Here is a 100,157-nt window from a genome sequence, read left to right as displayed (position 1 = left end):
GCGGGCCGGGCCTCGGCCCGGGCGAGCACCGGCCGGGCCGAGGCGCTGCGCTCGGCCAGCCGCACCGCCAGCCCCGCCACCGTCCGCGCCTCGAAGACGTCCCGTACGGAGCAGGAGGCGCCCCCGGACCGCACGAGGGCCACCAGCCGGGTGGCCAGCAGGGAGTGGCCGCCGAGTGCGAAGAAGTCGTCCTCCGCGCCGATCGCGTCCAGCCCCAGGGCCTCGGCGAAGGCGGCGGCGAGCCGCTCCTCGGCCGCACCGCGGGGAGCGCGTGAGGGCGCCCCGCCGGTGACCGCGGGCGCGGGCAGGGCCGCCCGGTCCAGCTTGCCGTTGACCGTGACCGGGAGCGCGTCCATCATCACCACGGCGGCCGGGACCATGTACTCGGGCAGCCGCCCGGCCAGCTCGCGGCGTACGGCGTCCGGATCGGCCCCGCCCGTCGCATAGGCCACCAGCCGGGGCACGCCGGGCACGTCCTCGCGGACCAGCACCGCGGCCGCCCCGATGTCCGGGAGCGCCGTCAGGGCGGCCTCGACCTCACCCGGCTCGATCCGGAACCCGCGGATCTTCACCTGGTCGTCGATCCGGCCGAGGAACTCCAGCAGCCCGTCCCGGCGCCAGCGCGCCAGGTCGCCCGTGCGGTACATCCGCCCGCCGGGGGCTCCGTGCGGGTCGGCGACGAATCGTTCCGCCGTCAGCGCCGGGCGCCCCAGGTACCCGCGGGCGTTCTGGACGCCGGCGAGGTACAGCTCGCCGGCGACCCCGGGCGGCACGGGACGCAACCGGTCGTCGAGCACATACGCCCGGCTGTTGTCGAGGGGACGGCCCACGACGGGCGACGGGCAGTCCGACACCCGTGCCGTCAGGGCGTCCACCGTGAACTCGGTCGGCCCGTAGTAGTTGACGGTCTCCATGTCCGCGATCCCGCGCAGCCGCGTCCACAGCGCCGGGGGCACCGCCTCGCCGCCGAGCAGGAACAGCGGCGGCCGCCGGTCCCCGTCCAGCAGGCCGGCGCCGACCAGCCGGGCCCCGTAGGACGGGGTCACGTCGAGGGCGTCGATGCGGTGGTCGTGCACATAGGCCACCACCGCGTCCGCGTCCCGGCGCCCGAACTCGTCCAGGACGTGGAGTTCGTGGCCGGCGACCAGCCACAGCAACTGCTCCCAGGAGGAGTCGAAGGAGAAGGAGGCGGTGTGCAGGGCCCGCACCCGGCGTCCCAGCCGGGCGGCCAGCGGACCGTACAGCTCCCGGTGGTGGTCGTGGTAGAGGTTGGCCAGCCCGGCGTGGTGCAGGGCCACCCCCTTCGGCACGCCCGTCGAGCCCGAGGTGTAGATGACGTAGGAGAGGTGGTCCGGCCCCGGGACCGGGAGGGCCGGACCACCCGTCGAAACCCCGGCGAGGCGTTCGGCGGTGGCCGGATCGTCCAGCACCAGCCGGGCCGCGCCGGGAAGCACGGGTACCGCGGAGTCGACGCCCGCGGTGGTGACCACGCACACCGGAGCCGCGTCGCGGAGCATGAACTCCAGCCGCTCCGCCGGGTGGTCCAGGTCGAGGGGGAGGAACGCGGCACCGGCCCGCAGCACCGCGAAGGCGGCGACCACGCTGTCGGCGGACCGGGGCAGTGCCAGGGCCACGACCGTGTCGAGCCCGGCCCCCTGCTCGACGAGCAGCCGCGCGAGGCGGGCCGCCCGCTCGTCCAGTTCGGCGAAGGTCAGACGGGTGCCGCCCGCCACCACGGCCACGGCGTCGGGCGTGCGGGCCACCTGCTCCGCCAGGACGTCCCGGACGGTGCCCGACGGGTGGCGGCGCGCGGTGCCGTTCCGGCGGGCGAGGTCCTCGTGCTCGGCGGGGTCGAGCAGGTCCGGCGCGCTCACGGCCGCATCCGGATCGGCCGTGAACCGCTCCAGCAGGCGCAGCAGCCGGTCCGCCAGGACCGCGGCGCTCTCCCGGTCGAACAGGTCGGCGGCGTAGAAGACCTCCAGATCCAGCTCCTCGCCGTGGGCCGTGTCGGAGAAGGTGATGTCGAGGTCGAACTTGGCGACCCCGGGGTCGATCCGGTCGACCTCCACCTCACGGCCGAACAGCGTGCGCAGGTCCTGGGTGACCGTGCTGTGCGCCACCATGGTCTGGAAGAGGGGGTGGCGGGAGAGGGAGCGTTCGGGGGCGATGGTCTCGACGAGGGTGTCGAAGGGGATGTCGGTGTGGTCGAGGGCGGTGAGGTCGGTGGTGCGGACGCGGTGGAGGAGTTCGGTGAAGGTGGGGTCGCCGGAGAGGTCGGTGCGCAGGACGGTGGTGTTGACGAAGAAGCCGACGAGGTGGTCGAGGGCGGTGTCGCCGCGGCCTGCGACGGGGGTGCCGAGGGGGATGTCGTCTCCGGCGCCGAGGCGGTGGAGCAGGGCGGCCACCGCAGCGTGCACCACCATGAACACGCTGCAGCCGTTCTCCCGGGCCAGCCGGCGCACGGCCGAGGCCAGCTCGGAGGGGACCTCGCGGTGCACCATCCCGCCCGCGTTGCCGGGCACCGCGGGGCGGGGCCGGTCGGTGGGGAGGGGGAGTTCTTCGGGGAGGTGGGCGAGGGTCTCGCGCCAGTGGGCGGCCTGCCGTGCGGCGAGGGAGCCGGGGTCGGCCGGGTCGCCGAGGAGTGTGTGCTGCCAGAGGGCGAAGTCGGCGTACTGGAGCGGCAGGGCGGTGAAGTCGGGCTCCCGCCCCTGCCGCCGTGCCGCGTAGGCCCGTTCCAGATCGCGCAGGAAGGGCCCCATGGACCACTCGTCGCTCGCGATGTGGTGCAGCAGCACCACCAGGGCGTGGGCGCCGCTCGCGGGGTCCCGCAGCAGCGTCGTCCGGATCGGGGGCTCGGCCGACAGGTCGAACAGGTGGCCGAGCGCTGCTTCGGCCTCCGCGTCGAAGCGCTCCTGCGGCGCCTCCACGACGCGCAGGCGCACCTCGGCCTCCTCGGGTGACAGCACCTGCTGGTACGGCTCCCCACCGGCCTCCCGGAAGACGGTGCGCAGCGCCTCGTGGCGGCCCACCACGTCACCCAGCGCGGCGTCGAGGGCGGCGGCGTCCACCTCCTGCCCGAAGCGGGCGACGAAGGGGATGTTGTAGGTGGCGCTCGGCCCCTCCAGCCGGTGGAGGAACCACAGGCGCCGCTGGGCGTACGACAGCGGCGGGCGCTCGGGCCGCGGCGCGTCCGCCGCGAGGGGCGGCCGGCGCACGGCCGCCCCGTTCACGGCGAGTCGGGCGGCCAGTCCGGCCGGAGTGCGCGCCTCGAACACGTCGCGGATGCCGCACTCCGTGCCGAGCGCGGTACGGACACGTGCCACCACCCGTGCGGCGAGCAGCGAGTGGCCGCCGAGGGTGAAGAAGTCGTCGTCCGGGCCGGTCCCCGGCAGGTCGAGCACCTCCGCGAAGATCCCGGTCAGGATCTCCTCCCGGGCGCCGCGCGGCGCACGGCCCGTCGCCCCGGTCCGCGCGGCGAGGTCGGGTGCGGGCAGCGCCCGGCGGTCGATCTTGCCGTTGGAGGTCAGCGGGAAGGTGTCCAGCACCACGACGGCCGAGGGCACCATGTACTCCGGCAGCCGTTCCCCGACCGCCGCCCGCAGCGCCGCGGGCTCGGGCGCGGGGCCCTCGCCGGAGGGCGTCACATAGCCCACCAGGTGCCGGGAGCCCGGCCGGTCCTCGCGGACCGCCACCACGGCCCGGCCGACCCCGGCCGGTGCGCCGAGCGCGCTCTCGATCTCGCCGAGTTCGATACGGAAGCCACGGACCTTGACCTGGTCGTCGGCACGGCCCAGGAAGTCGATCCGCCCGTCCGCCCGGCGACGCACCAGGTCCCCGGTGCGGTACATCCGGCCGCCCGGGGCGCCGTAGGGGTCGGCCACGAAGCGCTCGGCGGTCAGTGCGTGGCGGCCCAGGTAGCCGCGGGCCAGCTGCGCCCCGGCGAGGTACAGCTCTCCGGGGCGGCCGACGCCGACGGGGCGCAGGGCGCCGTCCAGGACATGGGCGCGGGTGTTCCAGAAGGGGGTGCCGATGTCGGGGGTTCCGGTGTGCTCGGGTTCGAGGTCCACCGAGGTGGCCCAGACGGTGGCCTCCGTCGGGCCGTAGACGTTGGTGACCCGCCCGGCCGCCCGGGCCAGTCGCCCGGCCAGGTCGGCGGGGAGCGCCTCGCCGCCGACCAGCGCGTGGGTCCCGCCCAGGCTCTCCGGGCGGCCCTCCTCCAGCAGGGCGTGCCAGAGCGTCGGGGTGGCCTGCACGACCGTGGGCCGGTGGGCGTCCAGCAGGTCCGCGAGGCGCTCCGGGTCGCGCACCGTGTCGCGGTCCGCCAGCACGACCGTCGCGCCGCAGATCAGCGGGGTGTAGAGCTCCAGGGCCGCGATGTCGAAGGACACGGTGGTGACGGCGACCAGGGTGTCGTCCTGCCCCAGGGCGAGTTCGTGCGCCTGCATCCGCAGGAAGTTGGCCAGCGCCGCGTGGGGGATCACCACACCCTTGGGACGCCCGGTGGAACCGGAGGTGTGGATGACATACGCCGGGTGGTCGCCGAGGAGGGGGGCGCGCCGCTCGGCCTCGGCCGGGGCGGCGGGGGAGTGGCCGGCCAGTTCGGCCAGGGTGTCGGGGGCGTCCAGGACCACCGTCTCGGTGCCGCGCACGTCGGGGGCGTCCGGTGCCGCGCCCAGGGTGGTGAGCACGCACACGGGGCGTGCGTCGTCCACCATGAACTCCAGCCGGTCCGCCGGGTAGTCGAGGTCCAGCGGCAGGTAGGCGCCGCCGGCCTTCAGCACGGCGAGCAGGGCGACGACGAGGTCCGCCGAGCGGGGCAGCGCCAGGCCGACGAAGTCCTCCGGGCCGACGCCGCGGGCGATCAGCAGCCGGGCCAGGCGGTTGGCGCGCTCGTCCAGTTCGCCGTAGCCGAGGCGGTCGGAGCCGGACACCAGGGCCAGGGCCTCGGGCCGTTCGCGGACCTGCGTCTCGAAGGCGTCCACCAGCGTCCCCGGCGGCACCTCGCGGGAGGTGGCGTCGGCCGCCTCCACAAGGGCCTGCCGCTCCGACGCGTCCAGCAGGTCCGGCCGGCCCACCGCGGTCCCCGGCCCGGCCGCCGCGGCCTCGGTGAGGAAGCGGGTGAACTCGGCGCACCGGGCGGCCAGTTCCTCCTGGCCGTAGGCGGCGGGATTGGCGTCCAGCTCCAGCCGGATGCGGCCCTCGGCGGCATCGTGGTGGAGGGCCAGCGTGAGGTCTTCGACGGGTCCGGCCGCCACGTTGTGCACGGTGCCGGACGCGCCCGCGAAGTCCAGGGCGTTGTCGAAGGCCTTGACGTTGACCATCGGGCCGAGCACGCCCTGGCGGCTGCCCACCAGACCGAGGTCCCGGCGGATGTCCTCCGCGCGGTAGCGCTGGTGGCGCCGCAGCTCGCGGATGCGTCCGGCGACGTCGGCGGTCAGCTCGGCGAAGGAGCACTCCGGCCGTACGGCGATCCGCAGCGGCAGCACGTTGACGACCATGGCCGGGACGGTCAGCGCGGCGGAGCCCAGCCGTCCCATGGCGGGCAGCGACAGCAGCACGTCCCGGGACCCGGTGGAGCGGTGCAGGAAGGCGGCGAAGGCCGCCGTCGCGACGTCGGCCCAACTGCCGCGCGCGGCGCGGGCGATGGCCAGCAGACCCGCGGTCGCCTCTGGTGAGAGGACGGCGCTCCGGCGCAGGAAGCCGGGGGAGGCGGGGAGCGAGGCCCCCGACAGCGGCTCCGGCGGCGTGTGGTCCGCCATGCGGTCCAGCCAGTAGTCGCGGTCCCGCACATACGCGGCGCTGCCGGCGTAGTCGCGCTCCTCGGCGGCGACGGCGTCCGGCGGGCCGAACGGCGAGGGGCCGGGGTCCTCGCCCCGGACCAGCGCCGTGTACACCTGGGCGGTGCGCCGGGAGACGAGGGAGAACCCGTAGGCGTCCAGCACGATGTGGTGGGCGCGCTGGTACCACAGGGTGCGCCCGGGGCCCACGGTGTGCAGGGCGGAGGCGAACAGGGCGTCGGTCCGCGGATCGACGGGGCGGTCCATGTCCGCGCGCATCCACGCGAGCGCCGCCGCCCGGGGGTCCTCGGCGCCGGTGTGGTCCAGGCACGCGGTCGCCGCGGGGCGCGCCGCCTCGTCGCCGAGCACCTGGAAGGGCTCTCCCGTCCCGTCCTCGTCGAACCGGGCGGTGAGCAGCTCCGCTTCGCGGGCGGTGCGCGGGCGCCGGGACGGGGTGGGAGGCGCGGGGGTGCGGGTGCGGGCTCAGCCGCCCGCGACCGGTGCCCCCCGTTCGTCCGGGGAGCGGGCCGCGACCGGCTCCCCGGGGTCCGTACCGGCCGGATCGGGCCGCTCGCCGGGGGCGGGGAGGGTGGCGCGGCGCAGCGCGGGGACGCACAGGGCCACCAGCACCGCCGCCGCCGCGCACACGGCGCCGCCGAGGAGCACGGCTCCACCGGGCCCGTACCACCGGGCCACGGCGGCGGCCTCGGCGTCGCCGGCCACGCCTCCGGTGGTTCCCTGGGCCGTGAGGACGCCGACGATGCGCCCGCGCAGCCGGTCCGGGGTGTTGTGCTGCACCAGGGCGTACTCGAGGATCTCGTACACCGTGCCGGCCGCTCCGCAGACCGCCAGGGCCAGGGCGGCGACCCACACCTGGCCGCTCAGTGCGAAGCCGATGGTGGCGAGGCCGCCGGTGAGCCCGGCGGCCAGCAGGGTCCGGCCGGGGCGGCGGGTCCGGGACAGCCATCCGCTCGTCGCGGAGACCAGCACGGCGCCGATCGCCGGGGCGGTGTACAGCAGGCCCAGGACGACCTTGCTGCCTCCGAAGCGGGTGTCGACCAGCTCGGGGAAGACCACCGTCGGCAGGCTGAACACGGCGTTCACGCCGCCGAGGAGGAGCAGGCTCCCGATGACCCGGTTGCGGACCGCGTAGCGGAAGGCGACGAGCGGCGACCCGCTGTCCTTCGTGCCGTCCCCGTCCCCGTCCCCGTCCCCGTCGTCGGCGACCGGCGGCAGCGGCCGGACGCGCGTGATGAGCAGGGTGGTCACCGCGGTGGACACGGCGGCGAACGCGAAGACGGGACCGGGGCCCCCGGTCGTGGCGAGCAGGACGCCGCCGAGGAACGGTGCGGCGATCGAGCCGATCTCGCCGGTCAGCGAGATCAGGGCGCCGGCCGCCGGCAGCTGGTCCGGGCGTACCAGGGTGGGTGCGACGGCCATGAGGGCCGTGACGCTCACTCCGGTGGCCAGTCCGTCCCAGGCGACGCAGAGGTAGATCACCCAGAGGGAGGGGTCCGGGAGGTAGGCGTTGACGGCGAGCCCGGCGAAGGCCAGGGCGGCCGCGCCGCGGGCGCAGATGATCAGTGTGCGGCGGTCGGTGCGGTCGGCCATCCAGCCGCCCCAGAGCGAACCCGTGAGCACCGTGATGCTCATGATGATGCTGGTGGTCGCCACACCGAAGGACGACCCGGTCAGGGTGTAGACCTGGTCGTAGAGGCCGACGGTCGCCATGCCCAGGCCGAAGAGCGACACCACCCGCGCGATGAAGATCGCCCTGAAGTCCCGGCTGCTGCGCAGGGGTTCGATGTCGATCAGATGGTCGCGCAGCGCCACCTCAGGCTCCGGCGGGAGCGAGGAGGGCGGCCCACTCGGCGAGGGTCGGGCGCTCGGCGAGGTCGACGAAGGCGACCTCCGCGCCGTCCGCCCGCCACCGCTCGACCAGCGTCATCAGCCGGACGGAGTCGAGCCCCTGCTCCAGCAGGTTCTCGTCCATCCGTATCTCGTCCGCCTCGACGTACAGGACGTCGGCGACGTCCCGCGCCAGGCGTTCCCGTGTGAAGGTCTGTCCGGCCGTGTCGGCCATGGCCCCTGTCCTCTTCCCGTAGGTGCGGTCACTGACGAAGATCGTGGTTAGGTAAGGCTTACCTAACTATCTATGGTTGGTCCAAGTCAAGCCGGACCACTCGCGGGTGTTCGGCCACCGGCGAAGCCAACTGCCAGGAAGCGAGCAGCACATGACCAGCGCGACGACCGTCACCGGCCCCCGACCCCCGCACGCCGTCGGCGTGCGCACCGCCGGAGCAGGGGACGCGGCGGCCCTGCACGGCCTGTCGCAGGAGTTCGTCCGCGAAGGCTCGCTGCGCGCCCGGCCCCTGGAGAGCTACGCCGGGCACGCGGGGGAGTTCCTGGTCGCCGAGTCCGCCGCACACGGTGTCGAGGGCTGCGTCGGACTGCGCTGCCACGCAGCCTCCCCGGCGGGAGGACCTGTCCGGCCGGCGGTGGTCTACAACTTCTGCGTGGCGCGGGCGGGACAGGGCCGGGGCACCGGCTCGGCGCTGCTCGCCGCCGTCGTCGACGAGGCCCGGGCGCGCGGTGTCACGGCGCTGTTCACGGCCACCACCGGCAGCGGGCGGCTCTTCCTGCGGCACGGCTTCGTCCTCGGCGGGGTGCAGGACGCGCCCGCCGCATGGCTCGCCGCCCTCGACCCGCGTCGGGGCTCACGCGTCCTCAGCCTGGCGCTGCGGGGGCCGCGCTGACCGGTCGGCGGCGCCCGCCCGCCGCCCGCCCGAGGCGGTGCGGGCGCGCGGGCGGGCACCGGGCGGGAGTCCCGCCCGGTGCCCGTCGAACCGTCCGCCCGGGTGCGGGAGCGCCCGCACCCGGCGGCGGATCAGGACCGTGCGATCAGGCTCGCCGGCCGCATGTCGGTCCAGTGCTCCTCCACGTAGGCGAGGCACGCCTGCCGCGAGTCCTCGCCGTGGACCGTGGTCCAGCCGGCCGGGACCTCGGCGAAGGCGGGCCACAGGGAGTGCTGGTTCTCCGCGTTCACCAGGACGAGGTAGCGGGCGTCGTCGTCCTCGAAGGGGTTGGTCGCTGCCATGGTGCTTCTCCTTGGGAAAGAGGGGGATGGGACGGGGTGGTAGGACGTCGGGGCCGGGTCGGTGGTGCCGGTGGTGCTCGTGGTGCTGGTGGTCAGGGCGCCGGAGCCCCGAGCGCGGACAGCGGCCGGTCCGGCTGGGCGCAGAGCCGCCCCAGCAGCTCGGCGTAGCGGGCGGCGAGTCCCGCCAGCTCCTCGTGCCCGTAGGCGCCGCCGTTCGCGTCGAGGTCGATCCTCAGCCCGCCGCCCGGGTCCCGGACCGCGGACAGGGACAGGTCCTCCACCGGGCCGGAGGCCAGCGGGACGACCCGCGCCGAGACGTCCCCGAAGTCCGGCGAGATGTCGAACGGGCGCAGGTTGAGCAGGACCCCCGACGGTGGTGCGCCGCTCGCGCCCGGCGGTCTGCGGTACAGCTGATGGGCACGGGCGGCGCGGAACTCCGCCGCCACCCGGGCCAGCACCGCGCGGAAGGAGTCGCCGGGCCCGACGGGCGCCCGCAGCGGCAGGACGTTCACCGCCGCTCCCGGCACCCGCAGCGCGCCCGGCGCGGTCCGCGCGGTGGCGTACATGCGCATCACGGGCTCGTGCCCGTCGTCCTCCAGGTAAAGCTGCGCGGCCAGGGCGGCGGTGACGGCCTCCGCCCAGGTCACCCGCGCACCGCGCACGGCGGCCTCCAGCGAGGCCGCCCCGGCGCCGGCCACCCGCACCGTGCGGCGCCGTATCCGGTGCGCGTCCGGTGCGGGCCGGGGACGGGGGAGGGCGGCTCGGGGCGGCTCGGCGGCATGCCGTGCCCAGTACGCCCGGTCGGCCGCCTCCGCGGCCGAGCCCGCGTAGGCGCGCTCGGCCTCCACCAGAAGGCGCATCGGGGCGAAGGGGCAGGCGGGCGGGGGGTCTCCGCGCCGCGCCGCCCGGTACAGGGCGGCGATCCGGTGGGTCAGCAGGCACACCCCGTAGCCGTCCACCGCGATCCGGTGGAAGTACTGCACCAGCAGATGGCGCCGTTCCCCGACGCGCACCAGCACCATGCCCGTGAGCGGTGCCGCCGGGGCGTCCGCCTCCGCGACCGGCGCGTCCAGCCGCGGTGGGCAGGCCAGCTGGTCGCGGACCAGGGCGATCGCCGAGTCCACCGGGTCCGCCGCGCCGGAGGTGTCCAGCCGGTGCAGCCGCCACGCCCCGGGGGCGAAGGGAGCGTGTTCCGCCAGGACGCGCCCCTCGCCCCCGCGGAAGCGCAGATGCAGTCCCGGGGCCTCGGTGAGGGTGCGGCGGACGGCCTCCTGGAGCAGGCCGGCGTCCAGCGGGCCGCGCAGGTCGAGGTACTGGCCGACGTTGTAGGTGGTGTTCTCGGGGTCGGCGCGCTGAGCGGCCAGCACCTCGCGCTGTGCCGCCGTGAGTTCCGGCGCGTTCTCCGCTCGCTGGGGCGTCCCAGGCACGATGGCCCTCCGGGTTTCGCTGCTGGACGGGGTGGGGTGGGGGTCGCGGGCGGGAGCCCGGGTCAGGGCGCCGGCACCGGGACGCCCCCGGCCGGGTGGGCGGCGGGCGCGAGGTCCCGCGCCGCCCGGTCCGTCAGCAGCGCGTCCCGGATGTGCCCGGCACGGACGGCGAGCGTGGACAGCAGCGTGGAGGTGATGCCGTGGCTGTGCTCGGTGGCCGCACCCTGGACGTAGATCCCCGCGCCCACCCGCTCGGTGGTGGCCACCCGGTGGTCCCGGCCGATCCGCAGGCGGTCGCGGCCGTCGGTCAGGCACTCCGCCGCCAGCGGGCCGAGCAGCTCCCGGGGGTCGGTGCCCCGGTACCCGGTGGCGAGCACCACGGCGTCGCAGTCCAGCGTGTGGTGCTCGCCCGTGGTGAGGGAGCGCACCCGGGCGCGCACTCCGTCGGGGAGCTCCTCCACGGCGGTGAGGGAGGTGGTGTTCCAGATGCGCAGCCGCTCGGTGCCCGCCACCTTCTCCTGGTAGACCGTGCGGTAGAGCTGCTCGATCAACTCGGTGTCGACGACGGAGTAGTTGGTGTTGGCGTGGTAGTCCAGCAGGCTCTGCTTGACCTCGTCGGGGGCGTCGTAGAAGTCGTCCACGGCCCGCGGGTCGAAGATCCGGTTGGCGAAGGGGCTGTCGTCGGCGGGGCTGTAGCCGTAGCGGGTGAACACCGCGCAGACCTCGGAGTCGGGGAACTCGCGGTGGAGGTACTCCGCGGTCTCGGCCGCCGACTGTCCCGCCCCGACCACCACGAAACGCCGGTGGACGCGCTCGCCGAGCCGGGGCGCGCGGAAGAGCAGGTCGCGGTTGTGCCAGACGCGGTCCCCCGTGCTGACGCCCTCGGGCACCCGGGGGCGCAGACCGGTCCCGATGACCACGTTCCTCGTGCGCAGCCGGGTCGTCTCCTGCGGTGCCCCGCCGACGGGGCGGGTGAGGACCTCCAGCACCCCGGCGGCGCCGTCCCCGGCCACCGGCACGACCGCCTGCGCCTCCCAGCCGTAGCGCACCCGGTCCTGCACCATGGCCGCGCACCAGCGGAGGTAGTCGTGGAACTCCATCCGGGTGGGGAAGAACGACTTCTGGTTGACGAAGTCCGCGAGCCTGTCGTGCTCGTGCAGATAGCGCAGGAACGTGAACCGGCTGCCCGGGTCGCGCATCGTGGCCAGGTCCTTCAGGAAGGACACCTGCATCGTCGCCCCGCTGAGCAGCATGCCCCGGTGCCAGCCGAACTCGCGCTGGCGCTCGGTGAACACCGCCCGCAGCCCCGAGCCGGGGGGCTGCCGGGCGTTGTGCTCCTCGACGGCGATGGCCAAGGCGAGATTGGCGGGACCGAACCCTATGCCGACCAGGTCCTCGACGGCCGGGTACCGCTTAGGTCCCGTGGTGGCGTGCCCTGCAGACATCCTCATCCTTTGCTCGTTGCTGACCGGTGCCGGAGCAGCTCCGGCCGGTGCCGGCGTGGTCGGGCACCGGGCCCGTGGCCGCACGGGACGCTTTTGTTAGGTAAGGCTTACCTAAGAATCCGTGGGGAGGGGGTGGGTGTCAAGTCGGCCCCACCGGGCGGACCGCCCCCTCCTCGTACCGCTGACGTGACGTCAGCAGGTTTGGTCCGGGGAGAGGATGGACGGCAGAGCGGCCAGCAGCGCCGCCACCTCCTCCTCGCGGACGTTCAGCGCGGGCGCGAGCCGCAGAGTGGCCGGCCCCACCGCGTTCACCAGGAACCCGGCGTCCTGCGCCGCCGCGCGCACCCGGTCCGCGACCGGCCGCCGCAGGACGACGCCGACCAGCAGCCCGGCTCCCCGTACCTGCTCGACCAGCGGGTGGCCGAGCCCGGCCACACCGTCGCGCAGCAGCGCACCGACCCGGCGCACCCGTTCCAGCAGCCCCTCGGACTCGATGGTGTCCAGGACGGCGAGCCCCGCCGCGCAGGCGACCGGGTTGCCCCCGAAGGTCGAGCCGTGCGCACCCGGGGTCAGCAGTTCCGCCGCCTCGCCGAAGGCCAGCACGGCCCCGATCGGAAGGCCGCCCCCCAGTCCTTTGGCGAGGGCCACCACATCGGGCTCCACGCCCGGCTCGGCCTGGTGCGCGAACCAGTGGCCCACCCGGCCGACCCCGGTCTGGACCTCGTCCAGCACCAGCAGCGCCCCGGCGTCCCGGGTGATCTCCCGGGCCGCCCGCAGGTAGCCCGGGGGCGCGGGGACCACACCGCCCTCGCCCTGCACCGGCTCCAGGACGACGGCGGCCGTCCGTTCGTCCACCGCGGCCCGCAGGGCCCCGGCGTCCCCGAAGGGGACGTGCGCCACCTCGCCCGGCAGCGGGAGGAACGGCCCGCGTTTCGCGGGCTGCCCGGTGAGGGCCAGCGCGCCCATCGTCCGGCCGTGGAACCCGCCCTCGGCGGCCACCATCCGAGCCCGCCCGGTCAGCCGGGCGATCTTGAAGCAGGCCTCCAGGGCCTCCGTGCCGGAGTTGGCCAGGAACACCCGCCCCGGCCTCCCGTCCAGCCGCAGCAGACGCTCGGCCAGATCGACCGGCGGCTGGGCCATGTAGAGGTTGGAGACGTGCGCCAGGCGGCCCGCCTGGCCGGACACGGCCTCCACCACGGCGGGGTGCGCGTGTCCCAGCGCGTTCACCGCGATGCCCCCGGTGAAGTCGAGGTAGGAGTGACCCTCGGTGTCCCACACCGTGCTCCCCTCGCCCCGCACCAGGGCCAGCGGCGGGGTCCCGTAGGTGTCCATGAGCACGGCGCCCCAGCGCCGCGCGGTGCCCCGTGCGGTCGCGGCGGGCGAGCCGCCGCCCGGGTCCGCCGCGGGGCGGGCCGGCTCCACCGGGCGCGGTGCGGCGGTGGCGGGGGGCTCCGGAGAGGTGCGCGCGGTCATCGGGCGGACCTGCCTTCCTGGGGAGGGGGTGCGAGGGGAGCGGTGGCGCCGACGCCCACGGGCGGTGGTGCGGCCCCCGGGTCGGGGACCACGGTGGTGCCGGTGGCCTCGTCGGTGAAGACCTCCAGCAGCAGGGCGTGCGGGACCCGCCCGTCGATGACATGGGCCCGGCGCACACCACCCCTGACGGCCCGCAGACAGCCCTCCATCTTCGGCGCCATGCCGGTGGTCAGGGAGGGGAGCAGGGACTCCAGCTCGGAGGCGGTCAGCCGCTCCACCACCTCGGTGGAGGCGGGCCAGTCGGCGTAGAGCCCGGCGACGTCGGTCAGCATCACCAGCTTCTCCGCGCCCAGCGCGGCCGCCAGCGCGGCCGCCGCGAGATCCGCGTTGACGTTGTAGACCTGCCCGTCCTCCCCGCGCGCCACGGGCGACACCACGGGGATGCGGCCGGCGTCCGAAAGCGCCCGCACCGCCGCCGTGTCCACCCGGACCACGTCGCCCACGAGCCCGATGTCCACCGGCCGGCCGTCCACCCTCGCGGGTCTGCGCACGGCGGTGAGGGTGTGGGCGTCCTCGCCGGTGAGTCCCACCGCGAACGGCCCGTGGGCGTTGACCAGGCCCACGATCTCCCGCTGCACCTGCCCGGCCAGCACCATCCGGACCACGTCCATGACCTCGGGCGTGGTGACGCGCATCCCGGCGGCGAAGCGGACCTCCAGCTCCAGCCGCGCCAGCATGGCGCTGATCTGGGGGCCGCCGCCGTGCACCACCACCGGGCGCAGCCCGGCGTAGTGGAGCGAGACCACGTCCCGGGCGAAGGCGCGCTTGAGTTCCTCGTCGACCATGGCGTTCCCGCCGAACTTCACCACCACGGCCTTGCCGTGGTAGCGCTCCAGCCACGGCAGCGCCTCGATCACCGTCCGGGCGCGCACCGGACGGGCGGCGGACCGCCGCGCGGGGGCGGGGGGAGCGGGCTTGTCCGGGTCCCGGGGCGCCGGGACGGTCCGTGCGGCCGTCACGAGCTGTACGCGCTGTTCTCGTGGACGTACGCGGCGGTGAGATCGTTGGTCCACACCACGGCGGAGGCGTCGCCCGCGCGGAGGTCCACCGTGACCGTCAACCGGCGTCCCGTCAGATCGGCCTTCTCGCGGGGCTCCCCGGCCGCCCCGTCCCGGCAGACCCACACCCCGCACACCGCCACGTCGACGCGGTCCGGGTCGAAGTCCGCCTCGGTGGTCCCGAGTGCCGACAGCACCCGGCCCCAGTTGGGGTCCTCGCCGTGCAGGGCGCACTTGAGCAGGTTGCTGCGCGCCACGGCCCGGGCGGCGAGCACGGCGTTCTCCTCGCTCGCGGCGCCGACCACCTCCACGGCGATCTCCTTCGACGCGCCCTCCGCGTCCGCCACCAGCTGCCGTGCCAGGTCCTGGCACACCCGGTGCACCGCGGCCGCGAACGCACCGGGCTCCGGGACCCGTCCGGAGGCGCCGGAGGCCAGCAGCAGGACCGTGTCGTTGGTGGACATGCAGCCGTCGGAGTCGACCCGGTCGAAGGTCAGGCGGACGGCCTCGCGCAGGGCCGCGTCCAGTTCCCCGGGGGAGACCTCGGCGTCGGTGGTGAGCACCGCGAGCATGGTCGCCAGCCCGGGTGCCAGCATGCCCGCCCCCTTGGCCATGCCGCCGACCCGCCAGCCGGGCCCTTCGGCCACGGCCGTCTTGGGCACGGTGTCGGTCGTCATCACCGCGCGGGCCGCGGCCTCGCCGCCGTCCCGGGAGAGCACCGCTGCGGCGGCGTCCACACCGGTCAGCACCGCTTCCCGCGGCAGCCGGACCCCGATGAGGCCGGTGGAGCAGACCGCGACCTCGGAGGCCGGGCAGCCGAGGGCGGAGGCGGCCCGGCCGGCGGTGTCGCGGGTGTCCTCGGCGCCGCCCGGGCCGGTGCAGGCGTTGGCGCCGCCCGAGTTGAGGACCACGGCGCGGACCCGGCCCCGTGCGAGCACCTCCCGGGACCAGCGCACGGGTGCGGCCTGGACGCGGTTGGTGGTGAACACGCCGGCCGCCGCCCGGATCGGGCCCTCGTTGACCACCAGGGCCAGATCGGGTCCGCCCGAGTCCTTGATCCCCGCGGCCACACCGGCGGCGGTGAAGCCCCTGGGGGCGGTGACGCTCACGGTGCCACTCCGTTCGCGGGCAGGCCCTGGGCCTCCGGGAGGCCCAGGGCGAGGTTCAGGCACTGCAGCGCGCCGCCGGCGGTGCCCTTGGTGAGGTTGTCGACGGCGGCCACGGCGATCAGGCGCCGGGTCGCACCGTCCACGGCGACCTGCACCAGGGCGGTGTTCGAGCCCAGGACGGCCGCCGTGGACGGCCAGACACCCTCCGGCAGCAGGCGGACGAACTCCTCGCCGGCCAGCGCCTCGGCGTAGCTCTCGCGCACCGCCGCGGGTGCCACGCCCTCGCGCAGGCGGGCCGAGCAGGTCGCCAGGATGCCCCGCGGCATCGGCGCCAGCGTCGGGGTGAAGGAGACGGCGACCGGCTCGCCCGCCAGAGCGGAGAGGTTCTGCACCAGTTCCGGGGTGTGCCGGTGGGTGCCCCCGACGCCGTAGGGGGACATGGAGCCCATCACCTCGGAGCCCGACAGGCGGGCGTCGGCCGAACGCCCGGCGCCCGAGGTGCCGCCGGCGGCCACGACGACGGCCTCCGGTTCGACGAGGGCGCCGGCGTAGGCGGGGAACAGCGCGAGGGTCACGGCCGTCGGGTAGCAGCCGGGCACCGCGATCCGCCGGGCGCCGCGCAACGCCTCCCGGGTGCCGGGGAGTTCGGGCAGACCGTACGGCCAGCTCCCGGCGTGCGGGGTGCCGTAGTAGCGCTCCCAGGCGTCCGCGTCCCGCAGCCGGAAGTCCGCTCCGCAGTCGACGACGACGGTGCCCGGGTCCAGTGCGGCGGCGAGTTCGGCGGAGCGCCCGTGGGGGAGGGCCATGACGACGGCGTCGTGTCCGGCCAGGGCCTTCGGCGAGGTCGGGACGGTCCTCCGCTCGGCGAGGGCGGGAAGGTGGCGCTGGGTCTCGCCGAGCGGGCGGCCGGCCCGGCTGTGCGCGGTGAGCGCGCCGACGGTGAGCAGGGGGTGCCCCGACAGCAGTCTGAGCACCTCCCCGCCCGCGTAGCCGGTGGCGCCGGCCACGGCGACGGTGAAGGTCATGGGAGCAGTCGTCCCTTCATCTGGTCGGATCCTCTCGTGGTGGGGGCGGCCGCACGCGGGCAGGCCGGACGCGGGCAGGCCGGACGCGGGCAGGCTGCACGCGGGCAGGGTGGACGCCGCCCCGACGGTGCGGCGTCCGGGTCCGGTTCGTGCGGGTGCCGGTGGCGCGTGGATCCCTGGAGGGCCGCTCCCGGCGGACTCCTTGCCGGTTCCGCGGGGGCGGTGGGGCCATGGGGCGTGCGTTCGGGCGGGCGGCTCTCCCGAAGATGTGACTTAGCTTAGGCTAGCCTAAGTTCCAGGGGGTGTCGCTCCCCCCTCCCCGGACCTCCACGGGGGCGCGGCGGGTGAACGCCTGTGATTCCAGGGCTCGTCGGCGCCCCGCGCGGCCGCCCTCCGGGATCCCGGGCATCGGCGCGCGGGTGTGCGGGTGTGCGCCGGAGCGGGCGCCCCCGGCCGAAGGGTGCGCCGCACCGGGCGCTGCGCCACCCCCGAAGGGGGTCACCGCGCGGCGCCGCCCGACTCCCGGGCGTACGCCCCCGGGGTGCAGCCGAAGTGGCGCCGGAACGCCAGGATGTAGCCGTTGGTGCTGGCGAAGCCCACCCGTGCCGCCACCGCCCCGATCGGGCGCCCCTCGGACAGCAGGTCCAGCGAGTGGTTCAGGCGCAGCCGGGTCCGCCACTCGGAGAAGGCGAGCCCGGTGTCCATGCGGAAGGCGCGCCGCAGGCTCGTCGCACTGGTGAACATCCGCTCCGCCCACTGCACCGCCGTATAGGGGTGGTCCGGTCGCTTTCGGAGTTCCTCCGCGACCGTGCGGGCCGGTTCGCTCGTCGGCCGGGGCAGTGCCAGGCAGCGCTCCCGGGTGGCGGTCAGCGCGGCGAACAGGGCGTCGCCGCCGTCCCCCGGCTCGGGTGCGCGCATCCGGGCGAGCAGCATCCGGCGCAGGCGCTCGTCGACGTCGACCGCCGTCGCGCCGCGATAGGGCAGGGGGTGGGCCGCCGGCTCGAAGTCCTCGCTCAGCACCAGGGAGTCGGGGTCGAACCGGGCCGAGTGCGGCAGTCCGGCCGGTACCCACAGGGCCACCGAGGGGCTCAGGCGGTGGTCCCGGCCCTCGGCCGTCACCGTGATGTGCCCGAGCGGTACATAGAGGAACTGGTGGAAGGCGTGGCGGTGGACGGGGTGGCCGTGGGCAGAGGGCTCCTCCCCGGGTGCGGGCGCCCCGGTCGCCGCGGGCTGAGGGGCCGGGGCGGGGGCGTTCCGGTGCGCCGGCGGGCGCTCCCCGCCCGGCGCGCGGCGCGGCTGGGTGGTCGTGTGCTGCATGACTTCCCCCCGGAAGGTGGCGCCGGTGCCGTGTCCCGGCCGCTGAAGTGGATCCCCTGGACTCCGGCTTGGATGCCCCCAGGTGAGGTAAGGGTAACCTAACTTCCTGTACGACCCGTGAGGAGCCCTGCACACCATGACACCCACGTCCACGCCGGTGAGCCCACCCGCGGCACCGGCCAGGACCCCGATCCCGCGCGGTGCCGTCCTGCTGGCACTGGCCCTCGCCGCCACGGCGGCGACGCTGGTCGCCGGCATCGGCCTCGGCACCCGGGACATCTCGGCAACCGAGATCGTCCGCATCCTGCTGCACCCGGGAGGGGAGGCCTACAACTCCCACGTCCTGTGGACCGAGCGCATCCCCCGGACCTTCCTGGGGCTCCTCGTCGGCGCCGCGCTCGGCGCGTCCGGCCTGGTGATGCAGGCCCTCACGCTCAACCCGCTGTCCGATCCGGGCATCCTCGGGGTCCAGCAGGGCGCGGCCCTGTTCGTGGTGCTCGGCATCCTGCATCTCGGAGTGGCCACGCCCCAGGGCTACTTCTGGATGGCCCTCATCGGCTCCGCCGTCAGCGCCGCCCTCGTCCACCTCATCGGGACCCGTACCAACGCGGGCAGTTCCACCGTCGGCCTGGTGCTGGCCGGAGTCGCCCTCGCGGCCGTGATGTCCTCGCTGGTCACCCTGATGGTCGTGCGCGACAAGGAGGTCTACGCCCATCTGCGCTCCTGGTCGGTCGGGCAGCTCACGGGGCGCGCCTCCCTGCTGGACGAGGTCCTGCCCTTCCTCGTCGCCGGTCTGCTGCTGGCGCTGCCGCTCGGGCGGAGCCTCAACATCCTGGCCCTCGGCGAGGAGACGGCCCGCGGTCTCGGCGTCCACGTGGAGCGCGCACGCCTGACCGCCGCCGCGGTCGCCGTGCTGCTCTGCGCCGCCGCGACCGCCGGGATCGGCCCGGTCGCCTTCGTGGGCCTGGTGGGGGCGCACTGCGCGCGGATGCTCGTCGGACCCGACCACCGCTGGTCGCTGCCGCTGTCCATGGCCGTCGGCGCGGTGCTGCTCACCGGTGCCGACACCCTCGGGCGGCTGGTCCTCGACCGCGGGGAGGTCCAGGTCGGCGTCATGACCGCGCTGTTCGGCACGCCCTTCTTCGTGTGGCTCGCCCGCCGCCGCGACCTGGTGAGGATGTGATGACGACCCTGACCGGCGCGGGTACCCCGCGCACCACCACGACCGCCGCCGTCCCGTCCGGGGCCGCCGAGCGCACGCTGGGGCGCCTGCGCGCCGCGCGCCGCGCCCGGGCCGTGCGCACGGCCACCGTCACCGGCGTCCTGGCCGCCCTGCTGCTCGCCCTCACGGCGGCGTCCGTCCTCCTCGGCGGTGTCGGCGAGGTCGCACCCCGCGAGGTGCTGCCCGCGATGTTCGGGCAGGGCGCCGGACTGGCCGACTACCTGATCTTCCAGCTCCGCATGCCGCGTGCCCTCACCGCGGTGCTCGCCGGAGCGCTCTTCGGCCTCGCCGGAGCCCTGTACCAGCGCCTGGTGCGCAACCCGCTGGCCACCCCCGACATCGTGGGCGTGTCCGCGGGCGCCGGCGCGGGCGCCGTCACGGTGATGGTCCTCGCGCCGTCCTTCCTCGCCGCGGCACCGCTCGCCGCCGTGCTCGGCTCCTTCGTCCTGGTGGGTGCCGTCCACGCCCTCAGCTGGCACCGCGGCATCGACACCTACCGGCTGGTACTCGTGGGCATCGGCCTGGGGGCGGTGTGCGCGGCCTACACCAACTACCTGCTCGCCATGGCCGACCAGAGCAGCATCGCCGTCGCCATGCGCTGGCTCGTCGGCACCGTCAACGGTGCCGACTGGGACGGGGTGGGCACCCTGGCCGTGGGGCTGGCCTGCTGCCTGGTCCTGACCGCCGTGCTGCACCGCGCGCTGATGACCATGGCCCTCGGCGACCCGACCGCCACCGGTCTCGGGACGAAGGTCGGCCGGACGCGGGTCCTCGCGCTGCTGCTCGGTGCCGCCGCGGCCGCCCTGGCCACCAGCGTGGTCGGCCCCATCGCCTTCGTCTCCCTGGTCAGCGGCCCCATCGCGGTCCGCCTCGTGGGCGGCGACCGGTCCGTGGCGCTCTCCCCGCTGGTGGGAGCCGTGCTCGTCATCGGCGCCGACGTGCTCGCCCAGAACGCCCCCCTGATCAGCCCGGTGCCCACCGGGGTCCTCACCGCGCTGCTCGGAGCGCCCTACTTCGTCTGGCTGATCCTTCGGCGCAGGCAGGGAGCCGAATCGTGAACCCACAGGCCCTCACCACCCCCTCGCCGCTGGAGGCCCGGGCCATCAGCGCCCGCTACGGCGACACCACCGTCATCGAGGAGCTGTCGCTGACCGTCCCGGCGGGCGGGATCACCGCACTCGTCGGCCCGAACGCCTGCGGCAAGTCCACGCTGCTGAAGTCCGTCGCCCGGCTGCTGCCCGTCGCCGCCGGCTCGGTGCTGCTGGAAGGAGCCGACATCCACCGGATGCCGACCCGCCAGGTGGCCCGCAGGCTCGGCATCCTGCCGCAGTCGCCGCTCGCCCCGGAGAGCATCACCGCCGGGGACCTCGTCAGGCGGGGGCGCCACCCCCACGGCTCCTTCGGGCAGCGCACGACCGGGGCCGACGAGCGGCTGGTGGCCGAGGCGCTGGTGGCCACCGACACCGCCGAACTCGTCGACCGGCCGGTCGACCAGCTCTCCGGAGGCCAGCGCCAGCGCGTGTGGATCGCCCTCGCCCTCGCCCAGGACACCCCGACGCTGCTGCTCGACGAACCGACCACCTATCTGGACATCGCCCACCAGATCGAGGTGATGGACCTGCTCGCCGACCTCAACGAGCGGGCAGGCAAGACCATCGTGCTCGTCTCGCACGACCTGAACCAGGCCGCCCTGTACGCCTCGACGATCGTCGCCATGCGCGACGGCCGCATCGTGCGCCACGGGCCGCCGCACGAGGTGCTCGACGAACGGACCGTGGCCGAGGTCTTCGGCCTGGACTGCGTCGTCGTCCCCCACCCCCGCACGGACCGGCCCCAGATCTTCCCCCTGGGCCGCCGCCACACCACGCAGGAGAACTGACACCATGAACCACCTCGCACGACCGGCCGGACGCCGCGGAGCCGCGCGCGTCCTCCTCGCGGCGGCCACCTGCCTCGCGCTCGCCACCGGCTGCTCCGGCGGGTCCGGGGACACCGCCTCGCAGACGTCGGAGAAGAAGCCGGCCGCCGCCGGGGCGGAGGCCTTCCCCGTGACCCTGGCCAACGCCTGGGGGAAGACGACGGTCGAGAAGAAGCCCGTCAAGGTCGCGACCGTCTCCGACGGCGACACCAGCATCGCCCTCGCCCTCGGTCTGGTTCCGGTCCTCACCCCCGACGCCGAGGACGGGGGGCCCGTCCCCGAGTACAAGCAGCGCGCCATCGACAAGCTCGGCGCGGGCGAGCTGAAGACCTACGACGACACCGACGGCACCGACTACGAGGCCCTCGCCGCCGCGCAGCCGGACGTCATCCTCGGCATGAACACCTGGTCGATGGACACCGACTACGCCAAGCTGGAGCCCATCGCGCCCGTCGTCACCTACACGGACAAGGCCCACGCCGACACCCTCACCTGGCAGGAGCGCCTGACCACGGCCGCCAAGGCCCTCGGCATGACCGAGGAGGCGGAGAAGGTCGTCGCCGCCAACGACAAGGCCGTCGCCGACGCCGCCGCGGAACACTCCGAGTTCAAGGGCAGGACGTACACCTACGCGGTCGTCCACCCCGAGCAGATCACCTTCATGTCCCACGCGGACCAGGACCCCGGCGTGTTCGAGGACCTCGGTCTGAGCAAGACGGACAAGGCCGGGGACTACGACGCGGAGAAGAACGCCGTCAGCCTGGAGAACCTGGACCAGCTGGAGGCCGACGTCCTGCTGATGACGTACCCCTTCGGTGACAACGGCCTGCTCTCCGCCTCGGACCTGGAGAGCAACAAGGTCTTCCAGTCCCTGGACGTCGTCAGGAACAAGCACTACGCCGTCGTGCCCTCGGAGAACACCCTCGCCTCCGCCGTCGCCTACCCGGACGCGCTGAGCGCGCCCTGGATCGTCGAGCAGCTGACGCCGCTGCTGGCGAAGGCCGTCGCCGGCGAGTAGACCGCCGCACCGCTGCGGCCGGACGCGCACCCCGCGTCCGGCCGGACCGGCGTCCGCCGGGCCGCCTCCCCGCCCGGCCCCGGGAACCCACGTCGTACGAAGGAGCATCACCATGCCCACCCGCAGCCCCCGTCCGGTCGCCACCTTCCCCATCGTCATCAGGGAGCTGACGGTGCTGCGTGCGCGGAACATCACCCCGGGGATGCGCCGCCTCACCCTCGGCGGCGACCAGCTCCGGGCCTTCCACAAGGACGGACTGGACCTACCGGCCCTGCGCACGGACGGCTTCGACGACCACGTCAAGTTCTTCTTCCCCGACGACGGCGGCCGCCTGGTCCTGCCCCGGCAGAACGTCAGCAGCCTCGACTGGCCGGCCGAGGGGCGGCCCGTGGCGAAGGACTACACACCCGTCCGCCACGACCCCGAGTCCGGCGAGATCGACTTCGACTTCGTGCGCCACGAGGGCGGTGTCGCCTCCACCTGGGCCGAGCGGGTCCGGCCCGGGGACAGCGCCTGGATCGCCGGGCCCAAGATGTCCCACGGCCACCCCGAGGGCGCCGACTGGATCCTGGTCGCCGGCGACGAGACCGCCCTGCCCGCCATCGGACGGTGGCTGGCCGAGATGCCGGAGGAAACCCGGGCCAAGGTCTTCATCGAGATCGGCGACGAGAGCCACCGCCAGCCGCTGCCCACCCGGGCGGACGCCGACATCGTGTGGCTGTCCCGCGACGGCGCCCCCGCCGGCACCGGCGACCTGCTGGAGCAGGCGGTGCGCTCGGCCGAGTGGCTGCCCGGCACGGTCTTCGCCTGGGTCGCCGGCGAGGCCGTCGCCCTCAAGGGCATCCGCCGCCACCTCGTCACGGAACGGCAGGTGCCCCGGGAGTTCACCCACATCACCGGCTACTGGAGGCGCACCGGGCCGCTGCCCGCCGGTGCGCCGAGCGGGGAGGACGCGGAGGGCGAGGAGGCCGGGGACGCGCACGAGCGCCTGCACGGGCTGATGGACCCGGCGCCCGGCCACGCCATCCGCGCCGCCGTCACCCTCGGCCTCCTCGACCTCGTCGACGGCGGCGTCCGCGAGCTGGACGCGCTTGGGGAGCGCACCGGGGCCGACCGGTCCACCCTGGCCGCCCTCCTCACCTACCTGGTCTCCCTCGACGTGCTCGGTACGGACGACGACGGCCGCTACCGCCTCGCCCCGATCGGCGAGGAAATCGTCGAGGACGACCACTCCGCCGACGAGTACCACCTGGGCGGCGCCCAGGCCGCCCTCGACGCCTCGCTCGGCGGGCTGCTGCACACCCTGCGCACCGGAACGGCCGGCTACCGCACCCCGGGCGGCGAGCGGCTGACGGAGGCGATGGCCGCGGACGCCCGCCTCGCCGGAACGGCCCGTGCCGCGGTCGAGGACGAGGCCCGGTGGATCGCCCCCGGCGTCCTCGGCGCCCACGACTGGTCCGCGGTCGGCTCCGTCACCGCGACCGGGCACGGCTGCGCCACCGTCGTCAACGCCCTCGTCAAGGAGCACCCCGGGCTGCGGGCCACGATCGCCGCCATGCCCTCCGCGCTGCGGGTGCTGCGGGAGGAGGTCCTGGACACCGACGTGCTGCCCCGTGTGGACCTGCTGCCGAGCGCCGGGGGCGGTGCACCCGCGGACGACTCCGACGTGCGGCTGATGTGCCGTCAGCTCGAATGGCTGCCCGACGAGGACGCCGTCCACCTGCTGAAGGAGACCGCGGACGCCCTCGGGCCCGGCCGCACACTGCTGCTGGTGGAGCAGGTGACCGCCGCCGACCCGGACGACGTGGACGCCGTCCTGCACCACCTCCGCCTCAAGTGCGCCTTCGGCTCGGGCGTCCGGGACCAGGAGCAGGTGGCGGAGCTGGTCTCGCGGGCGGGACTCCGGGTGGCGGCGCGCACGGACATCGGCTGGGACCACCGCCTGTGGGCCCTGGCCGCACCGGCCGCCTGACCACGCCGTCCGGGCGGGGCACGCACCCGTGCCCCGCCCGGAGGCGGTGCCCGGGGGGCGCTTCCGCCGGGGCGGCGGACGGTCTCAGTCGCGCCCGACGGAGCGCCAGATCCGGTCGGGCAGCACGCGCGCGGCCTCCTCCAGATCGATGTCGCCCATGGTGAGCCACCGGCGGACGACGCCGACGACCGGCCCGAGGACCAGGGACTCGATCAGCGGCGCCGAGAGGCCGGCGAGGAGTTCGCCGGACTCCTGGTGGGCGTGGATCCACGCGGCGATCGGCTCCAGCCGGGCCTCCTGGGAGTCGCGGATCGCCCCCGCGCGGGCCATCCCCTCGCGGTCCGCCGCCACGGAGTGCAGCAGCCGGGCCTCCTCCGGACTGCTTCGGGCGTGGTCCAGATAGGCCAGGACCACGGCCCCGATACCGGAGCGGGCGTCGGTCGCCTGGAGGAGGGCGGTCCCCAGGCGGGTCAGCAGCCGCTCCAGCGAGCGCAGCGCGAGGGCGTTCACCACGCCGTCGAGGCTGCCGAAGTGGTGGTAGACGCTGCCGGTGCTGACGCCGCTGGCGGTGGTGAGGGCGCTGACCGTGAGCCCGGCCTCCCCGGACGCCGCGTACAGGCGCATCGCCGCGTCCAGCACCTGCCCGACCGTGGCCTCGCCCCGCTGCTGCTTCGGGCTCATCCGGTGGGCGTCCTCGAACTCATGGCGGCAGTACTCCTCTTCACCTGTCGCCGCCCAGCCTAAGGCCAGTCCGCGCCCCGCCGTCCCCGGCAGCCGCGGGCGGTCCTGCGCGAACGCCGCCCCGCCCGGCGGGGCCGCTCACGGCAGGAGCTGGCGCACCAGGCCGTCCGCGGCCCAGTCCTCCCAGCGCCGTGCGGACCATTCCAGCTCCCCGACCATCAGGCCCCAGCTCTCCGGCCCGAGCAGGGCGGTGGCGACATCGGCGGCGGACCGTGCGTCGTGGCCCTCCCGCAGCCCGGAGGGCGCCTTGTCCACCAGCGCGCGGGCGAACCGCTCCTGGACGGCGTGCCGCTGGCGCAGGTTGGCGCGCCAGAGCCCGGCGAGCTCCGGGTCGGCGGCGGCCGCGCCGCGGACCACTTCCAGGACGGGCGCCGCGCGCTGCAGGATGCGCCGCGCGCCGCCCGCCTGGAGGGCGAGCTGGGCGGCCGGGTCGGGTTCGGCGAGGACCGCGCGCGCCCAGGGGCGGTCGAGGGTGGCGAGGGGGTCCCCGTCGCCCGCGACGGCGGTGTCGAGGACCTCCTTCAGCAGGGCGCGCTTGGTGCCGAAGGTGAAGTAGACCGTCTGCACACCGACCCCCGCGGTGCGGGCGATGTCCTCGACCGTGGTCCGCGCCCATCCCCGTTCGGTGAACAGGCCGGTCGCCGCCTCGACCATGCGCCCGCGGGTCAGCCGCGCCTTCTCGGCCCGTGTGGGGGGTGGGGTCACCGTGCTCGCCGCCTTCGCCTTCGTCCGTACGGAAGTTTGACTGTAGTGAGACTACAGTGTTATTCACTGGAGTATGACTACAGCGAATGGGGCGGGTGCGGGCAGACTGCTCGTCGTCGGCGGCCACGGTGCGGTCGGGCGGGTGGTGGTCGGCACCCTGTCCGGCTGGTACCCGGGGCGCGTCCTGGCCGGGGGCCGGTCGGCACCCCCCGGCGGGGTGCGCGTCGACGTGGCGGACCCGGAGGGCTTCGGGCGGGTACTGGACGAACTGGGCGACATCGCCGCCGTGGTGCTCTGCGTCGAGCCGCCGGACGCCCGGACGGCGGCGCTCTGCCTGGCACGCGGCATCCACCTGGTCGACGTCGGCGCCAGCCACCGGCTCCTCGACGGCGTCGAGCGGGCCGCCGGGGAGGCCGAGCGCACCGGGGCCGCGGCGGTCCTGAGCGTCGGGGTCGCGCCCGGGCTGAGCAACCTGCTGGCCCTGCGGGCCCACCACGACGTCGGGGGAGCGGAGCGCATCGACCTGACCGTCCTGCTGGGCACCGGCGAGCGCCACGGACGCGACGCCGTGCGCTGGACCGTCGCCGGTCTGAGCGTGCCCTCCGCCGCCCGCTCCCGGCGGACCGCCCTGCCCGGCCACGGCCCGCGGACCGCGCACCCCTTCCCCTTCTCCGACCAGTTCACCCTGCCCCGGACGCTCGGCGTGCCGGAGGTCACCACCCGCCTCTGCCTCGACTCCCGCCCGCTCACCGCCCTGCTCGCCGCCCTGCGCCATTCGCGCCTCGCCCGGCGCACCGACCTGCTCACCCGCGTGCTCGGCCGCGTCCACCTCGGAGGAGAGCGGTTCGCCGTGTGCGCGGAGGCCGTCCGCGGCCCCCACCGGGCGGCCCGGGCCCTCACCGGCAGCGGCCAGAGCCGCACGACGGGCCTGGTCGCCGCCCACACCGCGCGGGAGGTCCTGGCCGGGCGCGTACCGCCCGGCGTGCACCACATCGAGCAGCTCCCCGCCCTGGCCGACCTCCCCGAACGGCTGGCCGGCCAGGGCATCGCCCTCTGGGGCTCCGCCCCCGGGACGCACCCGTGAGCGGCCCCTGGGAGGGCGGCGGCTACCCCGCCGCCGGGGACGCCTGGGCGCACGCCGCCGACCATGTGACCGCACTCGCCCTGCGGGAGGCGCACCCCCCGGCCCGCACCCCGGCCGCCTCGGCGCTCGACGTCGCGACCGGCTCCGGCCCCGCCGCACTCGCCCTGGCCCGCGCGGGCGTCCCGCGGGTCGTCGGGATCGACACCCACCCCGGGCTGCTGGGCGTGGCGGCGGAGCGGGCCCGCGCCGCCGGTCTCGCCGAGCGGACCTCCTTCCTCGCGGCGGACGCCCTGTCACTGCCCTTCGCCGCGGGCGCCTTCGACCTCGTCGTCTCGACCTTCGGCGCCATGTTCGCCCCGCAGCCGCGCCGCACCGCCGCCGAACTGGTCCGGGTCTGCCGCCCCGGCGGCGTGCTCGCCGTCGCGTCCTGGACCCCCGACGGCGTGATGGGCCGCATCGCACCGACGGTCCTGTCGCCCCTCGGCGCCGCACCCGGGGAGCCGGTGCCCACCCGCTGGGGCGAGGCCGCGTACGTGGCGGAACTGTTCGCCCCGCTCCCGGTGGAGGTGCGCACGAGGCTGCTGCACGTCCGGGTCGCCTACGCCTCGCTCGGGCACGCCGTCCGCGTCTTCGAGGAGAAGCCCGGGCCGCTGCGGGCCTACCGGCGCGCCCTGCAGGCCGCCGGCCGCTGGGACGAGGCGCGCGGAGCCCTCGCGGAGCTGTTCCGGCGCCACGACCGGTCCACCGACGGCCGGCTCGTGCTGGACGCCCCCTACCTGCTCGCGCTCGGGCGGGTGGCGGGACCGTGACCCTCCCCTCCGCCGGGTGTCCTAGCCGCGGGCCGCGGGGAGGGCGTCCTCGCGCCGCGGGGCCGGCGGGGCCGGCGGGGCGTCCGGCGGGGGCACCGCCAGGTTGACGGTGCCCGACCAGCGCTCGTGGGGTGCGCGGCCGTCCCGCCGGACGAGCTGCGCCACGGGAGGGGACCCCCACATCACCAGGGCCGCGAGCGCGGCCGCGTACGGCAGCGCCGGGCCCGCGGAGCCGGGCAGCTCCACGGTGCCCGTGCGGTGGGCCACCGCGAGCCAGGCCAGGGCGAGCGGGGAGCAGAGCAGCACGGTGCGCACCGTCAGGCGCAGCGGCCCCGGAGCCCGGCCGTCCGGGCGGGCGAGCCGCAGCAGCACCGCGCGCTTGCCCGGAGTCGCCCGGAAGAGCAGCGGCACCAGCCAGAACCACACCAGGCCGAGGACCGCCCCCGCCGGAAGGGCGTAGCGGCGTCCGGTGGTCCAGTCGGTGGCCAGGGCCGTCCCGCCCGTCAGCAGCGTCCAGGCGACGAGCCATCCGGCCAGGTCGGTGAGGAAGGCCAGCGCCCGGCGGGTCAGCGTCACCCGGCCGCCGTAGCGGGTGCGCTCGCCGTCGGGGTCGTTGGCGGGCAGCACCCGGCGCAGCGGGCCGGCGAGCAGCCAGCCGCACACCGCACCGGCCGTGTTGAGCACCAGGTCGTCGACGTTGAACTGGCGGTACGGGCAGGCGTAGACGAACCACAGGCCCGTGTACTGGGTGGCCTCGAAGAACAGGGAGGTGGCGAAGGCCACCACGGCCGAGGACACCGGCCCCCGGCGCAGGTAGTAGCGCAGATAGACGCCCAGCGGCAGCAGCAGCACCGCGTTGAGGCCCGCGGTCCACGCCGAATGCGTCCCCGCCAGGGTGCGCGGGGACCAGTCGCCGCCGGTCGCATGGGAGATCCTGGCCTGGAAGGCGAAGGGCTCCAGCTGCGGGCTCTCCGCGTAGCGCACGAGGGTGCAGTGCGCGTCGGTGTCGGCGGGCAGCGGCATCACCGTCTGGAGCAGCGCGGCGAGCAGGTAGAACACGAAGCTGTAGAGGACCAGGACGGGCCACCCGCCGGCCCTGCCGCGGTGGCGGTACCCGTGGACCGCGACGGGCACCATGATGACGGCGACCAGCAGCGGGAACCAGGTCACCGCGGCCTCGACGGGCAGCAGATAGGTCCGGAACACGTCAGTCCTCTTCCGCGGCTCCGTGCGAGCCGGCCGGGGGCAGGAGGCGAGGCGGCACGGACACGCCCGCGACACGGACGGCCCGGCCGTGCACCGCACCCGCATGCCTGCCCGGGAACCGGTGCCGCGACGCCTGCCGCGGCGACCAGGATAGGTGCTCCGGCGCATGCCCCCGACCGGTGTCCGCCGCCCCGTCCCGGAGCGGCTGCGGCGGATGCCGGCCGACGTGCCCCGAACGGCCCTGTCGGCGAACCGCCCCCGTCGCGCAGGGTGGTGGCGTGCGCCCCGGCGCCCCGGCACCGCCGCGGCACCGGGTCCCGTCCACCGCCGCCCCACCCGGAAAGGACCCACGATGTCCCCCGACCCGCAGCCGGCTCCCACGGGGCTCACGGACGAGGAGCTCACCGCCCTGGACGCCCACTGGCGCGCCGCGAACTACCTCTCCGTCGGCCAGATCTACCTGATGGCGAACCCCCTGCTGACCGAGCCCCTGCGCCCGGAGCACATCAAGCCGCGGCTGCTGGGCCACTGGGGCACCTCTCCGGGCCTCAACCTGGTCCACACCCACCTCAACCGGGTGATCGCGCGCCGCGCGCTCGACGCCCTGTGCGTCTGGGGCCCCGGCCACGGCGGCCCGGCCGTCCTGGCCAACTCCTGGCTGGAGGGCTCGTACACCGAGACCTATCCGGACGTCACCCGCGACGCGGCCGGGATGGCCCGGCTCTTCCGGCAGTTCTCCTTCCCGGGCGGGGTGCCGAGCCATGTCGCCCCCGAGACCCCCGGCTCCATCCACGAGGGCGGCGAACTGGGCTACTCCCTCGCACACGCCTACGGCGCCGCCTTCGACCACCCCGAACTGCTGGTCGCCTGCGTCGTCGGCGACGGAGAGGCGGAGACCGGGCCGCTGGCGACCTCCTGGCACTCCACCGCCTTCCTCGACCCCGTCCACGACGGTGCGGTCCTGCCGATCCTCCACCTCAACGGGTACAAGATCGCCAACCCGACGGTGCTGGCCAGGATGGACCGGGCGGAACTCGACGCCTTCTTCCACGGCCACGGCCACGAACCGCTCCACGTCGAGGGCGACGACCCGCAGGCCGTCCACCGCGCGATGGCCGCGGCGATGGACACCGCGCTCGACCGCATCGCCGCCGTCCAGCGGGCCGCCCGCCGGGAGGGGGCCGCCGAACGGCCCCGCTGGCCGGTGATCGTGCTGCGCACCCCGAAGGGCTGGACCGGTCCCGCCGAGGTCGACGGGGTCCCCGTCGCCGGTACCTGGCGTGCCCACCAGGTGCCGCTGTCCGGGGTCCGCGACAACCCCGAGCACCTGCGGCAGCTGGAGCAGTGGATGCGCTCCTACCGGCCCGAGGAGCTGTTCGACGAACGGGGCGCCCCCCGGCCGGTCGTCCTCGGCGCCGTACCCGCCGGGAACCGGCGGCTCGGGGCCACGCCCTACGCCAACGGCGGGCTGCTGCTGAGGGAGCTGCCGCTGCCCCCGCTGGAGCGGTACGCGGTGGCCGTGGACAAGCCCGGCACCACCCTCCACGAACCCACCCGCGTCCTCGGGGACCTGCTCCGCGACGTCATGGCCGCCACCGCCGACCGGCGGGACTTCCGCCTCGTCGGCCCCGACGAGACGGCCTCCAACCGCCTCCAGGCCGTCTACGCCGCCAGCGGCAAGGCATGGCAGGAGCGCACGCTGCCGGTGGACGAGCACCTCGACCGGCACGGCCGGGTGATGGAGATCCTCTCCGAGCACACCTGCCAGGGGTGGCTGGAGGGCTATCTGCTCACCGGCCGGCACGGGCTCTTCTCCTGCTACGAGGCCTTCGTCCACATCGTCGACTCGATGGTCAACCAGCACCTCAAATGGCTCAGGGTGAGCCGCCGGCTGCCGTGGCGCGCCCCCGTCGCCTCGCTGAACTACCTGCTCACCTCGCACGTCTGGCGCCAGGACCACAACGGCTTCTCCCACCAGGACCCCGGCTTCGTCGACCACGTCCTCAACAAGAGCCCCGAGGCCGTGCGGGTCTACCTGCCGCCGGACGCCAACACACTGCTGGCCGTGGCCGACCACGCCCTGCGCAGCCGGGACTACGTCAACGTGATCGTGGCCGGGAAGCAGCCCTGCTTCGACTGGCTGTCCCTGGAGGAGGCGCGCGTGCACTGCGCCCGCGGCGCGGGCATCTGGGACTGGGCCGGCACCGAGGTCGCCGGCCGCGAACCGGACGTCGTCCTCGCCTGCGCGGGGGACGTGCCGACCCAGGAGGTGCTCGCCGCCTCCCGGCTGCTCCGCCGCCATCTGCCGGACCTGTCGGTGCGGGTGGTCAACGTCGTGGACATCGCCCGGCTGATGCCCGCCGCCGAGCACCCGCACGGCATGAGCGACTTCGACTACGACGGCCTGTTCACCACCGACAAGCCCGTCGTCTTCGCCTACCACGGCTACCCCTGGCTGATCCACCGCCTGGCCTACCGGCGCACCGGCCATCCGCACCTGCACGTGCGCGGCTACAAGGAGATCGGCACCACCACCACGCCCTTCGACATGGTGGTCGGCAACGACATGGACCGCTACCGGCTGGTCATGGACGTCATCGACCGCGTGCCCGGCCTGGCCGTGCGCGCCGCGGCGGTCCGCCAGCACATGGAGGACGTCCGGCTGCGCCACCACACCCACATCCGCGCACACGGCGTCGACCTCCCGGAGGTGGCCGACTGGAGCTTCGGGGACTGACCGGCCGCGGGCCGGGCCCGCCCGGCCCGCGGCCGTGCCGCGCCGGGCGGGCGGACCCGCCCGGCGCCCCGGCTACTCCCCGTCCCGGCGGCCGGGCAGCGGCAGCTCCCCGCCCGAGGGAAGCGCCGCGTTCAGCCGCGGCAGCAACTGCGCCGCGACCAGGGTGGACAGCGCGGAGGTGTCCCCGCCCGCGCCGGGGCCGTCGGTCCGCACCACCACCGGCTGCGGGGCGTTCACGGCCAGCGAGGCACCGACCTCCAGGCGGCGGCGCGCCAGCTCGTACTGGAGCACCGCCCGGTTGTCGCGGTAGGCCTTGGCCAGCGCCCGCTGCGCCCGGGCCTCGTTCTCGGCGGAGATCAGCCCGCTGCGCCCGCGCGTCTCGATCTCGAAGCGCACCCGCTGCGCGTTCGTCTCCTGCTCCTCCAGGAGCTGCGCCACAGCCTCCCGGGCGCGGTTGAGGGCGGCCTTCACCTCGACGATCCGCGCGTCGCGCACCTTCTTGGCCCGCTCGATGTCCATGCCGAGGCTGTCGATACGGCGCTTGCGGGTCAGGCCCCACTCCTGCTCGTAGGCGGTGCGCTCCTTCGCCACCCGCTCCCGCGTGGCCAGGTGCTGCTGGTACTGGGCCGGCAGCTGCACGTCCGGGATGTTGCAGCCGGTGATCCGCACGCCGTACCGGGACAGCTGGCGGTTCAGCAGCTCCTGCATGTCGGCGACGTCCGAGCCGCGCAGGTCGTAGGCGCGCTCGGTGCGCATCCTGCGGGCGCGCTGGCGGATCGCGTCCTGGACGGCGCTGGAGAGCACCAGGTCGAAGTTGCCCGCGCCGATCGTGCGGACGAACAGCACCGCGTCCGTGATCCTGAACTTCAGGAAGAACTCGATGGAGCGCAGCGGCACGTTCTCCTGCGTGGGGCAGGCCATCACCGGTGCCGAGTACGGGATCTCGGTGGCCGTGTCCACCACGAAGTCGACCCGCGACCACGGGTGCCACAGGTAGTGCCGGCCCGCCTGGAGGGTGTCGGTGACCGCGCCGTAGCGGGTCAGGACGCCGTTGGTGCCCTGCTCGATCTCCACGATCGACGAACGCCACCACCACAGCCCGCCGACCACCAGCAGCAGGACGCCCGAGGTGTAGGCGACCGCGGCGAGCGCGCCGTAGGCGAGGTCCGCCGCACCGTCCGCGTCCGCCCCGCGCAGCGTCAGCATCACCCCGGACAGCAGGGCGAAGACGCCCGCCCACAGCGGCAGCATCCACCACAGCCTGCGGCGGTGGCGCGGGATGATGACCGGGACCAGGGTGCCGGCCTCACCACCGCGCAGCAGCTGGGCGATCTCGCTCCACGGAGCGACCGCCTCGGAGATGACCGACCTTCGATTCACGCCTGCGCCGCTCACTGCGCGTCCCTCCCGGTCCCGATGCCGTTCCCGAGCCGTCCCGCGTCCGCGGGCGGCTCGCCTTCCGAGGACGCGTCAGGGCCCCGCCCGGGGCCCGCGTCCGCTCCGTCCACCGCCCGGCCGTCGACCGCCCGGCCGTCGACCGCCCGGCCGTCCACGGCCGCCGGGACCACCGGGCGGTCGGCCTCCAGCAGGGCGGCGATCTCCGACTCCCGCCCGGCGATCCGCCCGGCCACCTCGGCCAGCCGGGCGCGCATCGCGGACATGTCCCCCTCGGTGAACAGCTCCGCTCCGTGCTCGCCGATCAGCTCGCGCGCCAGCGCGAGGAAGTCGACGCCCCCGGCCTCGCCCGCCTCGCCGGGACCGCCGATGCGCACCAGCCGCGGCAGATGGCCCGCCACCTGCTCCAGGGTCTCCAGCACCTGCTGCTGGTAGCGGTACTCCAGGATCTCCGGGGCCTCCGCCGCGGTCACCGCCCGGATGTCCAGCGCCTGCGCCTCCAGCAGCGCGGCGTTCGCCTTCGCCTCGGACTCCGCCTGCACGTACCGCTGCCGGGCCAGTGCCTCGGCCCGGTTGGTCTCCCGCTCCACCGCCGTGTCCATCTGCGCCTGGTACTGCGCGATGTCCGCGTGGATCGCCGAGAGCGTCTCCTGGCGGGTGGCCAGCTCCTTGGTCAGGTCGCCCTCGTCCTGCTCCTTGCGCAGCTGGAGCGCGTACTCGTGGGTGTACGCCTCCTTGGCCACGCGCACCATCTCCGGGGCGGCCAGGTCCATGCGGTAGCCGCGGTCGGAGGGCTCGGCGTGGGTGATGTTGGCGTTGGTCAGCTCGACGGCCGGACGGAACTGCTGGTTGAGCTGGTCGAGCAGCCGCCCGGTGTCCTCGCCGACCATGTCGTAGATCCCGGCCGCCTCCTGCTCGTAGATCAGGCTGCGGATCGTCTCGCTGACCGCGTTGGACAGCTTCTCCTCGAAGCCCCGGACCGCGCCGAGCGTGTAGACGAACTCCGTGGGGTCGCTGATGCGGAACTGGATGAACAGGTCGATCGACGCCTTCACCCCGCCCTTGGTCGGGGCCTCCCGCACCGGGGCGTTGAACGGGTACTCGCGGGTGGTGTTGACGATGTACGACACCCGCTTCCAGGGGCTCAGCAGGATCACCCGGCCCGGACCCACCACCTTCTCCAGCTTGCCGAAGCGGGTGATCAGCGCCTGGCTGCCGTCCGGGACCATCACCATCCCCTGGCGCGCCCAGACGAAGGCCACCGCGAGGAGCGAGACCACCCAGTAGTGGACGCCGAACAGCGGATGGGTCAGCACCCCGCCGCCCACCGCCGCCACGACGCCGCTGCCCACGGCCCCGAGGACCAGCAGCAGCACCACCGGGAGCATGCTGAGGAAGGAGCGGCCGCGCGGCATCACCATCGGGCAGATGAGATGGACCGGCTCCCCGCCCTCCCGCTGCTGCTCGCTGCGGTTGAGCGCCTCACCCGCCTCGTCCAGCGGGACGGTCCGCTGCACCATGACCGTCGCCATGGAGCCGCCCTGCTCCCGGGCGGCCGGGAAGTCCGTCGGGTCCATGCCCTCGTCCTGCGGCGCTCCGGCCGCCGGCCCGGTGCCCTGAGGCGCCTGCTGCTGCCCGCCGCCGACGCCGGCCCTGCGGCGCAGTTCCCGCTCGGCGACCTCGCGCGGTGCGGCACCCCCCGCGATGGCCCGTGCGGCCTCCCGCAGGTTCTGTGTTCGTGCCACTGTTCCCCCTTTGCTGTGCTCGGGACTGCTCCCGCTCTGCCGTGCCCGGGACGTGCGCCCGCACCGCGGATCCCGCGGTGCGCCGACTCCCGCTGCCGCCCCATCCCACACCATGGCACCGCTCCGGCGCGATGCGGGGGGCGGCACGGCGCGTGCCGGCGCCCGCATCGCGCCGTCCGGGTGCCCGGCCGCCGACCCTCCGTGAGGGCGGGCGGGCCGCCGTCCGCACGGGCGCGGCGCGGGCAGGGGCGTAGCGGCGGGGAACCGGCGTATGGTCGGAAGCATGTCCGGACGGATCGCGGGCGACGGGTGTGGTGCACGGCGGAGGAGCCCCCGTGGCGCCCCGCTCCGCCCGGTCCCCGCCCCCCGCCCGCTCCGCCGGCCTGCCCCCCGGCCCCCCGGCCCCCCGCGCACGGCGCCCCCGGCGCGGGCGTCGGCCCCGGGCCGCGCCCGGGCCCGTCGCCCGGAGGCGAGTGGTGTCCGCCCGCGGTGAGGAGCCCCGCGACGCGGACCGGGTGGACGCGGCGCTGGTCGACGCCGTCCACCGCACCGGCGCCTGCGCCGGGGGCGTGTACCTGCGCGAGGACGGCGCGCCCGCGCTGCGCCTGGTGGCCGTCTCCGGCGTACCCGTGGAGTCGACCGGGCCGTGGCGGCGGGTGCCCCTGTCCGCCCCGCTCGCCGTCGGCGAGGCCGTCCGCGAGGACCGCGTGGTCTGGGTGGGCCCCGAGGACGACACCGCCCGCGCCTCCCCGGGCGGCACCCCCCACCTGCCCGACCACCTCGCCCTCGCCGCCGCCCCGCTGCACGCCGCCGACCGGGACTGGGGCGCGCTGCTGCTGATGTGGCCCGAGCAGCACCCGGAGACCGCCACCCGGCGCGAGCGGGGCGCCGTCGCGGCCGCGGCCCGGCGCGTCGCCCGGGCCCTGGACGACTGCCCATCGGCGCCCGTCCTGCCGGACCCCCCGCGCCCGGTCGCCTCCACCCCCGCCCCGAGCCCCCAGGGCGCCCAGCAGGCCGCGGTCGACTACGTCGAGCGCCTGCCCGAAGGCGCCCTCGCCCTGGACCTGGAGGGGAGGATCACCCTGGTGAGCGGCGAGGCGGCCGAACTCCTCGGCCTCGACGCCCGGCGCCTGCTCGGCACCCGCCCCTGGCAGTCGCTGCCCTGGCTGGAGACCGCGGTGGTCGAGGACCACTACCGCACGGCGGTCGTCAGCCGCGCCCCGGTGAGCTTCACCGTCCTGCGGCCGCCCCGGGAGCGGCTGCGCTTCGAACTCCACCCGGACACCTCCGGCATCAGCGTCCGCATCACCCGCGCCCCGGCCTCCGGCACCGGCCGGCGGGCGACCGACCGCGCGGCCGGGACGTCCGGCGCCCTCCTGCCCGGCGCCGCGCCCACCGGACGCCTGTACCAGCTGGTCCACCTGGCGGCCGCCCTGACGGAGACGGTCGCCGTCCGCGACGTCGTCGACCTCCTCGCCGACCAGGTGCTCCCGGCCTTCGGCGCCGACGGCCTGGTGCTGTCCGCCACCGACGCGGGCCGCCTGAGGATCACCGGGTACCACGGCTACCCCCGGGAGACCATCGAACGCCTCGACGGCCTGCCCCTGGACACCGTGCTCACCCCCGCCGGGCAGGTGCTCGCCGACGGACGGCCCTCCTTCTTCGCGAGCCCCGGCGAGATGGCCCGCCGCTACCCCGACGCACCGCGTATCAGCGGCAAGCAGGCCTGGGCCTTCCTCCCCCTGATCGTCTCCGGCCGCCCCGTCGGCTGCTGCATCCTCTCCTACGACCGGCCCCGGACCTTCAGCGCCGAGGAACGGGCCGTGCTGACCTCGCTCGCCGGACTCGTCGCCCAGGCCCTGGACCGGGCCCGCCTCTACGACACCACCCGGGCCCTCGCGCGCGGCCTGCAGGAGGCCCTCCTGCCGCGCACCCTGCCCGCCCTGCCCGGCCTGGAGGTGGCCGCCCGCTACCTGCCCGCCAGTCACGGCATGGACGTCGGCGGAGACTTCTACGACGTCATCCGGCTCGACCCGACCACCGCCGCGGCCGTCATCGGCGACGTGCAGGGCCACAACGTCGCCGCCGCCGCGCTCATGGGCCAGGTCCGCACCGCCATCCACGCCACCGCCGGCGCCCCGCCCGACCAGGTCCTGATGCGCACCAACCGCGTCCTCGCGGACCTGGAGACCGACCTCCTGGTCTCCTGCCTGTACCTGCACATCGACCTCGCGGCCCGCGAGGCCCTCCTGGCCAGCGCCGGCCACCCGCCGCCGCTGCTCCACGCCCCCGGCCTGCGCTGCGGGGCCCTCGCCCTCGACCCCGGGCCGCTGCTCGGCGTCGACCCCTCGCTGGCCTTCCCCGTCGACACCGTGCCCCTCGCACCGGGGACGACCCTGGCCCTGTACACCGACGGACTGGTCGAGACCCCCGGCACCGATCCGGAGGAGGCCGCCGGGGAACTCGCCCGCCACCTCGCCCGGCACGCCGCCCGGGAGCTCGACCCCCTCATCGACAGCCTCCTGGCCCACGCCCGCCCCACGGGCCACCACACGGACGACATCGCGCTGCTGCTGCTGCGCACGCCGCCGACCGGGTGAGGCACCCGCCCGGGCACCCCGCCGGCCCGGGCCAAGAACGCTCGAATGACCCGGTGCGCGCCCCGGGGCGGTGTCGGGTTGACACGTGATGATGGGCCCATGGACGTCAACGAGGTTCTGCTGCCCGGAGTGGGGCTGCGCTACGAGTTCGTCAACGAGGAGGGCGAGCGCGTCGGCGTCGTGGTCCGGCGCACCGGGGGCGTCGAACTGATCGTCTACGAGGGCCCCGACCCCGACGACGAGGCGCGCACGGTGCTGCGGCTGACCGCGGAGGAGGCCGACGCGCTCGCCGAGATGCTCGGGGCCCCGCGGATCGCCGAGCGCTTCGCCGACCTCTCCAAGGAGGTGCCGGGCCTGCGGGCCGCGCAGGTCGAGGTGGAGACCGAGGGCCCCTACGCGGGCCGGCGCCTGGGCGAGACCCGCGCCCGCACCCGCACCGGCGCCTCCGTCGTCGCGATCGTCCGGGGCGAGGAGGTGACCCCCTCCCCGGGGCCCGGCCGGGTACTTCTTCCGGGGGACGTGCTGGTCGTCATCGGCACCCACGACGGCATCGCCGCGGTGGAACGGCTCATCCGGGGCGGCTGACCGGTGGAACTCTCGGCGGCCCTGCTGCTCGAACTGGGCGTCATCCTCACCGCGCTGAGCCTCCTGGGGGCGCTGGCACGGCGCTTCGCGCTGTCCCCGATCCCGCTCTACCTGCTCGCCGGTCTCGCGCTCGGCGAGGGCGGCATCGCACCGGTGCCCGCCTCGGGGACCTTCGTGGAGGCCGGGGCGGGCATCGGCGTGGTCCTGCTGCTGCTGACGCTCGGACTGGAGTTCACCGTCGCCGAGTTCACCGTCAGCCTGCGCCGCCACCTGCCCTCCGCCTGGGTCGACCTCGTGCTCAACGCCACCCCCGGGGCCGTCATGGGATGGCTGCTCGGACTGGACGCCGGAGGGGTGCTGGCCCTCGCGGGGGTCACCTACATCTCCTCCTCGGGCATCATCGCGCGGCTCCTGGTCGACCTGCGCCGGCTCGGCAACCGGGAGACCCCCGCGGTGCTGTCCGTCCTGGTGCTGGAGGACTTCGCGATGGCCGCGTACCTCCCGCTGCTCGCCGTGCTGGCCGCCGGGGGCACCTGGCGGCAGGCCCTGCTGGGGCTGCTGGTGGCGCTCGCGGCGGTGCTGGTCGCCTTCACCGTGTCCTACTGGTGGGGGCACCACCTGGGGCGCCTGCTGCTGCACCGCGAGCCGGACCCCGAGCAACTGGTGCTGCGGGTGCTGGGGGTGACCCTGATCGTCGCCGCCCTGGCCGAGAGCGTCCACGTCTCGGCCGCCGTCGGCGCCTTCCTCGTCGGGCTCTCGCTCACCGGGGAGGCGGCCGACCGGGCGCGGGCCGTCCTCGGGCCGCTGCGGGACCTGTTCGCCGCGGTGTTCTTCCTGGCCGTCGGACTGACCGTCAGCCCCGGCGCGCTGATCCCGGTGCTGCCCGCCGCCCTGCTGCTCGCCCTGGTCACCGCCGGCACCAAACTGGCCTCCGGGTGGTACGCGGCGCGGCGCGAGGGAGCGGGCCGCCGGGGCCGGCTGCGCGCGGGCACCGCGCTCATCGCCCGCGGCGAGTTCTCCATCGTGATCATCGGCCTCGCCGGGGTCCGCCACGACAGGCTCGGCGCACTGGTGGCCGCCTACGTCCTGCTGCTCGCCGTCGCGGGGCCGCTGCTCACCCGGTTCACCGCCACCCGGGCCCCGGGCCCCGGACCCGAGGCGGCCCCCTCCTGAGCACCGGGAGCGGACGAGCGCGCCGGCACCGCCCCGGAGCCGGGTGCGGCGGCCGGAGCACCGCCGGGGCGCCGGCCGCCGCACGCCCGCACCCCCTCGGGACCTTCGGCCCCCTGTCCGGCCCCTGACAGCCCTGATCCCGGCCCCGGCACCCGGGGGAGGCTTCGAGGACGAGGGGGACCGCGGACAACGGCGCTCCCCGCAAGCGGGCCGCCGTCCGCCGCGCGGGCCCCGCACCGGCCCCGGCGGCACGGGTGCCGGCCGGCCCGGCGGCACCGCGGCCGGAAGGACCCGCGGAGCGGCCGGTGCCGCTCCGCCCGCCCGGCGGCACCCGCCACCGGTACGCCAGCCGAAGGGGAGCACACCATGACCGGCACCTCCGACCCCCGCGACATCGTCGTGGGCGTCGACCCCGTCAGGAACTGGCGCCTGGCCGTCGCCTGGGGCGCCGACGAGGCGCGCCACCGGGGCCGCAGGCTGCGCCTGGTGGTCGCCGTCCCCCCGCGGCAGTCGACGCGCCGCGCGGCCGAGGCCCTGCGCCACACGGCGCGCACCCGGGCCGCCGACGACGCCCTGCGCCAGGCGGTGGAGCTGGCACGGGCACGGCAGCCGGAGGTCGACACCGCCCCCCTGGTCGCGGACGGCCCCGCGGCCGCCGTGCTGGTCGAGCAGTCCAGGGGCGCGGAGATGGTGGTCCTCGGCTCCCGGCACCTCGGGGGCATCGAGGAGTTCCTCAGCGCCGGTTCCCTGGCCGTCCCGGTGACCGCCCAGGCACACTGCCCGGTCGCCGTCGTGGGGGAGGCCGAGCACACCACCCAGGACTCCCCGTACCTGGTGGTGGGCGTCGACGGCAGCGCCACCTCCCGTGCCGCCGTGGAGTTCGCCTTCGAGGAGGCGGACCTGCGGGGCTGCCTGGTGCGGGCCGTGGCCGCGTGGCAGCCGCCCGCCTTCTCCCTGGAACCGGGCGACACCCTCTTCCCGGCCGAGCGGCGGCTGCTCGCCGAGGCCACCAGCGGGCTGTCCGACCGGTACCCCGACGTCCCCGTCCACCACGACGTGCAGATCGGCTCCCCCGTCGAGGTGCTGGCACGGGCCGGGGAACACGCCCTCGCCGTCGTCGTCGGCCGCCGGGGCAGGGGCGGGTACTCCGGGATGCGCGTCGGCTCCGTCGTGCGCGGCCTGCTGCACCGCGCCACCAGCCCGGTGATCACCGTCCCCGGGGGGTGAGCCCGCTGCGGAAGGGGGCCGGCAGGACCCCCGAGGGGGCCTGTCGGCCCCTTGAGCCCGTGCCGCGGGCGGGCGCACCGTGAGGACGGGGCGCGGCCCGCGGCGCAGCGGCACCCGCGTCCCGCGCCGGAAGGAGCACGCCATGGCCAGGACCGGGACAGACCGCGACGCACCCCCGCCCCGCGCCGGTCTGTGGGCACGCGTGGGGGACCGGCTGGTCGTCTCGGGCGCCACCGTCGGGGACGGGGGGCGCGACGGGGAGATCGTCGCGCTCCACCACCGGGACGGCACCCCGCCCTACGACGTCCGCTGGTCCGACACCGGCCGGATCACCCTGGTGTTCCCCGGCCCGGACGCCCGGGTCCAGCACTTCCCCCACCCGCCGCCCCGCGGCGCGAGCCCCTCGTAGCCCGCCGGGCCCGCCTCGCGGGACCCCGCCCGCTGCGCCGATCGGGCGGATGGCCGGCGACGGGAGGGAGCACGGCCCCACCTGCGGGAACAGCGCACCACGATGAACGGCGACCGGTACCAGGACGAGCGGACACCGCGGCCCGCCCCCACCGCGGTGGTGATCGGCGTGGGCAACGAGTTCCGCCGGGACGACGGAGTGGGGTGGGCGGTGCTGCGCCGCATGGAGGAGCGCGCGACCCGGCGCCCGCTGCCCCCGGGCACGCTGCTCGCCCTGTCCGACGGCGAGCCGAGCGGGCTGATCGGCCACTGGGAGGGCACCGGGCTGACGGTGGTGGTGGACGCCGTGCACACCGACCCCGCCGTCCCCGGGCGGGTGCACCGGCTGGACGCCGCCGAGGTGGAGCTGTGCGGCCCCGGCCCCGTCACCTCCCACGGCCTCGGCTTCGGCCAGGCCGCCGAACTCGCCGCCGTGCTCGGCAGACTCCCCTCCCGGCTGCGTGTCTACGCGGTCGAGACCGCCGACACCTCCCTCGGCCCCGGCCTCACCGCCGCCGTGGAGGCCGCCGTCGCCCCGCTGGCGGAGCGGATCGAGGAGGAGATCCGCCGCTTCCACCAGGAGGCGCCGGGCGGACCGGTGCCCCACCCGACGTGAGACCTGTCCCGCCCGACCCGCCCCGCCCGCCCGCACCCGCCCCGGCGGGCCCCCAGGACTCGCCCCCCGCGCCGCCCCGCCGCACCCTTGAGAGGTAGCAGGAGCGGTACGGCGGCCCGGAGGTGGGATGCGATGACCGACAGCCCCGGCACCGAGCGCGCGGTGCTCGACCGCGAGGGCCTCGGCGCCCTGGTGCGGGAGCTGCGCGCCCGGGGGCACACCGTCGTCGGGCCCACCGTGCGGGACGGGGCCGTCGTCCTCGACGAGCTCGACAGCGCCGACCGGCTGCCCTTCGGCTGGGGCGTCGAGCACGAGGCCGGCCGGTACCGCCTGCGGCCCCGGGAGGACGGGGCGGCGTTCGCGCACAGCGCGGGCCCGCAGTCGTGGAAGGCGTACCTGCACCCGCAGCGCCTGCGCGAGTGGACCGCCGACCGCGAGGCCGACGGCCAGATCACCGTGCGCGCCGAGGAACCCGCGCGCGTCTCCTACGCCTTCCTCGGGGTGCAGCCCTGCGACCTGCGCGCCATCGCCGTCCAGGACCGCGTGCTCGGCGGCGGGGCCTATACGGACGAGGGCTACCGCAGCCGCCGCGCGGGCGCCTTCCTCGTCGTGGCCGAGTGCACCGAGCCCGGCGCCACCTGCTTCTGCGTGTCCATGGGCACCGGACCGGGGGCGCCCGGGGACGCCGCCTACGACCTGGCGCTCACCGAGGTCGTCGACGACGGCGGCCACCGCTTCCTCGTACGGGCCGGGAGCCCCGCGGGAGCCGAGGTGCTGGCCGCCCTCCCGCGGCGCCCGGCCGACGAGGCGACGGCCGAGGCCGCCCGGGAGGCCGTCGCCGGTGCCGCCACCCGGATGGGGCGGACCATGCCCGAGACCGACCTGCACGCGCTGATGGCCGGCACCCTGGAGGCCGACCGCTGGGACGACGTCGCCTCCCGCTGCCTGACCTGCGGCAACTGCACCATGGTCTGCCCCACCTGCTTCTGCACCTCCACCGAGGACGTCGGCGACCTCACCGGCGACCACGCGGAGCGCTGGCGGCGCTGGGAGTCCTGTTTCGACCTCGACTTCTCCCATCTGCCGGGCGGCCCCGTCCGCTCCTCCGGCCGCAGCCGCTACCGCCAGTGGCTCACCCACAAACTCGGCACCTGGCACGACCAGTTCGGCAGCTCCGGCTGCGTCGGCTGCGGGCGCTGCATCGTCTGGTGCCCCGTCGGCATCGACATCACCGAGGAGGCCGCCGCCCTGGACCGCGAGTGGTCGGCACGCACCCTTCCCCCGACCGCCCCCGCGGAGCCCGCCGACGCCCGGGGCCGCCCGGACGGACGGACGGCCGGCCCGTGACCGGCGGGACCGCACCCCGCGGCGGCTTCCTCGCCCGGCTGCCCGAGGACGGGGCCGCGGCGCTCCTCGCACTCGGCGAGGACGTCGCCCTCACCGCCGGGACCCGGCTGTTCGAGGAGGGCCGCCCCGCCGACCGCTTCTGGGTCCTGCACCAGGGCACCGTCACCCTCTCCACCCGCGTCCCCGGACGGCCCGAGGCGGTGGTGGAGACGGTCGGGGCCGGTGAACTGGTCGGCTGGTCCTGGCTGGTCCCGCCGCACCTGTGGCGGCTCGCCGCGACGGCGGCCACCGCCGTGCGGGCCGCCGAGTTCCCGGCCGCCGAGGTCAGGGACCTGTGCACCCGGGAACCGGAGCTGGGCCGGGTGCTCACCCTGCGCGTCGCCGAGGTCGTCGGCAGGCGCCTGGAGGCCACCCGGGCCCGGCTGCTCGACCTGTACGCCCCGCCGCCCGGGGCGGCGCACCCCGGACGCCTGCCGTGAGCGTCCTCGGCGCCACCGGCGCCTCGGGCCCCGGCGCCACCGTGCCGGTCCCCTACCGCGTGGTGCGCAGGACCCGGCAGACCCCGGACACCGCCACGCTCGTCGTGGAACCGGTTGACCGGGCCCTGCCGCGCTTCGCACCCGGGCAGTTCGCGATGGCCTACGCCTTCGGGCGGGGCGAGATCCCCCTGTCCGCCAGCGGCATCGGCGAGGACGGCCGGACCCTGGAGCACACCGTCCGCGCGGTCGGCGCCGTCTCCGCCGCCCTCCACGACAGCGCGCCGGGCACCCAGATCGCCCTGCGCGGCCCCTTCGGCACCGCCTGGGACCTCGCCCGCGCACGGGACCGCGACGTCCTCGTCATCGCCGGCGGCATCGGCCTCGCCCCACTGCGCCCGCTGGTGCAGGCCCTGCTCCGGGACCGGTCCCCGGGCCGCCCCGGCGGCCGGCTCGGCGTCCTGGTCGGAGCGCGCAGCCCCGGCGAACTGCCCTTCGCGGACGATGTCGAGGCCTGGTCGGCCCGCCCCGGGACGCATGTGGCGGTCACCGTGGACCGGCCCGGCCCGCGGTGGACGGGCGAGGTCGGCGTGGTGACCGCGCTGCTGGAGCGCGCCCCGTTCACCCCGGCCCGCACGGCGGCCTTCGTGTGCGGCCCGGAGGCGATGATGCGGGCCGCGGCCCGCGACCTCGCCCACCGCGGGGTCGCCGAGGACCGCGTCCAGGTGTCGCTGGAACGCACCATGCACTGCGGCACCGGCCACTGCGGCCACTGCCAGCTCGGCCCGCTGCTGGTGTGCCGCGACGGGCCCGTGGCCGACTACGACCGTGCGGGACCCCTGCTGACGTACCGGGAGCTGTGACTGCCGATGTACCGGGAGCTGTGACGCCATGACCGACGAGGAACCCCGCCCGCGCCCCCGGCTCGGCGTGTTCAAGTTCGCCTCCTGCGACGGGTGCCAGCTGACCCTCCTCGACTGCGAGGACGAACTCCTGCCACTCGCCGACGAGGTGGAGATCAGCCACTTCCTGGAGGCCTCCGGCGCCGTCGCACCGGGCCCCTACGACCTCTCCCTCGTCGAGGGCTCGATCACCACCCCGGAGGACGCCCGGCGCATCCGCCAGGTGCGCGCCGACTCCCGCCACCTGGTCACCATCGGCGCCTGTGCCACCGCCGGCGGCGTCCAGGCCCTGCGGAACTTCGCCGACGTGGAGGAGTTCACCCGCACCGTCTACGCCACCCCCGAGTACATCTCCACCCTCGCCACCTCCACCCCCGTCTCCGCCCATGTCCCGGTCGACTTCGAGCTCCGCGGCTGCCCCATCGACCGGGGCCAGCTGCTGGAGGTCGTCACCGCCTACCTCGGCGGCCGCCGGCCCGACATCCCCGACCACAGCGTCTGCTTCGCGTGCAAGCGCCGCGGCACGGTGTGCGTGACCGTCGCCCACGGGACCCCCTGCCTCGGCCCCGTGACCCATGCCGGCTGCGGCGCGATCTGCCCCGCCTTCGGACGCGGCTGCTACGGCTGCTTCGGCCCCGCCCGGTCCACCAACCTGCCCGCCTACATCCCCGTGCTGCGCCGCGACGGCATGGACGACCGGGACGTGACGCGCTTCCTGCGCACGTACAACGCCGCCGCCTTCGAGGAGCCCTCCGTGCGGGAGTCCCGGCCGTGACCCACCGCGAGACCCGGGTCCTGCGCGTCGGCGCCCTCAGCCGTGTCGAGGGCGAGGGCGCCCTGCACGTCCGCATCCGCGAGGGCGAGGTCACCGAGGCCCGCCTGGAGATCTACGAACCGCCGCGCTTCTTCGAGGCGTTCCTGCGCGGACGGGGCCACACCGAGCCGCCGGACATCACCTCCCGGGTGTGCGGCATCTGCCCGGTCGCCTACCAGATGAGCGCCTGCCGTGCGATCGAGGACGCCTGCGGGGTCGAGGTCGACGGTCCGCTCGCCGACCTGCGGCGGCTGCTGTACTGCGGGGAGTGGATCGAGAGCCAGACCCTGCACGTCCACCTGCTGCACGCCCCCGACTTCCTCGGCCGGGACAGCGCCGTCGACCTCGCCCGCACCCACCGGCCGCAGGTCGAGCGGGGGCTGAGGCTGAAGCAGGCCGGCAACCTCCTCATGGAGGTCCTGGGGGGCCGTGCCATCCACCCGGTGAACGTCCGGGTCGGCGGCTTCCACCGGGTGCCCGCCCGCGCGGAGCTGCGGCCCCTGCGCGAGCGCCTGCTGCGCGCCCGCGACGACGCCCGGGAGACCGTGCGCTGGGTGGCGGGCTTCGACTTCCCGGACGCGGCGGTCGACGCCGACCTCCTCGCCCTCGCCGAACCCGGTGCCTACGCGATCGACTCGGGGACCCCGACCGTCCTCGCGGCCGGTGCCGCCGCACCCTCGGGCTCCTTCGCCGTCCGCGACTTCGGCCGGCACGTCGTGGAGCAGCAGGTGCCGCACTCCACCGCCCTGCAGTCCCGGCTGGACGGCCGCCGCCACCTCACCGGCTCCCTCGCCCGCTACGCCATCAGCGGCCACCTGATGTCCCCCCTCGCCCGCGAGGCGGCGCGGGAGGCGGACATGGCGGCACCGGGGGACGGCGGGGAGGTCTGCCGCAACCCGTTCCGCAGCATCGTGGTCCGCGCCCTGGAGGTGCTGTACGCCGCCGACGAGGCCGTCCGCCTGATCGACGCCTACCAGCCGCCCGACCGTCCGTCGGCCGAGGTGCCCGCCCGGGCGGGCACCGGCCACGGGGCCACCGAGGCCCCCCGCGGGCTGCTGTACCACCGCTACACCCTCGACGGCGACGGCACGGTCACCGACGCCGTGCTGGTGCCCCCGACGGCGCAGAACCAGGGAGCCATCGAGGACGACCTCCGGCGCCTGGTGCACGGCGAGCTCCGGCGCGGCGGCCCGGACCTCGACACCGAGGCGCTCACCCGGGTGTGCGAGCGCGCCATCCGCAACCACGACCCCTGCATCTCCTGCTCCGCCCACTTCCTGCGCCTGGACGTCGAGCAGGCGTAGCCGGGGGCCGTCCGGGCCGGGCCCGCGCCGCGCGCCGGGCCCCGCGCTTGGCGGTGCGGTGCGCCAGGGTCAACACTGAACGTGCGACCCGCGCCGCGGCGCGGGACGCGGTCGGCCGCCGGCACCGGGCAGCATGCCGCGGGCCGGGCGGCCGCGGGCGGCCGGACCCCCACGGCAGGGGCCCCGGGAGCCGGTCGCCGGGCGACCGCGCCCGGCCGGGCGCGGCAGGGACCGCGCGGCGGTCCGGGAACCGAGGTGATGACGGTGCGTAGTCGATTCGAACCGGACCGGCAGCTGACCGCGCGCATGGTGCTCACCATGTTCCTCCTCGGGCTCCTCTACGTGGGGTTCGTCGCGGCGCTCATCGTCCTGCTCAAGTCCGTGGTCCTGATCGTGGTGATCGCCGGGGGGCTGCTGGTGGCGCAGTTCTGGTTCTCCGACCGGATCGCCCTGTACGCCATGCGGGGCCGGCTGGTCGGCCCGGAGGAGGAGCCGGTGCTGCACGGCATCGTCGACCGGCTGTGCGCCTCCGCCGACATGCCCAAGCCCCGGGTGGCCGTCTCGCGGATGGACCTGCCCAACGCCTTCGCCACCGGCCGCAACGCCGACCACGCGGTGGTCTGCGTCACCACCGGACTCCAGCGGCGGCTGGAGACGGAGGAACTGGAGGGCGTGCTGGCCCACGAGCTGTCCCATGTCGCCCACCGGGACGTGGCGGTGATCACCATCGCCTCGTTCCTGGGTGTGATCGCCGGACTCACCGTGCGCTTCGCCTTCTACTCGCAGCTCTTCGGCGGAGGCAGGCGGGACCAGAACACCGCGGTCGCCTTCGCGGCCGTGATGGGCGTCTCGGCGGCCGTCTACGCGCTCAGCTTCCTGCTCATCCGGGCCCTGTCCCGCTACCGGGAGCTGGCCGCCGACCGGGCGGCCGCGCTGCTCACGGGCAAGCCCTCCGCCCTGGCCGCCGCGCTGACCAAGGTGGACGGGGAGATCGCCCGCATCCCGACCCGGGACCTGCGCACCGCCCAGGCGTTCAACGCCTTCTTCTTCACGCCCGCGCTGCGGCCCGGGTCCACCGCCGCCCGGCTGTTCTCGACCCACCCGCCCCTGGAGCGGCGCCTGGAGGCGCTGGCGCAGATCTCCGCGCAGCTGGGCGACGAGACACCCTGAGAGGAGAGGCCCGTGGGCTTCTGGAGCACCCTGCTCGGCCGGTCCGAACCGGTCCGGCCCGACCTGGACCGGCTCTTCGCCCTGCCGTCCGCGGCCGTGACGCTGCGCGCGGCCGCCGGCTTCGCGCCCACGGGCGCCGGCTCGGTGTGCTTCTCCGCCACCGAGGGCGGCGCCTTCGACCGGGTCCGCCGCGAGGTGCAGCAGCTGCTGGACGCCGACTCCGAGCGGCAGGGGGAGCGGGTCGAGTTCAGCCGCGACGCCTACGGGTACGCCTGGCTGCTGTCCCGGCGCCGGGGCGAGGACGGCCTGCCGGCTCTGGTGAGCGACCTGCACGCGGTGAACTCGACCCTGCAGGACAGCGGCTTCGGCCCGCAGCTGCTGTGCTCCCTGGTGGCCTTCCGGGACCCCGAGGACCGGCGGCTGGCCCTCGTCTACCTCTACAAGCGCGGCACCTTCTACCCCTTCGCCCCGCTGGAGGGGCAGAAGCGCGACAACCCGCTCGAACTCCAGGTCAGGGCGGTGCTCAAGGACGACCTGCGCATCGAGGCCGACCTCGGCCGCTGGTTCCCGGTGTGGGGGGCGCCCGGACTGTGACGCCGCGCTCCCGGCCCCTCGCGGCACGTCCACCGGGGGCGGATCCGGCGGCGGCCGGGGGGCGAGGACCCACACGTCCTTCTCCCCGGGTCCCGGCCCTCACGACACGCCGGATGCCGTCTGCCTCTTTCCGCGGCGGCCGGACCTCACGGCGCCATAGGCCGTCAACGCCGCAGCTCCGGGAGGCGGCAGCGGAGACAGAAGCGCCGTCCCCCACGACGTGAGACGCGTGTCCACCGCCTCGGGGGTTCCCCACGGTGTCCTGGCGGCGGGCACCACCTCCCCTTGCCTGCCGTCATGACGCACCGTCACGGTGTCCCCGTCCAGGTCGCCCACCAGTTGACCGGAGCACTCGACGTGGCTCCCGCCGCCCCCCTGGGACCCCGTCCTCACGGGCCGGTGCGGCGGTGCCCGCCCGTTCGCAGGCCGCGGTTCTCACGGCTCCGCCCCGAGGGGCACCAGGGGCCGGGGGCGGCCGTGCGGGCCGGATGCCGGGGGCCGAGGAAGGCGGCGTGGCCGGCTCCCCCGGGCGCGGGATGGGTGACCTGCCTCCAGCCCTCGCGCTGGTAGAAGGCGAGGGCTGCGCATGCGGCGACCGAGGTCATCAGCCAGCAGCGGCCGTCGGCCCGTCCGGCCGTCACCGCTCCGAGGAGCCATCCGCCCAGGCCGGTGCCGCGCGCGTGCCCGGCGACGGCCAGCTCGTCCACTTCCCGGGCGCCGCACAGCCAGTCGCCCGTCCGCTCCGCACCGAGGGCGGCGGAGACCTGCGGGTGGCGGCGGGAGGCGGGGAACGGGTCCGGGGTGGTCCAGGCGGCCGCCCAGCCCAGGACGGTGTCCCCGTCGAGCGCGAGCGCGGCGGTGAAGCCCGGCCGGTGCACGTCGTCCGCCAGCCGCTCCAGGTAGGCGTCGGCGCGCTCAGGCGCTTCGCGCCAGGGCGGACCGCCGAACGCGTCCGCGTAGACGGCACGCACGCCGTCCGCGTGCGCGAGCAGCCGGTCGCCGGGGACCGCCCGGACGGCGGGGGTCATCAGGCGGCTCTCGCGGCCGGGGCGGGGAGCGGGTTCAGGGAGGCGTACTCCAGCGGTGCGGACGGGTCGATGGAGACGTCCAGCGGGGCGGGCTCGGCGCCGGAGCGGACGAGGAGGTCGCCGACGGCAGCGATCATGGCGCCGTTGTCGGTGCACAGCGTCGTCGGCGGCACGCGCAGCCCGACGCCGGCGGCGGCGCACCGCTGCTCGGTGAGGGCCCGGACCCGGGAGTTCGCGGCCACGCCGCCGACCACGACCAGCGTCCTGACGCCGTACGCCTCGCAGGCCGCGAGCGCCTTGCGGCTCAGTACGTCGGCCACGGCCTCCTGGAGCGCGGCGGCGCCGTCCGCCACGGGTACCTCGACGCCCCGGAGGCGGTGCTTCTCGACCCAGCGGGCCGCGGCGGTCTTGAGCCCGGAGAAGGAGAAGGCGTACGGGGCGTCACCGCCCCGGGTCAGCGGACGCGGGAAGTCCACGGCGCGCGAATCGCCGTCCCGGGCGGCCCGGTCGATCGCCGGCCCGCCCGGATAGGGGAGGCCGAGGATGCGGGCGACCTTGTCGAAGCACTCGCCGGCCGCGTCGTCGAGGGTGTCCCCCAGGTGCAGGATCGGCTCGCGGACCAGGTCCCGTACGAGGAGGAGGGAGGTGTGGCCGCCGGAGACGATCAGCACCACGCAGGGGCTGGGCAGGGGACCGTGCTCCAGGGTGTCGGCGGCGACGTGCCCGGCCAGGTGGTGCACCCCGTACAGCGGTACCCCGGCCGCGTAGGCGAGGCTCTTGGCCCCGGCCAGCCCGACCTGGAGTGCCCCGGAGAGGCCGGGGCCCGTGGTGACGGCGACGGCGTCGATCCGACCCGGCCGCAGCCCCGCCCGCCCGAGCGCCTCACGTACGACCGGGTTGAACGACTGCAGGTGCGCCCGGGCGGCGATCTCGGGCACGACTCCGCCGAACCGGGCGTGCTCGTCCATGCTCGACGCCACCACGTGCGCGAGGAGTTCCCCGTCCCGCACGATCCCCGCGCCGGTCTCGTCGCACGACGACTCGATTCCCAGGACGACCGGTCCACCCACTGCCCACTCCTTTTGCACGCTGTCAGCACCTGCAATATATGTGCAACAAGGGTCCGGGTGCGTCGCCCTCCGGCGGTACGCCGGGACCCGGTCGGCGGGCCCGGCGAGGGGGCCGGGCGGCGCGGGCGCCCGGACGGCCGGGGCTCGGCGCCGCGGGAGCCCGGGTGCGCGGCCCGGCGCGCCCCGCGCCCGTCGGGTGCATCCCGGGGCTCCGGGTGTGGCACGGCTCACCGGCGGCGGGCGAATCCGGCCCGGTAAATCGAACACGAGTATGATTCGGTCATGGCTGAGAACACCTTCCCCGAGGATCTGCGCGCCGCCCAGCTCCGCCTGCACCAGGCGACCGCCGAGCTGGCCGGGCTGGTGCGGTCCCTGCCCTGGTCGGTGGAGCCCCACGAGGGGTGGCCCGGAGCCGAGCACCCGCACACCGGGCGGACCGCGGGCGGGCGGCCGTCCAGCCCGGGCTGGAGCGAGCGGGAGAAGGCCGCCGTGGACCGCCTCCGCGCGGAGTGTCTGGCCCTCTCCGAGGCCGTCGCCACGCACCCGTACTGGGCGGAGGTCGCCCGTGAGGACGTCGTCGCGGCCCGGACGGAGCTGAAGGCCGCCACCCGTCCCGCGGCGGTGCCCGCCCCGGACGTCACCCCCGCCGCCTGACCGAAAGGGGCCCTCCCGTGTCCGACCTGCCGCCCGACCTGCCCCGTCTGCGCACCCTGGAGACCTGGCTGGTGCTGGCCCTGGAGCGCGTGCGGGCGCGGATCGCGGACGCGGAGCGGCGCGAGGCCGAGCGCCGCGCGGGCGAGGCCGGGCGGCCGCCGGCGCCGGACTGGGTCGTCGAACGGGGCATCGGCCAGGGCCGCAGACCGCTGTACGTGCACACCGGCGACTGCCATCTCGCCGGCGGGCGCCGGTACCCCGTCTCCCGGGAGGCCGCCGCCCGCGCCGTCGCGGAGGGGGTCGAAGCGTGCTCCCACTGCCGGGCCGACGCCGAACTCGGCATCCTGGAGTAGGCCGGGCTGCCGTACCCCCTGGGGGTATTGATACCCCCAGGGGGTATCATCGTCCCAGGCCGCACCCGGCGGCCCTCGGACACGGGAGGTCCCTCATGAACGCCGGTCTCAAGGTCGCCGCCTTCGCGGTCCTGCTCACCGCGGTGTTCGGCGCGGCGTGGGGCGCGGGCGCCGCGTTCGACCCGGTGGTGGCCGGAGTGGAACCCGCGCACCACGCCGACCACCCGGAGGGCCGCCCGGAGACCGGGAGCGGCGGGGGAGCGGGCGCGGGCCACCAGGACCACTGAGCGCCCGCCCGTCAGAGGCGCTCAGGTCTGCTGCAGCGGGGCGTACTCCTCCTCCGCCAGCCCGAAGGTCCAGGCGACGCCCTCACGCGCCGTGCGGGTGGCGGGCGGCACCCGCAGCCAGTACGTCCGGGACGTGCCGTCGGGCTCCGGAGTGGAGTTGACCACCTCGACCATCGCCACGTCCTCGTCGTCGGCGAGCGCGATCCGCCACAGCACCCCCGTCGCGTCCCGGTGCACGGGTTCGGCGCCCGAGTCCGCCAGATAGCGCTCGTAGCCGTAGGACTCCAGCATCACGCGGCGCAGCTCGGCGTTGTCCTCGGCGCGTATGCGCCCGGGGGTGAGGTCCCCGAGCCCCGCGAGGAAGTCCGCCCGCACCGCCATGCCCCGCCAGGCGTGCAGGGCGAAGCCGTCGGGGAAGGCCAGGGCGGGGCCGTCGCCCCGGTCCAGCCGGCCCGCCTCGTCCCGGTGCAACTCCACCGGCCGTTCGCAGACCACCGCGGCGTCCTCGTACGGCCACCACCAGCCCGCGCTCCGGGCCACCGCGGCGAGGCCGTCCAGCGCGGTTCCCCGCCCGGCGAGAGCCGCGAGCCAGGCCGCGTCGTGCTGGCCGAGGACCGCGTCCAGCAGCAGCAGCCGCACCTCGGGCCCGCCGCCCGCCTCCTCGGCGACCCCCGCCCGGATCCGGTCGGCCAGGGCCCGGACCGGCTCCCACAGCCTCGCCCCCGTGGACGCCCAGAGCGCTGCGTACCCCGCGGCCCCCAGCTCCCGGTGGACGCGGGCCCGTTCGGCCTCCCAGGGGCGGGTGCGGACCTCCTCGCGCACACTGCGGCCGAAGCCGCCGCCCGCCCGCAGCAGGGCCACGGCGGCGCGGGGCGAGCCGGCCCAGAGCACCCGGCGCGGTCCGGGCAGCCCCGCCGAGCGGTAGGCGAGGCGGACGCCCGCCTCGGCGGCCTCCCGGTCGGCCGGGCCGGTGGCCGCGGCCACCGCGCGCCAGCGGGCGGCGTCCTCGGCGGGCCCGGCGGCACCCGGCCCGGGGACGGGCCGCGCGCCCCCGGGCCGGGCGTCGGCGGGGAGGGGGGCGGCAGTGGCGGAGATGTCGGTCATGGTGTCCTCGTCCTGTGGTCGGTCGCGGAGCCGTCGGGGCGGTGCGGAGGCGGTCGCGGGGACCGGGCGGTGGCGGTGCGGAGCGCCCTGAACCGCGGGGGCGGTGGGCCGTCAGTCGGCCACGATGCGCACGGCGCCCGGGACGTACTCCCGCTGGCGCACCACCCGGAACCAGCCCCGGGGGAGCGGGATCGCCGCGTGCTCCTCGTGCACCACGCGTCCGCCCTGCGGGAGATGGAGCAGCATCGGCCCGAACTCCCCTCCCTGGCGCACCAGCCGCCCCGGGCCGGGGACCGCATGGGCGTGACCGGTGACCTCGCCCAGCGCCAGCACCAGGCGCCCGCGCCCGTCCCGCGCCTCGCCCTCGCCCTCCCGGGCGCGCTCCGGCACCGCCTCCTCGGCCACGGGCATGATCAGGACGTCCCCCTGCCGGTACACGGCTCTCCCTCCCGGCGGCCCCCTGCGGACCGCCCGTTCATGTGGCCACGCTAGGGCGGGGGTCCGACAACGCCCGCCGCGGACGGAGAACGGAGCGGAGAGCGGCGGACGGCGCCCGCGCCCGCAGGGCCGAGGGCGCGTCACGGCGGGCGCGCCGCGCCCGCCGTGACGGGCGCCGGGGAACGGGCGGGCGGGATGTCGGCGGCCCTTGGTAGAACTGACCTGCCATGACCGACCGCCAGACGCAGGAGCCGTCCAGATGACCATCGGTGACCACATGAAGGAGTGGGGCGGCCTTCCGGTCGCCGACTTCGCCGGCCCCGGCGCGCAGCCGGCCGCCCCGCTCCCCGAGGCGGGCGCCGTCGCCTGGCGGATCTCCGCCGACGTGTACGACGGCGAGGAGAGCTGGCCGGAGTCGTTCGCCAGGTTCCTCCGGTCGGTCGACGCCTCCCGGGTGCGGGCCCTGGTGGTCGGCGGGTGGTGGACCGAGGACTGCGACACCGCCAACACCGAGCTCGTGGAGCTCCTGGCGGCCGCCGCGGACCGGCTCCCCGCGCTGCGCGCCCTGTTCGTCGGCGACGTCACCTACGAGGAGTGCGAGATCTCCTGGATCCACCAGTCCGACATGGGGCCGCTGCTGCGCGCCTACCCCCGGCTGGAGGAGTTCGGCGTCCGCGGCGGCGAGGGGCTGGCCTTCCCGCCCCTGGCGCACTCCGCCCTGCGCAGGCTGCGCATCGAGACCGGCGGCCTGTCGAAGGAGGTCGTCCGCGGCGTCGCCGCCAGCGAACTCCCGGTCCTGGAGGACCTCGACCTCTGGCTCGGCACCTCCTGGTACGGCGCCGACGCCGAGGTGGCCGACCTGGAGCCCTTCCTGAGCGGTGCGCGCCTGCCGTCGCTGCGCCGCCTCGCCCTGCGCAACAGCGAGATCCAGAGCGAGATAGCCGCCGCGCTCGCCGGGGCCCCCGTGGTCGCGCGCCTGAGCGAACTCGACCTGTCCATGGGCACCTTCGGGGACGAGGGCGCGGCGGCGCTGCTCGAAGGCCAGCCGCTCACCCATCTGGCCCGGCTCGACCTCCACCACCACTTCCTCAGCCCCGAGGTCGCGGGCAGGCTGCGGTCGGCGCTGGAGCCGTACGGGGTGGAGGTCGACCTCTCGGACGGCATAGAGGAGCGCGGCGGACGCGAGGAGCGCTACACCGCGGTGGCGGAATGACGCCCGCCACGGCCGCGCACCCGGCCGCCGCGGTCGTGGGACACCCCGAGGGACGGCGCACGGCGCTCCTGCAGACCGCCCTGCGCAAGGCCGGACGCGCCCCCGCGCGCGTCGTCCCCTGGACCGACGTGCTCTCCGGCACGGCCCGCTTCCGGCCCGGGGAGCTGGTGCGCCTCGACTCGCCCGGCCAGGACCCGCTGGCCGACCGGCTGCTGCGCGGAACGGCGGACCCCACCCGGGTGGAGGGCGGCGCCCGCTGGTACCGGGGGTTCCTGGACGCCGTGCAGCATGTCGCGGACGGGGTGCGCGCGGCCGGGGGCACCCTGCTCGCCGATCCGGGGGAGCTGGCCGTCCTGTTCGACAAGCGGCTCTGCCATGCCGGGCTCGCCGCGGCGGGGGTGCCGGTCCCGCCCTCGCCCACCTCCGGCCCCGGCGCACCACCGGTGCGCGGCTGGCCGGACCTGCGCGCACTCCTCGCCCGCCCCGGGCTGCGCCGCGTGTTCGCCAAACCGGCCCACGGCTCCTCCGCCTCGGGGGTGCTGGCCGTCGAGAGCGGCACGGGAGGCCGGGTGCGGGCCACCACCTCCGTGGAGCTCACCCCGTCGGGGGCGCTCCACAACTCCCTGCGGGTGCGCCGCTACGAGGACGAGCGGACCGTCGGCGCCCTGGTCGACGCCCTCGCCCCCGACGGACTGCACATCGAGCGCTGGCTGCCCAAGGCCTCGCAGCACGGGCGCGCCGCGGACCTGAGGGTCGTGGCCACCGCCGGCCGTGCCACCCACGCCGTGGTCCGCACCTCCGCGGGGCCGCTGACCAACCTCCACCTCGGCGGCTCCCGGGGCGACCTCGCCGCGGTGCGGGAGGCCCTCGCCGCCGCGCCCGGGGCGGGCTGGCCCGGCCTGCTGGCGGTCGCCGAAGGCGCCGCGGCCGTCTTCCCGGGCACCCCGTGCGTCGGTGTCGACGTGCTTCCGGCCGTCCACTGGCGCCGCTTCGCCGTCGCCGAGGTGAACGCCTTCGGCGACCTGCTGCCCGGGCTCACGGGCTTCGAGGGCGGCCCCGCCGAGGGCCTCGACACCTACGCCGCGCAAGTGGCCTCCCCGCCCTGGAACCCCGGTGCCCCTCGTGCACCGCACCGCGGCCGCGCGTCCGCGGCCCTCGCGGGCGCCCGCCCCTGACCGAACGACAGGAACCACCCATGCACCCCTTCCCGCCGGGCTCCGCCCTGCGCGACGCCCCCGGAACCGGCACCGCACCCGGGCAGGCGCCCGGGCCCGACACACCCGACATGAACGAGGTCGTCGGCCGGGACGACCTGCTGCTCGTCACGCTGGACACCCTCCGCCACGACGTCGCCGCCGAGGCGGCGGCCCGGGGGCGCACCCCCCGGCTCGCCGGCCGGCTGCCGGGCGGCCGCTGGGAGCGCCGCCATGCGCCGGGCAGCTTCACCTACGCCTCCCACCAGGCGATCTTCGCGGGCTTCCTGCCCACCCCCGCGGCACCGGGGCCGCACCCGCGGCTCTTCGCCGCGCGCTTCGCCGGCAGCGAGTCCACCGCCGGGCGCACCTGGGTGTTCGACACCCCCGACCTGGTCTCCGGGCTGGCCGGCGCCGGGTACCGCACCGTCTGCATCGGAGGCGTCGGCTTCTTCAACCGGCGCGGCGCGCTCGGGTCGGTGCTGCCGGACCTCTTCCAGGAGGCCCACTGGGAGCCGTCGTTCGGGGTCGCCTCCCCGAACTCCTTCGAGGAGCAGGTGGCCTGCGCGGAGCGGGTGGTGGCCGGGCTGCCCGCGGAGCAGCGGCTGTTCCTCTTCGTGAACGTCTCCGCGATGCACCAGCCGAACTGGTTCCACGCCGAGGGCGCCCGCCGGGAGGACGGCGACACGCGGGAGACGCACGCCGCGGCGCTGGCGTACGTGGACCGGCACATCGGGCGCCTCTTCGACGCGATGCGGAGCCGCCGGCGCTGCTTCGCAGTGGTCTGCTCGGACCACGGCACGGCCTACGGCGACGGGGGGTACACCGGGCACCGCCTCGCCCACGAGGCGGTGTGGACGGTGCCCTACGCCCACTTCTTCCTGGAACCCGACGGCCCTCTCCCGTCCGCCGCCGCAGGAGGCCCGCGATGACCACCACACCCTCCACCGCGTCCTCCGCAGCCGTGCCCTCCCCGGCGGGGCCCGGTCGCGCCGGGCCCGCCGCCGCGCCGCCGCCCGCCTCCGGGGTCCGCCCGTACGAGAGCTACGTGTACGCCTACCCGCACAAGACCGCCTACCGCGCCCTCCCGGACCGGCCCGAACTCGCACGGGTGTGGGCGGGCCGGGCCAAGGACGCCCTCTCGCTGTACCTGCACATCCCCTTCTGCGAGGTCCGCTGCGGCTTCTGCAACCTGTTCACCCGCATCGGCGCCCCGGACGGCCTCACGGGCGCGTATCTCGACGCGCTGGAACGGCAGGCGCGCACGGTCCGCGAGGCGCTCGGCGCCGACGGCGGTCCCGTCCGCTTCGCCGCCGCCGCGTTCGGAGGAGGCACCCCGACGTTCCTGACCGCCGCGGAACTCTCCCGGCTGTGCGACATCGCGGAGCACACCGCGGGAGCCGACCTGCGGGCGGTGCCGCTGTCGGTGGAGGCGTCCCCGTCCACCGCGACCGCGGACCGGCTCGCCGTCCTCGCCGAGCGGGGCACCACCCGCCTGAGCCTCGGTGTGCAGAGCTTCGTGGACAGCGAGGTCCGCTCGGCCGCCCGCCCCCAGCGGCGCGCGGACGTCGAGGCCGCTCTCGGCCGCATCCGCGCCGCCGCCCTCCCGGTCCTCAACATCGACCTCATCTACGGCATCGACGGCCAGACCGGGGCCACCTGGAGCCGGTCGCTCGCGGCGGCACTGGCCTGGCGGCCCGAGGAGCTGTACCTCTACCCGCTCTATGTGCGGCCGCTGACGGGCCTCGGGCGTCGCGGCGAGGCGTCCGGCCCGCTCGCGGAGGCCGCCTGGGACGCACAGCGCCTGCGCCTGTACCGCCAGGGCCGCGACACACTCCTGTCCGCCGGGTACGAGCAGGTCTCGATGCGGATGTTCCGCAGGCCCGGCGCACCCACCGCCGTGCCCGCGGACCACTCCTGCCAGACGGACGGCATGGTCGGCCTGGGCTGCGGGGCCCGGTCCTACACCCCCGCACTGCACTACTCCTTCGACTACGCCGTCGACATGCGGCAGATCCGGGCCATCGTGGACGACTACGTGGCCCGGCCGGGCCGGGACTTCGCCCGCGCCGAGTACGGCCGCCGGATGGACGACGGCGAGGCCCGCCGCCGCCACCTGCTGCAGTCGCTGCTCCAGGCCGAGGGCATGGCCGTGGCCGACTACCGGGCACGGTTCGGCACCGGGCCCTTCGAGGACTTCCCCGTCGAGCTGCGGCGGTTCGCGGAGGCGGGCTGGCTGGCCGAGGGCGGTGCCGGGGAGGCGCGGCTGCGCCTCACCCCCGAGGGGCTGGCCCACTCCGACGCGGTCGGACCGGCGCTCTTCTCATCCGCCGTCCGGTCCGCGATGGCCGGCTACGCGCGCAAGTGAAGGGGACCGGCATGGACCTGACCCTGCTGTACCGGGGGCCGCTGGCCTCCTGCGACTACGACTGCCCCTACTGCCCCTTCGCCAAGCGCCGCGACAGCCGGGCCGCCTTGGAGCAGGACCGCAGAGCCCTGGAGCGCTTCTCCGGCTGGGCCGCCGAGGCCGCCGGCGACCGGCTCTCGCTGCTGTTCACCCCGTGGGGAGAGGGCCTGGTGCGCTCCTGGTACCGGCGGGCGCTCGTGGACCTCTCCCGCCTGCCGCACGTGCGGAGGGTGGCGATCCAGACCAACCTCTCCTGCCGGACGGGCTGGATCGCCGACGCGGACCGGGACAGCCTGGCCCTGTGGTGCACCTACCACCCGGGCCAGACGCCCTACGACCGGTTCCTCGGCCGGTGCCGGGAGCTGGCGCAGTCCGGGGTGCGCCACAGCGTCGGCGTCGTCGGCCTCCCCGAGCACCTCGGGCACGCCCGCCGGCTGCGCGAGGCGCTGCCCGAGCACGTCTACCTGTGGGTCAACGCCGCGGAGGGGCACACGTACACCGACGCCGAGGCGGCCGACTGGGAGGCGCTCGACCCGCTCTTCGCGTTCAGCCGCCACCCGCACCGCAGCGCCGGACTGCCCTGCCGGACCGGCGAGTCGGTGGTCTCCGTGGACGGCGAGGGCACCGTCCGGCGCTGCCACTTCGTCCCCGCCGCCCTCGGCAACCTCTACGACGGCAGCTACCGCGAGGCACTGCGTCCGCGCGCCTGCCCGCTGGCCGTCTGCGACTGCCACATCGGCTATGTGCACCTGGAGTCGCTGCCGCTGTACGACGTCTTCGCGGGGGGCGTGCTGGAGCGGATCCCGGCCCGGGAAGCCCTGGCCGGGGCGAGGCCGGCGCGCCCGGCCGCGCGGCCGCCGGGGCCCCGGGCGGCACGCCTCCGCTGAGGCGGCAGGCCCGCCCCGGCCCGGTCCGCCCGGGGCCGCCGGGGCCGGGCGGGCGCCGCTGCGGTGCTGGGCGGGCCGTCGGCGGACCGGGGGCGGAGCGGAGGATTCCGCCCGTACCCCCGGCGTCGAGCAGTCATTAGGTTAGGCTAACCTGACTTTCGTGAAGGACGGCGCAGAGAACACCGCTGCCGCGGCACCCCGCGGCCACCACCTGTCGGCCGCGGACGTGACCGTGGCCTACGACGGGACCGATGTCGTGCACGACGCGGCCCTGTCGCTGCTCCCCGGCGAGGTCACCGTGCTGGTGGGACCCAACGGGAGCGGCAAGTCCACCCTGCTGCGCACGCTCGCCCGGCTCCAGCGCCCGAGGACCGCGCGGCTCCTCATCGACGGCGACACCGACGGGCTCGCCCTGACCCCCCGTGAGTTCTCCCGCCATGTGGCCCTCCTGGCCCAGAAGCGCTCCACGCCCAGCGGCCTGACCGTGCGGGACCTCGTGGAGTTCGGCCGCTACCCCCACCGCGGCCGGTGGGGCGGGAGCGACCCGGGCGGCCCCGCCGCCGTGGACCGGGCGCTCGCCATGACCGGCGTCACCGACCTGGCCGGGCGGGGCGCCGAGCAGCTCTCCGGCGGCCAGCTCCAGCGCGTCTGGCTGGCGGGCTGCCTCGCCCAGGAGACCGGCGTGCTCCTCCTCGACGAACCCACCACCTATCTGGACCTGCGCTACCAGGTCGAACTCCTCGACCTGCTGCGCGACCTGGCGGACGACCACGGCATCGCCGTCGGCGCCGTCCTGCACGACCTCGACCAGGCCGCCGCGGTGGCCGACCGGATCGTGCTGCTGCACGACGGGCGCACCGTCGCCGACGGCACACCCGAGGCCGTCCTCACCCCCGAGCGGCTGACCGGCGCCTACGGCATCCGCATCGAGGTCGACACCGACCCCCTGACGGGCCGGCTGCGCACCCGCGCGATCGGCCGCCACCACACCCGAAGCGAAAGGCTCAGCACCACCTCATGAGACGACTCCTCCTGGCCGCCACCGCCACCGCCGCCGCCCTCGCCCTCAGCGCCTGCGGCACCACCGAGCCGGCCGCCGACGACGCGGCCGCCCCGAAGGGCGCCGAACCCCTCGTCCTCACCGACGCCACCGGCACGAAGGTGGAACTCGACGGCCCCGCCGAGAAGGTCGTCGGCACCGAGTGGAACGTCGTGGAGAGCCTGGTGTCCCTCGGCGTCGACCCCGTGGGCGTCGCCGACGTCAAGGGCTACAAGACCTGGGACACCGCCGTCCCGCTCACCAACGACCCCGAGGACATCGGTACCCGCGGCGAGCCGAGCATGGACGCCATCGCCGGGCTCGCGCCGGACCTCGTCATCGCCACCAGCGACCTGCCCGCCGCGGCCGTGCAGCAGCTGCGCAAGATCGCACCCGTGCTGGAGGTGCGGGCCGCCGACGCCTCCGACCCGATCGGGCGGATGACGCAGAACCTCGACCTCATCGCCCAGGCCACCGGTACCACCGACCGGGCCGAGGAGCTGAAGGAGGAGTTCGAGGCGAAGACCGAGGCGGGACGCAAGGCCCTCGCCGACGCCGGGCTCGCCGACGCCCGCCTCGCCTTCGCCGACGGCTACGTCGTCTCCAACCAGGTCTCCATCCGCCCCTACACCGGCGGTTCGCTGATCGGCGGCGTCAACGAGGAGCTGGGCCTGAAGAACGCCTGGACCGTCGAGGGCGACGAGAACTACGGCCTCGGCACCACCGACGTCGAGGGGCTGACCTCCCTGGGCGAGGACGTGCACTTCGCCTACATCGGCAGCGCGGGGGACGCCAACAGCACGCCCTTCACCGGGGTGCTGAAGGACGACCCGGTGTGGACCTCGCTGCCCTTCGTCAAGGACGGGAACGTCCACCGGCTGCCCGACGGCATCTGGATGTTCGGCGGCCCCGGGTCCATGGGAGCCTACGTCGACGCCCTCGTCGCGGCCCTGACGAAGTAACCACGTGGCCGTCACCGCCCCGCCCTCCGCCCCCCGTCCACCGGCGGTCGCGTCCCGTACGGGCGCGGCCGCGGTGACGGCCGCGCTCCTGCTGCTGCTCGCCGCCCTCGCCGCCGCCGACATCACCCAGGGCACCGCCGCCGTCGGCGCCCCGGAGGTCCTCAAGGCGCTCACCGGGCGCGCCGAGCCCTCCGACGCCTCCGTCGTCGTCGCCTCGCGCCTGCCCCGGATGGCCGCGGGGCTGCTCGTCGGCGCCGTGCTCGGCATCGCCGGGGCCGCCCTGCAGGCCGTCAGCCGCAACGTCCTCGCCTCACCCGACACCCTGGCCGTGAACGCCGGGTCCTATCTCGCCCTCGGCCTCGCCGCCGTGACCGGCGTCTCCCTGCCGCTGCTCGCCTCCTCGGGCATCGCCTTCGCCGGGGGCGTCACGGCCGCGGCCGTCGTCCTCGGCCTGTCCGGGCTCGGCGCCGGGACCGTCCGGCTCGTGCTCGCCGGCAGCGCCCTGACCCTCGGTCTGACCGCCGTCACCGAGGGGCTCCTGCTGCTGTTCCCGGAGCAGACCGAGGGGCTCTACCAGTGGAACCAGGGCAGCATCGCGCAGAACGGCTTCGGCGGAGTGCTCTCGGTCCTCCCGCTCGCCGTGATCGGCCTCGCCGGCCTGCTCCTGCTGTCCCGGCGCATCGACACCCTCGCCCTCGGGGACGAGGCCGCCCGCGGCCTCGGGGTGCCGGTGCGCGCCACCCGCGTCGCCTCCGTGGCCCTCGCCGCACTGCTCTCCGCGGCGGCCGTGACCCTCGCCGGCCCCATCGGCTTCGTCGGTCTGTGCGCCCCCGCCCTGGTACGGCCCCTGGCCCGCCGGATCCGCCCCTTCGCCCGGGCGCGGGCGGGGCTCCCCCTCGCCGGCCTCGCCGGCGCGGTGCTGGTCCTCGGCTCCGACGTCGCCCTGCGCGCCGCCGTGCCCCCGGACGTCGCCGTCGCCGTGCCCACGGGGGTGGCCACCTCGCTCGCCGGTGCCGTCTTCCTCGTCGTGCTGGCCACCCGGGTGCGGGACGCCGGGCGGACCGCCGCGGAGGACCGGCTGCGCATCCGGAGCAGGACCGCGTTCCTGGCCGCCACGGCCGTCCTCGTGGCCCTGCTGGCCGCCGTCGCCGTCGCCGCGGTCCTGCTGGGCGACAGCAAGCTGCTGCTGGGGGACGTGGCCAACTGGGCCCAGGGACGGGCGGGCCGCGCGGTCGGCTTCGTCCTCGACACCCGGGTGCCTCGGGTGGTGGCCGCCCTCCTGGCCGGTGCCGCCCTCGCCCTCGCGGGCACGCTCGTCCAGGCCGTCACACGCAACCCGCTCGCCGAACCCGGCGTCCTGGGCGTCTCGGGCGGTGCCGCGCTCGGAGCCGTACTCCTCGTCACCACCGTGCCGCTGGCCGGGTCGTGGAGCATCGCCGGGGCCGCGTTCGCGGGTGCCGCCGCCAGCTCGCTGCTGGTCTTCGGTCTCGCGGCGCGGGGAGGTTTCCGGCAGAACCGCCTCGTCCTCGTCGGCTTCGGCGCCGCCACCGGCAGCGCCGCACTGATCGGGCTGCTGATCGTGCTCACCGACCCGTTCAACGCCACGAAGGCGCTGACCTGGCTTTCCGGCTCCACCTACGGGCGCAGCCTGCCGGACGCGGTGCCGCTCGCGGTGGTCCTGGCCGTCGGCCTGGCCCTCGCCGCCGTGCGGCGCACCGAACTCGACCTGGTCTCCCTCGACGAGGACACCCCGAGGCTCCTCGGGCTCGGCCTCTCACGGGCCCGCCTGGGCTTCCTGGTCCTCGCCGTGCTGCTCAGCGCGACCGCCGTCGCGGCGGCCGGCACCATCGGCTTCGTCGGCCTCGTCGCGCCCCATGCCGCGCGGGCCCTGGTCGGCCGCCGCCACGCCCGGGTCCTGCCGGTCGCCGTGCTCCTCGGCGCCGTGCTCGTCTGCACGGCCGACCTGGTGGGCCGCACCGTCATCGCCCCGGCGCAGCTGGGGGCGGGCCTGATGACCGCGGTCATCGGCACGCCGTACTTCCTCCATCTGCTGGTGCGCAGCCGCCGCTGAGGGCGCGGGGGCCCGCCGCCGGAAGGGGTCCGCCCGCCGCGCGGCGGGCCCGGCAGGCGGGGGAGCGGCCGCCGGGGAGGGGGCTCAGGCGGTGCGCGCGGACTCCCGCTCCAGGCGCGCGCGCAGGTCCCCGGCGAACTCCTCGGCCCGGGACAGCTGCACCCGGAGCCGGTCGACCTGCTCGGCGGCCGCCCGCTCGTAGCCGCGTACCCGGGCCAGCAGCGCCGCGCGCTCGTCGGGGGCGGCGCCGTCCTCCGCGTCGAGGCGGTCGGTGGCGTCGAGCAGCTCGCGCATCTGGTCGAGGGTGAAGCCCAGGGGCTTCATGCGGCGGATGACCATGAGCCGCGCCACGTCGGTCTCCGTGTAGAGGCGGAAGCCGCCCTGCGAGCGGGCCGAGGGCACCACCAGCGCGGCGTCCTCGTAGTGGCGGATGGTGCGCAGCGACAGCCCCGTACGTGCGGCGACCTCGCCGATCTGCATCCGCTGCCTGCCGTCCACGCGCCTGCTCCCCGAGTCCGCCGCCTGTGCCGGACCGCCGTGCGCGACCCGACCGGTCCCTACCCTAACGTTAGGGTAGAGTTGCCGTCGGCGGGTGCGGCCCTGGTCGCCGTGTGCCCCGCCCCTTCCGAGTCGGGGCCGACGCCGCCCCCGGTGACGCCCCCGAAACCCCGCAGGAGAGCCGTGCGCGAGTCCATGACGCCCGGCGCCGGCGCCTGCCCGCCGTGACCCCGCGGCCGCGACGCACGGCGCCCGAGGGCGCCCCGTCCCCCTCCTGAGCACCGGCCCCTCCCCGGGGCCCTCCGCGAGGTGCCGGCCCGGCCCTCCGCGTCCCCCGCGCGCCCGTCAGCCGAGCGGAGCGCCCGAGCACGACAGGAACGCCCTCCCGTGTCCTCTTCCGCTTCCGCTGTCTCCCCGGCCGGGCGGCTGCGCGCCCCCGACTGGCTGCGCGACCCCAAGGTGTGGCGCACCGAGGTGCTGGCCGGTCTGGTGGTCGCCCTCGCCCTGATACCGGAGGCGATCTCCTTCTCGATCATCGCCGGCGTGGACCCGGCGATCGGTCTGTTCGCCTCCTTCACGATGGCGGTCACCATCGCGGTCGTCGGCGGCCGGCGGGCCATGATCTCCGCGGCCACCGGGGCCGTCGCCCTGGTGATCGCCCCGCTCAACCGCGAGCACGGACTCGGGTACCTGGTCGCCGCGGTCATCCTGGCCGGCGTCTTCCAGGTGGTCCTCGGAGCACTGGGCGTGGCCAGGCTCATGCGGTTCATCCCGCGCTCGGTGATGGTCGGCTTCGTCAACTCCCTCGCCATCCTGATCTTCATGGCGCAGATCCCCGAGCTGACCGACGTCCCCTGGGCGGTGTACCCGCTGGTCGTCGGCGGCCTCGCCCTGATGGTGTTCTTCCCGAAGATCACCACCGTGGTCCCGGCGCCGCTCGTCTCGATCGTCATCCTCACCGTGATCACCGTGGGGGCGGCGATCGCCGTCCCGACCGTCGGGGACAAGGGCGAACTCCCCTCCTCGCTGCCGGTGCCGGGCCTGCCCGACGTGCCGTTCACCATGGACACCCTGACGACCATCGCGCCGTACGCCTTCGCCATGGCGCTGGTGGGCCTGATGGAGTCCCTGATGACGGCCAAGCTGGTGGACGAGATCACCGACACCCACTCCAGCAAGACCCGCGAGTCCGTGGGTCAGGGCATCGCCAACATCGTCACCGGCTTCTTCGGCGGCATGGGCGGCTGCGCCATGATCGGCCAGACGATGATCAACGTGAAGGTCTCCGGAGCACGCACCCGGCTGTCGACGTTCCTGGCCGGCGCCTTCCTGATGGTCCTGTGCGTCGTCTTCGGACCCGTGGTCTCCGACATCCCCATGGCCGCACTGGTGGCCGTGATGGTCATGGTGTCCTTCGCCACCTTCGACTGGCACTCCGTCGCGCCGGGGACCCTCAGGCGGATGCCCGCCGGTGAGATCGCCGTCATGGTGATCACGGTCGCCTGTGTGGTCGCCACCCACAACCTCGCGATCGGTGTCGTGGTGGGCTCCCTCACCGCCATGGTCGTCTTCGCCAAGAGGGTGGCCCACCTCGCCGAGGTCACCGCCGTGCTCGACCCCGACGGCAGCACGGTGGTCTACCGGGTCACCGGCGAGCTGTTCTTCGCCTCCTCCAACGACCTCGTCGGCCAGTTCGGCTACGCCACCGACCCCGGCAAGGTCATCATCGACCTGTCCGCCGCGCACATCTGGGACGCCTCCTCCGTGGCCGCCCTGGACGCCATCGAGACCAAGTACGCCCAGCGCGGCAAGACCGTCGAGATCACGGGCCTCAACGACCCCAGCGCCCGGCTCCACGACCGCCTCAGCGGGGAACTCGCCGCCGGGCACTGACCGGCTCCCGGGCCGGGCGGGGCTCCCTGGAGCCCCGCCCCGTCCCGCCCGGCCCGGGCGCCGGGTGTCAGTCCGCGCGGCCCGTGGCCGCCATCCCCACGCCCAGCCCGATCATGGCCAGCCCGCCGGTGCCGCCGAGCAGCGCCAGTCTCCGGGGCGAACGGGCGAACCAGGACCGCGCCGTCCCCGCCGCCAGACCCCAGGCGCCGTCGCAGACGGCCGCGATGACGGTGAAGACCAGGCCGAGCAGCAGCATCTGCCCGGCGGCGTGCCCCTGGCCGCGGTCGACGAACTGCGGCAGGACGGCCGCGAAGAAGACGATGGTCTTGGGGTTGGTCGCCCCGACCGTGAAGCCCTCCCAGAAGGTGCGCCGCCCGCGTGCGGTCGCCTGCGCCCCCGGGACGGCGGCCCGGATCCGGCCCCGCTCCCGCCAGGCCCGGATGCCGAGGTGGACCAGGTAGGCCGCACCGGCCAGGCGCAGCACCGTGTAGAGGGCCGCGGAGCGCTCCACCACGGAACCGACTCCCAGCGCCACCGCCAGCACCGGCACGCACACCCCGAGGGTGTTGCCGGCGACCGTGGTCAGCGCCGCACGACGGCCGAGCGCCAGCGCCCGCCCCACCACGAACAGCACGCTGGGGCCCGGGATCGCGATCAGCACCAAGGACACGGCGGCGAAGGCGAGGACGCGGTCACTGGACGGCATGGCGCCATGCAAGCACGTGCGGGCGGGCCCGCTCCAGGGGTTTGCGCGCCCTCGCGACCCGGCCGCCGCCCCGCGGCGCTCCCCGGCCCCGGCCGCGCGCCCCCGCCCCGCTGCCGTCTCCGCCGTCACCGGCGGGCCCCGGTGCCGCCCCGGAGGCCCTCCCGGCACCCCCTCGCGGCGGGCCGCCCCGGCCACCCCGGCCCGCAGGGGCGTGCGCCCCCGCCCCGCTGCCGTCTCCGCCGTCACCGGCGGGCCCCGGTGCCGCCCCGCACGCCCTCCCGGCGCCCCCTCGCGGCGGGCCGCCCCGGCCACCCCGGCCCGCAGGGGCGTGCGCCCCCTGAACGCCGTGCCCGATGGGCTCCGCCGCTGGTCAGAGCCCTGAGCCCGGCAACACGGGGGCACTGGACGCCCCCGCCGCCACGCGGGTTAGCATATGAGCGCCACCTAGCTCGAAAGAGAAGACCTGTGACTGTCAACGACGACTCGTTCACCAACTGGATGCACCGCGAGGAGATCGCGGAGTCGATGATCCCGATCATCGGGAAGCTGCACCGCGAACAGGACGTCACCGTCCTGGTCCACAGCCGCTCCCTGGTGAACAAGTCGGTGGTGAGCATCCTCAAGACCCACCGCTTCGCCCGGCAGATCGCCGGCGAGGAGCTGTCGGTCACCGAGACCATGCCCTTCCTCAGGGCGCTCACCACGCTCGACCTGGGCCCCTCCCAGATCGACATCGGCATGCTGGCGGCCACCTACCGCGCCGACGGGCGCGGTCTGAGCGTCGAGGAGTTCACCGCGGAGGCCGTCGCCGGTGCCACGGGCGAGAACAAGATCGAGCGCCGCGACGCCCGCGACGTCGTGCTCTACGGCTTCGGCCGCATCGGCCGCCTCGTCGCCCGCCTGCTGATCGAGAAGGCCGGCTCCGGCAACGGCCTGCGGCTGCGGGCCATCGTCGTGCGCCGCGGCGGCGAACAGGACATCGTCAAGCGCGCCTCCCTGCTGCGCCGCGACTCCATCCACGGCCAGTTCCAGGGCACCATCACCGTCGACGAGGCGAACAGCACGATCATCGCCAACGGCAACGAGATCAAGGTGATCTACGCCGGCGACCCCTCCGAGCTGGACTACACGGACCACGGCATCAAGGACGCCATCCTCATCGACAACACGGGCCGGTGGCGCGACCGCGAGGGCCTGTCGCAGCACCTGCGCCCGGGCATCGACAAGGTCGTCCTCACCGCCCCCGGCAAGGGCGACGTGCCGAACATCGTGCACGGGGTCAACCACGACACGATCAAGCCCGACGACCGGGTCCTGTCCTGCGCCTCCTGCACCACCAACGCCATCGTCCCGCCGCTGAAGGCGATGGACGACGAGTTCGGGGTGCTGCGCGGCCACGTGGAGACCGTGCACTCGTTCACCAACGACCAGAACCTGCTGGACAACTACCACAAGGCCGACCGCCGCGGCCGCTCCGCGCCCCTGAACATGGTCATCACCGAGACCGGTGCCGCCTCCGCCGTCGCCAAGGCGCTGCCCGAGCTGAAGGCCCCGATCACCGGCAGCTCCATCCGCGTCCCGGTGCCGGACGTCTCGATCGCCATCCTCAGCCTGCGGCTCGGACGCGAGACGACCCGCGAGGAGGTCCTCGACCACCTGCGCAAGGTCTCGCTCACCTCGCCGCTCAAGCGCCAGATCGACTTCATCAGCGCCCCCGACGCCGTCTCCAGCGACTTCATCGGCTCCCGCCACGCCTCGATCGTCGACGCGGGCGCCACCAAGGTCGACGGCGACAGCGCCATCCTCTACCTCTGGTACGACAACGAGTTCGGCTACTCGTGCCAGGTCATCCGGGTCGTCCAGCACGTCTCCGGGGTGGAGTACCCGACCTACCCGGCCCCGGTGGCCTGACCGGCAGGGACTCCGCGCCCCGGCCCGGCGCCCGCCCCCGCGAAGGGGGCCGGGCGCCGGGCGCGCTTCCGTCCGCCCCCGGGGTGCCGCGGCCCCGCCGGGGAGGGCGGGGCCGCGCCGCCCCGCCCGTCAGAGCGTCTCGCCCAGCGAGTCCGCCAGCCGCCTGCGCGCCGTCCGCGTCGCCGGGACCACCGCGGCCGCCGCGGCCCCCAGGACGGCCGCCGCCGCGACCGCGGCCAGCACCGGAACCGGCGGCACCTGGGCGATGCCCGCGCCGATGCCGCTGCTGCGTGCCTGCGCGTCCACCAGCCACCGCCCGGCGAGCGCGCCCGCGGCCGTGCCCACCGCCGCGGAGGCCAGTGCCGTCCACGCCGCCGCGGTCACGATCACCCCGCCGATCTGCCGGGGTGTCAGCCCGATGGCCTTCAGCGCCAGCAGGTCCCGCCCCCGGTCGCGCACGCCCGTGCCGATCAGGGTGAGCAGTTCGATGAAGCCGATCAGGGCCAGTACCGCGATCAGCGCGGTGATCACGACCCGGGCCGGTTCCAGGCCCTGCGAGGGGTCCGGCGTCTCCCGGACCTCCAGCACGCCGCCCGACGCCGCGCCCAGGCGCTCCGCGACCTCCCGCCGGTCCGCGTCCGCGTGCAGCACCAGCGCATGGAACTCCGGGCGCAGGGAGCCGTCCCGTTCGCGCAGCGTGTCCACCGTCGTGGTCACCACCCGGCCCGCGGCGTCCGGCTCGATGCTGCGCCCGACGACGTGCAGCAGCTGGGGCCGCCCGTCGACCGTCATCCGCACCCAGTCGCCGACCCGGATGCCCAGCAGATCCAGCAGGCCCTGTCCGGCCACGGCCTCGTCGGGGCCCTCGGGCAGCCGTCCTTCGGCGACGGCCGAGGGGAACGGGGCGGCCGCGGTCCCCAGGCCGCGCAGGGCGATGGTCCCGGTCTGCCCGGGCACCAGGGCGGCCAGCTCCGCCCCCGGGTAGGCGGCGGCGATCTGGGGGACCGACGCGAGCAGCCGGTCCAGCTCGGCCCCCGAGGGCCCCCCGGGCTGCGCCGCCCGGACGGTCAGCGCCGCGGGCAGCCCGACGCGCTCCGGACGGTCCCGGAAGCCGTCCAGCGTGGACCACGCGACCAGCCCCACGGTGACCAGGGCCAGCGGCAGGGCCAGCCGGGCCACCGGCAGCAGGGTGCGGGCCCGGCGGGGGAAGGCGGCACGCCACCCGAGGACCAGCGCGGGCGGCACCCCGAGCCCGAGGGCACGCCGTCCGAGGGCGGTCATCGGGGCCGCGGTGGGCAGCGCCGCCCGGGCCACCGGCACCGGCGGCACCCGGCCCGCCCGCCAGGCGGCCAGCGCCGTCGCCGCGGCGATCAGCAGGACGGCGCCTGCGGGTACGCCCGCCATCACCGCGGCGTACCCGGGCAGTCCCTGCCAGGCCGAGACCGCCTCGCCGATCCGCCCCGGTATCCGCGACCCGGCGAGCGCGATCGCCGCGGTGCCGAGGGCGACGCCGAGCAGGGCGAAGGCCAGGTGCTGGACGAGGAAGGCCCGGACCACCTGCCCCGGCGTGAAGCCGACCGCCTTGACGATGGCGATGTCCCTGAGCTGGGCGCGTACCCGGGCGGCGACGGCCCCGGAGGCGGCCAGCGCCGCGGCCAGCAGTGCACCGACTCCGAACACCGCGAAGAGCTGCCCGAGCAGCCGGTCGTCGCCCCCCGCCTCCGCCCGGGCCTGCTGCCACTTGGCCACCTGGGAGACCCGGTCGGCTCCCAGCAGGGTGACCGCCCGCTGGACGGTGAAGTCGGTGTCCCCGGGGTCCGCGAGCCTCAGCCCGACGGCCTCGTCCCGTGCCCCGGGCGCGATCCGCTCCAGCAGCGCGGGCGGCACCCAGCCGATGCCCGGTTCGCCCCCGGGCCGGTAGCGCCGCTCCGCGGTGTCCGCGACGCCCGCGACGCGGAGCGCGAGAGCGGTCCCGCCGGGCCCGGTCACGGTCAGGGTGTCGCCGGGGGAGGCCCACAGCGCGCGGGCGAGAGCGGCCTCCAGGACGATCTCGTCCGCCGCGCCCCCCGCGCCGAGCCAGGAGCCCTCGAAGACCAGGGGGCGGGCGGTCGCCGGCGGGCCGGACCCGGCAGCCCGCAGTTCGAGGGCCGCCCGGGCGCCGCGCGCCTCGGCCGTCGCCCCGGCCGTCCGGTACGGGCCCGACACCGACTCCACCCCGTCCAGCCCCGACAGGGCCCCGACCTCGGCGCCACCGCGGGTGTGCAGCCAGACATGGGCCCCGCGCGACTCGTTGAACACCCGCTGCCAGGGGTTCGCCGCATAGCCGAGCAGCGCCCCGGCCAGCAGCAGCGAGGCGATGATCCCGGCGCTCGCGAGCACGGCGAAGAGCGCCTCGCCGCGGTGCGCGCGGACGTCGGCGCGCGCCCAGCGCAGTGTCGCCCGCACCCTCACTCCTTCAGTTCGAGCACACCGGACACCCCGCCGCGGCCCCCTCGGCGGGAGCCGCCGAGGGGGGCGTCGTCGGCGATCTGCCCGTCGAAGAAGCTGATCACGCGGTCCGCCGCACTGGCCGTGCGCGCGTCGTGGGTCACCATGAGGATCGTCTGGCCGCGCTCGTGGAACCGGCCGAGCAGGCGCAGCACCTCCCGGGTGCCCTTGCTGTCGAGGCTGCCGGCCGGCTCGTCGGCCAGCAGCAGCGCGGGATGGTTGACGAGGGCCCGGGCCAGGGCGACGCGCTGCTGCTCGCCGCCCGACAGCTCGCCCGGCATGGAGCGCTCGCGGCCCTCCAGGCCCAGCTCGGCCAGCAGCTCGGCCCGCGAGGCCCGGGCGTCGGCGGCGGGCACCCCGGCGAGGAGCGCCGGGAGTTCCACGTTGTCGGCGACCGTGAGGTTGGAGACCAGGTTGAAGAACTGGAAGACGATGCCGATGCGGCGGCGGCGCAGCAGGGCCCAGCGCGCCTCCCCGTAGGCGTCCACCCGCTCGCCGTCCAGCCACAGCCCGCCCGAGTCGGGCCGCTGGAGTCCGCCGACGAGGTGCAGCAGGGTGGATTTGCCGGCGCCGGAGGGCCCGGTCACGGCGACGAACTCCCCGGGCTGCACGCTCAGGTCGACCCCGCGCACCGCGTGCACCGGGGCGGTGCCCTCGCCGCGGTGCGTCTTGACGAGCTGCTCCGCCCGCACCAGCGGGCCGGGGGCCTGCCCGGCGGCCCCCTGCGCGCCGCCGGGGGCGGAGGGGGTGCGCAGGGCCGCGCGGGCGCGCGCCCACCGGCCGGTCCGGCCCTCGCCGGAGGGCGCCCTCTCGCTCATTCCAGCTCCTCCTGACAGCGTTCGAGCCAGTCCAGATCCGCCTGAAGGTGCAGCATGGCGCCCTCGATCAGGAGCTGGGAGACCTTGTTGTCCCGGTCCTCGGAGGCCGCGAGCCTGGACAGCTCCCGCATGGTGTTCAGGTACTGCCTCCGCTGCCGGTTGATCAGCGCGATCGGGTCGGCCAGCCCGGACTCCGGTGCGAGGGCGAGCTTCATGAAGAACTCGTCGCGGACCCGGGGTTCGTCGGCGGTCTCCTCGAACCAGGCCAGCACGGCCTCGCGCCCGGCGTCGGTGAGCCGGTAGGTGCGCTTGTTCGGGCGGCCCGACTGCTCGACGTCCACGCCGTCGATCAGGCCGCTCTTCTCCAGACGGCCGAGCGTCACATAGACCTGGCCGATGTTCGGCTGAGGGTACGCGGCGCCCAGCAGCTTCTCAAGGTCCTGCTTCAGCTCGTAGCCGTGCGCCGGCCCGCGGGTGAGGAGCGCCAGGAGCGGCAGCCGCACGCCCGCCCCCTCTCTCCCGCTCCGTCGCTTGCGTATCGGTCCGGCAACAGCTCGGTCCACGGGCCGCCGGCCCCCGGTACCGGGCGTCTAGTATCGCCCATGCCCGGCGGGCGTGGACGGGCCGCGACGGCCGGCGGTGCAGCCGGGTCGTGCACAGGGAGGAACCTATGCGGTGGATGCGTGCCGCGGGTAGGGGCCTCCTGGTCGCGGCCCTCGTGCTGGCGGCACACGCGGGTGCCCCCGGCCCCGGGCGGGAGCCGGCGCAGGCCGCGGGGCGCGGCCCGATGACGCTGGTGACGGCCGGAGACCTGACGGGCTACCTCCCCCCGCTGCTGCGGGAGTGGAACGAGGAGCACCCCGCCGAGAAGGTCACGCTGGTCGAGCTGCCCGAGTCCGCCGACGAGACCCGCGCCCAGATGATCAGCGAACTCCGCGCGGGCAGCGACCGTTTCGACGTGCTCAACATCGACGTCGCCTGGACCTCGGAGTTCGCCGCGGCCGGATGGATAGCACCGCTGGAACGCGGGCGCTTCCCGCTGGACTCCTTCCTGAGCCCCGTCGTGGACACCGCGACCTTCGACGGCCGGCTCTACGCCGTGCCCTATGTGACCAACGCCGGGCTGCTGTACTACCGCAGCGACGTGCTGCGGCGCGAGGGGCTCGAACCGCCCCGGACCTGGGCCGAGCTCGAACACCAGGCGCGCACCGTCGCACCCCGCCACGGGCTGGGCGGCTACGCCGGGCAGTTCCTGCCCTACGAGGGGCTCACCGTCAACGCCGTCGAGGCGGTGCACTCCGCGGGCGGCTCGATCCTGCGGGACGACGGGGAGCGGGTGAGCGTCGGCTCGCGCGAGGCCCGCCGGGCGCTGGACTTCCTGGCCGGGGGAGTGCGCGAGGGCTGGATACCGCGGGAGTCCCTCGGCTGGAAGGAGGAGGAGTCCCGCCGGGCCTTCCAGGAGGGGCGGCTGCTGTTCCTGCGCAACTGGCCCTATGTGTACCGCGAGGCGGCCGCGCCGGGCTCCGCGGTGGCGGGCCGCTTCGGCGCCGTCCCGCTGCCGGGTCCCGGCGGCCCGGGCACCAGCGTGCTCGGCGGGTCGAACCTGGCGGTGAGCTCCCACTCCCGGTACCCGGCCTCCGCCGCCGACCTGATCGCGCACCTCACCGGCGAGGAGGTCCAGCGCCGGGTCCTGACCGAGGGGGGTCTGCCGCCGGTGCGCGCGGCGCTCTACCGTGATCCCGCCCTCGTCCGCGACCACCCCTATCTGCCGACACTGCGCCAGAGCGTGCTCTCGGCCGTGCCGCGGCCCAAGAGCCCGCGGTACGACCAGGTGAGCCTGGCGGTCCAGGCCGTGGTGCAGGACGTCCTGGCCCTGCGGCAGACCTCCGGCGAGGCGGTGCCGAGACTGGTGCGCGAGCTTGCCGCGATCTCCAGGGGAAGCTGAGCCCATCACCGCTCCTCTCTCCCAGTCGCTACTTACATGTTAAGTAGCGACTTCTTTATTTCTCCCCTCCTGTGGGCATCCCATACCAGGGTAAATCGCCCAGTGTTCCCCCTGATTCTGCACACATCGTTGACACCTTCACGTCATGGCTACTTAACATGCATGCATAACGCCGCGCCTGATCGAGGCGCCCTCGCATCCAGCAGAAACAGGTCGACGCGAGATGCTCACCACCCTTGCGGCCGCAGGCCGCCCCTCCCCGACCGCGCCCGGCTCCGGCAGCTGGTGGCGCGACGCGGTCATCTACCAGGTCTACGTCCGCAGCTTCCTCGACAGCACCGGGGACGGCATCGGCGATCTGGCCGGCGTCCGCGCCGGACTGCCCTACCTCCGGAAGCTCGGCGTCGACGGCATCTGGCTCAGCCCGTTCTACCCCTCGCCCCAGCACGACCACGGCTACGACGTCGCCGACTACTGCGGCGTCGACCCCCTCTACGGCGACCTCGCCGAGTTCGACCGCCTGGTCGCCGACGCCCACCGCCTCGGCCTGAAGGTCCTGCTCGACATCGTCCCGAACCACTGCTCCAGCGAGCACCCCTGGTTCCGCGAGGCACTCGCCTCGCCCCCCGGCAGCCCCGCGCGCTCCCGTTTCCACTTCGCCCCCGGACGCGGCCCCGACGGCGCCGAGCCCCCCAACAACTGGCGGGCCATGTTCGGCGGCCCGGCCTGGAGCCGCACCACCGCGGCCGACGGCGGCGCCGGGGAGTGGTACCTGCACCTGTTCACCCCCGAGCAGCCCGACCTCAACTGGCGCGACCCGCGCGTCGGCGACGACTTCGAGGAGGTGCTGCGCTTCTGGCTCGACCGCGGTGCCGACGGCTTCCGCATCGACGTGGCCGCCGGACTGTTCAAGCACCCCGGGCTGCCGGACTCCGACGACCCCGGGGCCGACGAGCGCACCCGGGACTCCGTCAACCCCCTCGCCTGGAACCAGCCCGAGGTCCACGGGGTCTGGCGCCGCTGGCGCGCCGTGTGCGAGGAGTACACCGCCCGCGACGGACACGAGCGGCTGCTGGTCGGCGAGGTCTCCGTCCCCACCGCCCGCGAGCACGCCGACTACGTCCGCGCCGACGAGCTCCACCAGGCCTTCTTCTTCGACCTGCTCAGCGCCCCCTGGGACGCCGCCGCCTTCCGGGGCGTCATCGACGAGGCCGTCCGCGACATCGCCGGCACCGGCTCCACCGTCACCTGGGTCCTCAACAACCACGACCAGGTGCGCACCGTCACCCGCTACGCCGGGGAGCCCGGTGTCGAGGCGAGCGGCCTGGGCTCCGCACGGGCCCGCGCGGCGGCCCTGCTGATGCTGGCCCTGCCCGGCGCCGCCTACGTCTACCAGGGCGAGGAACTCGGCCTGCCGGAGGTGCTCGACCTGCCCGACGAGGTCCTCACCGACCCGATCTTCCGGCGCACCGGCAGCCGCAAGCACATCCGCGACGGATGCCGCGTCCCGCTGCCCTGGTCCGGCCACGCGTCCCCGTTCGGCTTCAGCCAGGGCGAGGCCGGAGCGAGGCCCTGGCTGCCGCAGCCCGAGTGGTTCGCCGCGCACGCCACCGACCGCGCCCTGGCCGACACCCGCTCCTTCTGGCACCTCTACCGCGAGGGACTCCAGTTGCGCCGCTGCCTGCCGCAGCTCGGCGAAGGCACGCTCCGCTGGCTGGACGCCCCGCCGGGGGTCCTCGCCATGACCCGGGGCGACGGCCTGGTCTGCGCCGTCAACTTCGGCACCGAGCCCGTACCCGCCCCCGCCGCCGGGACCCCCCTGCTGTCCAGCGGGCCCTGCCCCGACGGCACCCTGCCCGGCTCCACCGCCGCCTGGTGGGCCGCCGACCACTCCTGACGACCCGGTCCCGCCCGGACCCCGACCCCCGCCCGGACCCCGACCCGCCCCGAGAGCGACCACCCGACAGCACCCCGGAAGGACCCATCATGCGACGACCCTCCGCCACACCCCGCCGCGCCGCCGCGGCGTCCGCGGCAGCCCTCACCCTGGCCCTCACCGCCACCGCCTGCGGCGGCGAGGCGACTCCCGCCTCCGGCGGCGAACTCGGCGGCACGACCGTCACGGTCGCCGGCGTGTGGACCGGCAGCGAGCAGAAGAACTTCACCAAGGTGCTCGACGCCTTCAGCGAGAAGACCGGGGCCAAGACCGTCTTCGTGCCCTCCGGCGACAACGTCTCCACCTTCGTCGGCAGCAAGATCGAGGGCGGCAACGCCCCGGACGTGGTGATGGTCCCCCAGGTCGGCGTGCTGAAGCAGTTCGCCGAGCAGGGCTGGCTCCTGCCGCTGTCCGAGAAGACGGAGCAGGCCGCGGACTCCGGCTTCGCCCCGGTCTGGAAGGACTACGGCACCGTCGGGGGCACCTACTACGGCCTCTACTTCAAGGCCGCCCACAAGTCGACGGTCTGGTACGACCCCGAGGCCTTCACCCAGGCCGGCGTCTCCGAGCCCACCAGTTTCGAGGAGCTGCTCCGCACCGGGCGCACCCTCGCCGACTCCGGCCGCCCCGCCTTCGCGATAGCGGGCCAGGACGGCTGGACGCTCACCGACTGGTTCGAGAACATCTACCTCTCCCAGGCCGGCCCGGAGAAGTACGACCGGCTGGCCCGGCACGAGATCCCCTGGACCGACGAGAGCGTCGTGCGGGCCCTGACCACCCTGGGCGAGGTCTTCGGCGACGAGCAGCTGGTCGCGGGCGGCGCCCAGGGCGCCCTGCGCACCGACTTCCCGGGCTCCGTCGAGCAGGTCTTCGGCCCCCGTCCCGGCGCGGGCATGGTGTACGAGGGCGACTTCGTCGGAGGCGTCGCCCGCGACGAGTTCGGACGGTCGCCCGGCGAGGACGCCCTCTTCTTCCCCTTCCCCGCCGTCGACGGCGGCAAGGCCCCCGTGGTCAGCGGCGGGGACGCGGCCGTGGTGCTGAAGGAGGGCAAGAACGCCGACGCGGGGATGAAGCTCCTGGAGTTCCTCGCCACCCCCGAGGCCGCCGAGGTGTGGGCCGAGGCCGGCGGCTTCCTGTCGCCCCACAAGGAGGTCGGCCTCGGGGCCTACGCCGACGAGACGGCCCGCCAGACCGCCGAGTCCCTGGTCGCCGCGGGCGACACCGTCCGCTTCGACATGTCGGACCAGGCCCCGGCCGCCTTCGGCGGCACCAAGGGCGCGGGGGAGTGGAAGATCCTCCAGGACTTCCTGCGCGACCCCTCCGACCCGGCCGCCACGGCCGCCTCGCTGGAGGCGGCAGCCGCCAAGGCGTACAAGGACTGAGGCACCCGCGCCATGGCCCACACCCACACCCGCCCCGCCGCCACCGCGCGGCGGGGCGCCGCGGGGGCGAACCCCCGGCTCCGCGCCCGGCGCCGGCGCCGGCTGCTCGCCGTCGCCTTCGTCCTGCCCGCCCTGCTCCTGCTCGGGGCCCTCGTCGTCTACCCGGTCGTCTTCTCCGTCGGCCGCAGCCTCTTCGACGCCGACGGCGACCGCTTCGTCGGAGCCGCCAACTACGCCGAGATCTTCCGCGATCCCGCCACCCTCACCGCGCTGCGCAACAGCACCGTCTGGGTGGTGGTGGCCCCGCTGCTGCTCACCGGCATCGGACTGGTCCTCGCCGTCCTCACCGAGAAGGTCCGCTGGGCCACCGCGTTCAAGCTGGTCCTCTTCCTCCCGATGGCCGTCTCCTTCCTGGCCGCCGGGATCATCTTCCGCCTCGCCTACGAGCAGGACCCGGACCGCGGCGTGCTCAACGCCGTCGTCACCGGCGTCCACGGCGCCCTCGAGGAACCCGCCCCCTACCCCACGGCACGGGCCCGTACCGGCCAGGGAGTCAGCGGCCCGGTCGGCGGCCCGTACACCACCGACCGCGCCCACGGGGCGGGGGAGGGCGCCCTCCTCGGACTCGTGGGCGTGGCCCCCGGCGCCCTGCCCGCCGACGCCCGGGACGCCTCGGCGGCGCCCCCGCCCGGCCCCGGCGAGGTCGGGGGCACCGTGTGGCTGGACTTCGCCCCCGGCGGGGCAGGGGAGCAGGGCAGGATCGACCCGGGAGAGAAGGGGCTGCCCGGAGTGAGGGTCGAGGCCGTCGCCGGCGGCTCCGCGGTCGCCACCGCGGTGACCGGGCCCGACGGCTCCTTCCGCTTCCCGGACCTCACCGAGGGCTCCTACACCCTGCGGCTGCCCGCCGCGAACTTCGCCGCCCCCTACCAGGGCGTCGACTGGCTCGGCCCCGCACTGGTCACCCCGGCGATCATCGGCGCCTACCTGTGGGTGTGGACCGGCTTCGCCATGGTGCTGATCGGCGCCGGGCTCGCCGCGATCCCCCGGGACGCCCTGGAGGCGGCGCGGATGGACGGGGCGAGCGAGGGCCAGATCTTCCGCAAGATCACCGTGCCGCTGCTCGCCCCCGTGCTGACCGTGGTCTTCGTCACCCTGGTGATCAACGTGATGAAGGTCTTCGACCTCGTGTGGATCATCGCGCCCGGGCCCGTCCAGGAGGAGGCCGGAGTCCTCGCCACCCGGATGTGGCTGGTCTCCTTCGGCGGCGGCAACGACCAGGGGCTCGGCAGCGCGCTGAGCGTCCTGCTCCTGCTGCTGGTGATCCCCGCCATGGTCGTCAACGTCCGCCGATTCAGAAGGAGCCGAGGATGAGCGCCCCCACCACCGCCGCCCCCGGCGCGCCGACCGCCGGGCCCCGCCCCGCCGCCGCCCCGCGCCGCGGCCGCCCGCCGCGCACCCGCCGGGCGTCCCGCCTGCTCGGACGCACCGCGGTGCAGTGCGTGCTGGTCCTCACCGCCCTGGTGTGGATCACCCCGCTCGCCGGACTGTTCCTGTCCTCGCTGCGCCCGGAGGGCGACAACGCCTCCACCGGCTGGTGGACCGCCTTCAGCGACCCGTCGCGGCTGTCGCTGGAGAACTACACGGCCCTGTTCGCCGACGGGGGGCTGGTGGACGCCTTCTGGAACACGGTGCTGATCTCCGTCCCCACCACCGTGCTCGTCGTCGGCATCGCCGCGCTCGCCGGCTACGCCTTCGCCTGGCTGGACTTCCCCGGCCGGGACGCGATCTTCCTCGTGGTCGTCGGGCTGCTGGTGGTCCCCGTGCAGATCGGCCTGCTCCCCGTGGCGAAGCTCTTCGGCGCGGTCGGCCTGTTCGGCACGGTGACCGGGGTGGTGCTGTTCCACGTGGCCTACGGCCTGCCGTTCGCGGTGTTCCTGCTGCGGAACTACTTCGCGGAGATCCCCCGCGAGATGCTGGAGGCGGCGCGGATGGACGGCGGGGGCGAGTGGCGGATCTTCACCCGGCTGGTGCTCCCGCTCGGCCGTCCCGCCCTCGCCAGCCTGGCCATCTTCCAGTTCCTGTGGGTGTGGAACGACATGCTGGTCGCCCTGCTGTTCGCCGACAGCTCCGCCCAGCCGCTGACCGTCGCGCTGCAGTCCCAGATGCGCCAGTTCGGGAGCAACATCGGTGTGCTGGCCCCCGGTGCCTTCCTCTCGCTCGTGGTGCCGCTGGTGGTCTTCTTCGCCTTCCAGCGCCACTTCGTGCAGGGCGTCATGGCCGGGTCGGTGAAGTAGCCCGGGCGCCCCGGACGCGGCCCGCACCACGGGGGCGGGCCGCGTTCGAACACGGCACCGCCACGAGATATCTTGATGTCGAGCAATGTTGCAGACGTGGAGAGCGGAGCACCAGGTGACTGACTCGACCATCATCTATACGCACACCGACGAGGCGCCCGCCCTGGCGACGCACTCGTTCCTCCCTGTGATCCAGGCGTACGCGTCGACGGCCGGTGTCACCGTGGAGACCCGGGACATCTCGCTCGCGGGGCGGATCATCTCGCAGTTCCCGGAGTACCTCCAGGAGGACCAGCGCATCCCGGACGCCCTCGCCGAGCTCGGCGAGCTGGCCAGGACGCCGGCCGCGAACATCATCAAGCTGCCCAACATCTCGGCCTCCATCCCGCAGCTGAAGGCCGCGGTCGCCGAGCTCCAGGAGCAGGGCTACGCGCTGCCCGCCTACCCGGACGACCCGAAGACCGACGAGGAGCGCGAGATCCGCGCCCGCTACGACAAGGTCAAGGGCAGCGCCGTCAACCCGGTCCTGCGCGAGGGCAACTCCGACCGCCGCGCCCCCGCCTCGGTCAAGAACTACGCCAAGGCGCACCCCCACCGCATGGGCGCCTGGAGCGCGGACTCCCGGACCAACGTCGCCACCATGGGCGCCGACGACTTCCGCGCCACCGAGAAGTCCGCGGTCATCGCCGAGGACGGCTCCCTGCGCATCGAGCTCAAGGGCGACGACGGCTCCACCACCGTGCTCCGCGAGTCGGTACCGGTGCTCGCGGGCGAGGTCGTGGACGCCTCCGTCATGCGCGTCGCCGCCCTGCGCGAGTTCCTCACCGCCCAGGTCGCCCGCGCCAAGGCCGAGGGCGTGCTGTTCTCCGTGCACCTCAAGGCCACCATGATGAAGGTCTCCGACCCGATCGTCTTCGGCCATGTCGTGCGCGCCTTCTTCCCCGAGACCTTCGCCCGCCACGGCGAGGCCCTGGCCAAGGCCGGGCTCACCCCCAACGACGGCCTCGGCGGCATCTACAAGGGCCTGGAGTCCCTGCCCGAGGGCGCCGAGATCAGGGCCTCCTTCGACGCGGAGCTCGCCGGCGGCCCGGCGCTCGCCATGGTCGACTCCGACCGGGGCATCACCAACCTGCACGTGCCCAGCGACGTCATCGTCGACGCCTCCATGCCCGCGATGATCCGCACCTCGGGCCACATGTGGGGCCCCGACGGCCAGGAGGCCGACACCCTCGCCGTCCTGCCGGACAGCAGCTACGCGGGCGTCTACCAGGCCGTCATCGAGGACTGCCGGGCCCACGGCGCCTACGACCCCGCCACCATGGGCACCGTCCCCAACGTGGGTCTGATGGCGCAGAAGGCCGAGGAGTACGGCAGCCACGACAAGACCTTCGAGATCCCGGTCACCGGCACCGTCCGCCTCGTCGACCAGGCCGGCAACGCCGTCCTGGAGCAGACCGTCTCCGCCGGCGACATCTTCCGCGCCTGCCAGACCAAGGACGCGCCCATCCGCGACTGGGTCAAGCTGGCCGTGACCCGCGCCCGCGCCTCCGGCGACCCGGCCGTGTTCTGGCTGGACGCCGAGCGCGCGCACGACGCCCGGCTCATCGCCAAGGTCGAGCAGTACCTCCCGGAGCACGACACCGAGGGCCTGGACATCCGCATCCTCGCCCCGGTCGAGGCCGCCAGGCTGTCCGTGGAGCGCATCCGCCGCGGCGAGAACACCATCTCCGTCACCGGCAACGTGCTGCGCGACTACCTGACCGACCTCTTCCCCATCCTGGAGCTGGGCACCAGCGCCAAGATGCTGTCGGTCGTCCCGCTGATGAACGGCGGCGGCCTGTTCGAGACCGGCGCCGGCGGCTCCGCCCCGAAGCACGTCCAGCAGCTCGTCAAGGAGAACTACCTCCGCTGGGACAGCCTCGGCGAGTTCCTCGCCCTGGCCGTCAGCTTCGAGCACCTCGCCACCACCACGGGCAACGCCCGTGCGCAGGTCCTCGCCGACACCCTGGACCGCGCCACGGGCACCTTCCTCAACGAGGACAAGTCCCCGAGCCGCCGCCTGGGCGGGATCGACAACCGCGGCAGCCACTACTACCTGGCCCTGTACTGGGCGCAGGAGCTGGCCGCGCAGACCGACGACGTGCAGCTGGCCCAGTCCTTCGACGCGCTCGCCAAGACGCTGGCCGAGCAGGAGGAGGCCATCGTCGGCGAGCTGGTCGCCGTCCAGGGCTCCCCGGCCGACATCGGCGGCTACTACCAGCCGGACGCCGCCAAGGCCGCCGCCGTGATGCGTCCGTCCGCGACGCTGAACCAGGCCATCGCCTCGCTGGCCTGAGGCACCGCCGCCCCCGGCCGGCCCGCCCGGCCGGGGGCGGACGGCGCGCCCGGGGCGTCCGGGTGCCGCGCCCGGGCCGGTGCGCCCGTCGCCCCCGGCACGCGGACGGGCCCCGCGCGGGAGGGCCGCCGCCCGTCCGGACGGCTCCCTCCCGCGCGGGGCCCGCGCGGTGGGTGCTCAGTAGCGGTCGACGAGGGGAGCACCCTCGTACTTCGACCCGGAGAGCCCGAGGGTCGCGTCGTACGCCTTCTCCTGGTCCCCGTTCGCGTCGTGCTCCTCCAGCGCGTCGTTGACCGCATCGCGCAGGGCCTCGTCCCCGCGGTCCATGCCGATGCCGTAGGGCTCCTCGGTGAAGGGGTTGCCCACCACCTTGAGCCGGTCCGGCGTCTGGGCCGCGTAGCCCTTGAGGATGGCGTCGTCGGTGGTCACCGCGTCCACCTCGCCGTCCAGCAGCTTCTGCACGCACTGCGAGTACTTCTCGGTCTCCACCGTCGTGGTGCGGTACTCCTCGCGCTGGATCTCCCGCAGCGCGGTCGCGCCCTTCACCGAGCAGACGGTCTTGCCCCGGAGGGAGTAGGGGCCGCCGATCGTGCGGTCGTCCTTGCGCACCAGCAGGTCCGCTCCGGCCATGTAGTACGGGCCGGAGAAGCCGACCTTCTTCTTCCGCTCGTCGTTGATCGTGTACGTGCCGACGTACAGGTCCACCTCGCCGGCGGCGATGGCCGCCTCGCGGCTGCTGGTGTCGATGGTCTTGAACTCGATCATCCGGGCGGGGAACCCGAGGTCCGCCGCGACCATCTTGGCGATCTCGATGTCGAAGCCGGACCGGTTCCCGGTGTCGTCCTGGAAGCCCAGGTACGGCTGGTCGTTCTTGACGCCGACCACCAGCTTCCCGGCCTTCTGCGCCCTGGTCAGCGTGGGGGAGTCGATCGACACCCCGGTGGCCACCTTGTAGGAGGGCAGCCGGGGGCGGTCCACGGAGGGAGCGCTGCTGGCCGAGGGGCCGCTGCTCTCGGACGCGGTGTCCGAGCTGCACGAGGTGGCGGTGAGGGTGACCGCAAGCGCGGCGACCGTCGCGTACGCGGCCGACTTGCAGGGCTTCATGGTGCGACTTCCTTCGTTCCGAACGTGCGGGTGAGCAGCGGGGACTTGTGGTCCCCCGAGAGCTGCTGCGAGTCCGGGCGCACGGCTCCCCCTGCTGCGCCGCCCCCGATTCCGAGCACCTTAGGGACCGCCGTGTCGCATCGTCACCAGATCTGAGCTGAAATTGAGCATCACGTTCCGGATACGTCCGGGACACGCTGCGGCACCGCCCCCCACCTGCGGGGACCGGGCTGTTCGCGGGTCCCGTGGTGTGGCGTGTTGCGGCGGCGGCAGCCGAGCCCCTAAATGAGGCAAATCCCGAAATCAACCCCGTGATCGGATGGTTCATGGTGTTCACCCACATGCTCGACCGCGGTGTCCTGGTCGTCACCCTCCACGGCGATGTCGTGATCGGCGACCGGGCCGCGGTGTCGCAGGGCTTCGCGGACCTCGTGCGCATGTACCTGCCGCGCGCGGTGGTGATCGAGCTGCGGACCCCGGTCGTCAGCGCGGCGGCGCTCAGCGCGGTACTGCGGGCGCACCGGCTGTGCGAGCAGGGGCGGGTGCCCCTGTCCCTGGTCGCGGCCGAGCGCGCCACCCGGCGCCTGCTGGAGGCCGGCACGGACGGCACCGGACTGCGCGTCCTCGCATGCCGGGAGGAGGCGGTCGCCGGGGTGGCCGGGGTGGCGGCACCGGTGTGACGGGCCGGCCCCCGCTGCCCCGCCCCCTCCGGTCGGCCGCCGGGCGTCCGGGCCGGGTCAGTCCCGGTGGCCCGGGAGGAGCTGCTCGGTCCAGACCGTCTTGCCGCCGCGGGAGTGGCGCGTCCCCCAGCGCTCCGCCAACTGCGCCACCAGCAGCAGCCCGCGCCCGCCCTCGTCGGTGGTGCGGGCGCGCCGCAGATGGGGCGAGGTGCTGCTCGGGTCGCCGACCTCGCAGATCAGCCGGTGGTGGTGGATCAGCCGCAGGGTCACCGGCCCTCCCGCGTACCGGTAGGCGTTGGTGACCAGCTCGCTCACGATCAGCTCCGTGGTGAAGGCGAGCTCCTCCAGGCCCCACGCGGCGAGCCGCTCGGCGGTCAGCTGCCGGGCCCGTGAGGGGGCCGTGGCCTCGGCCGCCAGCTCCCAGGTGGCCACCAGCTCCGGGGCGAGCGTCCTGGTCCGGGCCAGCAGCAGTGCCACGTCGTCGGAGGGACGGGCCGGCAGCAGCGCGTCGAGGACCTCCTGGGCGGTCTGCTCCAGACTCCGCCCCGGCCGTGCGACGGTGCGGCACAGCCGGGCGATGCCGTCGTCCACGTCGTGGTGGTCGCCGTCCACCAGCCCGTTGGTGTACAGCGCGAGGAGGCTGCCCTCCGGCAGGGCCGTCTCCGCGGCCTCGAAGGGCAGCCCGCCGAGACCGAGCGGCGGGCCCGCGGGCAGCTCGGGCAGTTCCACCGCTCCACCGGGGGCGACCACCACCGGCGGGGGATGCCCCGCCCTCGCCGCGCACAGCTGCCGGGTCACCGGGTCGTAGACCGCGTACAGGCAGGTGGCGCCCACCACCTCCTCACCGGGCCCCTCCCCGTCGGCCTCCTGCTCGCCCGCGAGCCGCGTCACGAGGTCGTCCAGGTGGGACAGCACCTCGTCCGGCTCCAGATCCAGGTCGGCCAGTGTGTGCACCGCGGTGCGCAGCCGCCCCATGGTGGCCGCGGCGTCGATGCCGTGGCCGACCACGTCCCCGACGACGAGGGCGACCCTCGCCCCCGAGAGCGGGATCACGTCGAACCAGTCGCCGCCGACCCCGGCCGCCCCTCCGGCGGGCACATAGCGGTGGGCCACGGCCACCGCGGGGTGCGCGGGGAACTCCCGGGGCAGCAGCCGCCGCTGGAGCGCCCGGGCGGTGCGGCGCTGCTGGGTGAAGCGGCGCGCGTTGTCGATCGACACGGCCGCCCGGGCCGCGAGCTCCCCCGCGAGCGTCAGGTCGTCCTCCTCGAAGGGCTCCGGCAGCCGGGACCGCCACAGGCTCATGCAGCCGAGCACCAGGCCCCGCGCGGTGAGCGGGACCACCACCAGCGAGTGCGCGCCCCGGGGCAGCCCCCGGTCCGCCCCCGGCGGGCCGCTTGCGCCGACCACCGGCTCCAGCACCGCGCGGCCCGTCGCCAGGCAGCGCCCCTGCGGCGAGTCGGGAGGAAAGGTGTTCAGGGCGCCGATCCGCAGGGCCGACCGGTCCGGCGCCGGCCGCACGCCGTGCAGCGCCGTTCTGCGCACCGGCCCGCCGCCCCCGTCGGCGACCGGCTCCTCCCCCCGGCTCACCTGCTCCAGCAGGTCCACCGACGCGTGGTCCGCGACACCCGGCACGGCGGCGGAGGCCAGCTCGTCCGCGGTCGTCGCCACATCGAGCGTCGTGCCGATGCCCGTCCCGGCCGCGCTCAGCAGCGCCAGCCTGCGCCGGGCCCGGTGGCGGTCGGTGACGTCCTCCACCAGCTGCGTCACTCCGAGCACCCGGCCGTCCGCGTCCTCCATCCGGAAGGCCGACACGGCGACCAGACGCTCCCTGGACGGCTCGGTCAGCAGGCGGCAGGGCTGCTCGGTGAAGATCAGCGGCTCCCCGGTCTCCAGCACCTGCCGCAGCCTCGCCTCGATGGTCTCCGCGTCACCGGCGACCAGGAAGTCCCCGATCCGGGCGCCCCGGGCGTCCTCGGCGCGGATCCCCCCGATGCCGGCGAGGGCGCGGTTGATCCGCAGGATGCTCAGGTCCGGGGCGTGCACCGCAAGACCGATGGGGGAGCGGCTGAACAGGCCGTCGACCACCGAGCGGTCGATCTCCCACTGCCCGGCCTCGGCGGCCGGGGCGCCCGCGACCAGCCACTCGGTCAGCCCGCCGGACCGCTCCAGCGGCCGGACCCGCAGAGCGAACCGCCTCCTGCGCCCGTCCCCCACCCGCAGCGGCAGGACCCCGGACCAGCCGCCCTGCTTCCGGCACGCGGCGGCCGCCTCGTCCACCGCGGTCCGGTCCTCGGGTGCGACCAGCAGTCCGGCTGCCACGCGGCCCAGCACCTCGCGGGCCGAACGTCCCAGCACGGCCTCCGCCCGCTCGCTCCAGCCGGTGATCCGGCCGTGCGGGTCGAGTACCGCGGAGACGGCCCGGCGCGGTGAGAACGGGTCCTCCGGGTTCTCGTTCATGAAGGTCGCCGATCCGGTCATCGCTTCCATCCTGGTCGCTCCGCCCCCGCCCCGCACGCGGGCCGCCCCGAGGAGTCCGGACGCGCCCGATGACTTCCCGCCCCCGCCGCGGTCCTCCTACCGTGGGGCTTCGGGGCCGCACCCGCCGCCCGCGGGCCTGCTGGGGCGTCGCCGGCAGGCGTCCGGGCGCCCGCGGACGTCCGGACGACAGACGAGGCAAGGAGCGCACCATGCCCGCCATCACACCCAACCTCTGGTTCGACACCCGGGGGAAGGAAGCCGCCGAGTTCTACGTCTCGGTCTTCCCGAACTCGAGGATCACGCACGTCTCCCACTACGGCGAGGCCGGCCCGCGGGCGGCGGGGACGGTGCTCACCGTGGACTTCGAACTCGACGGCAAGCCGTTCACCGCCATCAACGGCGGCCCGGAGTTCACCTTCGACGAGGCCGTGTCCTTCCTCGTGGACTGGGCCGACCAGGCCGAGGTGGACTACTACTGGTCCAGGCTTTCGGAGGGCGGCGGCAGGGAGGGGCCCTGCGGCTGGGTGAAGGACCGGTACGGGCTCTCCTGGCAGATCGTCCCGGCCGCCCTCGGGGAACTCCTCGCCGACCCCGACCCGGCCCGGGCGCAGCGCGCGATGGCCGCGATGCTGGGGATGTCCAAACTGGACGTGGCGGCCCTGCGGGCGGCGGCCGACGCGGCCTGACCCGCCGTGCCCGGCGCCCCCGCGTGCCCCGGACCGCGCGGGGGCGCCCGCCCCCGGGTGTCGCCGGGGGCGCGGTGCGCCATGCTGGACGGGGTAGCCGGGGCGGCAGCACCCGAGGAGGAGCGGTGGATCTGCACGGTGTCCTCGACGAGCTGTACGAGCTCGCACCGCAGGACTTCACCGAGGCCCGCAACGCGGCGGCGACCGCCGCCCGGGAGGCCGGGCACCGGGACGCCGCCGACCGGATCAGGACGCTGCGCCGGCCCACGCTCTCCGCCTGGGCGGGCAACCTCCTGGTCCGGTACGACGCCGAGGCCGTGCAGGCCGTGCTCCACCTGGGGGAGGCGCTGCGCGAGGCCCACCGCACCCTTGACGCGGTCCGGCTGAGGGAGCTGGGCAGCCGCCGGCACCAGGTGGTGGCCGCCCTCGCGCGCCGCGCGGCGGACCTGGCGGCGGAGCGGGGCCACCCCCTCGGCGACGCGGCCCTGCACGAGATCGAGGCGACCGTCCACGTCGTGCTCGCCGACCCCGAGGCCGCCCGGGAGTGGGCCGACGGGCACCTGGCACGCCCCCTCACGGAGCCCGTCGGGTTCACCGCCGCCACCGTGGACCTCGCCGCGGCGCCGGCCCGGCGGCCGCCCTCCGGGCGGGGGGCCGAGGCGGCCGGTTCCCGGGCCCGGCGCCCGGGCCCGGCCGAGCCCCGGGAGAGTGCCGCGGAGCGCGCGGCGGGGGAGGCCGCCCTCCGGGCGGCGGAGGCGGCCCTGCGCACCGCCCGGCGCAGCGCCCGCGAGCAGCAGGCCGCCGCCCTCGCGGCGGAGCGGGCCCAGGAGGCCGTCCGGGACGCCGAGGCCCGCGCGGACTCCCTGGCCGATCAGCTGGCGCGTGCCCGGGAGACCCTGAGAGCCAGGCGGACGACGGCGGAGGAGGCCCGCGACCGTGCCCGCGCCGCCGCCACGGACGCGGCGGAGGCACGCGCGCGGGCGGACGAGGCGGCCCTGCGCGCGGAGCGCCTAGCCCCCGCGCCGCGCCCCCGGTGACCGTCACCCCGGCCCCGCGAGACCGGCCCGGGCACCGCTCCGCGGAGCCGCCCGCTCACCGGTGCCGCCGCCGGCCGGTGGGGCGCCACCCCGGTGTTCGCGGTGCCCCCGGCCCCCGCACGGACGGCGGTGCCGCGCGCCCCTCGGCGCGCGGCACCGCGGCGACCGGGACGGTCACCCGCCGGAACGGGACCGCCGGGCGCCCGGCCCCTCGGGGACGGCGTCGTCGGCCCCGGGCTCGGGGTCCCCCGCCTGCTCCGGGCGCGTGTGCTGCTGCCGGGCGCGCAGGTATCCCTCCACCTCGTGCTTCATCGCGTCGTCCTTGTGCGGGCTCACCCGGTTGCTGCCGTGTTCCATGGAGCACCTCCTCGGTACATTCGTGCCTTTCCGGACCCGTACCCCGCAGCGCCGCCGCAACACAAGGGCCTTCCGGGGCGTCCGCCGCCCCCTGGTGCACCGCGGGGGCGGAACGGCCCGGTGCCCGGGCGGCCGCCGCCCGCCCGGGCACCGGAGCTCAGGCGCCGGCGGTCCCGCCGGACCGCCCGCGCGAGCGCACCATGGCCGTGCAGGCGAGACCGACCGTCGCCGCCGCACCGAGCACGGCGGCCGCCTCGGCCCAGGTGACCGCGGAGCCGAGACCGCTGTCGAGCAGGCCGACCGCGCCCGCCCCGGCGAGCGCGTGGAGGGCGACGACGCCCACGGCCAGTCCGGCGGAGGCCGCCCACACCACGAACGTGTCGCGCACCGCCAGCCACACGGCGCACACCGTGCACAGGGCCAGGACGGCGAGGGACAGGATCTCGGCGTAGCCGCCGGAGCGGAGCGCCGCGAGGTCCGTCGGCAGGTGGATGGCCCCGCAGACGAACAGGGTCAGCGCCGCCGGCCAGCGCAGCGCGGAGCGCAGCGCGGGGGAGACCGTCTGGCCGCGGGGCCCCGAGGCGAGCGCGGTGTCCAGCACGGAGCGCGACCAGGTGGCCGCCGCCTTCTGCCGGGCCCGCTCCGCGCGCGAGGGCCGCGCGCGCCGTCCGCCCGCCGCGCCGCCCGCCGCCCCGTCCGGCCGGTCGCCTCCGTCGGTGCCGTCGGTGCCGTCGGTGCCGAGGATGCTCACCAGACGGACGACGTCGTCCACGGGACGTCCGACGGCGGCGGCGCGCAGCGCCGTGTCGGCCTGGCGGAGGTCGTGTCCGGACTCCTTCAGCAGGGCGACCAGCTGCCGCACCTCGTCCACGGGACGGGAGACGGCGGCGGCCCTCAGGGCGACGTCCGCCGGGCTGGAGACCTCCCCCGTCCGCTGGAGGCGGGCGACCAGGGCCGCGACCTCGTCGAGCGGGCGCTCCGTGGCGGCCGTCCACAGCACGGTGCGGATCGGCTCGTCCTCGGGACCCTCCTCCGGGGGCGCGACGTCCTGCGCGGCACCCTCCGCGCCTTCCGGGGGTTCCGCGGCCCGTCCGCCGGCGGTGTCGCCGCCGCCCGCGGGGTCGGGGAACGGGTCCGGCGCCGCTGCGGAGTCCGAGCCGTCCGCCTCGCAGGGCGCGACGGCGAGGGCGCCGGAGCGGTGCCGCGTCTCCCCGTCGGGGTCGGCGGCCCCGGTGCGGCCGTCGGGAAGGGAGGCGGAGGGCGCGGCGGAGCGGACGGTCGCCGCGGCGTCCGCCGCGGTCGCCGTGGGGCCGGTCGGGGGTATGTGGTCGTCGGCGGTGTCTGTACTGAAGGGGTCGCGGGTCATGTCGCGGGCTCCGTTCGCGGACGCCGCGAGGCGTCCACCGTGTTTCGGCTGTGCGCGCCTTCGCGTGCGCACTTGACTCCTACTAGTGCGTACGCGATCGCGTTGCGCCATCCGGGAACCCGGCCGCTGCGCCGACCGGGTTACCGCGCGGGCGGCGGCCCGGAGCCCTCCGCCGCCGCCCCGGCGGGAGGCTCGAACGGCCGCGCGCGGCCGGGGGTGCGATGCTCGGTGCGTGGCCGTTCCCATCCGCTCGCTGCAGGAGGGCTGACCCCATGCCGGACGACAGCGACCGGGCCAACCCCCTGCGGGACGCGCTCGACCGGAGACTGCCGCGGATCGCGGGGCCGTCGGGCCTGGTCATCTTCGGCGTCACGGGCGACCTGTCCCGTAAGAAGCTGATGCCCGCGGTCTACGACCTCGCCAACCGGGGTCTGCTGCCGCCGGGCTTCTCCCTGGTCGGTTTCGCCCGCCGCGAGTGGCAGGACGAGGACTTCGCCCGGGAGGTCCACGACGCGGTCGAGGAGCACGCGCGCACCCCCTTCCGCGAGGAGGTCTGGCACCAGCTCATCCAGGGGATGCGCTTCGTGCAGGGCACCTTCGACGACGACGCCGCCTTCGAGCGACTGCGCACGACCGTGGCGCAGTTGGACGCCGCGCAGGGCACCGGCGGCAACTTCGCCTTCTACCTGTCGGTGCCGCCGAAGTTCTTCCCCGAGGTCGTCCGGCAGCTCAGGAAGCACGGGCTGGCCGACCCGCCCGCGGGTTCCTGGCGCCGTGCGGTCATCGAGAAGCCCTTCGGGCACGACCTGGGGTCCGCGCAGCAGCTGGGCCGGGTGGTGCACGAGGTCTTCCTCTCGGACGAGGTCTTCCGGATCGACCACTACCTCGGCAAGGAGACCGTCCAGAACATCCTGGCGCTGCGCTTCGCCAACACCCTCTTCGAGCCGGTCTGGAACCGGTCCTACGTCGACCATGTGCAGATCACGATGGCCGAGGACATCGGCATCGGCGGCCGGGCGGGCTACTACGACGGCATCGGCGCGGCCCGGGACGTCATCCAGAACCACCTGCTCCAGCTCCTCGCCCTCACCGCGATGGAGGAGCCCGCCTCCTTCGACGCCGACGCACTGGCCGCGGAGAAGACCAAGGTCCTCGGTGCCGTGAAGCTCCCCCGGGACCTGGCGGCGAGCACCGTGCGGGCCCAGTACACCGCCGGGTGGCAGGGCGGGGAGAAGGCCGTCGGCTACCTCCAGGAGGAGGGCATCGCAGCCGGGTCGACGACCGGCACCTATGCCGCGGTCAAACTGGGGATCGACAACCGCCGGTGGGCCGGGGTCCCGTTCTACCTGCGCACCGGCAAGCGCCTCGGGCGCCGGGTGACGGAGATCGCGGTGGTCTTCCAGCGCGCCCCGCACTCGCCGTTCGACTCCACCGCGACCGAGGAACTGGGCCGGAACGCCCTGGTCATCCGCGTCCAGCCGGACGAGGGCGTCACCCTGCGCTTCGGCTCCAAGGTGCCGGGCACCTCCATGGAGGTACGGGACGTGTCGATGGACTTCGCCTACGGCGAGTCCTTCACCGAGTCCAGCCCGGAGGCCTACGAACGCCTCATCCTGGACGTCCTGCTCGGCGACTCCAACCTCTTCCCGCGCACCGAGGAGGTCGAGCAGTCCTGGAAGATCCTCGACCCCGTCGAGGAGTTCTGGGCCCGGCACGGGCGCCCCGCGCAGTACGCTGCCGGTACCTGGGGGCCGGTGGAGGCCGACGAGATGCTCGCACGCGACGGACGGAGCTGGCGCAGGCCATGAAGATCGACCTCACGGACACCACGGCCGGAAAGATCAACAAGGCGCTGGTACGGGGGCGCCGGGCGATCGGCACCCCGGCCGTCGGCATGGTCCTCACCCTCGTCATCGTCACCGACGAGGAGAACGCCTACGACGCCATCAGGGCCGCGGGCGACGCCTCCCGCGAGCACCCCTCGCGCACCCTGGTGGTCATCAAGCGCGTCTCCCGCTCGCCCCGCGACCGGCACGACGCCCGGCTCGACGCGGAGGTCCGCCTCGGCGGCGACGCGGGCGCGGGGGAGACCGTCCTGCTGCGGCTGCACGGCGAACTCGTCGACCGGGCGGACTCCGTGGTCCTGCCCCTGCTGCTGCCGGACGCCCCCGTGGTGGTCTGGTGGCCGGTCGACGCCCCCGCGGTCCCGGCGAAGGACGCCCTCGGCGCCCTGGCCCAGCGGCGCATCACCGACGCCTACGCGGTGGAGGACCCGCTGCGTGAACTCGCGGCCCGCGCCGAAGGGTACGAGCCGGGGGACACCGACCTCGCCTGGACCCGCCTCACGCCCTGGCGCTCGATGCTGGCCGCGGCGCTCGACCAGGCCCGCGTCCAGGTGCTGTCGGCCGTCGTGGAGAGCGAGGCCGAGAACCCCAGCGCCGAACTCCTCGCCCGCTGGTTCGCCGCCCGTCTGCGGGTGCCCGTCGAGCAGGTCGTCACGGCCGGGCCCGTGGTGACCGCGGTGCGGCTGCGGACCGCCGAAGGGGAGATCCACATCGACCGCCCCGAGGGCCCGGTGGCCCGGCTGGCCATCCCCGGTCAGCCCGACCGGGTGCTGGCGCTGAAGGTGCGCACCACCGCCGAACTGATCGCGGAGGAGCTGCGCCGGCTCGATCCGGACGAGGCCTACCGGGCCGCGCTGCACGCCGAGGTGGTGGCGCCGCCCGCGGCGCCGGAGGGCGCGGCCTGACCCGGTCGGCCCGGGGGCGGCGGGGCTCCGCCGTCAGGAGGCCCGCTGCGCGGGCGCCCGCCGGCGCGGCACGCTCGGCCCCGCCTCCGCGAGGAGGGCCTCGGTGACCAGGCGGACGCTGCGCGCCAGGCGCCCGAGCTGCTCCAGCTCGGCGGCGTACATGCGGATGGTGTTCTCGATGACCGCCTCGGCGACGCCCAGCGGGGGAAGTTCCGCCCGGCAGGTCTGCAGGGCCACCCGCACGGCCCGGATCTCGTGCTCCAGCTGGATGCGGGCGTGGCGGGCGAGGATCAGATGGTGGCGGGTCAGCGGGGAGTAGGCGGCGTACCTCGCCGGCAGCAGGTCCCGCAGCCACCGGGCGGCCGTGCGCTCCCAGTCGTGCGTGCCGGGCGACTTCACCTGGCAGGGCCAGTCGGGGCCGACGGCAGAGTGGATCGGGTGCATCGTCGTCGCTTCCGGTGGTGCGGGGTACTCCGGTGAGGAGGCTTGCGGCGGCCCCGGCCCAGGGGTTGACCGGGACCGCCAAGGGACAATCCGTGGTACGACGGAGTTGCCCGGGTGGAACACCGGAGGCGGACGCGAGGAGGGAGCGCCGACCCCGTGTGTTCTGGGGAGCGCGGCCCCTCCGCGCTGAGGGGCGGGAGGACCGGCTGCCAGGAGTAGTAAATATATATACCGTCGAGTAAGCAAGCGCATGAAAAATTTCATGCAGGTCGAACGGTGGAAATGCCCCGGTAACCGGCGGGAAACACGGGAAGATCACTGCCGCCCGGAGCCCTGGGCCGCCGGTCCTCGCGGGTGTCACCGTGGGCCCCGCGGACCCCGGGCGCGGGGCCCGGCGGCCCCGGCTGCCCGCGCCTCGGTTCACCGCGTCCGCAGACCCGGGCCGTCCGTCCCGGCCGCCCTCCCGGAGCGGCCGGGACCCGGGCCGGGCCCCGCCGCAGCGGGCGCGCAGCGGTCCGCGCGGCAGGACACGGGGGCGGGAATCAGTCCGCGATGAAGAAGTCGTGCTGGTCGGCGACCTGCTCGTACCCTTCCAGACGCGACTGCGTCCGCTCCGGGTCCGCGTCCGCCATCGCCTGCAGCACGGCCGCCGACAGCACCCCGGGGGCCGAGTACGAGTCGAACACCAGCCGTGAGCCGGTCCCCGCCGACAGCGCCACGTCCGCCTCCTCGACCAGCGGCCCCAGCGTCAGGTCGGTGATCAGCGCGACCCGCAGACCGGTGCTGCGGGCCGCCCGCAGGGCCGCCAGCGTCTCGTTGGCGTGCCGCGGCATCGCGTAGGCCAGCACCCAGCTGCCTCCCGCCTCCCGCGACTGCAGGAGCGCGTCGTAGGCGACGGACCCGCCGCGGGTCACCAGCCGCACGTCGGGGTGGATACGGCGGGCGGCGTAGGCGAAGTACTCGGCGAGCGACACCGAGATCCGCAGCCCCACCACCGTCAGCGGGACCGAGCGGGCGAGCTCCCGGCCCACGTCGAGGACCTTGTCGGTGTCGGCGAACACGCGGCGCAGGCTCTCCAGGTTCTCGATCTCCGCGTCGACGGCCGCCTGGAGCTCGTTGCGGCGGATCTGCTCCCGGGTCTCCTGGGCTCCGGCGACCGCGCTGAGCGCGATCGGCTGCAGCGCCTCCCTCAGGGCCGGGAAGCCGCTGTAGCCGAGCGAGGTGGCGAACCGCGTCACCGACGGCTGGCTGACACCCACCCGCTCCGCCAGGTCCGTGATCGACAGGAACGCCGCCTCGGTCAGGTGGTCGATGATGTACGTGGCGATCCTGCGCTGCCCCGGGGACAGGCGGCGACTGCCGAAGAGCGCCCTCACCCGGTCGGCCGGAGCCGGGTCGCCGAAGGGCTCCTGGCGGCCGCGCGTGATCGCGGCGGCCTGAGCGCGTGCCTGCTGCCCTGATGCCACCTGATGTCTCCTCGTCGTGCGGACCGTGCTCAAATCTAGCTCAAACACCCCCGTATCCGGAGCGGCCGCCCGGCCTCCGGTGCCCGGCCCCCGGCCCGCGCACGGGGGCCGGGGGCCGAGATCACGAAGATGCGGAGCACCGGGGCACGGGAGCATGCTGACAAGATGACCCGGTACGGCGCTGGCCGACGCCCGCACCCCGACGCCGAGCGGCCCGAAGCCGCGGCGCCGCCTGCGCACGGCCCGTTGCCGAACGGTCTGGGGATGGTCCTCGCCCAGGCGGAGGCCGAGGCCGTCGAGGCCGTGGGGGGGTTCGCCGGGGGCCTGTACATGCGCAGCCGCGAGCCGCAGCTGCTCCTGCTCGCCGTCATCGCCGGCCTGCCCTCCGACATGTTCCGCCACTGGTGGCGGATGCACGTCAACCGGCCCTTTCCCCACTCGGAGGCCTACCGCACCGGCCAGCCCGTCTACCTGGGCGACGCCGAGGAGGCCATGCGCCGCTACCCGCAGCTCATGGCCGGGCTGCCCTTCCCCTTCGGCTCGCTGTACGTGCCCGTCCGCCACGGCCGCGAGACCTTCGGGATCATCGGCGTGCTCCGGCCGGCCACACCCGGGCAGCCGGTCGACGAGGCCGACCGCCGCAGGATCGCGGCCGTCGCCGCCCGGCTCGGCGCCGCGCTGGCCGCGATGCCCACCGAGGAGGGCCGCATCGAGTGGAACGGCGACCCGCTGGCGGTCACCCTCCCGTCGGTGTCCGCGCCGCCGGTCAGGTTCGGCTCCTTCGACTGGGACCTGGAGGCCGGAACCGTCTCCGGCGACGACGGCTGGTGCGCGATCCTCGGCACCCGCCGCGAGCGGCTCCCCGTCACCGTGGAGGAGCTCGCCGCCCGTATCGAGCCCGAGGACGCCTACGGGCTGTGGTCCGTGGCGGGCCAGGCGGCCTCCTCCGACCACCCCGTCACCCGGCGGCTGCGGCTCCAGGCGTCCGACGGCCGCCCGCACCTGGTGGAGATCTCCGGGCAGCGGGCCGGACCGGAGGGGGGAGTCTCCCGGCCCCATCTGACGGGGTTCCTGGTCGACCTCGGGGCGGGGCCGGTGGTGGCGGAGTCCGCCGACCGGCTGCCCCACGGGGTGTGCTCGGTGGACCGCCTGGGCCGGGTCGGCTACGCCAACCGGAACGCCGAGACGCTGCTCGGCAAGCCGCGCTCCGAGCTCATCGGGAGGGTCCTGTGGGAGGCGGTCCCCTGGCTGGGGCAGGTCGCCTACGAGGACCACTACCGCTCGGCGCTCCTGTCCCCGGACCCGGTGCACTTCCTGGTCCCCCGGCAGGAGGGCTGGCTGTCGGTCTCCCTGTTCTCCGGCTACGACGGGCTGACCGTCACCCTCAGCCCCGGCGACCGGCCCGCCTACGCACCCGGGTCCGTCGTCGCCCCCGGCACCGGGGTCGGATCGCCCGCCGACCGGGCCGTCGCCCTCTACCGGCCGGTGGCCCTGGCCATCGCCCTCACCGAGGCCGTGACGGCCCGCCAGGTGTCCGCCGTCGTCACCGAGGAACTGCTCCCCGCGTTCGGCGGCCGCCAGCTCGCCATCTACCTGCTCAGCGAACGCCATCTGCACCTGTCGTGGGAGACGGGCTTCCCCCGCGGCTTCCTCAACCGCTTCGACGGCGTAGGACTGGACGCCAAGCTCCCCGGGGTGGAGACCCTGACCACCGGCCGCCCGCTGTTCTTCGAGTCCATGCAGCACCTCGCCCGCGCCTACCCCGGCATCCCGCTGGACGCCCATGTCGGGGCGCGGGCCTTCCTGCCGCTGATCGCCTCCGGGCGCCCCGTCGGCTCGTGCATCCTCGGCTTCGACCAGCCCCGCGGCTTCAGCCCGGAGGAGCGCACCGTGCTCACCGCGCTCGCCGGTCTCATCGCCCAGGCGCTGGAGCGCGCCCGGCGCTACGACTCCGAGGCCGCCCTGGCCCGCGGACTCCAGGACGGGCTCCTGCCGCACCGCCTCCCCGTCGTGGACCGGCTGGAGACCGTGGCCCGCTATCTGCCCGGCACCCAGGGCATGGACGTCGGCGGCGACTGGTACGACGTGGTCGAGACGGGCAGCGGCCTGGCCATCGCCATCGGGGACGTGCAGGGGCACGGCGTGTCGGCCGCCGCCACGATGGGTCAGCTGCGCAGCGCGGTCCGGGCCCTGGCGGTGAGCGGGCACAGCCCCGAGGAGGTGATGACCGGCACCAACCGGCTGCTGATCGACCTCGACCCCGGGCAGTTCGCCAGCTGCTGCTACGTCATGCTGGACCCGGAGACCGGACGTGCCCAGGCCGTCCGCGCCGGGCACCTCCAGCCGCTGCTGCGCAGCCCCGACGGGCGGACCGAGGTGCTCGACCTCCCGGGCGGGGTCGTGCTCGGCATCGACGCCGACGCCTCCTACCCGGTCGCCCCGCTCCACCTCGAACCCGGGGCCGTCCTCGCCCTGTTCACCGACGGGCTCGTCGAGCAGCCCGGCATCGACATCGACATCGGGATCGAGCGTTTGCGCCGCACCCTGGCCGAACAGGGCGGCGCACCGCTCCCGGACACCGCCGACCACCTCATCAACGAGGCCCGCCAGCACGCCGACCGGCCCGACGACATCGCCCTGCTCCTCGCCTCCCGCTGGGTCCACCCGCCGGGGGCCGGGGGGAACGGGGAGGCCGCGGGCACCCCCTGAACGCCCGCTCCGGGGCGGCCGCCGGGACTCAGCCGGGCGGCGTGCGGCGGAGCACCGCCAGGACCTTGTCCGGGGTGAACGGAGGCTCCCGCAGGCGGGCCCCCAGGGCGTGGTGGAGCGCGTTGCCGATCGCCGCCGGGGCGCCCGTGATCCCGATCTCGCCGATCCCCTTGGACCCCATCGGGTTCAGGTGCGGGTCCTCCTCCTCGATCCAGTACGCCCGCACGTCCGGCACGTCCGCGCTGACCGGGACGTGGTAGGCGGCCAGGTCGCGTTCGGTGAAGTCCCCGAAGCGCACGTCGATGGAGCTGTGCTCGGTCAGCGCCATGCCCGCGCCCATGACCATCCCGCCGGTGAACTGGGCGCGTGCGGTGCGGGCGTTGAGGATCCGGCCGGCCGCGAACACCCCCAGCAGCCGGGCCAGCCGCACCTCGCCCGTGACGGCGTCGGCCCGTACCTCGGCGAACACGGCACCGAAGGCGTGCCGGGCCCAGGGGACCTCCGCGTCCGCCTCCCCCCGGGTGTCCGCGTCCACGGCCATGCCCTCCGGCGGAACCCGGCCGCCCGCGCCCGCGAGGCGCTCCGCCAGCCGGGTGCAGGCCCGGTGCACCGCCCAGCCCCAGGACGCCGTCCCCGCGCTGCCCCCCGCGAGGGGCGCGGCGGGCAGCGCGGTGCTGCCGATCTCCATGCGCACCGACTCCGGCGGCACCCCCAGCGCCTCGGCCGCGATCTGCGCCAGCACCGTGCGCGCCCCCGTCCCGATGTCGGTCGCGTTGACGGCGACCCGGAATCCGCCGTCCGGCTCGGCCCGGGCGCTCGCCCGGGAGGGGGCCGCCAGCACCGGGTAGGTCGCCGAGGCCACACCCGTCCCGGTGAGCACCCCGCCCGCACGGCGGACACCGGGCTGCGGGTCGCGCCCCTCCCAGCCGAAGCGCCGCGCCCCCTCGCGCAGGCAGGCGGCCAGCCCCCGGCTGCTGAAGGGCCGCCCGCTGTCGGGCTCGCGGTCGGTGTCGTTGCGCAACCGCAGCTCCACCGGGTCCACCCCGGTCGCCGACGCCAGCTCGTCCATCGCGGACTCCAGGGCGTACATGCCCGGCGCCTCCCCGGGTGCGCGCATCCACGACGGGGTCGGCACGTCCAGGGCCACGACGCGGTGCGCGGTGCGGCTGTGCGCGCAGCCGTACATGACACGGGCGGGGACGGCGGCCTGCTCGACGAACTCCCGCACCCGCGAGGTGCGGGTGACCACCTCGTGCTCCACCGCGGTGAGCACCCCGTCGGGGCCCGCCCCGAGTCTGACCCGGTGCAGCGTCGGCGCCCGGTGTCCCACCACGGCCGCCAGGTCCCGCCGGGGCAGGGCCACCGTCACCGGGCGCCCGGTGTGCAGGGCCGCCATGGCCGCCAGCACGGCATGGGGCCGCGCCGTGCCCTTCGATCCGAAGCCGCCGCCCACGTGCTCGGCGACCACCGTCACCTGCCGCCGGTGGACGCCGAACATCCCGGCCAGCACCTCGCGCACCGCGTTGCCGCCCTGGGTGGAGTCGTGGAGCGTCAGCCCGCCGTCGCGCCACTCGGCCGTCGCGGCATGGGGCTCCATGGGGTGGTTGTGCAGCGCGCCCAGCCGGTAGTCCGCCTCCACCAGCACCGGCGCCGCGGCGAGGGCCGCGCCGGGGTCCCCGCGCTCGCGCACCGCCGGGTACCCGCCGTAGGCCTCCTCGGGCGTGTAGAGGCCCGGGTGGTCGGGCCGGAGCACGACGTCGTGCTCCTCGGTCTCGTAGACGACCTCCACGGCCGCCGCGCCCTCCCGCGCGTCCTCCGGCGTCTCGGCGACCACCAGCGCCACGTACCAGCCGCGGTGCGGGACCCGGTCGTCCCGGAGCACCGCCAGGGTGGGGTCCTGCGGGGCGGCCAGGCGCGGCGCGTTCTCGTGGGTGAGGACGGCGACGACCCCCCGCACCGCCAGGGCCCGCGAGACGTCGACGGAGGCGATCCTGCCGCGGGCCACCACCGCCGGGACGGGCCGTCCGTGGAGGCGGCCCTCGGGCCGGTACTCGGCCGCGTACCGGGCCCGGCCGGCGACCTTCTCCCGGGCCTCGCGGCGCTCCGGGCCGCCGGCTGCCCGCCCGGCCCCCGTCACGCCCCCTCCCCGGCCAGGGTGCCGAGCACCTGCACCGCGAGGTCCCCGGCGAGCCGCACCTTGAAGGCGTTGTCCCGCAGCGGCTCCGCGGCCTCCAGCTCGGCCTCGGCGGCCCGGGCGAAGGACGCGGCGGTCGCCGGGGCGCCCACCAGGCGCTCCTCGGCCGTCCAGGCCCGCCAGGGCCGGTGCGCCAGACCGCCGAAGGCGAGCGCCGCATGGACGATCCGGCCGTTCTCCACGGCCAGCCGGGCGGCGACCGAGACCAGGGCGAAGGCGTAGGAGGCGCGGTCGCGGACCTTGCGGTAGGCGCAGCGCGCCCCGGGGGGCACGGGCGGCAGCTCCACCCCGACGACCAGTTCGCCCGGGTGCAGCCGGGTGTCCAGCTCCGGCCGGTCGCCGGGCAGCCGGTGGAACTCCGGCACCGGCAGCGTCCGCGTCCCCGAGACGCCCCGCAGGTGCACGCTCGCGTCGAGCGCGGTCAGCGCCACCGCCATGTCCGAGGGGTGGGTGGCCACGCAGTGGGGGGAGTGGCCGAGTACGGCGAGTTCCCGGTGGGAGCCCTCCACGGCGGGGCAGCCGCTGCCCGGCTCGCGCTTGTTGCAGGGCTTGGACACGTCCTGGAAGTAGCCGCAGCGGGTGCGCTGGAGCAGGTTGCCCGCGGTCGTCGCGGCGTTGCGCAGCTGACCGGAGGCCCCGGAGAGCAGCGCCTGCGACAGGGCGGGGTAGCGCGAGCGCACCAGCGGGTGGGCGGCCAGGTCGCTGTTGCGGACCGTGGCGCCCACGAGCAGCCCTCCGCCCGCCGTCTCCTCGACCCGGTCCAGCGGCAGGCGGCGCACGTCGATCAGGACCGTGGGCCGCACGACGCCGAGCTTCATCAGGTCCACCAGGTTGGTGCCCCCCGCGAGGTACCGGGCCCCGGGGTGCGCGGCGTGGGCGGCGAGGGCGTCGGCGACGCTGCGGGCGCGCACGTACCCGTGGGGCCTCACGGGGCCACGTCCCCGACGGCGGCCGCGATCTGCGCGTACGCCCCGCAGCGGCACAGGTTCCCGCTCATGCGCTCCCGGATCTCCTCGGGCGTCAGCCGCACCGGGGGCGGCGGCCCGCCCCCGGTGCGCGCCGGTCCGGCCGGCGTGACGAGGGAGGGGTGTCCCTCGGCCGCCTCGGCGAGCACCCCGACGGCCGAGCAGACCTGCCCGGGGGTGCAGTACCCGCACTGGAGGGCGTCCCGCGCCACGAAGGCGGCCTGTACGGGGTGGAGCCGGCCGTCCTTTGCGAGCCCCTCCGCGGTCACCACCCGCGCACCGTCCCAGGCCACCGCCGGGAGCAGGCACGCGAGCATCCGCCGGCCGTCCACGAGCACCGTGCAGGCACCGCACTGGCCGTGGTCGCAGCCCTTCTTCGGGCCGGTGACCGACAGCCGCTCCCGCAGTGCGTCCAGCAGGGTGGTGCGGTGGTCCACGGCGAGGGTGCGGGCCACCCCGTTCACGTGGAGGGTGACCACGGAGGCGGTCGCCCCGGCCGCGTCTGCCGGGTCGCCGGATCCGGCGGTGGGCTCCATGGCGCCTCCCGTCCCGCCTCAGGCGCCGCTGCCGCCGCGCGCACCCCGGTCGTCGCCGGGTTCGCGGGGCGGTGCGGGCGGCTCCTCGGCCGAGGGGCGGCCGCCCATGTTGCCGTACCCGTGGAGCTCGTGCGGCGTCAGGCGGCCGGGGACCACGTGGCCCTGGGTGCCGTCCACCTCGTCCGGCTCGAAGCGCGACTCCACATGGGACTGGTGCTCGGGCGGGGTGGGCAGCTCCTCGCGGGTGGGTGCGGTGTCCCTGCGGCGGCGTGCCCCGACCTGCCAGACGACGTACACGAGCAGGACGAGCAGCCCGACCACGATGAGGAGGAAGACGATGACGGCCGGGGCGCCGTCGGCGGCCAGGTCGGCGGCGGTGTGCTGGCGGGACGTGAGGAATGCGGTCATATGTACCGGTTACCCACTTCACTGGTGATTTCTGCCGCTGTGGACATGGTCGTCCCAACGGGGGATCCGCGCCCCGGCCCTCAGGCCGGGGAGGCCGGCTCCCGGGGTGCGTCGGGAGCCGGTGCGGACTGGTCCGGGGCCTGGGGCGACTCCTCCGCGGGCGGCTCCGGCGGCGGGGCTTCGGACGGGGGCTCCTCGGCCGGGGGCTCCCCGGAGGGCGACTCCTGCGCCGGGGGCTCCGAGGAGGGCTCCCCGGTACCCGGCGACTCCGAGGCGGGCGGGGAGGTGCCGTCCGAGGGGGAGGGCGAGACGCCCTCCTCGGGCGGCGCGGTCGGCTCGTCCGTCCCGCCGGTGTCACCCGCCGGGCGCGCGATCCACCCGTCCGTCTCGGCGTCGTACAGCACGAAGACGTTGACCACGGTCACCGACGGCTCCACGACCACCACCTGCGAGGCGCGGTAGCCCGGCCAGGCCGTGCCGACCGGCTTCGGGGCGCTGTCCTGGGCGACCGGCGGGGCCAGCGGGTTGCCGC

Annotated in this window: 83 protein-coding genes (1 of these 83 running past the window's edge); 47 read left to right on the top strand and 36 right to left on the bottom strand. The window is 75.7% G+C overall.

All coding sequences use genetic code 11. From position 1 onward, the window contains the following. The 3 genes from ACGF15_RS08575 to ACGF15_RS08565 all read right to left on the bottom strand — a co-directional run. The coding region (locus ACGF15_RS08575; RefSeq protein WP_392797345.1) for an amino acid adenylation domain-containing protein at positions 1-6,146 on the bottom strand (6,146 nt) is incomplete at its 3' end. A 114-nt stretch (positions 6,147-6,260) separates the two neighbouring features. Then, positions 6,261-7,610, bottom strand: a complete 1,350-nt coding sequence (entS, locus tag ACGF15_RS08570) for an enterobactin transporter EntS (RefSeq protein ID WP_392797343.1) — start codon at positions 7,608-7,610, stop codon at positions 6,261-6,263. Position 7,611: 1 nt separating this feature from the next. Then, entirely contained in the window at positions 7,612-7,860 is a 249-nt protein-coding gene (locus tag ACGF15_RS08565) for a phosphopantetheine-binding protein (RefSeq protein WP_392797341.1), read from the bottom strand. Positions 7,861-8,011: 151 nt separating this feature from the next. Between ACGF15_RS08565 and ACGF15_RS08560 the strand changes: the two genes are divergently transcribed. Continuing rightward, positions 8,012-8,533 carry a GNAT family N-acetyltransferase gene (locus tag ACGF15_RS08560; RefSeq protein WP_392797339.1) on the top strand — a complete coding sequence of 174 codons (522 nt, stop codon included), beginning with the start codon at positions 8,012-8,014 and terminating at the stop codon, positions 8,531-8,533. A 131-nt stretch (positions 8,534-8,664) separates the two neighbouring features. On the opposite strand, the gene ACGF15_RS08555 is transcribed toward ACGF15_RS08560, so the two are convergent. The 8 genes from ACGF15_RS08555 to ACGF15_RS08520 all read right to left on the bottom strand — a co-directional run bounded on the left by ACGF15_RS08555 (position 8,665) and on the right by ACGF15_RS08520 (position 17,728). After that, positions 8,665-8,874, bottom strand: a complete 210-nt coding sequence (locus tag ACGF15_RS08555) for an MbtH family protein (protein ID WP_345615879.1) — start codon at positions 8,872-8,874, stop codon at positions 8,665-8,667. 92 nt (positions 8,875-8,966) lie between these two features. Next, entirely contained in the window at positions 8,967-10,301 is a 1,335-nt protein-coding gene (locus tag ACGF15_RS08550) for a condensation domain-containing protein (RefSeq protein ID WP_392797337.1), read from the bottom strand. A gap of 62 nt (positions 10,302-10,363) precedes the next feature. Beyond that, positions 10,364-11,746 (bottom strand): lysine N(6)-hydroxylase/L-ornithine N(5)-oxygenase family protein, encoded by a 1,383-nt coding sequence (locus tag ACGF15_RS08545; protein WP_392797335.1) that lies wholly within the window; start codon positions 11,744-11,746, stop codon positions 10,364-10,366. A gap of 192 nt (positions 11,747-11,938) precedes the next feature. Continuing rightward, entirely contained in the window at positions 11,939-13,219 is a 1,281-nt protein-coding gene (locus ACGF15_RS08540; protein WP_392797333.1) for an acetylornithine transaminase, read from the bottom strand. Then, on the bottom strand, positions 13,216-14,151 hold the full coding sequence (gene argB, locus ACGF15_RS08535; RefSeq protein ID WP_392797363.1) for an acetylglutamate kinase: 936 nt from the start codon (positions 14,149-14,151) through the stop codon (positions 13,216-13,218). Before argB ends, ACGF15_RS08540 begins: the two co-directional genes overlap by 4 nt. Before the next feature lie 83 nt (positions 14,152-14,234). Continuing rightward, on the bottom strand, positions 14,235-15,386 hold the full coding sequence (gene argJ, locus ACGF15_RS08530) for a bifunctional glutamate N-acetyltransferase/amino-acid acetyltransferase ArgJ (RefSeq protein ID WP_392797332.1): 1,152 nt from the start codon (positions 15,384-15,386) through the stop codon (positions 14,235-14,237). Then, positions 15,383-16,411 (bottom strand): N-acetyl-gamma-glutamyl-phosphate reductase, encoded by a 1,029-nt coding sequence (argC, locus tag ACGF15_RS08525; RefSeq protein ID WP_392797330.1) that lies wholly within the window; start codon positions 16,409-16,411, stop codon positions 15,383-15,385. Before argC ends, argJ begins: the two co-directional genes overlap by 4 nt. A 498-nt stretch (positions 16,412-16,909) precedes the next feature. Further along, positions 16,910-17,728, bottom strand: coding sequence for an AraC family transcriptional regulator (locus ACGF15_RS08520; protein ID WP_362610995.1), 819 nt, complete (start codon positions 17,726-17,728; stop codon positions 16,910-16,912). A 136-nt stretch (positions 17,729-17,864) separates the two neighbouring features. On the opposite strand from ACGF15_RS08520, the gene ACGF15_RS08515 reads away from it, so the two are divergent. From ACGF15_RS08515 to ACGF15_RS08495, 5 genes are all read left to right on the top strand, one after another. Next, on the top strand, positions 17,865-18,911 hold the full coding sequence (locus ACGF15_RS08515; protein ID WP_362610997.1) for an iron ABC transporter permease: 1,047 nt from the start codon (positions 17,865-17,867) through the stop codon (positions 18,909-18,911). Continuing rightward, entirely contained in the window at positions 18,911-20,008 is a 1,098-nt protein-coding gene (locus tag ACGF15_RS08510) for a FecCD family ABC transporter permease (protein WP_392797327.1), read from the top strand. The genes ACGF15_RS08515 and ACGF15_RS08510 overlap by 1 nt, the downstream gene beginning before the upstream one ends. Then, the gene (locus tag ACGF15_RS08505; protein ID WP_362611002.1) at positions 20,005-20,829 is read left to right on the top strand and encodes an ABC transporter ATP-binding protein; all 825 of its coding nucleotides are present in this window, start codon (positions 20,005-20,007) and stop codon (positions 20,827-20,829) included. The genes ACGF15_RS08510 and ACGF15_RS08505 overlap by 4 nt, the downstream gene beginning before the upstream one ends. A 4-nt stretch (positions 20,830-20,833) precedes the next feature. Next, positions 20,834-21,886, top strand: coding sequence for an ABC transporter substrate-binding protein (locus ACGF15_RS08500; protein WP_392797325.1), 1,053 nt, complete (start codon positions 20,834-20,836; stop codon positions 21,884-21,886). Between the two features lie 112 nt (positions 21,887-21,998). Further along, positions 21,999-23,858, top strand: coding sequence for an SIP domain-containing protein (locus ACGF15_RS08495; protein ID WP_392797323.1), 1,860 nt, complete (start codon positions 21,999-22,001; stop codon positions 23,856-23,858). 84 nt (positions 23,859-23,942) lie between these two features. On the opposite strand, the gene ACGF15_RS08490 is transcribed toward ACGF15_RS08495, so the two are convergent. Next, positions 23,943-24,539 (bottom strand): TetR/AcrR family transcriptional regulator, encoded by a 597-nt coding sequence (locus tag ACGF15_RS08490; protein ID WP_392797321.1) that lies wholly within the window; start codon positions 24,537-24,539, stop codon positions 23,943-23,945. 138 nt (positions 24,540-24,677) lie between these two features. Next, entirely contained in the window at positions 24,678-25,304 is a 627-nt protein-coding gene (locus tag ACGF15_RS08485) for a TetR/AcrR family transcriptional regulator (RefSeq protein WP_392797319.1), read from the bottom strand. A 73-nt stretch (positions 25,305-25,377) separates the two neighbouring features. Here ACGF15_RS08485 and ACGF15_RS08480 point away from each other — a divergent pair, with 73 nt between their 5' ends. After that, a complete protein-coding gene (locus ACGF15_RS08480; RefSeq protein ID WP_392797317.1) occupies positions 25,378-26,388 on the top strand; it encodes a saccharopine dehydrogenase in 1,011 nt (336 codons plus the stop codon). After that, positions 26,385-27,197 (top strand): class I SAM-dependent methyltransferase, encoded by an 813-nt coding sequence (locus ACGF15_RS08475; protein WP_362611017.1) that lies wholly within the window; start codon positions 26,385-26,387, stop codon positions 27,195-27,197. Before ACGF15_RS08480 ends, ACGF15_RS08475 begins: the two co-directional genes overlap by 4 nt. Positions 27,198-27,218: 21 nt before the next feature. On the opposite strand, the gene ACGF15_RS08470 is transcribed toward ACGF15_RS08475, so the two are convergent. Beyond that, positions 27,219-28,403, bottom strand: a complete 1,185-nt coding sequence (locus ACGF15_RS08470) for a VanZ family protein (RefSeq protein ID WP_392797315.1) — start codon at positions 28,401-28,403, stop codon at positions 27,219-27,221. A 352-nt stretch (positions 28,404-28,755) separates the two neighbouring features. Between ACGF15_RS08470 and ACGF15_RS08465 the strand changes: the two genes are divergently transcribed. Continuing rightward, on the top strand, positions 28,756-31,140 hold the full coding sequence (locus tag ACGF15_RS08465; protein WP_392797313.1) for a phosphoketolase: 2,385 nt from the start codon (positions 28,756-28,758) through the stop codon (positions 31,138-31,140). A gap of 72 nt (positions 31,141-31,212) precedes the next feature. On the opposite strand, the gene ACGF15_RS08460 is transcribed toward ACGF15_RS08465, so the two are convergent. Continuing rightward, positions 31,213-32,520 carry an SPFH domain-containing protein gene (locus ACGF15_RS08460; protein ID WP_392797311.1) on the bottom strand — a complete coding sequence of 436 codons (1,308 nt, stop codon included), beginning with the start codon at positions 32,518-32,520 and terminating at the stop codon, positions 31,213-31,215. Positions 32,521-32,531: 11 nt separating this feature from the next. Further along, complete coding sequence (locus ACGF15_RS08455; protein ID WP_392797309.1) at positions 32,532-34,280, bottom strand: SPFH domain-containing protein; 1,749 nt, start codon at positions 34,278-34,280, stop codon at positions 32,532-32,534. Between the two features lie 476 nt (positions 34,281-34,756). Here ACGF15_RS08455 and ACGF15_RS08450 point away from each other — a divergent pair, with 476 nt between their 5' ends. The 13 genes from ACGF15_RS08450 (at position 34,757) to ACGF15_RS08390 (ending at position 47,535) form a co-directional block, all read left to right on the top strand. After that, entirely contained in the window at positions 34,757-36,880 is a 2,124-nt protein-coding gene (locus ACGF15_RS08450; protein ID WP_392797307.1) for a SpoIIE family protein phosphatase, read from the top strand. A 99-nt stretch (positions 36,881-36,979) separates the two neighbouring features. Beyond that, on the top strand, positions 36,980-37,465 hold the full coding sequence (locus ACGF15_RS08445) for a cation:proton antiporter regulatory subunit (protein WP_345615859.1): 486 nt from the start codon (positions 36,980-36,982) through the stop codon (positions 37,463-37,465). Positions 37,466-37,468: 3 nt separating this feature from the next. Beyond that, entirely contained in the window at positions 37,469-38,638 is a 1,170-nt protein-coding gene (locus ACGF15_RS08440; protein ID WP_345615858.1) for a cation:proton antiporter, read from the top strand. A 366-nt stretch (positions 38,639-39,004) separates the two neighbouring features. Further along, positions 39,005-39,865, top strand: a complete 861-nt coding sequence (locus tag ACGF15_RS08435) for a universal stress protein (RefSeq protein ID WP_345615857.1) — start codon at positions 39,005-39,007, stop codon at positions 39,863-39,865. A 142-nt stretch (positions 39,866-40,007) separates the two neighbouring features. After that, positions 40,008-40,274: a DUF1918 domain-containing protein gene (locus ACGF15_RS08430; RefSeq protein ID WP_345615856.1), complete on the top strand. Its 267-nt coding sequence runs from the start codon at positions 40,008-40,010 to the stop codon at positions 40,272-40,274. A gap of 102 nt (positions 40,275-40,376) precedes the next feature. After that, positions 40,377-40,928 (top strand): hydrogenase maturation protease, encoded by a 552-nt coding sequence (locus ACGF15_RS08425; RefSeq protein ID WP_392797304.1) that lies wholly within the window; start codon positions 40,377-40,379, stop codon positions 40,926-40,928. A 132-nt stretch (positions 40,929-41,060) separates the two neighbouring features. After that, a complete protein-coding gene (locus ACGF15_RS08420; RefSeq protein WP_392797302.1) occupies positions 41,061-42,275 on the top strand; it encodes a 4Fe-4S dicluster domain-containing protein in 1,215 nt (404 codons plus the stop codon). Continuing rightward, positions 42,272-42,754, top strand: coding sequence for a cyclic nucleotide-binding domain-containing protein (locus ACGF15_RS08415; protein WP_345615853.1), 483 nt, complete (start codon positions 42,272-42,274; stop codon positions 42,752-42,754). Before ACGF15_RS08420 ends, ACGF15_RS08415 begins: the two co-directional genes overlap by 4 nt. After that, the gene (locus ACGF15_RS08410; RefSeq protein ID WP_345615851.1) at positions 42,751-43,614 is read left to right on the top strand and encodes an FAD/NAD(P)-binding protein; all 864 of its coding nucleotides are present in this window, start codon (positions 42,751-42,753) and stop codon (positions 43,612-43,614) included. Before ACGF15_RS08415 ends, ACGF15_RS08410 begins: the two co-directional genes overlap by 4 nt. A 28-nt stretch (positions 43,615-43,642) precedes the next feature. Continuing rightward, positions 43,643-44,428: an oxidoreductase gene (locus tag ACGF15_RS08405; RefSeq protein WP_345615850.1), complete on the top strand. Its 786-nt coding sequence runs from the start codon at positions 43,643-43,645 to the stop codon at positions 44,426-44,428. Further along, positions 44,425-45,771 carry a nickel-dependent hydrogenase large subunit gene (locus tag ACGF15_RS08400; RefSeq protein WP_362613660.1) on the top strand — a complete coding sequence of 449 codons (1,347 nt, stop codon included), beginning with the start codon at positions 44,425-44,427 and terminating at the stop codon, positions 45,769-45,771. Before ACGF15_RS08405 ends, ACGF15_RS08400 begins: the two co-directional genes overlap by 4 nt. A 264-nt stretch (positions 45,772-46,035) precedes the next feature. Further along, the gene (htpX, locus tag ACGF15_RS08395; RefSeq protein ID WP_345615847.1) at positions 46,036-46,941 is read left to right on the top strand and encodes a zinc metalloprotease HtpX; all 906 of its coding nucleotides are present in this window, start codon (positions 46,036-46,038) and stop codon (positions 46,939-46,941) included. 12 nt (positions 46,942-46,953) lie between these two features. Further along, positions 46,954-47,535 (top strand): hypothetical protein, encoded by a 582-nt coding sequence (locus tag ACGF15_RS08390; RefSeq protein ID WP_345615846.1) that lies wholly within the window; start codon positions 46,954-46,956, stop codon positions 47,533-47,535. A gap of 389 nt (positions 47,536-47,924) precedes the next feature. On the opposite strand, the gene ACGF15_RS08385 is transcribed toward ACGF15_RS08390, so the two are convergent. Next, a complete protein-coding gene (locus tag ACGF15_RS08385; protein ID WP_362615483.1) occupies positions 47,925-48,563 on the bottom strand; it encodes a GNAT family N-acetyltransferase in 639 nt (212 codons plus the stop codon). Beyond that, positions 48,563-49,633, bottom strand: a complete 1,071-nt coding sequence (tsaD, locus tag ACGF15_RS08380) for a tRNA (adenosine(37)-N6)-threonylcarbamoyltransferase complex transferase subunit TsaD (protein ID WP_392797298.1) — start codon at positions 49,631-49,633, stop codon at positions 48,563-48,565. The genes ACGF15_RS08385 and tsaD overlap by 1 nt, the downstream gene beginning before the upstream one ends. A 282-nt stretch (positions 49,634-49,915) precedes the next feature. On the opposite strand from tsaD, the gene ACGF15_RS08375 reads away from it, so the two are divergent. The 3 genes from ACGF15_RS08375 to ACGF15_RS08365 all read left to right on the top strand — a co-directional run bounded on the left by ACGF15_RS08375 (position 49,916) and on the right by ACGF15_RS08365 (position 50,927). Further along, positions 49,916-50,287: a hypothetical protein gene (locus tag ACGF15_RS08375; RefSeq protein ID WP_362615487.1), complete on the top strand. Its 372-nt coding sequence runs from the start codon at positions 49,916-49,918 to the stop codon at positions 50,285-50,287. 17 nt (positions 50,288-50,304) lie between these two features. After that, positions 50,305-50,640 (top strand): DUF6233 domain-containing protein, encoded by a 336-nt coding sequence (locus ACGF15_RS08370; RefSeq protein ID WP_392797296.1) that lies wholly within the window; start codon positions 50,305-50,307, stop codon positions 50,638-50,640. 95 nt (positions 50,641-50,735) lie between these two features. Next, positions 50,736-50,927 (top strand): hypothetical protein, encoded by a 192-nt coding sequence (locus ACGF15_RS08365; protein WP_392797294.1) that lies wholly within the window; start codon positions 50,736-50,738, stop codon positions 50,925-50,927. Positions 50,928-50,948: 21 nt separating this feature from the next. On the opposite strand, the gene ACGF15_RS08360 is transcribed toward ACGF15_RS08365, so the two are convergent. Together ACGF15_RS08360 and ACGF15_RS08355 are read right to left on the bottom strand one after the other, a co-directional pair. Next, positions 50,949-52,031, bottom strand: coding sequence for a DUF6745 domain-containing protein (locus ACGF15_RS08360; RefSeq protein ID WP_392797292.1), 1,083 nt, complete (start codon positions 52,029-52,031; stop codon positions 50,949-50,951). Between the two features lie 111 nt (positions 52,032-52,142). After that, a complete protein-coding gene (locus tag ACGF15_RS08355) occupies positions 52,143-52,469 on the bottom strand; it encodes a hypothetical protein (RefSeq protein ID WP_345615839.1) in 327 nt (108 codons plus the stop codon). Positions 52,470-52,728: 259 nt separating this feature from the next. Here ACGF15_RS08355 and ACGF15_RS08350 point away from each other — a divergent pair, with 259 nt between their 5' ends. The 8 genes from ACGF15_RS08350 (at position 52,729) to ACGF15_RS08315 (ending at position 62,241) form a co-directional block, all read left to right on the top strand. Continuing rightward, on the top strand, positions 52,729-53,682 hold the full coding sequence (locus ACGF15_RS08350) for an STM4015 family protein (RefSeq protein ID WP_392797290.1): 954 nt from the start codon (positions 52,729-52,731) through the stop codon (positions 53,680-53,682). Further along, entirely contained in the window at positions 53,679-54,857 is a 1,179-nt protein-coding gene (locus ACGF15_RS08345) for an STM4014 family protein (protein ID WP_392797288.1), read from the top strand. The genes ACGF15_RS08350 and ACGF15_RS08345 overlap by 4 nt, the downstream gene beginning before the upstream one ends. 110 nt (positions 54,858-54,967) lie before the next feature. Beyond that, the gene (locus ACGF15_RS08340; protein ID WP_392797361.1) at positions 54,968-55,807 is read left to right on the top strand and encodes an STM4013/SEN3800 family hydrolase; all 840 of its coding nucleotides are present in this window, start codon (positions 54,968-54,970) and stop codon (positions 55,805-55,807) included. Next, the gene (locus tag ACGF15_RS08335; protein ID WP_392797286.1) at positions 55,804-57,243 is read left to right on the top strand and encodes an STM4012 family radical SAM protein; all 1,440 of its coding nucleotides are present in this window, start codon (positions 55,804-55,806) and stop codon (positions 57,241-57,243) included. The genes ACGF15_RS08340 and ACGF15_RS08335 overlap by 4 nt, the downstream gene beginning before the upstream one ends. Before the next feature lie 11 nt (positions 57,244-57,254). Then, positions 57,255-58,169, top strand: coding sequence for an STM4011 family radical SAM protein (locus ACGF15_RS08330; protein WP_345615835.1), 915 nt, complete (start codon positions 57,255-57,257; stop codon positions 58,167-58,169). Positions 58,170-58,329: 160 nt separating this feature from the next. After that, complete coding sequence (locus ACGF15_RS08325; RefSeq protein ID WP_392797283.1) at positions 58,330-59,190, top strand: ABC transporter ATP-binding protein; 861 nt, start codon at positions 58,330-58,332, stop codon at positions 59,188-59,190. Further along, positions 59,187-60,170: an iron-siderophore ABC transporter substrate-binding protein gene (locus tag ACGF15_RS08320; protein WP_392797281.1), complete on the top strand. Its 984-nt coding sequence runs from the start codon at positions 59,187-59,189 to the stop codon at positions 60,168-60,170. The genes ACGF15_RS08325 and ACGF15_RS08320 overlap by 4 nt, the downstream gene beginning before the upstream one ends. Before the next feature lie 4 nt (positions 60,171-60,174). Beyond that, complete coding sequence (locus ACGF15_RS08315) at positions 60,175-62,241, top strand: iron ABC transporter permease (RefSeq protein ID WP_362740620.1); 2,067 nt, start codon at positions 60,175-60,177, stop codon at positions 62,239-62,241. A gap of 84 nt (positions 62,242-62,325) precedes the next feature. Here ACGF15_RS08315 and ACGF15_RS08310 read toward each other — a convergent pair whose 3' ends face one another. Beyond that, positions 62,326-62,721 carry a MerR family transcriptional regulator gene (locus ACGF15_RS08310; protein WP_376428838.1) on the bottom strand — a complete coding sequence of 132 codons (396 nt, stop codon included), beginning with the start codon at positions 62,719-62,721 and terminating at the stop codon, positions 62,326-62,328. Positions 62,722-63,126: 405 nt separating this feature from the next. Between ACGF15_RS08310 and ACGF15_RS08305 the strand changes: the two genes are divergently transcribed. Further along, positions 63,127-64,632: a SulP family inorganic anion transporter gene (locus tag ACGF15_RS08305; protein WP_345615830.1), complete on the top strand. Its 1,506-nt coding sequence runs from the start codon at positions 63,127-63,129 to the stop codon at positions 64,630-64,632. A gap of 67 nt (positions 64,633-64,699) precedes the next feature. Here the strand turns inward: ACGF15_RS08305 and ACGF15_RS08300 are convergent, their stop codons facing one another. Further along, complete coding sequence (locus ACGF15_RS08300; protein WP_392797279.1) at positions 64,700-65,338, bottom strand: LysE family translocator; 639 nt, start codon at positions 65,336-65,338, stop codon at positions 64,700-64,702. Between the two features lie 465 nt (positions 65,339-65,803). Between ACGF15_RS08300 and ACGF15_RS08295 the strand changes: the two genes are divergently transcribed. Beyond that, entirely contained in the window at positions 65,804-67,249 is a 1,446-nt protein-coding gene (locus ACGF15_RS08295; RefSeq protein ID WP_392797277.1) for a glyceraldehyde-3-phosphate dehydrogenase, read from the top strand. Positions 67,250-67,378: 129 nt separating this feature from the next. Here the strand turns inward: ACGF15_RS08295 and ACGF15_RS08290 are convergent, their stop codons facing one another. The 3 genes from ACGF15_RS08290 to ACGF15_RS08280 are packed head-to-tail and all read right to left on the bottom strand — an operon-like array spanning position 67,379 to position 71,057. Then, complete coding sequence (locus ACGF15_RS08290) at positions 67,379-69,694, bottom strand: FtsX-like permease family protein (RefSeq protein ID WP_392797275.1); 2,316 nt, start codon at positions 69,692-69,694, stop codon at positions 67,379-67,381. Positions 69,695-69,696: 2 nt separating this feature from the next. Then, positions 69,697-70,554: an ABC transporter ATP-binding protein gene (locus tag ACGF15_RS08285; protein ID WP_362614214.1), complete on the bottom strand. Its 858-nt coding sequence runs from the start codon at positions 70,552-70,554 to the stop codon at positions 69,697-69,699. Beyond that, entirely contained in the window at positions 70,551-71,057 is a 507-nt protein-coding gene (locus tag ACGF15_RS08280) for a PadR family transcriptional regulator (RefSeq protein WP_345615825.1), read from the bottom strand. Before ACGF15_RS08280 ends, ACGF15_RS08285 begins: the two co-directional genes overlap by 4 nt. Before the next feature lie 167 nt (positions 71,058-71,224). Between ACGF15_RS08280 and ACGF15_RS08275 the strand changes: the two genes are divergently transcribed. The 6 genes from ACGF15_RS08275 (at position 71,225) to ACGF15_RS08250 (ending at position 80,446) form a co-directional block, all read left to right on the top strand. After that, entirely contained in the window at positions 71,225-72,499 is a 1,275-nt protein-coding gene (locus tag ACGF15_RS08275) for an ABC transporter substrate-binding protein (protein ID WP_345615824.1), read from the top strand. Between the two features lie 223 nt (positions 72,500-72,722). Further along, positions 72,723-74,396: a glycoside hydrolase family 13 protein gene (locus tag ACGF15_RS08270; protein WP_345615823.1), complete on the top strand. Its 1,674-nt coding sequence runs from the start codon at positions 72,723-72,725 to the stop codon at positions 74,394-74,396. A gap of 89 nt (positions 74,397-74,485) precedes the next feature. Further along, positions 74,486-75,817 carry an ABC transporter substrate-binding protein gene (locus tag ACGF15_RS08265; RefSeq protein ID WP_345615822.1) on the top strand — a complete coding sequence of 444 codons (1,332 nt, stop codon included), beginning with the start codon at positions 74,486-74,488 and terminating at the stop codon, positions 75,815-75,817. Between the two features lie 12 nt (positions 75,818-75,829). Further along, positions 75,830-77,188 carry an ABC transporter permease subunit gene (locus tag ACGF15_RS08260; protein WP_392797271.1) on the top strand — a complete coding sequence of 453 codons (1,359 nt, stop codon included), beginning with the start codon at positions 75,830-75,832 and terminating at the stop codon, positions 77,186-77,188. Next, the gene (locus tag ACGF15_RS08255) at positions 77,185-78,111 is read left to right on the top strand and encodes a carbohydrate ABC transporter permease (RefSeq protein ID WP_362614201.1); all 927 of its coding nucleotides are present in this window, start codon (positions 77,185-77,187) and stop codon (positions 78,109-78,111) included. The genes ACGF15_RS08260 and ACGF15_RS08255 overlap by 4 nt, the downstream gene beginning before the upstream one ends. Before the next feature lie 115 nt (positions 78,112-78,226). Beyond that, positions 78,227-80,446: an NADP-dependent isocitrate dehydrogenase gene (locus tag ACGF15_RS08250; RefSeq protein ID WP_392797269.1), complete on the top strand. Its 2,220-nt coding sequence runs from the start codon at positions 78,227-78,229 to the stop codon at positions 80,444-80,446. Positions 80,447-80,623: 177 nt separating this feature from the next. Here ACGF15_RS08250 and ACGF15_RS08245 read toward each other — a convergent pair whose 3' ends face one another. After that, positions 80,624-81,550 carry a glutamate ABC transporter substrate-binding protein gene (locus ACGF15_RS08245; RefSeq protein WP_345615818.1) on the bottom strand — a complete coding sequence of 309 codons (927 nt, stop codon included), beginning with the start codon at positions 81,548-81,550 and terminating at the stop codon, positions 80,624-80,626. A 311-nt stretch (positions 81,551-81,861) separates the two neighbouring features. On the opposite strand from ACGF15_RS08245, the gene ACGF15_RS08240 reads away from it, so the two are divergent. Then, positions 81,862-82,230, top strand: a complete 369-nt coding sequence (locus tag ACGF15_RS08240) for a hypothetical protein (protein ID WP_345615817.1) — start codon at positions 81,862-81,864, stop codon at positions 82,228-82,230. 57 nt (positions 82,231-82,287) lie between these two features. Here ACGF15_RS08240 and ACGF15_RS08235 read toward each other — a convergent pair whose 3' ends face one another. Continuing rightward, positions 82,288-84,708 carry a SpoIIE family protein phosphatase gene (locus ACGF15_RS08235; protein ID WP_392797266.1) on the bottom strand — a complete coding sequence of 807 codons (2,421 nt, stop codon included), beginning with the start codon at positions 84,706-84,708 and terminating at the stop codon, positions 82,288-82,290. Between the two features lie 209 nt (positions 84,709-84,917). Between ACGF15_RS08235 and ACGF15_RS08230 the strand changes: the two genes are divergently transcribed. Together ACGF15_RS08230 and ACGF15_RS08225 are read left to right on the top strand one after the other, a co-directional pair. Further along, entirely contained in the window at positions 84,918-85,394 is a 477-nt protein-coding gene (locus tag ACGF15_RS08230) for a VOC family protein (RefSeq protein ID WP_392797264.1), read from the top strand. Between the two features lie 125 nt (positions 85,395-85,519). Further along, positions 85,520-86,431 carry a hypothetical protein gene (locus ACGF15_RS08225; RefSeq protein ID WP_392797262.1) on the top strand — a complete coding sequence of 304 codons (912 nt, stop codon included), beginning with the start codon at positions 85,520-85,522 and terminating at the stop codon, positions 86,429-86,431. A gap of 174 nt (positions 86,432-86,605) precedes the next feature. On the opposite strand, the gene ACGF15_RS08220 is transcribed toward ACGF15_RS08225, so the two are convergent. Together ACGF15_RS08220 and ACGF15_RS08215 are read right to left on the bottom strand one after the other, a co-directional pair. Further along, entirely contained in the window at positions 86,606-86,788 is a 183-nt protein-coding gene (locus tag ACGF15_RS08220; protein WP_345615813.1) for a hypothetical protein, read from the bottom strand. A gap of 157 nt (positions 86,789-86,945) precedes the next feature. Beyond that, on the bottom strand, positions 86,946-88,154 hold the full coding sequence (locus ACGF15_RS08215) for a hypothetical protein (RefSeq protein WP_392797260.1): 1,209 nt from the start codon (positions 88,152-88,154) through the stop codon (positions 86,946-86,948). Positions 88,155-88,426: 272 nt separating this feature from the next. Here ACGF15_RS08215 and zwf point away from each other — a divergent pair, with 272 nt between their 5' ends. Next, positions 88,427-89,962 (top strand): glucose-6-phosphate dehydrogenase, encoded by a 1,536-nt coding sequence (zwf, locus tag ACGF15_RS08210; RefSeq protein WP_392797258.1) that lies wholly within the window; start codon positions 88,427-88,429, stop codon positions 89,960-89,962. Continuing rightward, positions 89,959-90,903, top strand: a complete 945-nt coding sequence (gene opcA / locus ACGF15_RS08205; RefSeq protein WP_362611253.1) for a glucose-6-phosphate dehydrogenase assembly protein OpcA — start codon at positions 89,959-89,961, stop codon at positions 90,901-90,903. The genes zwf and opcA overlap by 4 nt, the downstream gene beginning before the upstream one ends. 33 nt (positions 90,904-90,936) lie before the next feature. On the opposite strand, the gene ACGF15_RS08200 is transcribed toward opcA, so the two are convergent. Both ACGF15_RS08200 and ACGF15_RS08195 read right to left on the bottom strand, forming a co-directional pair. Beyond that, complete coding sequence (locus ACGF15_RS08200; RefSeq protein ID WP_345615642.1) at positions 90,937-91,347, bottom strand: hypothetical protein; 411 nt, start codon at positions 91,345-91,347, stop codon at positions 90,937-90,939. Positions 91,348-91,889: 542 nt separating this feature from the next. Continuing rightward, positions 91,890-92,813 (bottom strand): MurR/RpiR family transcriptional regulator, encoded by a 924-nt coding sequence (locus ACGF15_RS08195; protein WP_256523696.1) that lies wholly within the window; start codon positions 92,811-92,813, stop codon positions 91,890-91,892. A gap of 165 nt (positions 92,814-92,978) precedes the next feature. Here ACGF15_RS08195 and ACGF15_RS08190 point away from each other — a divergent pair, with 165 nt between their 5' ends. Further along, positions 92,979-95,522, top strand: coding sequence for a SpoIIE family protein phosphatase (locus ACGF15_RS08190; RefSeq protein ID WP_392797255.1), 2,544 nt, complete (start codon positions 92,979-92,981; stop codon positions 95,520-95,522). 28 nt (positions 95,523-95,550) lie between these two features. Here the strand turns inward: ACGF15_RS08190 and ACGF15_RS08185 are convergent, their stop codons facing one another. From ACGF15_RS08185 to ACGF15_RS08165, 5 genes are all read right to left on the bottom strand, one after another. Continuing rightward, positions 95,551-97,659, bottom strand: a complete 2,109-nt coding sequence (locus ACGF15_RS08185; protein ID WP_392797253.1) for a xanthine dehydrogenase family protein molybdopterin-binding subunit — start codon at positions 97,657-97,659, stop codon at positions 95,551-95,553. Then, entirely contained in the window at positions 97,656-98,645 is a 990-nt protein-coding gene (locus tag ACGF15_RS08180; protein WP_345615639.1) for a xanthine dehydrogenase family protein subunit M, read from the bottom strand. Before ACGF15_RS08180 ends, ACGF15_RS08185 begins: the two co-directional genes overlap by 4 nt. Continuing rightward, positions 98,642-99,217: a 2Fe-2S iron-sulfur cluster-binding protein gene (locus ACGF15_RS08175; protein ID WP_345615638.1), complete on the bottom strand. Its 576-nt coding sequence runs from the start codon at positions 99,215-99,217 to the stop codon at positions 98,642-98,644. Before ACGF15_RS08175 ends, ACGF15_RS08180 begins: the two co-directional genes overlap by 4 nt. An 18-nt stretch (positions 99,218-99,235) precedes the next feature. Continuing rightward, positions 99,236-99,625 (bottom strand): DUF6479 family protein, encoded by a 390-nt coding sequence (locus ACGF15_RS08170; RefSeq protein ID WP_345615637.1) that lies wholly within the window; start codon positions 99,623-99,625, stop codon positions 99,236-99,238. 80 nt (positions 99,626-99,705) lie between these two features. After that, positions 99,706-100,157 carry the 3' portion of a DUF6777 domain-containing protein gene (locus tag ACGF15_RS08165; protein WP_392797250.1) on the bottom strand. 775 nt of this gene lie beyond the right edge of the window, so 452 of the gene's 1,227 nt are visible here — the last part of the coding sequence; the start codon falls outside the window, past its right edge; the stop codon is at positions 99,706-99,708.

Origin of the sequence: Streptomyces sp. NPDC048001 (genome assembly GCF_043203115.1) — a bacterium.
GTDB lineage: Bacteria > Actinomycetota > Actinomycetes > Streptomycetales > Streptomycetaceae > Streptomyces > Streptomyces sanyensis.
The sequence above is the reverse complement of the archived record's forward strand: the minus strand, read 5'-3'. Positions and strand labels throughout refer to the sequence as shown.

Excerpts from the sequence above, each read along its gene's own strand:
- ACGF15_RS08445 (WP_345615859.1), top strand. The coding sequence starts at position 36,980 with ATGGACGTCAACGAGGTTCTGCTGCCCGGAGTGGGGCTGCGCTACGAG.
- ACGF15_RS08215 (WP_392797260.1), bottom strand. The coding sequence starts at position 88,154 with ATGACCCGCGACCCCTTCAGTACAGACACCGCCGACGACCACATACCC.
- ACGF15_RS08555 (WP_345615879.1), bottom strand. The coding sequence starts at position 8,874 with ATGGCAGCGACCAACCCCTTCGAGGACGACGACGCCCGCTACCTCGTC.
- ACGF15_RS08545 (WP_392797335.1), bottom strand. The coding sequence starts at position 11,746 with ATGTCTGCAGGGCACGCCACCACGGGACCTAAGCGGTACCCGGCCGTC.
- ACGF15_RS08375 (WP_362615487.1), top strand. The coding sequence starts at position 49,916 with ATGGCTGAGAACACCTTCCCCGAGGATCTGCGCGCCGCCCAGCTCCGC.
- ACGF15_RS08420 (WP_392797302.1), top strand. The coding sequence starts at position 41,061 with ATGACCGACAGCCCCGGCACCGAGCGCGCGGTGCTCGACCGCGAGGGC.
- ACGF15_RS08270 (WP_345615823.1), top strand. The coding sequence starts at position 72,723 with ATGCTCACCACCCTTGCGGCCGCAGGCCGCCCCTCCCCGACCGCGCCC.
- ACGF15_RS08480 (WP_392797317.1), top strand. The coding sequence starts at position 25,378 with ATGACTACAGCGAATGGGGCGGGTGCGGGCAGACTGCTCGTCGTCGGC.
- ACGF15_RS08285 (WP_362614214.1), bottom strand. The coding sequence starts at position 70,554 with ATGAGCGAGAGGGCGCCCTCCGGCGAGGGCCGGACCGGCCGGTGGGCG.
- ACGF15_RS08465 (WP_392797313.1), top strand. The coding sequence starts at position 28,756 with ATGTCCCCCGACCCGCAGCCGGCTCCCACGGGGCTCACGGACGAGGAG.
- ACGF15_RS08500 (WP_392797325.1), top strand. The coding sequence starts at position 20,834 with ATGAACCACCTCGCACGACCGGCCGGACGCCGCGGAGCCGCGCGCGTC.
- ACGF15_RS08560 (WP_392797339.1), top strand. The coding sequence starts at position 8,012 with ATGACCAGCGCGACGACCGTCACCGGCCCCCGACCCCCGCACGCCGTC.
- ACGF15_RS08345 (WP_392797288.1), top strand. The coding sequence starts at position 53,679 with ATGACGCCCGCCACGGCCGCGCACCCGGCCGCCGCGGTCGTGGGACAC.
- ACGF15_RS08190 (WP_392797255.1), top strand. The coding sequence starts at position 92,979 with ATGACCCGGTACGGCGCTGGCCGACGCCCGCACCCCGACGCCGAGCGG.
- ACGF15_RS08230 (WP_392797264.1), top strand. The coding sequence starts at position 84,918 with ATGCCCGCCATCACACCCAACCTCTGGTTCGACACCCGGGGGAAGGAA.
- argC (WP_392797330.1), bottom strand. The coding sequence starts at position 16,411 with ATGACCTTCACCGTCGCCGTGGCCGGCGCCACCGGCTACGCGGGCGGG.
- ACGF15_RS08385 (WP_362615483.1), bottom strand. The coding sequence starts at position 48,563 with ATGACCCCCGCCGTCCGGGCGGTCCCCGGCGACCGGCTGCTCGCGCAC.
- ACGF15_RS08255 (WP_362614201.1), top strand. The coding sequence starts at position 77,185 with ATGAGCGCCCCCACCACCGCCGCCCCCGGCGCGCCGACCGCCGGGCCC.
- ACGF15_RS08260 (WP_392797271.1), top strand. The coding sequence starts at position 75,830 with ATGGCCCACACCCACACCCGCCCCGCCGCCACCGCGCGGCGGGGCGCC.
- ACGF15_RS08565 (WP_392797341.1), bottom strand. The coding sequence starts at position 7,860 with ATGGCCGACACGGCCGGACAGACCTTCACACGGGAACGCCTGGCGCGG.
- ACGF15_RS08220 (WP_345615813.1), bottom strand. The coding sequence starts at position 86,788 with ATGGAACACGGCAGCAACCGGGTGAGCCCGCACAAGGACGACGCGATG.
- ACGF15_RS08490 (WP_392797321.1), bottom strand. The coding sequence starts at position 24,539 with ATGAGCCCGAAGCAGCAGCGGGGCGAGGCCACGGTCGGGCAGGTGCTG.
- ACGF15_RS08275 (WP_345615824.1), top strand. The coding sequence starts at position 71,225 with ATGCGGTGGATGCGTGCCGCGGGTAGGGGCCTCCTGGTCGCGGCCCTC.
- ACGF15_RS08520 (WP_362610995.1), bottom strand. The coding sequence starts at position 17,728 with ATGCAGCACACGACCACCCAGCCGCGCCGCGCGCCGGGCGGGGAGCGC.
- ACGF15_RS08235 (WP_392797266.1), bottom strand. The coding sequence starts at position 84,708 with ATGACCGGATCGGCGACCTTCATGAACGAGAACCCGGAGGACCCGTTC.
- ACGF15_RS08435 (WP_345615857.1), top strand. The coding sequence starts at position 39,005 with ATGACCGGCACCTCCGACCCCCGCGACATCGTCGTGGGCGTCGACCCC.
- opcA (WP_362611253.1), top strand. The coding sequence starts at position 89,959 with ATGAAGATCGACCTCACGGACACCACGGCCGGAAAGATCAACAAGGCG.
- ACGF15_RS08495 (WP_392797323.1), top strand. The coding sequence starts at position 21,999 with ATGCCCACCCGCAGCCCCCGTCCGGTCGCCACCTTCCCCATCGTCATC.
- ACGF15_RS08510 (WP_392797327.1), top strand. The coding sequence starts at position 18,911 with ATGACGACCCTGACCGGCGCGGGTACCCCGCGCACCACCACGACCGCC.
- ACGF15_RS08200 (WP_345615642.1), bottom strand. The coding sequence starts at position 91,347 with ATGCACCCGATCCACTCTGCCGTCGGCCCCGACTGGCCCTGCCAGGTG.
- ACGF15_RS08360 (WP_392797292.1), bottom strand. The coding sequence starts at position 52,031 with ATGACCGACATCTCCGCCACTGCCGCCCCCCTCCCCGCCGACGCCCGG.
- ACGF15_RS08405 (WP_345615850.1), top strand. The coding sequence starts at position 43,643 with ATGACCGACGAGGAACCCCGCCCGCGCCCCCGGCTCGGCGTGTTCAAG.
- ACGF15_RS08170 (WP_345615637.1), bottom strand. The coding sequence starts at position 99,625 with ATGACCGCATTCCTCACGTCCCGCCAGCACACCGCCGCCGACCTGGCC.
- ACGF15_RS08245 (WP_345615818.1), bottom strand. The coding sequence starts at position 81,550 with ATGAAGCCCTGCAAGTCGGCCGCGTACGCGACGGTCGCCGCGCTTGCG.
- ACGF15_RS08265 (WP_345615822.1), top strand. The coding sequence starts at position 74,486 with ATGCGACGACCCTCCGCCACACCCCGCCGCGCCGCCGCGGCGTCCGCG.
- ACGF15_RS08310 (WP_376428838.1), bottom strand. The coding sequence starts at position 62,721 with ATGCAGATCGGCGAGGTCGCCGCACGTACGGGGCTGTCGCTGCGCACC.
- ACGF15_RS08365 (WP_392797294.1), top strand. The coding sequence starts at position 50,736 with ATGAACGCCGGTCTCAAGGTCGCCGCCTTCGCGGTCCTGCTCACCGCG.
- ACGF15_RS08335 (WP_392797286.1), top strand. The coding sequence starts at position 55,804 with ATGACCACCACACCCTCCACCGCGTCCTCCGCAGCCGTGCCCTCCCCG.
- ACGF15_RS08350 (WP_392797290.1), top strand. The coding sequence starts at position 52,729 with ATGACCATCGGTGACCACATGAAGGAGTGGGGCGGCCTTCCGGTCGCC.
- ACGF15_RS08425 (WP_392797304.1), top strand. The coding sequence starts at position 40,377 with ATGAACGGCGACCGGTACCAGGACGAGCGGACACCGCGGCCCGCCCCC.
- ACGF15_RS08540 (WP_392797333.1), bottom strand. The coding sequence starts at position 13,219 with ATGACCGCGCGCACCTCTCCGGAGCCCCCCGCCACCGCCGCACCGCGC.
- zwf (WP_392797258.1), top strand. The coding sequence starts at position 88,427 with ATGCCGGACGACAGCGACCGGGCCAACCCCCTGCGGGACGCGCTCGAC.
- ACGF15_RS08430 (WP_345615856.1), top strand. The coding sequence starts at position 40,008 with ATGGCCAGGACCGGGACAGACCGCGACGCACCCCCGCCCCGCGCCGGT.
- ACGF15_RS08320 (WP_392797281.1), top strand. The coding sequence starts at position 59,187 with ATGAGACGACTCCTCCTGGCCGCCACCGCCACCGCCGCCGCCCTCGCC.
- ACGF15_RS08515 (WP_362610997.1), top strand. The coding sequence starts at position 17,865 with ATGACACCCACGTCCACGCCGGTGAGCCCACCCGCGGCACCGGCCAGG.
- ACGF15_RS08175 (WP_345615638.1), bottom strand. The coding sequence starts at position 99,217 with ATGGAGCCCACCGCCGGATCCGGCGACCCGGCAGACGCGGCCGGGGCG.
- ACGF15_RS08340 (WP_392797361.1), top strand. The coding sequence starts at position 54,968 with ATGAACGAGGTCGTCGGCCGGGACGACCTGCTGCTCGTCACGCTGGAC.
- ACGF15_RS08300 (WP_392797279.1), bottom strand. The coding sequence starts at position 65,338 with ATGCCGTCCAGTGACCGCGTCCTCGCCTTCGCCGCCGTGTCCTTGGTG.
- ACGF15_RS08330 (WP_345615835.1), top strand. The coding sequence starts at position 57,255 with ATGGACCTGACCCTGCTGTACCGGGGGCCGCTGGCCTCCTGCGACTAC.